Source organism: Mesorhizobium sp. C277A, assembly GCF_040324395.1.
Lineage (GTDB): Bacteria > Pseudomonadota > Alphaproteobacteria > Rhizobiales > Rhizobiaceae > Mesorhizobium.
The window spans coordinates 4,834,173-4,945,793 of sequence record NZ_JAMYVW010000002.1; the positions used below are offsets into that span (position 1 = coordinate 4,834,173).

Genomic DNA, 111,621 nt, shown 5'->3' on the forward strand with positions numbered 1-111,621 from the left:
GACCGGCGTTACGCCGCCTTCCGCCATCGCTCCTTCCTGAGCTATTGGGCGGCGCGTTTCCTGACCACCTTCGCCACCATGATCGTGTCCGTCGCCGTCGGCTGGCAGATCTATGATCTGACGCGCGATCCCTTCGATCTCGGCATTGTCGGCATCGTCCAGTTCCTGCCGTCGCTGCTGCTGGTGCTGGTCACCGGCGTTGTCGCCGACCGTTTCGGCCGCCGCCTGATCATGGCGCTGGCGACGGTAGTCGAGGCAGGTTGTGCGCTTGTCCTGTTGTACTTCACGCTGCGCGGTCTCGTCAGCCCGCTGCCGATCTTCATCGTGCTGGCTATGTTCGGCCTGGCGCGCGCTTTTTATGGGCCGGCCTCGTCGTCGCTGTTCGCCAACCTTGTTCCGCCGGAAGATTTCGGCAATGCGATCGCCTGGAACTCGTCCGCCTGGCAAACGGCGACCATTGTCGGCCCGGTCGCCGGCGGCCTGCTCTATGGCGTCTCGGCCGAAGCCGCTTACGCCGTTGCCTCCGTGCTGATGCTGGTGGCCGGTCTGCTGATCTTCACCATTCCGAAACCGGCCCAGCAGAGCGCCACCGACAAGCCGACGATGGAGACGCTGTTTGCCGGCTTCCGTTATATTTGGAGCGAGAAGATTGTGCTCGGCGCCATCTCGCTCGACCTCTTTGCCGTGCTTTTGTCCGGCGCCTCGGCGCTGCTGCCGGTCTATGCCCGCGATATTCTGGAGCTCGGCCCGTGGGGCCTCGGCCTGCTGCGCTCGGCGCCCGGCATCGGCGCCATCTGTGTCGCGGTCTGGCTTGCCGGGCATCCCCTGCGCGACAGTGCCGGCAAGATCATGCTCGGCTTCGTCGCCGGGTTCGGCGCCTTCACCGTGCTGTTCGGCGTCTCGACCATCACCTGGCTGTCGATCCTGGCCCTTGCCGGCCTCGGCGCCACTGACATGTTCAGCGTCTATATCAGGGAGACGCTGATCCAGCTGTGGACACCCGACGAGGTGCGCGGCCGCGTCAACGCCGTCAACCAGGTCTTCGTCGGCGCCTCCAACGAAGTCGGCGAGTTCCGCGCCGGCACCATGGCGGCGCTGATCGGCACCGTGCCGGCGGTGGTGATCGGCGGCGTCGGTGCGATTGCCGTCGCCGGACTGTGGGCGGTGCTGTTTCCGCAACTGCGAGGGGTGCGGCATCTCGACAGCCGCAACTGATCGAGTAAGCCGCTGGATCCGGTCCAAATCAGCTTGCGCCGATGACGGCTGAGATGGGTCGGAAGCGGATGGGCCGGTTCTGGGCGAACTAGCCAGATGGCGGGGCAGCCACAGGGTGGACATTTCAACCCATATGGAAAATGATCATGTTGCCATGCACAATACTGCAGTGCTCTGGTCTCGACGAGAAACCTTAAATATAGAAGAGAACCACCCGACCTCCGGGTCCAGCGAGCGGGGACGCAAATGGACACTTCAGGGAATCGGCAATCGCATCGCGACGCAAGCGGGCGACCCAGCCGATCGGCCGGCTGGCTGGCCCGCGCAGCCGTCCCAGTGGCATTCCTGCTCGGCATGGCTTTCAGCAGCAACGCGTTTGCGCAGGACCAGCAACTGCCGGTGGTGACGGCGGCCAAGCCGGTGGTACGTGAAATCGTCGAAGACGACGAGTTCGTCGGGCGCTTCGAAGCCGTCGACGAGGTCGCCATCCGTTCGCGCGTCAGCGGCTATCTGGACAAGATCAGCTTCCAGGACGGCGCACTGGTCAACAAGGGCGACCTGCTCTTCACCATCGACCAGCGTCCGTACCAGGCGGCCTACGATGCCGCCAAGTCGCAAGTGGACGTCGCCAAGTCCCTGCTCGAATTCTCCAAGATGCAGCTGGATCGCGCCGATGAGCTCGCCAAGACCGGCAATATCTCGGCCGCGACGGTCGACGACCGCCGGCGGGAATACCTTTCGGCGCAGGCGCAGATGCAAGGCGCGACGGCTGCGCTGACGACGGCCAACCTGAACCTGGAGTTCACCGAGATCAAGGCGCCCTTGTCCGGCCGCATCGACCGCCGGCTGGTGTCGGTCGGCAACCTCGTGCAGCCGGATTCCACCTTGCTGACGACCATCGTAACGCGCGATCCGATCGACTTCTATTTCGACGTCGATGAGCGCCTGTATTTCAGCTACGCCCGCGACGCGAAGGAGCGCGGCGGCAGCATGCAGGAAGGCGCCGGCGGGCTCGAGGTGGTGGTTCGCGTCGCCGACCGCGCGGAGGCGGTATTCAAGGGCAAGCTCGATTTTGCCGAGAACCGGATCGACAAAGCGACCGGCACCATGCGGGTGCGTGCAAGGTTTGCCAATGCCGACGGCGTTCTCCAGCCAGGCATGTTCGGGCGCATCAACGTGCCGGGGTCGCTGCCGCATAGCGGCGTTCTGGTGCCCGACGAGGCGGTCGGCGCCGATCAGGATCGCCGCATCGTGTACCTGGTGGATGAGGCCGGGATGGTGTCGGCGAAGCCCGTGCGCACCGGCCCGCTTCTCGACGGCTACCGGGTGATCCGCGCGGGCCTGACCGGCGACGAGACGATCATCGTCAACGGGCTGATGCACGCCAGGCCCGGCACCAAGGTGAAAGTCGAGATGGTGACGTTGCCGCCCAAGGTCGAGACCGCCGGGTTGCAGCAATGAGGTTCGCCCATTTCTTCGTCGACCGTCCGATCTTCGCATCGGTGGTTTCGATCGTCCTCCTGATCCTCGGCGGGATTGCTTATACCCAGCTGCCGATCGCGCAATATCCCGAGATCGCGCCGCCGACCATCGTCGTTCGCGCCCAGTACCCGGGCGCCGACGCCGAGACGGTCGCAGCGACGGTGGCAACGCCGATCGAGCAGGAGATCAACGGCGTCGAGGGCATGCTTTACATGTCGTCCTATTCGTCCGGCGACGGAGCGATGGCGCTGACCATCACCTTCAAGCTAGGCACCGATCTCGACCAGGCGCAGGTGCTGGTACAGAACCGCGTCTCGGTCGCCGAGCCGCGCCTGCCCGAAGAAGTCCGCCGCCTCGGCATCACCACCATCAAGAGCTCGCCCGACCTGATGATGGTCGTGCACATGCTGTCGCCCGACAATACCTACGACCAGCTCTACGTCTCGAACTACGCCCGCTCGCGGGTGCGCGACATATTGCTCAGGTTGGACGGCGTTGGCGACCTCATCATCTTTGGCGAACGCGAATATTCGCTGCGCATCTGGCTCGATCCGGAAAAACTGTCCGCCCTGGGGATGACCTCGGGCGATGTGGTGCAGGCGCTGCGCGACCAGAACGTCCAGGTGTCGGGCGGCTCCATCGGCGCGCCGCCGACCAATACCGGCACGGCGTTCCAGTACACGGTCACCACGCAAGGCCGCTTCAACGACGCACGGGACTTCCGATACGTGATCGTCAAATCGGCCGAAGACGGCCGCCTGATCCAGCTGCAGGACGTGGCGCGCATCGAGCTCGGCGCCAAGGATTACGTCACCAACTCCTATCTCAACGGCAAACCGGCGGTGGCGCTCGCCATCTTCCAGCGGCCAGGCACCAATGCGCTCGCCGCAGCCGCGGAGATCCAGGACAAGATGAAGGAGCTTTCCCAGGACTTCCCGAAGGGATTGAGCTACGACATCGTCTACAATCCGACCGAGTTCGTCGCCGAGTCGATCCAGGAGGTCTACAAGACGATCCTCGAGGCGATGGTTCTGGTCATCATCGTCATCATCGTCTTCCTGCAATCGTGGCGCATGGCGATCGTGCCGATCGTGGCGATCCCCGTGTCGCTGATCGGCACGCTGGCGGTGCTTTACGCCGCCGGCTTCTCCCTCAACATGCTGACGCTGTTCGGCCTCGTGCTGGCCATCGGCATCGTCGTCGACGATGCGATCGTCGTGGTCGAGAACGTCGAGCGAAATATCGCCAGCGGGCTGGCGCCCAATCCGGCGTCGCATCTGACCATGGACGAAGTCGGAACGGCGGTCATCGCGATCTCGCTGGTGCTGATAGCCGTGTTCGTGCCGACAGCCTTCATTCCCGGCATTTCCGGGCAGTTCTACCTGCAGTTTGCGATCACCATCGCGGTGTCGACGGCGATCTCGGCATTCAATTCGCTGACGCTCTCGCCGGCCTTGGCCGCGCTGCTGTTCAAGCCGCACCACACTGCTGCGGCGCCGCCGCGCTTTTTCCTGGCGCGGTTCGGACGGGCGCTCGCCGACGGCTTCAATCGCGGCTTCGACAAGGTCGCCCATTGGTATTCAAGCATCGTGCGCGTGTTGGTCGGCTCGCGGATAGCGATCGCCGCCACGCTGGCCGTTTTCGCGGCCCTCATCTACGCCACGGTCTATATGGTTCAGACGGTGCCGCGCGGTTTCATTCCGTCGCTCGACCAGGGCTATGCGATCGTCGTCGTCCAGTTGCCGGACGGCGCCTCGCTATCGCGGACCGATGCGGTCATCCAGCAGGCGTCGCAGATCATCCAGAAAACGCCGGGCGTCGACTACGCGGTCGCCTTCGCCGGCTTCTCCGGTGCCACCTTTACCAATGCCAGCAACGCGGGCGTGATCTTCGCCAGGTTCAAGCCGTTTGACGAGCGACTGGAAGCCGGCCAGTCGGCGACCCAGGTCATCGGCAATCTGTTCGGCAGCCTGCAAAGCATCAAGGAAGCCTTCATTATCGCACTGCCGCCGCCGCCGATCCGCGGCGTCGGCAATGCCGGCGGCTTCAAGCTGCAGATCCAGGAGCGCAACAGCGCCGACATGCGGCAGATCCTGGCGCTTGCCTATGAAATTGCCGGCAAGGCCAACAAGACGGCGGGGCTGACCGGCGTGTTCACCACTTTCTCCGCGTCCAGCCCGCAATTCTTCCTGGCGATCGATCGCGACAAGGCGCGCATCCTGAACGTGCCGATCCCCAACATCTTCGAGACGCTGTCGATCAATCTGGGTACCGCCTACGTCAACGACTTCAACGCTTTCGGGCGCGTCTACCAGGTGCGCGCGCAGGCCGACCAGGCGTTCCGCCTCGATCGCGCCGACATCTTGAAACTGAAGGTGCGCTCGGCGACCGGCGCGCTGGTTCCGCTCGGCACGTTGATCGAGATCCGCGACGTCACCGGCCCGGCGCTGGTCCAGCGCTACAACATGTATGTCTCGGTGCCGCTGCAGGGCAACGCCGCGCCCGGCGTTTCCACCGGCGATGCGCTTGCCAAGATGGAAGCGATCACGGCACAGACGTTGCCGGCCGGTACCTCCTACGAATGGACCGAACTCGCCTATCAGGAGCGTAACACCGGCAATGCCGCTGTCTATATCTTCGGACTGTCGGTGCTGTTCGTGTTCCTGGCGCTGGCGGCGCAATATGAAAGCTGGGTGCTGCCGTTCGCCATCGTGCTGGTGGTGCCGCTCGGCGTGCTCGCAGCGTTGCTCGGCGTGTGGTTCCGAGGGCTGGACAACAACATCCTCGTGCAGATCGGCCTCATCGTGCTGATCGGACTTGCCGCCAAGAACGCGATCCTCATCGTCGAATTCGCGCGGCAGGCCCAGGAACGCGGCTTGTCGGCGGCCGAGGCTGCCGTCGAAGCCTGCCGGCTCAGGCTGCGGCCGATCCTGATGACCGCCTTCTCGTTCATCCTCGGCGTCGTGCCACTGATGATCGCGACGGGCCCGGGCGCGGAAATGCGGCAGTCGCTCGGCACCGCGGTGTTCTCCGGCATGCTGGGCGTCACTTTCGTCGGCCTGTTCCTGACGCCGGTGTTCTACGTCACGCTCAGGTCGCTGTTCTCACGGCGCAAGCCGCATGCCGAGGCCGAGTTTTCGGCACCGGCAGAGGTGCCGTCCGAGACGGCCGCCGAGTAGTGTTACACGGGCAGTTCGTGGCGCTGCCGACTATTTCGTTTTGGTGTTGAATTCACGGTTTGCAGCATAGTCGATAGTGAAGGTGCCCGCAGGAGCGCGAACGCCCTGCTTCACGTTGGATATGGTGACTGTCGAGGTAAGGCCCCTCTCGTCAGTCAGGGTCCATCTGCGTAGATCGAGCGATTCCCTGTCAAACACCATAGTGATATTCGAATTGCCGAAGGCCGACTTGTCGGCCAGCCTGATGATCACCTGGGCGCCATCGTCCCTAATACTTTTGAGGCGATTGCCGGAAAAGTTGACCTGATTGTCGAGGAGCAGCTTGAGCGGCGTCTTCGAGAGAGCATAGAGCCGCGATGTCTTGAGCTTCTTGTTATAGACCACCAAGGATTTTCCATCTGCAATTACGCTGACCCCTGATTGGCCTGCATAGTTGAAGCGGATCTTGCCCGGCCGCTGGAGGAAAAATTTCCCTTTGGTCCTTTCCGCTCTTGGGCCCGACTGGACAAAGTCCCCGGACATGGGCTTTACCGATGAGAAGTGATCGGCAATCGTCTTCGCTTCTACAGGTGCGGCCAAGGCCGCGGTCGAAAGTTCGGCGTTTATCGCGACAGCGCTGACAACGGCGAACCAGAAAGCCCGCAGTCTTTTGCTGTTATATGCCATTCAGTTATCCTACCCCGAGCAGGCGCGTGATCGAAAGAGATCACGCGCCTTTGAGATCAGTAGCCGTCCGGGCACTGAGCAACGTAAACTCGACCGTTCCGACCGCGATATCTGCACTGGCCGGCTTCGCTGGCGTGCCCGATGACCGCCCCGGCCAGCGCTCCGACCGCCCCGCCAACAACCGCCCCTTTTACCGGGTCGCCGGCCACTGCTGCGCCTACAGCTGCGCCACCCAAACCACCGACGGCAGCGCCTTGTTCGGTGCGGGAGCATGCCGCGAGCGGAATGAGTAGGCTCAAAATGAGCAGCGTCTTCTTCATTAGTTCTCTCCTGGGGCCGTTATTAGCCGAAGCTTAAATGCGCCACGGAGTTTTTCGATCCATCGGAGTGTTTGGGGCGCAATCCAAATCTGCGGGAACGGGCTATGGTCCCGGATCCATCGTACACGCCTCCCATAGGTAAGTCGTCTTTGGGCAAGCTCGGCCGTTCAGAGTAGTTGGATTTGCTCTATCCCTCAGTAGGCTTGCCGAAGATCAGGCTCAAAAACTCGCTCAGCCAGCGCTTGAGGTGCATATCCCAGATCAGCCGGCCGCCGAGATGGTCGCGGCCGGGCTGCGCGCCGGGCAATTCGAAACGGTGTGCGCCGCGCACCACCCAGCGCTGCATCATCAACCGGGTCAGTTCGCCATGAAACTGGATGCCCCAGGCATTGTCGCCATAGCGAAAAGCCTGGTTGGGGTAGGTTTCCGCCGTCGCCAGCAGCGTCGCATCCCTGGGCAGCGAAAAGCCTTCCCGGTGAAACTGGTAAACCATGTCGGGCCAGGGCAGCAGTTTTTTGCCGGCTTCCGTCGGCTTCAGCGGATACCAGCCGATCTCGACCAGCCCCTCGCCATGCCCCTCGACCTTGCCGCCGAGATGATTGGCAAGCATCTGCGCGCCAAGGCAGATGCCGAGGAAGGGCCGGTTCTCCTTTAGCGGAACATTGAGCCAGTTGGTCTCGCGGCGGACGAACTCATCTTCGTCATTGGCGCTCATCGGCCCGCCAAACACCACGGCGCCGGCGTGTCCCTCCAGCGTCTCCGGCAGGCTGTCGCCGAGAGGCGGCCGGCGGATGTCGAGGTCGAAACCTTCCTCGAGCAGCATGTGGCCAACCCGGCCGGGGCTCGAAGTCTCCTGATGCAGCACGATCAGGATTTTTGGTTTCGAGCTCGGTCTGGGCGGCATGGAAAGGCGGAATCCTATTCGTCGCTCGACGTTCCGCTGGCGCCGGGCGCGGCGGCCGCCGCCTTGCGGCGCGCCTCGACGCGGTCTTGGCGCTCGACGCCGATCAGTTCGGCGACGCGCCAGACGGTGTTGTCCTCCAACTCGTGCAGTTCGCCGTCGGCATAGACGATTTCCCACATCAGGCCGATGAAAGCCTTGCGCGCCTCGGCGTCGAGATGGCGCTTCAAGACGCTAGTGAAGGCATAGAGGTCGATCTCCTCATTGTCGGCGCGCTCGCCGGCGGCAGCCAGCGCATCGAGTTCGTCGCCGCTGATCGAATAGCTCTGCGCCAGCACCTGCTTGAACCGCTCCCACTCGACATCCTGGCGCACGCCGTCGGCATTCATCACATGATAGAGCAAAGCCGACGCCGCAACGCGCGGATCGTCCGCATTCGCGCGAGCCCCAGCCCCGGAGGGCAGGTCTTTCAGAAAGGCCAGGACGCGTTCGAACATGGTGCTCACTTCACTTTATTGGAGCATGATCTTTTCCAAAAACCGCTATCCACTTTTTGGGATCATGCTTCAGGGATCAAAACAGGCGGAAGCGGCGCGGTGACTTCTCCGCTTCGTCGTCGGGGTCGACGCCAGGGTCGTCGGGCAGCCGGGCCAGTTCCTCGGCAGGTTCGACGGGTTCGGCATCGGGCGGTATTGCGGCGAAAGCGGCGGAAGTGACCGGTGTGACCTGGTCGTCGCCCACAGCAGGCTTCGGCTCGATCGGCGCCTCGCTGATCGTCCTAGCGATGGCGGGATGATCGATCACTTCGGCTTCCTTTGCCGGTTTGGCAGGTGCCGCAAGCACCGGCACATCGGCTTCGTCTTCATGGCTGTCGATGAGCTGGCCCAGCCGCTCCATCGGCGCGCGCCAGGCGAAAGCATCGAGCTCGCCGCTGACCGGCGATACCGGCGCCCAGCGTTCGGAGACGACGCCGTCGGCGACCCAGGCCGGATCGCGCGGCGCCCTGACCGCCTTGGACAGCAATTGCCTGATCTTGCCCTGGTCGCCGGTCTCTGCCTCCTCGATATCGGCCAGCAGCAGGTAAGCGCCTTCCCGGCGATCCATGCGGATCGCCGCTTCCGCCTCGCGGCGGGCGGTGGAAAAATCCTGCGCATCGAGCGCGGCGCGCGCCACCGTCATCGACGATTCGGCATTGTTGCGCTTCAGCTCCTGCAGCTTCTTCGCCCGGTTGAGACGATCGACCACGGCATCTCCCGGCCTTGCATGGGTGTAGAGCTCGGCGATCTCGGGATGCGGCTCCGCCTTCCAGGCTGCCTCAAGGATCTTCGAGCCTTTGCGCACATCGTTCTGTTTGAACAGAAGATTGGCGGCTGCAACCGCGGCCGGCGCGAAATCGGGCGCGAGCTTGTTTGCCTCGAGTGCCGCTGCCTTGGCTGCATTGGGGTCGCTGTCGGTCAGCGCCTGCGCCTTGGCGGTCAACAGCACAGCGCGGCGGCGATTGGCGGCGTCGCGTTCGATCTGCCTGGTCGACTTCTGCGCCTCCACCAGCTTCAGCGCGCCGTCCCAGTCGCCGCGCCCGGTCAGATCTTCCAGCGTCGATTCGGCGGCCCAAGCCAGTTGCGGTGCGACGGAAGCGGCGCGCCCGGCATAGTGACGCGCGGCGTTGCGGTCGCCGAGCCGTTCGGCTTCGAGATAGAGCCCGCGCAGGCCGAGCAGCCGCATTTCGGGGTCGTCGAGCATGGCCTCGAATTTTTCGCGCGCGCCCTCATGGTCGCCTTCGAGCAGCGAGGCTTGCGCTTCGAGCAGCTGGATCAGCGGCTCCTGGTCGGAGCGGATCAGTTTGGCGGCTTCCTTGGACTTCTTGCGGGCCAGCGCGCCATCGCCGGCGCCGGCTGCGATCATGCCGGTCGACAGCGCCTGGTAGCCGCGGTCGCGGCGGCGGACGCGGAAATAGCGCGAGATCGTGTACGGGCTGTTCCACAGCGACTTGATCAGCCACCAGACGATCATCACCGCTGCGACGACGGCAACGATCGCCACCGCCGCCACCATCAGGCTGACCTGGTATTGATAACCGTTGAAGGTGACAACCATCTCGCCGGGACGATCGGCCAGCCAGGCAAAGCCGAGACCGAGCGCGAAAACGGCGGCGAGAAAGATGAGAATGCGGATCATCGTGTCGTCCTCATGCCTTCATCGCACCTGCAATCAGCGCGTCGACCTGCGTCTCGACGTCGATGCGCGCCTTCAGTTTGCCGGCAAAGTCGGCGCCGGCAGCCTTGACTGGATCCGGCAGCGTTGCGTATTGGCTGAGCGCCTTGGCGTAGTCGCCCTGATTGACCGCCACTTCGATGCGCGCCACGGTTTCCGGCGCGCCGGCGCCTTCGACGGCGCCGATCGGCCGGACCTTGACCAGCGATTCGGCGCTCGACAAAAGGTTCTGGAAGAAGCCGGCATTTTCATCGACCGGCGTCGCCGCCGCGACCATCGCATTGGCCGCGGCGTCGGCCTCGCCGGCGATCTCGGTGCGGGTCGGGACGCCCTTTTCAGCGTAGGGGCGCAGCGCTGCAATCTGCGGTGCATCGGGCGAGATCGCCGCGAAGGTCTCCAACTCGGCGGCGAACGGCGCGCCGCGGTCAAGCGCCGCCTTCAAGGCCGAAGCGGCGATGGCCATCGCGATCTTTGGCTGCGAGGCCTGCGCATCGACCTTGCCGGCGAGCTGCATCACCGACTGCTCCAGCGCGGCGATCTTGCCTTCCTGCGCCTTGGCTGCCTCGCCGGCCGATTTCACCAGTGCGTCGAGGCCCGCCAGTCTTTCATTGAGCGGCGCGAGATCGACGGGCGCTGCACCACCGGCCTGGCCAAGGGCGGCGACCGCGGTCTCGATCTGCTTGACCTTGTCGCCAACCGCGGCAAGCCCGGCATTGTCGCCGGCGCCGCCCTTTTCGACCGCCGATTTCAGCGATGCGACATCGGCCTTGACCTGATCCAGCGCCGAAGACAGCCCGTCGACCTTGGCCGTTGCGGCGCCATTGCCGCTGGCTTCCCTGAGGTCGGCGATTTCGCGCTTCAGCGAAGCGATCTCGCCATTGACGCCGTCGAGCGAGACCGTGCCCGCCCCTGAGCCCGGAGCGCCAAGCACGCCGACAAACTGCAGCCCGCCGGCGGCAGCCAGCGCGATGACACCGCCGATGATGCCGGCGGCAATGCCGTTCGTGCGCTTCGGTTGCGCGGCCATGGGCTGGTTCCCGGCTGTCCTTGGGGTTTCCTTGGGTGCACCCGGCTTGGGCGAGGCATCCTCGAAACTGTAGTCGGAGGTTCTGGCGCGCGGTGGCGCATCCGAAGCGGTGGGGTAAGGCTGCTCCGCCTGGGTGGACGCCTTGGCATCGGCGCTTTCGGGAGCGGCCTGCGCCGCGGCATCGGAGTGCTCCCACGGCTCGAGATCGGCCTGATCGGCATGAACGGGCTCGTCAGGCGTCTCCGGCTGCGCATTGGCCATGGCAGCGGCATCCTCGGCTGCAACCGACCCTGCCGGGGCCTCGACGTCGTCCGAGTTGGCGACATCCGTCTTGGCGGCATCCGCATCGGCAATGCGCGAGACAGCGCCGGGTTCGAGTTCGATGGTCACCGGCTCGCGGTGGCTTTTCGAATGTCGCATCTTCGGCGTCTTGACCATGCCTGGGCTCCGCAATCCCGCTTCGTCTGGGCGCCCGACGGCGCGTGATGGTTTGAAAAATGGTCTAGCACATCATCATCAGGTGAAAAGGGGCGGCGTGATGACACGGCGCTCAGTCGCCGCGGTGCAACAGCTCAAGCAGCGCCTCCTCCTGCGGTTCCCGCGCAATGCGTATTTTTTTGCCGGCGGCATTGTCAAACGCCGCTGCCACGCGCTCGGAGAGCCCAAAAGCCTGCATGTTTTCAAAGAGATCGCGCAGTTCCGCCCGGCTGGCCAAGGCCTGCAACGCTGCCGCCGCCTTGGCTGAATAGAGCAGCACCGCGTCGACCGCCTGATCGGACAGGCGTGTACGGATTTCAGCATCGGAATAATCGAGCGAAATCGTGTCGTAGGTTTCGACGGTGCGGACCTCGACGCCGGCCTTTCGCAGCCGCGCCTCGAATGCCGGAAACCGCACGCGCCCTGTGAGATAGACGACCGCCTTGCCGGAAAGGCCGGCAGCAATCGCCTCGGCCAGCCGCTCGGCGTCGCCCGCCCCTTCGCTGACCGACAAGAACCCTGTCGAACGTGCCGCTTCAGCCGTCCTGCGTCCGACGGCATGGCAAGGCAAGGCGGCGAGCGCACGAATGAGTTCTTTCGGCGCATGCCGCACCGCATTTGCGCTGGTCACAGCGACGGCCACGGCATTGTCGCTCGCAGCATCGGCGCCAACCCGCAGTGTCACCGTTTCGGTCAGCGGCAGAAGGAGCGGCTCAAATCCCAATTCCTGCAGCCGCCGCATGGTTCGCGACGCCCCAGGTTGCGGCCGCGTCACCAGGACACGCATATCAGACCCAGCCGTCGAAGAAGGTTTCGCCCGCTTTGACCCGCACCATCCTGGCCGCGTCCGTGCCGATGTCAGCGGCATCCAGCGCCAAGCCTTCGGCCTTGACCTCATGCGATTGCGTGCCATCGGGCGAAATGATCAGCCCGGCGAAAACCAGCCTGCCGCCCGATATCGTCGCATAGCCGGCGATCGGCGTGCGGCAGGAGCCATCGAGCGCCGCCAGGAAGGCGCGCTCACAGGCCAGCGCCTGGCCTGTCGGCACATCATGGATGGCCACCAGCATCTTTTCGACCTCGCTGTCGCCGATGCGGGTTTCGATGCCGATTGCGCCTTGTCCCGGCGCCGGCGGAAAAGCATCGAGCGGCATCAGATCGGTGACGACATGGCCGAGCCCGAGCCGCTTCAGCCCGGCATAAGCGAGGATCGTGCCTTCGGCGACGCCTTCCTCCAGCTTGCGCAGCCTGGTCTGCACATTGCCGCGGAACATGACCACGTCTAGGTCCGGCCGCATGCGCCGGATCAGCGCCTGACGCCTGAGCGAAGACGACCCGACCTTGGCGCCTTGCGGCAAATCAACAATGCGCTCCACCGCCTTGCCGATGAAGGCGTCCCGCGCATCCTCGCGCGGCAGGAAGGCGGACAGCTCCAGCCCGACCGGCAGCACTGTCGGCATGTCCTTGGAGGAATGCACGGCGATATCGATCGTGCCGGCCAGCAGCGCCTCTTCGATTTCCTTGGTGAACAGCCCCTTGCCGCCGGCTTCCGACAGCGGCCGGTCCTGGATGCGGTCGCCGCTGGTCGAAATGACGACGACCTCGAAGGCTTCCGCCGGCATGCCATGCGCTTCCATCAGCCGCGCCTGCGTCTCATGCGCCTGGGCGAGCGCCAGCGGGCTGCCGCGTGTTCCTATTTTCAAAGTTTGCATGGCGCGCGGTCCGTGATAACCCCCGGCTGGCTTTGCGTTTCCGGCGCTCTCCCTAGCGAGGCCCGCCTCTACTAACTAGGAAAGTCCGGCGACACAATCTCTGGAGACAGCGACGAATTGATCCGCGTTCTGGGCATTGAGACGAGTTGCGACGAGACCGCCGCCAGCGTGGTGACGCTGGACGGCGATTCCGTGCCGGTGATTGCGTCCAACATCGTGCTCAGCCAGATCGAGGAGCACGCCGCCTTCGGCGGCGTCGTGCCGGAGATCGCCGCGCGTGCCCATGTCGAGGCGCTGGACGGCATTGTCGAGGCCGCTCTTGCGGATTCGGGCGTAGCCCTGGCCGACATCGACGCCATTGCCGCTACTGCCGGCCCCGGCCTGGTCGGCGGGCTGATCGTCGGCCTGATGACGGCCAAGGCGATTGCAGCGGCCGCCGGCAAGCCGCTGATCGCCATCAACCATCTGGAAGGCCACGCACTGACCGCAAGGCTGACCGACGGGCTCGACTTTCCCTATCTGCTGCTGCTGGTTTCCGGCGGCCACACCCAGATCGTCGCCGTGCGCGACGTCGGCGACTACCAACGCTGGGCGACGACCATCGACGACGCGCTCGGCGAAGCTTTCGACAAGACGGCCAAAATGCTCGGCCTGCCCTATCCCGGCGGCCCGAACGTCGAAAAGGCGGCAATGTCCGGCGATGCGACGCGCTTTGCCTTTCCGCGGCCGATGAGGGGCTCGGCGCAGCCCGATTTCTCCTTCTCCGGCCTCAAGACCGCCGTGCGCCAGGCGGCGACCGCCATCCAGCCGCTAAGCGAGCAGGATGTCGCCGACATCTGCGCCTCGTTCCAGGCGGCGGTAGCCGACGCACTTGGCGACCGCGTGGCCCGCGCGCTGGCCCGCTTCCGCGACGAATTCCCGGACAAGGCCGAGCCGGCGCTGGTCGTTGCCGGTGGCGTCGCCGCCAACAGAGCGATCAAGGCGACGCTGCAGAAGCAGTGCGCCGAGGCCGGCTTCGCCTTTGTCGCGCCGCCGCTGAAGCTTTGCACCGACAATGCGGCGATGATCGCCTGGGCCGGCATCGAGCGGTTGCGGGCAGGCCTGTCGCAAGAGAACGGCTTCGATTTCGTGCCGCGTTCGCGCTGGCCGCTGGACAGCATTTCGGCCCCGATGGTCGGCTCCGGCCGGCGCGGAGCAAAAGCATGAGCGCCGGCAACACAAGCGGCAGGGACAGAACCGGCTGGCGCGTCGCCGTGCTCGGCGGCGGCGCCTGGGGCACGGCGCTGGCGCTGGCGATGCTGCGCGCCGGTCACGATGTCCGGCTCTACGCCCGCGACGAAGAGACGGTTTCCGCGATCCGCCGCGGCGAGAACTCGCGTTATCTCCCCGGCATCGCCATTGAAACAGGCATTGCGGCGACGAGCGATATCGGCACGGCCCTGACCGATGCCGATTGCGCGCTGGCCGTGGCGCCGGCGCAGGCGCTGCGCGCCATGCTGACGACGGCAAAGCCCCATATGCCGAAAGGCATCCCGCTGGTTCTCTGCGCCAAAGGCATTGAGCGCGACACCGGCGCGCTGCTGTCGGCGATCGTTGATGAGATTCTGCCCGAAACTCCGGTTTCGGCCCTGTCCGGTCCCAGCTTTGCCGTCGACGTCGCCAGGGGTCTGCCGACCGCTGTCGTGGTTGCTGCACGCGACGACGCCTTGGCGGCCGAGCTTGCCGCGCGCTTTTCGGCGCAGAATCTGCGCTGTTATTCCAGCGACGATTTGATCGGCGTCGAGATCGGCGGCGCTTTGAAGAATGTCTTCGCCATTGCCGCTGGCGCCGTCACCGGCGCCGGGCTCGGCGCCAGCGCGCAGGCCGCCATGGTGACGCGCGGCTTCGTCGAACTGCGCCGCATCGGCGCGTCCTTCGGCGCCAAGCCGGAGACGCTGATGGGGCTTTCCGGCCTCGGCGACCTTTTGCTCACCTGCTCTTCCGCCCAGTCGCGCAATTTCGCCTATGGGCTGGCGCTGGGGCAAGGTAAGCCCTTGTCCGGACTGCCGCTCGCCGAAGGCGTGCCGACGGCGGCGATCGCCGCCCGCATCGCCACCGAGCGCGACATCGACGCGCCGATCATCGCTGCGGTGTCGGCGATACTGGACGGCACGATCACCATTCGGCAGGCTGTCACGGCATTGATGACCCGGCCGCTGAAGACCGAAACCGGTATTTAATTGTAAACTCCCGTGAACAGCTCGGTATTGTCCCCGCCAGGCACGATGCGGTTTTCATAGTGACCTTCCGGCAGCAGCAGTGCCTCGGCTGGACCGTTGCGCAGGACAACGTCGCTGGTACCTGCCTCCAAGGATAGGGGCGAAGAATGCGAGGTGCCGTTTATCTCGACCTCGCCGTCTGCAAGCTCCCCGCTGGTCGTGTACAGGCTGTATCGTCCGGCGACAGGCACCTTGAAAACGACCGGACGACCGGAATAGAGGCGACGACCAGCCATTCTGACGTTGGGAGCGATCTGGACGTAGCTGTCGCGGATGAGAGGCGCGATCACGGTATCGATTAAATCCATGCGATATGACCAGAGGACCATCTTGGGCGGGGAATCCGAGAGAACTTTGTAGGCTTCCGATTGCCTGCCTTCCTGCAATGTTTTCAAGACATAATGCTGGTCGAGCCAGAGTGTGGAGGGCTCCTGTCGATTGGGCAGCATGGCGATGCCGTCGAAATACTTCTCATCCGGTGCGAGCAAAGATTCCGCGCGCGAGACCAGTTCAAGCTGGGTCTGATTGTTGAGGCGTAGGTAAACGACATTGCTCGCGTAGCTCATGGCGATGGCTGTGATCAGCACCGCGAGGACAGGAACCCGGTAGCGCGCGTGGGTTGCGGTGCTGTCGAGAAGCTCCAACGACCAGAGCGCAACGAACGGCAACGCCATGATGAAGACATAAGGCCAGGGCTGGTCGTGCGTGAATACCAGCACCGTGATGACGAGTGAAAAGATCAGCGCAATTCGCCTTCGACCATCGAGTTTCATGATCCGCATCAGTGACAGGGCCATACCGGAGAAACAGATCCCGTAAAGAAGGGCGTTCCGCGCCAGTGTCTGTAACACGAACTGCCTCAGTCCCCCGTAGTCACCGCCTCCACGCGTCGCAATCTCGACCGGGCCAAGTATAAGGTTTTTGGCCGCGAGAACAGGGGCGCCTCCACCGAAGATCAAGCAATAGACCATTATCGGAACGGCCCATCCAAGCACGAGCCACCCTCCGCGAACCGCCCCTGTTGCGTAGCGTCTCATCAAGGCTGCGTCAGCAACAAGGCCGATGCCGAGCGCAACGTTGAAGTAGACCGATTTCTGAGTGATGACGAAGGCAAGGCCACTTAGCATGCCGGCGGCAACAAGCTGCCTTGCCCTCAACCCAGGTGCGCGCAGGACAACCAGCAACGCCGCCACGGCGAAGAACACTGCCGGCGGTTCGGCGATGGTACGAAAGATGCGCTCCATGAAATTCGAAAAGCACAGGAGAACGAGGACGATCGTCAAAGCGCGCACGCGATCCTCGCCCAGAGCGCGAGCGCATGCGTAGATCAAAGAGATCGTCCCGCAGGCCAGCAACGCAGTCTGCATGCGGCCAGCAAGCAGAATCGACGTGGCATTCCAGCCGATCAGATGAGCAATCTCATAAAAGGCCGCATAGCCGACCGCCTTGGGATGCCAGATCGTATCGAACAGGCCGTTGGAGAAATATTTCGCCCATCCGAGTTGGACGAATTCATCCATGACGAAGCGGATGTTCCAAGCCAGAACGAACAGCAAGATGATCTTGAGTGCGATCAGGATATGCAGAAAAGTTGTTGTTGGGCGCTGCCCGAGAGCGAACAGCTTGTTTGGTCCCGGCTCCTGCGTATTCAAGACAACCCCCTCGATCGTGCCCAGGCAGACCAACGCCAGGCGTGCTGCCTCGCTGGGCGCAACGCCCTTCATCCTCAGACAACAACTTCGAGGCCGGCAGCTCCGCTTGGCGAAGCATGGTTCCACCGCGGTTAATTTTCCGAGACTGTGCGGAACTGAAGCCGTCGCGCTTCGGATTCTTGCAGCGCTCCGCTCCAGCCTGTCTATACGCAGGGGACTTTAGCCGCTGTTAGCCTTTTGCTTGTTAAGAAGGGTTATGTTCAAACACGGCAGCCAGCCTTCTGCGACAATGCGGAGGCTTGAAAGGACATCGCGTGCTACAACCCAAGATGGCATCGGGCCTCGTCTGCCCAGTCTGCTATTCCAGGCTTGGCACAAGCCCGGTTGCCCTGACCTGCGAATCTTGCCCTGCCCCCTATCCCGTGCACAAAGGCATTCCGTTCTTTGTCGAGTCGCCGGTGAGGGAGGGCTTCGACGCGAGCTTCCATGAAGAGGCGTATGCCGGTACCAGTACGCGCGCCCGTCTCTACAATTCGCTGAAGCAGGTCATCACCAGCGAATATTCACCGCACGACACGCTGAATTCGTTTCTTGCCTCGATACCTCAGGACTCAATGATCGTTGAGTTCGGCTCCGGCGCACGGCGCGTCCGCCCCGATGTTCTCAACATTGACCTGTTCCCCACCCCGAACGTCGATCTGGTCGCGAATATCGAGCACACGCCGCTTGCGAGCGATTCCGTCGACGTCGTCATTCTGGACAGCGTGATCGAGCATGTTCCCAATCCGGTAGCGGTCGTCGATGAAGTGTTCCGTGTCCTGAAGCCGGGTGGGAAGCTGCTCTGCATCAACCCTTTCCTGTTCCCCTATCACGGCTATCCCGCCCACTACTGCAACTTCACAAAGGACGGGATCGAGCAGCTTCTGCAGCGGTTCGCAAGGGTAGAGGTCCAGACGCATCAAGGGCCGACAAGCGCGATCGTCAACATCCTGTCCGAATACATCGGCGTCGTTGTCGGTCGAGAGAACCGAACCCGCTACATGGTAGCGAAAGCCGCGATCCTGACGCTGACATTCCCGTTGAAGTTTATCGACAAATTTCTGGTCGATCGCCCGGAGAGTCACCGGATCGCCAGCATGCTCGGCACCATCGCGACCAAATAGCGTGTCGTTGACCAGCGCTTATCGCCAAGAGCAATTCCAGGAAAGTGTGATCGGTTTTCCCAGGAAAAGCGCGTAGCGCTTTCCCTTGGGAATTGCGCAAAAACAAAGAGATAGAGCGGTTCGCCGTTTCCGTGAAACGGTGAAACGTTCTAGCGACCCGCCAGGATCTACCCATCTGCTACCAGCTGAGCAGTTCACAATAATTCGGCCGGTCCGGTGACGCCGAAGCTCTCTTTGCCGTCGGGAAATGCCGCCTTGCCATGGCCGCGAAGTCCGAACGCGAAAACAAGACGGCATGCTTGTCGCCGGTAATGTGCCGGTCCGCAAGAAGCGACAAGGTGGCGCGTATTCCACCAGGCTCGATGTCCTTCAAGATGATCTTCCGGCAGGCCCAGCGTTCGCAACCGGCGGCCAGCGATTTGAAGAACGCGTCGCGCCGATCGACCGGTACATGATGAATGACGTCGGAAATCGTGACGACATCGTAAGACCCTTGCACGCTGGAAAGGTCCGTCGCGGGCAGAAGTTCGACCTTTGCCCGATTTGCGTTGCTTAGAAACGCACCGATCGAAGGGGCGAGATCGCACATCGTAACCGTCAGGTCGGGGCGCCGATCGAGCAGCCGGTCGACAAGCGCTCCATCACCGCCGCCGATATCCAAAACCTTCGCGCCGTTCGGCAATTCGCGATCGAGAAAATCCGCGATTACATTGAGATTGACGAAAACACGACGGTAGACGTCTCCGACCGGCTTGAAATGGCGGCCAAGAGCCCTGCGTATGATCTGACCTGGCGGTAACATTCTTATTCCTCGTTTCCCGCAAATTGCTGTGTGGCTGGGCGAGACGATGCCGTCGGCGCGGTGGCGGGCCGCAGATTGAACCGTGACAAGATCGCCAGGTGCGCAACGACAACGTTCCAGATGAGCAATGCGACGGTGGCGATCGGAGACGCAATCGCAACACCAAGGCCAAGCCAGGAACAGAGAAGCACCATCATGGCTACCGAGATCGGGTAGGCCGCAGCCACGCCTGCCGCAAAACGCGCAAATGCCTTGAAGCGCAGCGGTTTGCCGAAGGTGAACCAGCTGTGCAGAGCGTAGCCGGTCGGCGTCACCGCCAGGAATGAAATCATGATGCCCAGCAGGTAGTGCCTGCCCAGCTGATCGACCGTAATCATGATGACATTGTGCGCAATTGCGCATATCGCTCCCACCACAATGTACCGCCATCCCCGTTCCAGAAGCGGTCTTTCGCTCTGGTCCACTGGGATGTCGGCGATCCTGACAGAGCTGGACATTGCCTCAGAAAGCTCCTGTCAGTTTCGCGCGAAGCCGGCACATGACACGCTCACGCAGCCGCGAATCGCGCAAATAGCGCCTCAATCCCGTCGGCCCGAGCGACAGCATAATACAAGCGGCTCGAAGCAAGGCCTTCAAGTCGCCGGCTGACGCAGCCGCCAGCGACACATTAACGCTGATCGATGCCCGAGCAGCAGATTCGATCCGGCGCCGGCTGCGCGCCGAAAGCCGGTCCAAATGGCGCTCCAGGACAGTCTGCATTTGCGAACGGAATTCGTTCGCATCGCGCGATCCGGTTACGGTCAGCGAATCGCCATGAACCCGGAAGGCCGTGGTTATCTCCTCGTGATAAATGACGGGTCCGGCAACGGCGAGCTTCGCCCATATATCCCAATCAGCCGTATACCAGAGCCTCTCATCCATACCCCCGCATGCCAGCCACGCATTCCGACGAAATATCGGAGCAGGCACGGACACGAAATTCTGTACGAGAAGCCGTTCCAGCAAGAAGTCGGATTCGAGCACCTTGTCGCTCGGCAAGGGACAGTTCCAGCATCCCATTCGCCGGCCGTGGCGGTCGACGATCGCAGTCGGGGCCAAGTGAAGCGCTGCTTCGGGCAGGTCCTCGAGCCAGCGTCGCGTGGCCTCGATGCGCCCGGGCAACCAAAGGTCGTCTTGGTGGAGTATGCAGACATAGTCGGCGGCGGCCAGCTCAACGCCCAGATTGGTCTTCGACTGCCAGGGCGCTAGATCCTTTCGCCGCAGCAGCCGGAAGGCCGGCCGGTGGAGAAATCGCTCGACAATGGCGGAAGTAGCGTTTGTCGGGCTGCTGTCGATAATGATTATCTCCAGGCCATCGCTCGGCTCTGCAGCAAGCGAGTCAAGTGTCGCTCCAATCCATGCCGCCCCGTCATGGACCGGCATGACAACCGACAGAAAAGGCTTTGCGGCCGCGCGGCTTGCCGCTTGAATTTCCGCTCGCAAGGCTGCTGGAGGGCTAGAGCTCACGTCTGCTACTCAACGTATCAAGCAGCAATTTGAGCACGAAGCCGGACAGCACCATCGACATGCCGGCCACGCAGATGGTGGTGACTACAAAGGTCAGGTGCACCGATTGCTCCATGGGGCCGCCAACAAGAATCCAATGTAGCGCGAGTGACACATCGGCCGCGAAGCCGGTTGCCGCGAGTACGCCACCGGAAAAAACCAGCCATTCCAAAGGCCGGCCGCGCGTCAGCCACGGCACAATTCGACCGCTGTAGACCGGGTGGTAGATGGCGATTGCCACCTTTGCCAGCATACCGAACAGGATCGCTGAAAGGCCAATCAACGTCGCCATGGCCGAAAGCGCGACGAAGTGAATTCCAAAGTACCATCCGCCGATGCGAACAGGCCCAGCCGCGAGAACGGCAAGGCCGGCAATGCCAGCGATCAACAAGGTCAGCCCAGGCACGAGATACATGGTATCGGGCGCATGGGCTATGATCAGCCGCAGATGTCGCCAACCGTCCCGGAAGGAACGCAGATGCGGCGCGCGGTTGCGCTTGTCGGGGTAGAGCTTGATCGGCACTTCACGAATGGCGAGCCCAGCGCGATGCGCATTGATGATCATTTCCGAAGCGAATTCCATCCCTGGCGAGCGCGCGCCGATTTTTAGAAATGCCTCGCGCGTGAAACCGCGCATGCCGCAATGGAAGTCGCGGACCGGAGAGTTGTGCAAACAGCGAGCGATGGTGGAAAGGACAGGATTGCCGAGGTAGCGATGCAACGATGGCATGGCGCCCGGCTGGATCCCGCCGGCGAACCGGTCGCCCATCACGAGTTCCGCACCCTGTTCCAACGCATCGACGAAATCGCCGAGCTGGCTCCAATCGTAGGAATCATCGGCATCCGCCATGATGAGATATTTGCCTTCGGCCGCTTCGACCGCGGCACTGATTGCCGCGCCATAGCCCTTTACCGGCTGATGAACGACCCGCGCTCCCAGCTTTTGCGCAATCTCCACCGACTTGTCCGCGGATCCATTGTCGCCAACAACGACTTCCCCCTTGATGCCGCGCATCGAGAAGGCATTGAAGGCTTTGCGAATGCAAATGCCGAGCGTCAGTTCCTCGTTCAGGCAAGGAATGATTGCAGAGACGAGAACACGCTCGGTCCCCATGCCGGCCGTGAAAGCAAGCGCGACGTCGTCGATCCGAACCGTCGTGTTGCGCGCGATGCTCTCCATTGCGACCTCTATTCAGGCGTTCTGAGCAGACCAGCCCATTTCACAATTGACTTGCTGGAGTGTTGCGTATCGAAAATTGATTATTTTTGAATTTACGAAATACTCGGTAGTGTATTTATAGGCGGCGGCAAGCAAAGCTGGTGCGCTGTTGTGGTGCGCGACGCAGCCTGTCGCCTTCGTCCACTCTTTCGGCGAAGCGGGTTGCGTTTGTGATTTTCATCAACCCAGGACTGTCAACTATTTCAACGCCTTGGCTTGAGCCATAGCGGAGATTCAATCCGTCGAGAGATCGTCATTTGGCATTGACCCGAAGCCAGCATAAAAGCAAAACCGCGATTTCGGCAGTTCAAGCGAGCTGTTGTCGCAATCCCAAAACGGAGTTTTAAAAATGCTGTTTGCGTTGATTTGCAAGGACAAGCCGCGCAGCCTGCAGGTGCGGGTCGATACGCGGCCGGTCCACGTCGCCTTTCTCGAACGCCTGAACGCCGACAACAAACTGGCCTTTGCCGGCCCGTTCCTCGACGCCGAAGGCAAGCCCAACGGCAGCCTCGTCGTCGTCGAAGCGCCCGACCTCGCCGGTGCGCAGGCGCTGTCGGCTGCCGACCCCTATGCCAAGGCCGGGCTGTTCGAAAGTGTCGAAATCCGCCAGTGGAACTGGACCTTCAACAAGCCGGCGGCTAGTTAGTTCCGGCGGCGCCTAGAGCGATCCCAGGAAAAGTGTGTAACGGTTTTCCGTCCGGAATTGCGCAAAAAATAGTAGTTGGAGCAAAGACATGAACTACTGGCTGTTCAAATCCGAACCTTCGGTCTTCTCCTTCGAGGCGCTGAAGGCCAAGGGCAAGGCCGGCACGCAGTGGGACGGCGTGCGCAACTATGCAGCGCGCAACAACATGAAGGCGATGCAGATCGGCGATCTCGGCTTCTTCTATCACTCCAATGAAGGGCTGAACGTCGTCGGCATTGCCGAGGTCTGCGGGCTTGCCCACCCCGACAGCACCACCGACGATCCGCGCTGGGAATGCGTCGACATCCGCGCCTTCAAGGACGTGCCGAACCCGCCGACGCTGGAGCAGGTCAAGGCCAATCCGAAGCTTGCCGAGATGGCGCTGGTGCGGCTTGGACGGCTTTCCGTACAGCCGGTGACGCCGGCCGAATGGAAGGAAGTCTGCCGCATGGGCGGCCTGACGCCGGCTCCGTGACGGTCCTCACGCCGAACAGCGCGAAAAAGTTCATTCTCGACAACACGGCGCTTATGTCGCCGCCGCATGTGCCGGAGATTGTCCTCAATCTTGCCGACGAAGCGCATGACCTCTGGCAGCGCACGGAGAACGAGCTGATCGAAATCGGCCTGCCGCCGCCGTTCTGGGCCTTTGCCTGGGCCGGCGGTCAGGGCCTTGCCCGCTACGTGCTGGACAATCCGTCGGATGTGCGGGGCAAACGCGTGCTCGACTTCGCCTCCGGCTCCGGCCTTGTCGCCATCGCCGCAGCCAAGGCGGGTGCGGCGCACGTGATCGCCGCCGACATCGACCCGTTCTGCGAAACGGCGGTCCGCCTCAATTCCAAGGCCAACGGCGTTGCCATCGAGTTTTGCGGCACGGACTGCATCGGCACCGACGCCGGCTGGGACGTGGTGCTGGCCGGCGACGTCTTCTACGACAAACCCTTCGCCGACACGCTGATGCCGTGGTTTTCGACACTGAAGGCGCGCGGCGCCGACATCCTCGTCGGCGATCCCGGCCGCTCCTACATGCCGAAGGCGGGACTGGAGCCGCTCGCCGTCTACGAAGTGGCGGTGACGCGGGCGCTGGAGGACGCCCTGGTCAAGCGCACCACGGTGTGGCGCTTCGCTTGACGGCATTGCCGAACAGGCGTTCCATCGCGCATTTTGAAGAATACGCATGTCGTTATCCCAGAACCGTCAGGCTTTGGGCTGCATGCTTGAGGGGAGGACTTTATGGACTTTTCAGTGGTGAACTGGCTGGCGGTGGTTGTCGCGGCCGTCGCGGCGTGGCTGTTTGGCGCCGTCTGGTACACGGCCCTCAGCAAGCCTTGGATGAGGGCGGCCAGGATCGATCCGTCAACGGCAAAGAAATCGATATTGCCCTTCATCATCTCCTTCATCGCCGAGCTGATCATGGCGCTGGTCTTGGCCTTGGTCGTCGGCGCGATGACCGGCGGCGAGCCGGTCCTTGTCGCAGGGCTGGTCTTCGGCTTCGTCCTCTGGCTGGGTTTCGTCGCCACGACGCTGATGGCCAACCATCGCTATGAGAATTTCGGCTGGGACCTGACCCTGATCGACGGCGGCCACTGGCTCGGCGTGCTGTTGATCATCGGCGCGGTGATCGGCTGGTTCGGGGCGCCGGTCGTCGCCAGCTGAGGCCTGCAGAAGTCGTCAGGTCTGCGTCCTGGCGACTTCGTCGAGGATCCATTCGCGGAAAGCGATGATGCGCGGATCGTTGGCAGTGCTCTCGGGATAGACCAGGAAGTAGCCGAACTCCGGCCCCACGCGCAGACCGAGTTCAAAGGGCTGCACCAGCCTTCCCTGGGAAAGGTCGTTTGCCACCATGGCGAACTCGGCGAGCGCCACGGCGTTGCCGTCGAGCGCCGCCTGCACGGCATCGGTAGAGGTTCCAAACACGATAGTCCGGCTGTCGTCGAAATCGTTGATGCCGGCCGCGGCCATCCACATGCGCCAGTTCGGCCATGTCACGCCTTGGCGCGACCATTCGATATGGGCAAGCGTGTGGTTGAAGAGGTCGCGCGGTTCGCGCAGCGGCGGGCCGGAGGTCAGCAGGCTCGGGCTGCACACCGGAATGAGGATGTTGTCGAACAGGCGATGGGCGCGAAGCCCCGGATACTTGCCGACCCCGAACCGGATGCCGACATCGACGTCGTCGAGTTCGAAATCGCGCACTTCGTAGCCGATGTCGAACCTCAGCTCGATACTGGGCTGAAGTTTGCGAAAATCGTCGACGCGCCGCATCAGCCATTTTGACGCGAACTGCGCGTCGAGCGTCACCTTCAGCAATGCCGTGCCGCGCGTCAGCTTGCGCGCCCGCGACACCGCCCGGTTGAGCAGGTCGAGCGCATCGATCGAGGCCTCGAACAGCACCGTACCTGCCTCGGTCAACCGGATGGTACGACTGGTTCGCGTGAACAGCACCAGCCCGAGCTGATCCTCGATTTCCTTGATCTGGTGGCTGACCGCCGCCGGCGTCAGCCCGAGCTCGTCGGCAGCGCGGGTGAAATTGAGGTGGCGGGCGGCGGCTTCCAGAGTCCTCAGCGCGCGCGTTCCGGGCAACAGACGGGACATCACCGTATCCTCAAATAAAACTTGACGATCCGAAAAGAACTACTCGTTTCTCGCATGGATTTCAATGCGGCATGATGCATCCATCGAAACACCATCAAGCCGGATTTGATATCCGGCGGAACACGGAGCGCATCATGTCCATCTTCGTTTTGAACCCGCCAGCAGCTCGCTCGAACTGGTTGCATGCCGTAACGGACTGGCTTCGCCAGGCGAAAGTCGCCATCAACCTGCCGCGCCAGGACGTGGAGGATCTGTCGGATCGCCAGTTGCGCGACGTCGGCGCGCAGCGCAAGGACGTGACGCGGGCCGTGGACCGGGAACTCGGCCGGCTTGGATTGCTGGACACTGGGTGGCAGAAGCCGAGAAGGCGTTAGGCAATGGTGAGTAGTGAGTAGTGAAGGAAACGGCGCCGACACCAGCCTACTCCCTACTCCCTACTCCCTACTCCCTACTCCCTACTCCCTACTCCCTACTCCCTACCTCACCACCCTCACCACCGTCCGGTCCGACACCAGCGGCAACAGCCGCGCCATTGTCCGCGCTGTCACCGCCACGCAGCCTTGCGTCGGTGTGAAGCCTGGGCGCGCCAGATGGAAGAAGATGGCGCTGCCGCGGCCGCGCCGGCGCGGCGCCATGTTCCAGTCGAGCACAAGGCAGGCGTCATAGAGGCGGTCGTCGCGCCGCATTCGCTCATGGCTGGCGCCATAGGGGATTTTCACCGGCCGGTTGTAGTTGCGGTCGTCCGGCACCTCGCACCAGCCGAGATCGGCGCCGATCGGCGCCATCGCCAGCCGGGTTTTGCGGCCGGCCGCGAAATGATCGCCCCGAAAATATCCTGACAAAATCCGCATCTCGCCAAGCGGCGTCGCACCGTCGCCTTCGCGCTTATGGGCCGAGATGCCGCCGCGTCCGAGCGCACAGGCAAACACCTTGCTGCCGGCCTGCAATATCCCCTGGCTGGGGTTGCCCGGCCTCGCCCGAACCACCAGCACACGCAGCCCTTTCGGCAAAATTGCGCCGGCTGCATTGCGATCGCGTTTTTTCTTGTATGATCGTGTCACGGAACAAATCACTGTGATCGGACTGTTGCGCCGGTCAGCTTCCGCATAAATGGGGGGCGGTCAACTGAAAATTCTTTTCAAAACAATGGATTGATCCATGACATCACGTACCATTCTGATCGTTGACGACGATGACGACCTGCGCGGAACCCTCGTCGAGCAACTGGCCCTTTACGAAGAATTCGACGTCTTGCAGGAAGCAACCGCCGCCAAAGGCGTCGCCGCGGCGCGCGGCGGGCTCATCGACCTGCTCATCATGGACGTCGGGCTGCCCGACATGGATGGCCGCGAGGCGGTGAAGATCCTGCGCAAGGGCGGCTACAAGGCGCCGATCATCATGCTGACCGGCCACGATACCGATTCCGACACAATTCTGGGCCTCGAGGCCGGCGCCAACGACTATGTCACCAAGCCGTTCCGCTTCGCCGTGCTGCTCGCCCGCATACGCGCACAACTGCGCCAGCACGAGCAGAGCGAGGACGCCACCTTTTCGGTCGGGCCCTACACGTTCAAGCCCAGCCAGAAGCTTCTGATCGACCAGCGCGGCGGCAAGGTGCGGCTGACCGAGAAGGAAGCCTCGATCATCAAATATCTCTATCGAGCCGACCAGAAGGTGGTGACGCGCGACGTCCTGCTTGAGGAAGTGTGGGGCTACAATTCCGGCGTCACCACGCACACGCTGGAAACTCACGTCTACCGGCTGCGCCAGAAGATCGAGCGCGATCCTTCCAATGCTGAAATTCTTGTGACAGAAAGCGGCGGCTACAAGCTGGTTCCTTAAACTTTTCATTGTTCAATAAGCGGTCGGGGCGGGACTGTTTCGGGGAGGATCCGGCTGGGGGAGCCTGGATCGGCCCGCTGCGCAGATTGAAGTGTTAGAGCGTCCTTTGCGCGTCCAATTGGACACGCGGCGCTCTAAGGGAGGGATTGGACTGACCGTTCGGGGACGCAGCTAGAGATGGCGCTGGATGACGACATCCGCATCCTGTCCGCCGTGAAGCTCTTTGAGGGTTTCACGCAGGAACAGCTGCGCCTGCTCGCCTTCGGCGCCGAAGCCACCCATCTGCAGGCCGACCGCAAGCTGTACCGCGAGGATGACGAAGCCGACTCAGCCTATATCGTGGTCAGTGGCCGCATCGTGCTCTACCGCGAGCATGACGGCGACCGCATCCCGATCGGCACCGCCGGCCCCGGCACGATCCTCAGCGAACTGGCGCTGATCGCCGACTCAAGACGGCTGACCAGCGCCTCGGCCGAGACCGATTCGGAAGTGATAAGGTTGAGCCGCAAGATGTTTCGCCGCATCCTGGAGGAATATCCCGAAGTGGCGGTGAAACTGCACCAGCGAATCCTCGATGATTTTCAGGCCATGATCGCCCGCATCGAGAAGTTGGCCCCAAGGTTTGGCGGGTAGGTCCCCGCGACCGCGCTCACGCTTGGGTGTGTCGAGATTCAGGTCAGGCCGAGTCGAAAATGGCTGATACCGAGAACCGGAGCGGAGCGTACTCAAAGTACGCACCGGAAGCGCAGGTATCGGCCATTTGCAGGCCGGCCTCACCTGAATATCGGCACGCCTAATCCAGGTCGAACCGAGCAATCACCGGCACATGGTCCGAGGGCCGCTCCCAGCCACGCGCCTCTCGCAGGATCTCATAGCCGGCAAAGCTCGGCACCAGGTTCGGTGACGACCAGACATGGTCGAGCCGGCGGCCGCGGTTCGAGGCTTCCCAGTCCCGCGCGCGATAGCTCCACCAGGTGTAGAGCTTCTGCTCTGGCGGCACGTCGAGCCGCATCAGGTCGACCCAGTCGCCGGCGATCCGCATCGCGTCGAAATTTTGCGTCTCGACCGGCGTGTGGCTGACGACGTTGAGCAATTGCTTGTGCGACCAGACATCGTGCTCCTGCGGCGCGATGTTGAGGTCGCCGACCAGGATCGAGGCGGACGCCTCGTCATGCGCGGCGCGGATGGCGTTCATCTCGGCAACGAAATCGAGCTTGTGGCGGAACTTGCGGTTGATCTCCGGATCGGGCTCGTCGCCGCCGGCCGGCACGTAGAAATTGTGGACCAGGATTGCCTTGCCGCCGGCCTGCACCTTGACCGACAGGTGCCGGCTGTCATCGATCTCGCAGAAGCGCCGTTTCTCGACAATCTCGATCGGCCGCCGCGCCACCGTCGCAACGCCGTGATAGCCCTTCTGGCCATGGAATGCGATGTGCTCGTAGCCGGCCTTGCGGAACGCCCTTTCCGGAAACAGCTCGTCGGGAACCTTCGTCTCCTGCAGGCAAAGCACATCGGGCGCCTGCTCCGTCAGCAGCCGCTCGACGATCGGCATGCGCAGGCGCACGGAGTTGATGTTCCAGGTGGCGATGGAGAAGGGCATGCGGCGATCCGAACAAGGTCGCCGATCTACTGCCAGCCGAGCGCCACAAACACAAGCCAGCCTTTGCGGGCGGCGGCCCTGATTCAGGTCAGGCCGAGTCGAAAATGGTGGTCTCCGAGAACCGGAGCGGAGCGTACTTAAACCACGTGAGCGCCGGAAGCGCAGGAGATCGCCATTTGCAGGCCGGCCTGACCGGATCTAGCGGTGGTTGGTGTTCAGCTCGCGGTTCGCCGTATAGTCGATGGCGAACGTATCCGCAGGGAAGCTGACGCCTTCCTTGGTGTTGTAGATCATCACCGTGGTGTCCTTGCCCTGCGCGTCGGTGATGGTCCACTGGCGCAGATCATAGGATTTCGGATCGAACATCATGGTGATCTTCGAATTGCCGAACACCGACTTGTCGGCAAGCTGGATGGTGGTGAGGTCGCTCTCTTCCTTGATCGATTTGACGCGGCCGCCCGAGAGGTCGATCTTGGTGTCGAGCAACAGCTTCAGCGGCGTCTTCGACAACGGATAGAGATCGGACGTTTTCAGCCGCTTGTTGAGGATGACCACCGACTTGCCGTCGGAAATCACCCGGAAATTCGACTTGCCGTCATAGTTGAACCGAATCTTGCCTGGCCGCTCAAGGAAGAACTTGCCGCCGGTCTGCTGGTTGTTGGGGCCGAACTGGACGAACTCGCCGCTCATCGATTTGACCGAGGAGAAATGGTCGGCGATCTTTTGCGCCGTCGGCGGCACCGCCGCCTGCGCCGAGGCCAGGAGCTGGAATCCCGGCACGACGTTGATGGCCGCGGCGCCGGCAAGCATCAGGCCAAGGCCGAGCAACTGGCGACGGTTTGGAGCGAAATCGCTGATCGCGGAAAGATCGTTTTTCATGCCGGTCACTCTCGTGTGGTGTGTGTCTCGTTGCAGTCCGTGGACCCCCAGTTAGACTTAAGTTTGGCGGGCCGGACAGCGCTCAGTCGCTGTAACGCGCCAAAAGGTTCAAGGTTGCCGCCGGGCCGTATCGGCTGATCAGAACTTGTCGTCCTCGGTCGGCACCAGGATTTCGCGTTTGCCGGCATGGTTGGCCGGGCCGACAATGCCTTCCTTCTCCATCTTCTCGATGATCGAGGCGGCGCGGTTGTAGCCGATGCCGAGCCGGCGCTGGATATAGCTGGTCGACGCCTTGCCGTCGCGCAGCACGACCGAGACCGCCTGGTCGTAGGGATCGTCGGAATCCTCGAAATTGCTGTTGCCGCCACCGCCAGCGCCGCCCTTGCCCGACGGCTCGTCATCGTCCTCGCCGTCATCCTCGGTGATGGCGTCGAGATATTCGGGCACGCCCTGCAGCTTCAGATGGGCGACGATCTTCTCGACCTCGTCGTCGGCGACGAACGGGCCGTGCACGCGCTGGATGCGGCCGCCGCCGGCCATGTACAGCATGTCGCCCATGCCGAGCAGCTGCTCGGCGCCCTGCTCGCCCAGAATGGTGCGGCTGTCGATCTTCGACGTCACCTGGAAGGAGATACGGGTCGGGAAATTGGCCTTGATGGTGCCGGTGATGACGTCGACCGACGGACGCTGCGTCGCCATGATGACATGGATGCCGGCCGCGCGCGCCATTTGTGCCAGGCGCTGCACCGCGCCTTCGATGTCCTTGCCGGCGACCATCATCAAATCGGCCATCTCGTCGATGATGACCACTATGTAGGGCATTGGCTCGAGATCGAGGTTCTCGGTCTCGTAGATCGCCTCGCCGGTCTGGCGGTCGAAGCCGGTCTGCACGGTGCGCGAGATTTTTTCGCCCTTCTTTTCAGCCAACTGCACGCGCGCGTTGAAGCCGTCGATGTTGCGCACGCCGACCTTGGACATCTTGCGGTAGCGGTCCTCCATCTCGCGCACGGTCCATTTCAACGCCACCACCGCCTTCTTCGGGTCGGTGACCACCGGCGTCAGAAGGTGCGGGATGCCGTCATAGACGGAGAGTTCGAGCATCTTCGGGTCGATCATGATCAGCCGGCAGTCCTGCGGCGTCAGCTTGTAGAGCAGCGACAGGATCATGGTGTTGATGGCGACGGACTTGCCGGAGCCGGTGGTGCCTGCGACCAGCACATGCGGCATCTTGGCGATGTCGACGATCACCGCCTCGCCATTGATGGTCTTGCCCAGCGCCAGCGCCAGCTTGGACTTGGTCGTCTCGAAATCGCGGCTGGCCAGGATCTCCCGGAGATAGACGGTCTCGCGCTTGGCATTCGGCAATTCGATGCCGATGGCGTTGCGGCCGGGCACCACGGCGACGCGGCAGGCAATCGCGCTCATCGAGCGGGCGATGTCGTCGGACAGGCCGATGACGCGCGACGATTTGATGCCGGGCGCCGGTTCCAGTTCATAGAGCGTGACGACGGGGCCGGGCCGTACCGCGATAATCTCGCCCTTGACGCCGAAATCCTCCAGAACGCCTTCGAGCAGGCGCGCATTCTGCTCCAGCGCGTCCTTGGACAGGCTGGCGTCGCGCACCACGTTCTTCGGCTCCGACAGGAAATGCAGCGACGGCATTTCGAATGTTTCCGAGCCGATCAGCGAGGTCTGCGCCTCGCGCTGGACGCGCGCGCCGGGAGCGGGACGCGGCGCAGGTGCGGCGACGCGGGTCGCCGCATCTGACCGGAAGTTCTGCACCTTGGCGTTCGGCGCGGCACGGCGCTGGACCGGCTCGTCGTCGAGTTCGACCTCCTCGTCGCCATTGTCGAAACCGGCATCGAGGACGTCGTCATCGTCCGGATCGACGGAAACGCTGCGGTCATTGACCATGGCGGCGAAGAATTCCGGCTCGACGCGGGCGCGGCCATCCGGGCTCATCCGCGCTTCGGCGAATTCCGCTGATTCGACCCGTTCGGCGGCGCGGCGCCATGCGGTGGAGCGCTGCTCTATCTCCGGCTCGAACTCGTCGCGCTCCTGCTGGCGGCGCACAGCCCGGCGATGCATCCAGGCGCGGAAAGACAGCCACCAATGGGTAATGGCCCCGAGCGCCAGTATCCCTTCGTCGCCCTCGTCGTCGTCTTCGTCGAAGAGCAGGTCGTCCTCTCGGGGATCGGGCTCCGCGGTGCGCTCCATGACGGCAAAGCCGTTCTTGCGCGCAATCAGCGCCGAGCCATAGGCAAACAGCCACAGCGCCGGCGCAATGAGCACCATGGCAATGACGCTGGCAACGATGCCGGTCGGGTAGCCGCCAATGACCAGGCCCGGAATATTGAGCACCATGTCGCCGAACACGCCGCCGAGGCCGCTCGGCAACGGCCAGGTCTTGGGCGGCACCACGCAGCCGGCCATCGCCGCCGCGAGCAGCGCGAAGCCGAACCAGGCAAGGCCGCGCTTCGGCAGCCTGTCGACGCCGCGCGCCGAAAACAGGAGAAAGCCCCAGATCACCGCCGGCACCAGGGCGGCGACCGCGGCAAGGCCGAAGAACTGCATGGCGAGGTCGGAGAATACCGCGCCCGCATAACCCATGGCGTTGGTGACGATGTTGGCGGTGGCGTGCGAGAAGCTGGGATCGGCGACGTTCCAGGTCGCCAGCGCCGCGACGCCAAAGGCGACCAGCGCAAACAGGCCGGCGCCGACCAGCCGCCCGACCTGGCGCCGCGCGAATGCCTGGATGCCGTGCCCCGTATCGGTCAGCGCGAGCGGTGCTGAAGCCCCTGAACGCATGCTTCGTTCCCCGTCTGTCATGGACTGGCCGGGCGCATGACGCACTCCGGCAGATTCGGATGTCAGACTATCGGGGGGAAGGTTAAGGCCGCATTAACTATACGGCACCCAGAGCCACGATCTTGCTCACTCCACTGTAGGCAGTCTCAACAGTTCGGAACCAATCCGGTCGACGTCTCCCCGCCGGCGGCCATCACTAGAACGTGATTGCGCAGGGACCGAGGCCTGCCAGCACGGTTGCCAAAAAGAGAGGCCCGGAATGACCCGGGCCTCAAAGCGTGAACTCCTTTCGGGAGCGTCACGACGGGATGGGAGAATGCGGGGCGGCCGAGGCCGCCCCGCAAGGCTTACGAGTGGTAGGCCGCTTCGCCATGCGAAGTCAGGTCGAGGCCTTCGCGCTCGGCGTCGGCTGTCGGACGCAGACCGATGATCAAGTCGACGACCTTGTAGAGGATTGCGCTGCCGATGCCCGACCACAGCAGGGTTACCAGGACGCCTTTGCCCTGCGCCAGCAGCTGCGTGGCCGTGCCGGCATAGCCGGCGGCGAAGTCGGCCGTCGAATAGTCGACGATGCCGGCGCCGCCGAGGGCGGGATTGACCAGAATGCCAGTGCCTAGCGCACCGATGATGCCACCGACGCAGTGGACGCCGAAGACATCGAGGCTGTCATCATAGTCGAACGTGTTCTTCACCACCGAGACGAAGAAGTAGCAGACGAAGGTGGCAACGATGCCAAGCACGATAGCGCCCATCGGGCCGGCAAAACCTGCAGCCGGCGTAATCGCGACGAGGCCGGTGACCGCGCCCGAAACAGCGCCGAGCATGGAGGCTTTGCCGCGCAGCAGCGATTCAAGCACGATCCAGGCCACTGCCGCCGCCGCCGTGGCGACGAAGGTGTTGATCATCGCCAGCACCGCATAGGCGTTCGCTTCGAGGTTCGAACCGGCGTTGAAGCCGAACCAGCCGACCCACAGCAATGAAGCGCCGACCATGGTCAGCGTCATCGAGTGCGGCGCCATGATGTCCTTCTTGTAGCCGATGCGCTTGCCGATCATCAGCGCGCCGACGAGACCGGCAATGCCCGCATTGATGTGAACGACCGTGCCGCCGGCGAAGTCGATGGCGCCGAAGCTGAAGATCAGGCCGGACGGGTCGGCATAGGCGCTCGGGCCGCCCCAGAACCAGACCATGTGCGCGATCGGGAAGTAGATTAACGTCACCCATAGGATAACAAAAAGGATCAAGGCGGAGAATTTGACGCGTTCGGCGAATGCGCCGACGATCAGGGCGGGCGTGATGCAGGCGAAGGTCATCTGGAAGACGACGAACACCAGTTCAGGAATGGCGACGCCCTTGCTGAAGGTTTCCGAAAGCGTCGATACGTTGACGCCGGAGAGAAACATCTTCGAAAGGCCGCCGACGAAGGCGTTGCCCGGGGTGAAGGCGAGGCTGTAGCCGTAGAAGACCCAGATGATCATGACCACGCTGGTGATGGTGAAGACCTGCATCAGCACCGACAGCATGTTCTTGGTACGAACCAGGCCGCCGTAGAAAAGCGCAAGGCCGGGAATGGTCATCAACAGCACCAGCACGGTGGAAATCATCATCCACGTGGTGTCGCCCTTGTCGACGGTAAAAGCCGGCGCTGCTGGCGCTGCCGCCGCGACGGCGGGAGCCGCCTCCTGCGCGAAGGCAGCAACCGTGCCCAATGCTCCGAGCGCTAAGGAGCCCAGCAGCGCGGAGCGCGCCACTGACTTCAAGGTGGAAGGTATATTCATTGAACTCTCCATTGGAATACGTGTTCGCCGCTCAAAGTGCGTCGGTGTCTGTTTCGCCGGTACGGATGCGCACCGCCTGATCGATGCCGAAGACGAAGATCTTGCCGTCGCCGATCTGGCCGGTCTTGGCCGCCGCCGTGATGGCTTCGACGGCCTTGTCGACCAGGTCTGTGCTAACCGCGACTTCGATCTTGATCTTCGGCAGGAAACTGACCGCGTATTCCGCCCCGCGATAGATTTCCGTGTGTCCCTTCTGACGCCCGTAGCCTTTGACTTCGGTGACGGTCAGGCCCTGGATGCCGACGGCGGTGAGCGCTTCGCGCACCTCGTCGAGCTTGAACGGCTTGATGATTGCCATCACGATTTTCATAAGGTTTCACCCTTTGCTGTTGCGGTCCCCCGCGTTTGCACACCTTCACCGATCCCAAAAAGCCCGGAGAGTGCCCAACAGGATTCAAGCTCCGTGCCAGTTGCCGAAGCAGGGTGTTAACTCATTGTAAATAAACAGATCGCTCGAGTCCCGGCGCCACGGTGCGCACTGTCAACGGACAGTCACTGATTAAAAAGTAGGCAATTTTTCGAAAATGCCTATTCCGCAGGCGGCCGCTTCAGCCGGATCAGGCCTTCCTGGGCAACCGAGGCGATCAGCGTGCCGTCGCGGGCAAACAGCGAGCCGCGGGTGAAGCCGCGCGACCCCTGCGTCGACGGGCTGTCCTGCGTGTACAGGATCCAGTCATCGAGCGGATGGCTGCGATGGAACCACATCGCATGATCGAGGCTCGCCGCCTGGATGTCGCGGTCGAAAATGGCGCGGCCGTGCGCAAAGGTCGAGGTGTCGAGCAGCGTCATGTCGGAGAGGTAGGCAAGCACCGCCGCCTGGATGCCGCGGTCGGCCGGCACCGGGCCGGTGGTGCGGATCCAGATGTTCTGCTGCGGCTCCAGCTTTTCGCGGCTGGTGTAATGCTTCAGCATCACCGGCTTCATCTCGATCGGCCGGTCACGCTCCCAGTAGCGCTTGATGCCGTCCGGCACCGCCTCGCCGAACTTGCCCAGCAATTCGCGCTGCGACAACAGGCTGTCGGGCGGCGGCACGTCGCGCGGCATCGGCAGCTGATGCTCAAGGCCAACCTCGTCCTGCTGGAACGAGGCTTCCAGCGAAAAGATCGCCTGGCCGTGCTGGATCGCCACCACGCGCCGCGTGGCGAAGGAGCCGCCATCGCGGATGCGGTCGACCTCGTAGACGATCGGCACCTTGGTGTCGCCGGGCCGCATGAAATAGCCGTGCAGCGAATGCACGTGGCGCTCGGGCTCGACGGTGCGCTGCGCGGCGACCAGCGCCTGGGCGATGGTCTGGCCGCCGAAAACGCGCTGCCAGTCGAGCTTGGGGCTGCGACCACGGTACAGATTGTGTTCCAGCTGCTCGAGGTCGAGAATGCTGAGAAGCTCGTCCATGGCCGCCGTCATGCTTCGTGACCTCGCCGTAAGATGCTATGGCGGTTTCCGACAGGAATGGCGGGCAGTCAAGGCCGGAATGCCCCAGTGGGCGGGGATGGTCGAGACTTCGAAAGGAATTGACATGGCGAACCGCAACCCGGACGCAAAAACCCCGCTCGACGTGCTGGTCGCTGGCGCCGGCTATGTCGGCCTCGCCGCCGCCGTGTCGCTGAAACAGGCGCGGCCGGGCCTCGCCGTGGCGGTCGTTGATGCTGCCCCCGCCGGCGTCTGGCAAAAGGACCGCCGCGCCTCGGCGATCGCCGCCGCCGCCTGCCGCATGCTCGACCAGCTCGGCGTCTGGCAGGAAATCGTCGGGCAATCGCAGGCGATCACCGAGATGATCGTCACCGATTCGCGCACCGCCGATCCGGTGCGTCCGGTGTTTCTCACCTTCGATGGCGAGGTCGCGCCGGGCGAACCGTTCGCCCACATGGTCGCCAACAAGGACCTGAACAGCGCCTTGCGCCGCCGCGCGCAAAAGCTCGGCATCGACATCATCGAAGGTGTCGCGGTCGCATCGTTCGACGGCAATGGCGCCGGCATCACCGTGCATCTGGCCGACGGCGCGGCGATTGAGGCGCGGCTGCTGGTCGCCGCCGACGGCGTCAATTCCAAATTGCGCGACATGGCCGGCATCAAGACGGTGAAATGGGAATATGGCCAGTCCGGCATCGTCTGCACGGTGGCGCATGAGCGCCCGCACAATGGCCGCGCCGAAGAGCATTTTCTGCCGGCCGGCCCGTTTGCAACGCTGCCGCTCAAGCCGACCGAGGACGGCACCAACCGTTCGTCGCTGGTCTGGGTCGAACGTTCCGAGAATGCCGAAAAGCTGGTCTCGGGCGACGACCTCGTCTTCGAGCAGGAGCTTGAATTGCGCTTCGGCCTGAAGCTCGGCGAAATCCGCGTCACCGACAAGCCGCGCGCCTGGCCGCTCGGCCTGACCATCGCGCGCGCCTTTGTCGCCCCGCGCGTAGCACTTGCCGGCGACGCCGCGCACGGCATCCACCCGATCGCCGGCCAGGGCCTCAATCTCGGCTTCAAGGATGTGGCGGCCCTTGCTGAAGTGGTGGTCGAGGCCGATCGCTTGGGACAGGATATCGGCGCGCTCGACGTGCTCGAGCGCTACCAGCAATGGCGCCGCTTCGACACGGTGCAGATGGGCGTCACCACAGATGTGCTGAACCGGCTGTTTTCCAACGACATCGGCCCGCTGCGCCAGCTCCGCGACATCGGCCTCGGCCTTGTCGAACGGATGCCCAGGCTGAAGGAGTTCTTCATCCGCCAGGCGTCGGGGTTGTCCAACGGCACACCACGGCTGCTCAAGGGTGAGGCGATTTAGGCCGGGAATGAGTGCCGCTTTGTCATAGACGCGGCTCGGCTCCTGACATCAGCCGCGCAATGTTGGCGCGGTGGCGCACGATCACGTAGATGCCGCCGGCGATGACCAGCAACCGGTAGGGCAATGGTTGTTCCATGCCGCCGACGAGGGCGATCGCGGTGAGCGCCGCCAGCATCGAACTCAGGGACACAATTCGGGAAACTGCCAACACCACGGCAAATGCCGTCGCCGCGCCTAGACCCACAGGCCAGGACATCGCCAACAAAACACCCAACCCCGTCGCAGCCGATTTGCCGCCGGTGAAATTCAGCCAGATCGAACGGCTATGCCCAAGCAAAACAGCGAGTCCGGCCAGGCATACAACCCAAGGAGCCCAAACGGGCATATCAGATATTGCCGACGGCGGCGTTGCGGAAGACCAGAAACAAAACCAACGGGCAAAGATGACCGCTGCCGCCCCTTTCAGCACGTCCACCAGAAGCACCACCAATGCTGGCCATTTCCCGAGTGTGCGCAATACATTTGTCGCACCGGTGGACTTGGAGCCGTGCTCCCGGATATCGATGCCCTTAAGCAGTTTCCCCGCCAGATAGCCGGCAGGCGTAGAGCCGATAAGGTAAGCGGCAGCCGATCCTACCACGCTCCCTATCCAGAATGACATGCGGCCCGGGCTGTTTCTCAGTTGACCTCAAACCCCAGCTTCTGCCGCAGTCGCAGCATGCGTTGGTCGGCGACCTTGAAACTCTGCTCGCCGCTCTTGGCAACACGATCCAGCATCTGCAGCAGGTCTTCGCGCTCGTGGGGATCGAGGCGCTCGCGCAGGAAGGGCGCCAGCTTGTCGATGACGATCGTCGTGTCGTCGATCTGCGCCGCGGCCCATTTGGCGTAGACGACGGCTTCATCGGTCTTCTTCTGGTTGTCCGCAATCTGCGAGATCACCTCGCGGATGACCGTTTCGCGCTTCGGCAGGATCGGGCCGTGCTCCGCTGCCAGTGCGGTGATCAGCGTTGCCGCCGCCACCACCGGATCGTCGATCGCCGTCAGCGGCGACAGCGCCGCCTGCTTGCGCAGCTTCTTGCGCCTTATGTTGCCCTGGACGCGGCCGACGACGTCGGCGACCTCGCGCGCGGCTTCGTTCATGGCCTTCATGCGATACCACCAGAACGCCCCGGCTCCCAGCACGCCGAGAATAGCAATCAGGAAAGGCATGTCGAATTCCCCCGAAAATTGCGGCGACGATAGGAGAACTCCGGCGTTGCTTCAACACGCAAGAATTGTATCTGATGAGAAAACAGAGCTGGCCCCCTAATCATCCAGACGCCGAGATCGGACGTCCTGGGTTCAGGTCGCTCGTCACGGGCACTAATGATGCAACCGCTTAGCGATAACGCTGACTTCGCATCGAGCGCGGTGCCCATCATGACGATCCGTTCGGCCACTGCAACGCGGCTGTCGGCGCGGTGACGCCAACCTGGGACGATCCGATGTTCCACCCGTTTCTCTACGGGTCGGGACAAGGGGCGGAGTTCCGCGCCGGCTTCTACGGCCTCGCCGGCTGGCATAGGGAAGGCCATATGCTGCGCGCGCTGTTCGAGGGCGTGATGTTCGAGCACCGGCGCCACATCAATGTTCTGAAGGACGCCGGTGTCAGCTTCGACAAAGCGGTCCTGTCCGGCGGCGGTTCGCGCAGCGAGCACTGGCCGCAGATCTTCGCCGACGGGCTTGGCGTGCCGATCACCGTCCCTGAAGCACGCGAGACCGGCGCACTTGGTGCGGCGATCGGCGCCGGGGTCGCGGCCGGCCTGTTCGCCGACTATGAGGCCGGCGTCGACGCCATGACCCGGTCAAGCGCCGCCTACCGTCCGAACCCGGCCATGCAGGACCATTACAACAGGCGTTATCGCGCCTATTGCGGCCTTGCCGATACGCTGCGATCGTTCTGGGCCGAACAGGCGGCAGAACCGAGTAGAACACCGCCGAGTAAACCACCGCAATGACCCAACGGCTCGATGGCGACTACGACTACATCATCGTCGGCGCAGGCACGGCGGGCTGCGTGCTGGCCAATCGGCTGAGCGAAAACCCGGCGACGCGCGTGCTGCTGCTTGAGGCCGGCGGCAGCGACAATTATCACTGGGTGCATATCCCGGTCGGCTATCTCTATTGCATCGGCAATCCGCGCACCGACTGGATGATGAAGACTGCCCCCGAATCCGGCCTGAACGGCCGCTCGCTGGTCTATCCCCGCGGCAAGGTGCTGGGCGGCTGCACCTCGGTCAACGGCATGATCTACATGCGCGGCCAGGCGGCGGACTACGATGGCTGGCGGCAGATGGGCAATGTCGGCTGGGGCTGGGACGATGTGCTGCCCTACTTCCTCAAATCCGAGGACCATCATGGCGGCAAGACCAAGCTGCATGGCTCCGGCGGCGAATGGAAAGTGGCGCGGCAACGCCTGTCCTGGCCGATCCTGAACACCGTGCAGGAGGCGGCCAAGGAATTCGGCATCATGCCGCGCGAGGATTTCAATGACGGCGACAATGAGGGGTCCGGCTTCTTCGAAGTCAACCAGAGCAAGGGCGTGCGCTGGAACACAGCCAAGGCATTCTTGCGCCCGGCGCTGCGACGGCCGAACCTGAGGCTGGTCGTCAACGCCCATGTCGAGACGGTGTTGTTCGAGGGCAAGCGTGCTATCGGCGTTTGTTATCGCGCCGGCGGCCGAACCATTGAGGCAAAGGCCAGGAGCGAGGTGCTGCTGACCGCCGGTTCGATCAACACGCCGAAACTGCTGGAGCTTTCCGGGGTCGGCGAGCCGGATCGCCTCGCCGCGCTCGGCATCGATGTGGTTCACGCCAGCCCCGATGTCGGCGAGAACCTTCAGGACCATCTGCAGATCCGCACTGTCTACAAAGTGTCGTCGGCGCTGACGCTCAACACGCTAGCCAACAGCCTGAGCGGCAAGGCGAAGATCGCGCTGCAATATGCCTTTGGCCGCTCGGGACCGATGTCGATGGCGCCGAGCCAGTTCGGCATGTTCTCGAAATCCAGTCCGTCGATGGCGACGCCGGACCTGGAGTACCACGTCCAGCCCTTGTCTACCGACCGGCTGGGCGACCCGCTGCACCCGTTCCCGGCAATCACCATGTCGGTCTGCAATCTGCGGCCCGAGAGCGTCGGCTCGGTGCACGCCACGACCCGCGACCTGGCGGTGCAGCCGGAAATCCGGCTGAACTATCTCTCGACGGTGCGCGACCGCGAGATCGCGCTGCGTTCGGTGCGCCAGGCGCGCGGCATCATGACCGCCAAGGCTCTTGCCGGCTTCCATCCGGAAGAAATCCTGCCTGGTCTCGCCCACCAGTCGGACGAGGACCTGCTGCACCAGATCGGCTCGATCGCCACGACCATCTTCCACCCGGTCGGCACCTGCCGGATGGGTGTCGACGACCGCGCCGTCGTCAGCCCGGACCTGCGCGTGACCGGTATCGAGGGGCTGCGGATCATCGACGCGTCGATCATGCCGCGCATCGTCTCCGGCAACACCGCCTCGCCAGTGGTGATGATCGCCGAGAAGGCGGCGGATATGATCCGCCGGCCTGCATGACCTCGCCGCCGCCTATGACCCCGGCACGTCGTAGATCGCCCTGACCTCGATCGTGCCGATTTCGGCCAGCGGAATCTCGCCTGCGATCGCCAGCGCCTGTTCGAGACCGTCGGCCTCGATCATGACGAAACCGAGCAATTGCTCCTTGGTTTCGGCAAACGGACCGTCCGTGATCAGCCGCTTGCCCTGGCGCCGCCGCACCGTCTTCGACGTCTTCACCGATTGCAGCGCCTGCGCGATGATCAGCTTGCCTTGCTGGTCCAATGACCGGTCGTAGGCCATCGAATCGGCGTCGAGCTTGGCCTGACGCTCCGGCGTCATGGCATGGAGGTCCTTTTCCTCGCCGTAGACCAGACAGACATATTTCATTTCCAGCTCCCTTGCTGTGACGAAGCATATGCGATCACGGCGCCGGCGGCATCCTTGCCGGCAGCAGCGTGGTCGAGCACGCAGACCGCAATGCCGATCACGGCGACCGCAGCAAGCAGCCGGCCGAAGCCGGAAGGTCGCGAGCACTCGATCTCGTGTAGACGCGCGCTTTTGTCGGCGTCGTTCCAATGGGCAGAAAACAGATTGTTCATCTTGGATCTCCATCCGCCACGAGAATCCGTGGACGCTCGCAGGACGGCCGGCGCCGATGCAAGTCGACATTTTTGCACGCACATTTTTTCAGAAGAATTTGCAGGGCACGCCGGCGTCGCATCCGGCCGAAACAGCGCGGTGGTCTTCCCCTGCCGCCGCGCTATAGTTGGAGGGAACGCCGCGTGGCCGGCGCTGTCGCTGTAGTCAAGGAGAATTCTATGGACCGTACCGCAAACGCCGTCTGGAAAGGCAATCTGAAGGAGGGCACGGGCACGCTCGACAGCCAGAGCGGCACTTTGAAAGGCACGCCCTATTCGTTCAAGGCTCGCTTCGAGGACGAGAGCGGCAAATCCGGCACCAATCCCGAAGAGTTGATCGCGGCGGCACACGCCGGATGCTACGCCATGCAGCTGTCGCATTTCCTGGCCGAGAACGGCACGCCCGCCACCGAGCTCGACGCCAAGGCGGTGGTGACGCTGGTCCCCGGCACCGGCATCACCGGCAGCGCCATCACCCTGGTCGGCAAGGTACCGGGCATTGATGCGGCGAAGTTCAAGGAACTGGCCGAGAAGGCCAAGGCGGAGTGCCCGGTTTCGAAGGCGCTGGGGGCCATCGCAGTGTCGCTCGACGCGAAGCTAGGGTGATCCGCCGATTTTGCCCGGGGTAGCGATTCTTCGCGCCCCCCTCTGCCCTGCCGGGCATCTCCCGGGGAGATTGGAAGCTCGGTAGCTGGCACTTTCTTTCGACGTTCGTGATTGGCGAAGGCCGGCGTGACATCTGATCTCCCCACTTGAGGGGGAGATGGCCGGCAGGCCGGAGGGGGGTGCTGTCCCACCAACGTCTCGGATAACTATTAGGCGCCCAGCGCATCAAGCCGGGCGCGAAGGGCTGCGACTTCCTGCTCCAGAGCCTCCAATCTCGCTTCCAGGTCGGAAGCAGGCAAGGCCGGCGCGCTCCGCTGCACCGATAACGCCGCGACGTCCACCGGTCCTGCGAGCAGATGCACGTAGCGGTCCTCGCGCTGGCCTGGCCCGCGCGGTATTTCCTGGATCAGCGGCGGTCGGCGGCCGATCAGCATGTCGAGTTCAGCGCGCAGGTCTTCGATCGACGAAAACCGCGCCATGCGCTCAGCTCGCGCCAGCAACTCATGCGCCGTCTGCGGCCCGCGCAGCAAAAGCAGGCCGATCACCGCAGTCTGCGGCCTCGTCAGCGAGAAGCGCTGCGCCATCTGATGCTCATAGCGCTCGACGCGCGAGCCGAACATCTGACGCACCAGCCCCTTCTGCTCGAGCAGCTTCAGCGTCCGATGCACCTCTGTCGGCTCGAGCGCCATCACAGGCTCGCGCGCCGTCTTCTGGTTGGCGGCTGCAAGTGCTGCATTCAGCGTCAGCGGATAGACATCCGGCGTCAGCTCCTTCTTCTCGATCAGGCAGCCGAGCACACGGACTTCGATCGGATTAAGGATTGGAAGCTCTTCGCTCATTGGGTTGAGTATCCTTTCTAGCGCCGGCGAGACAGCGCCCACCTCTCTGTCCTACCGGATATCTCCCCACCCGTCGGGGAGATGTCCGGCAGGACAGAGGGGCGCGCGAAGGATCGCCGCGTTCGAGATTGCCGCGAGCGAACTCGCCTCAACTAAACCCGCCGCTCCACCATCATCTTCTTGATCTCGGCAATCGCCTTGGCCGGGTTGAGCCCCTTCGGGCAGGTCTGGGCGCAGTTCATGATGGTGTGGCAGCGGTAGAGCCGGAACGGGTCTTCGAGATCGTCGAGCCGTTCGCCCGTGGCTTCGTCGCGGCTGTCGATCAGCCAGCGATAGGCCTGCAGCAACGTCGCCGGGCCGAGATAGCGGTCGCCGTTCCACCAATAGCTCGGGCACGAGGTCGAGCAGCAGGCGCACAGGATGCACTCGTAGAGCCCGTCGAGCTTTTCGCGATCCTCATGGCTCTGCAGCCATTCCTTGGCCGGCTCTGGCGACACTGTCTTCAGCCATGGCTGGATCGAGGCGTGCTGGGCGTAGAAATTGGTGAGGTCGGGCACCAGATCCTTGACCACCTGCATATGCGGCAGCGGGTAGACCTTGACGGCGCCGGAAATGTCGTCGCAGCCCTTGGTACAGGCCAGCGTGTTGGAGCCATCGATGTTCATGGCGCAGGAGCCGCAAATGCCTTCGCGGCATGAGCGGCGCAAGGCAAGCGTCGGATCGATCTTGTTCTTGATCCAGAGCAGCGCGTCGAGCACCATCGGCCCGCAATCGTCCATGTCGACGAAATAGGTGTCGATGCGCGGGTTCTCGTCATCGTCGGGCGACCAGCGGTAGATGCGGTATTCCCGCAGGTTGGTGGCGCCCTCCGGCTTCGGCCAGGTCTTGCCCGGCTGCACCTTGGAGTTCTTGGGAAGCGTGAGTTCGACCATTACCTCAGATCCTTTCGGATGACGGGCTTCGGCACCATGGTTAGTATACCCTGGCCTTCGGCGCGATCTTGGCAAGACTGATGCCGCCGTCCTTTTCCGCCACCAGCGGCTCGGTGTGCACGGGACGATAGCTGAGGCTCACCTGGCCGTTCTCGCTTAGCCGGGCCAGCGTATGCTTGCGCCAGATAGTGTCGTCGCGGGCCGAGAAATCTTCGCGCGCATGCGCGCCGCGGCTCTCCTTGCGCGCCTCGGCGCCGTAGACCGTGGTGATGGCGTTGGCCATCAGATTTTCCAGCTCCAGCGTCTCGACCAGGTCGGAATTCCAGATCATCGAGCGGTCGGAGACTTTCAGGTCCTTGAGCCCGGTCCATATCTGCGAAATGCGCTTGCAGCCGTTTTCGAGCGACTCCTGTGTGCGGAACACGGCGGCGTCTTCCTGCATCGCCTTCTGCATTTTCTCACGCAGAACAGCGGTTGGCGTCGAGCCATTGGCGTGGCGCAGCCGGTCGAAGCGGTCCATGATGTTTTCGACCGAGGCTTCGTTGGGCGAAGGGATCGCCGAATTACGGTCGATGACCTGGCCGGCGCGGATTGCGGCGGCGCGGCCGAACACCACCAGATCGATCAGCGAGTTCGAGCCCAGCCGGTTGGCGCCGTGCACGGAGGCACAGCCGGCCTCGCCGACCGCCATCAGCCCGGGTGACACCCGGTCAGGATTCTCGACAGTCGGGTTCAGCACCTCGCCCCAGTAATTGGTCGGCACGCCGCCCATATTGTAGTGCACCGTCGGCAGCACGGGGATCGGCTCCTTGGTCAGGTCGACGCCGGCGAAAATCCTGGCCGATTCCGAAATGCCCGGCAGCCGCTCATGCAGCACGGCCGGATCGAGATGGTCGAGATGCAGGAAAATATGGTCCTTGTTCTTGCCGACCCCGCGGCCTTCGCGGATCTCCAGCGTCATGCAACGCGAGACGACGTCGCGCGAGGCCAGGTCCTTGGCCGACGGCGCGTAGCGTTCCATGAAGCGCTCGCCCTCGGAATTGACGAGATAGCCGCCCTCGCCGCGCGCGCCTTCGGTGATCAGGCAGCCGGCGCCGTATATGCCTGTCGGATGGAACTGCACGAACTCCATGTCCTGCAGCGGGAAGCCCGCCCGTGCCGCCATGCCGCCGCCGTCGCCTGTACAGGTGTGCGCCGACGTCGCCGAGAAATAGGCGCGGCCATATCCGCCGGTCGCCAGCACCACCATCTTGGCGGAGAAGCGATGGATGGTGCCGTCGTCGAGGTTCCAGGCGACGACGCCGGTGCAGGTGCCGTCCGGTTCCATGATCAGGTCGAGCGCAAAATACTCGATGAAGAACTGTGCATTGTTCTTCAGCGACTGGCCGTAGAGCGTGTGCAGGATGGCGTGACCGGTGCGGTCGGCGGCAGCACAGGTGCGCTGCACCGGCGGGCCGTCGCCATAATTCATCATGTGCCCGCCGAACGGCCGCTGGTAGATCTTGCCCTCTTCGGTGCGCGAGAACGGCACGCCGTAATGCTCGAGCTCGTAGACCGCCGCCGGTGCCTCGCGCACCAGATATTCCATGGCGTCGACGTCGCCCAGCCAGTCCGAACCCTTGACGGTGTCGTACATGTGCCACTGCCAGGAGTCCGGACCCATGTTGGACAGCGACGCGGCAATGCCGCCTTGTGCCGCCACCGTGTGCGAGCGGGTCGGGAACACTTTGGTGATGCAGGCCGTGCGCAGGCCCTGCTCGGCCATGCCGAGCGTGGCGCGCAGGCCGGCGCCGCCGGCGCCGACGACCACCACGTCGAACTTGTGGTCGACAAAGGTATAGCCGGTGGCCGATTTCGCGTCCTTGGCCAAATCAGCCTCCGAATGCCAGTTTGAGCAGGGCGAAGATCGAGGCGACGCCGACCGCTATGGTGAAAAACGTGCTGAGTGCGATCAGCGCCAGCTTCATGCCTTCGGCATGCACGTAATCCTCGATAATGACCTGCATGCCGACACGCATATGGGTGAGACCGGAAACGAGCACCAGCGCCAACACCAGCGCCACGAACGGACTGGCGAGCGCCGCCCGCACCTCGGCGAAGCCGGCGCCATTGAGCGCGATCAGGAACCCGACGAAGAACAGTATCAGCGGGATGTTGGCAATGGCCGTCAGCCGCTGTCGCCAGAAATGCCCGGTGCCTTCGCGGGCCGAGCCCAGACCGCGGACCTTGGCCAGCGGCGTGCGCATATCGTTGTTGTTCGTGCCGCTCATCACAAGGTTCCCCGCGCCATGTAGCCGGCGACCCAGATCAGCAGCGTGAGCAGGATGGAACCGGCGAGCGTCGCCCAGGCGATCTTCGATGCCGTGTGTTTCTCCAGCCCGGCGCCGGTGTCCCAGACGAGATGGCGCACGCCGCCCAGCATGTGGTGCATCAGCGCCCAGGTGTAGCCGAACAGGATGAGCCGGCCGAGCCAGGTGCCGAAGGCCCAGTTGATCCAATCGAAAGCGCCTTGCGAACTCGCCGCCGCCATCAGCCACGCGGCGACCAGCAGCGTGCCGAAATACAGCGCCCCGCCAGTGATGCGGTGAATGATCGACATCGTCATGGTGATCGGTGGGCGGTAAATCGTCAGGTGCGGCGAGAGCGGCCGTTCACGTCTGGCGGTTCGGGTGGCTGGTGATTTGCTCATGGCTGCCCCAGTTCGATGTCCGGAGCCGCGGTGGAAAGCGGCACTTACCGCCTCGATATATGACTTCAGACAGCCGGTTTCTAATGCTCTTTTTGCACCGCGTCAAAGCCGGAAAATCGTTTTGAAAACGTCATTTAGTCTGACAAAAGGCTGCTGTTTCGCTTCAATCGATTTGGCCACCGTCGAAAGCCGGCGCACCGTTCGCTGCAGTGCGGCATTTCCTTTGCAATCGACGCCAGGCTATCGTTTGCAGGTCTGTGGTGTCGAGCCCCTCTTCATCACCAGCGCCTCGCGCGCGTCGATCACGATTGCGTCATGCGACGCGGCTTCCTGGTAGCGGCTGGACTGGTTGGCGGGTGATGCGGCAAACTCCTCGGTCGTGCCATCGGGCCTGACAACGCGCAACGCCGTGCCGAGGTTCTGGATGGTGATCATGCCGCCATTGCCGCATCTGTAAGTTGCCGTGCCGACAGCAGACCGCGGCGCGGTAAGGTCGGTGACGATCTTGGCTGAAGGTGCGGCAGGCGCTGTCGGAGCCGTTGCGGAAGCCGGGGGCGCCACAGGTGCGGCGGACTGCTGAGCCGGCACGGGCGCGACAGTGGGTGGTACGGTATTCACCGCCGTCGGCGCGCCGTTCTGCGGCACGCAGGCTGCGGCAGTCAGCAGGGGGATCGACAACAGCGTCACCCGAAACGTCCGGCGTAACGCCATATGCTGTCCTCCTGCGCGGCTAACTAGCCGCGATGTTCCACCAAGATCAAGCTCACCCGACGTCAGCGTAGTTGTGTGCGTCGCGGCCGATGGTGCGGGCAAGCATGGCCGAATGATGACGCCCGGGTTTTCCATCCCGTCGGATATTAACCATGTTTGGCGAGAGATCGCCGCCGGATGCGCCTGCCCTCTTAACAAAGGTTAAGAAAAGGTTAATTTCCGATTCGATCGGGTCCACAGCAGAGAGGACACCATGGTTTCGAATTCAGGAAGAGCGCGCCTTGCGGCGCTTGTGCTGGCGACAGCCAGTCTCGGCTTCGCCGCCCCGGCAATGGCCTGGTCGCGCCATCATGACCGCGTCTATGCCGATTCCCTGGGCAATCTCGTCATCGACAGCGCCGCCGGCTACAAGCGCATCATTGTCGGCCAAGGCAGGCTGGCCAAGAAATTGTCCGATTACACCAGCGCCGGGCAGCCGGAAGCGGAACCGGAAGTCCTTTATGAAGACGAGGCGGATCACATCTCCAGGCGTGGCTGCTACCAGCCGCCGGTGTTCGTGAAGGGCCGCTCCTATATGTACGGCCTCTCCGACGGCGAAATGCCCAACCTCAGCCCTTGCCGCTGATGATCCGGCACGGCCGAGAGGCCGTTTATGCGAGACGCTAACCGACGCTGCCTGTATCCGGGATGAACACCGTTTCCGCCCGCTCATAGGACAATCGCACGCTGTCGCGGCCGTTCTTCTTGGCCTTGTAGAGCGCTTCGTCGGCGCGCCGCCTCAGCGGCTCCAGCCCTTCGTCGCCGGTGCGCGCCGCGACGCCGAAGCTCGCGGTCACCCTGGTGCCCGGCGGCAACCCGTCGACACTGCCGGCCGAATAGTGCGTGCGCACGGCTTCGGCAAACAGCCGCGCCGTGGCAAGATCGCTCAGCGACAGAAGCACGGCGAACTCCTCGCCGCCGATGCGGCCGGCAACCGCACGCGTGCCGGCGGCCGCGCGAAGCTTGGCGGCGAAGTCGGCGATCACCTGGTCGCCCGCGGCATGTCCGTATTTGTCGTTGAGCGCCTTGAAGTGATCGAGATCGGCCAGCACCAGCGCGACCGGCACCTTGGCGGCGGCGCAGTGTTGCAGCACCAGCAAGGCGCGCTCCTCGAAACCCCTGCGGTTGAGCAGGCCAGACAGCGGATCGGTGTGCGTCTCGGTCTTCAGCGCCTTCATCACGTCGAGCGCAGCTGCCGAGAACAGGCAGAGCGCGATCAGCAACGACAGCAGCGCGTGCGACAAAAGCGCCGTCGTCCAGTAGGACGAGCCATAAAACCCGTCATAGCTGGTGAACGGCCCGTGCGAGATGACGACGAGCAGCGTGCGGCCGATGAAGTTCAGCCCGGACAGCAGCGACAGTACGAACAGGATTTTTTCCGTCGGGCCGTTCTTGCGCACGGCGCGCAGCTCGGCGGCGACCAGCAGGCTGAGGCCGCCAAAGCCGAAATTGATCGACAGGATGCGCCAAGTCAAGTCCGGCTGGACGAACAGGAACCAGCAGAATGCCAGCATCCCGCCACCCGCCAGAATGCCGATCGCGATATAGGGCACGCGCCTGCCGTAGCGCGAGATGATCGCACCGACGAGGCAGCAGGCGGCGAGCGTGAAGCAGAGGTTGGAGACCAGCTTGGTCAGCACCATGCCGCCGGGCAGCGTGAAATACTGCAGCAGGAAGCCGGGCGCGGACACGCAATAGCTCGTGCCGAGCACAGCCAGATAGGGCCGGTGGCGCTGATAGAACCATAGCACGAGGAACGCCGCGCCGAGCGCCAGCGCGATCGTCGGATTGAGCAGCGCTATGAACAGGCCGGTGTCCAAAGGACGGTGACTTCCCCGCTTGACGTCAGGGAAGACCTTAGAGCGCAAGCCCCAACAAGCGGTTAAGCCGGGACGAATATGCAAGTCGCCACTGATGAAGCTGCTGCACGGAACCGGGACCTGAGGCCGGCGTTTCGTGACAGCAATCAAGGAGAAGTTATTCATGGCCGACACGATCACGCTGACCGACCACGAAGCAATTCGCTCATGGGCCGCAGGGCGCGCCGGATTTCCGGCGATCGTCGATGTATCGCCCGAAACCGGAACGCAGCCGTTGCTGAGGCTCGTCTTCGGCCAGCACGCCTATCAGGACCAGGATCAACCTGAACGCCCGGTCAACGCAGGCGGCTACGAGCTGGTCGAATGGGACGAGTGGTTCAAGATCTTCGACGAGCGCGAACTGGCGCTGGTGGTCGCGGCCGACGAACCCGGCAGCCGGGAGGAATTTCATGAAATCATCCGGCGTGCCGGCTAGGGCATAATACCCCAAGGGTCTTAGAGCGGTGCGCTTTAAACAAAACCCCGAACGGTTTTGCCGTTCGGGGTAGATCAGGCTTGAACCAGTCTGCGCTATTTCCAGTCGCGGATGTCGACGAAATGGCCGGCGATCGCCGCCGCCGCCGCCATGGCTGGCGACACCAGATGGGTGCGGCCCTTGAAGCCCTGCCGGCCTTCGAAATTGCGGTTCGAGGTCGAGGCGCAGCGCTCATGCGGCTTCAGCCGGTCGTCGTTCATGGCCAGGCACATCGAGCAGCCCGGCTCGCGCCAGTCGAAACCGGCGGCAATGAAGATCTTGTCGAGACCCTCGGCCTCCGCCTGTTCCTTGACCAGACCGGAGCCCGGCACGATCATCGCATCGACATGCGCACTCACCGTCTTGCCTTCGACCACCTTGGCCACCGCACGCAGATCCTCGATGCGGCCATTGGTGCAGGAGCCGATGAAGACGCGGTCGAGCGTGATGTCGGTGATCTTCGTGCCCGGCGTCAGCCCCATATAGTCGAGCGCGCGGATCTTTGACGTCCGCTTGTTCTCGTCCGTGATCTCTTCCGGATCGGGAACGACGCCCTGCACCGAAACGACGTCCTCGGGCGAGGAACCCCAGGAGACGATCGGCGGCAGCTTGGCCGCGTCGAGCACGATCACCTTGTCGAAATGCGCGCCCTCGTCGGACTGCAGCGTCTTCCAGTATTCGAGCGCGGCGTCCCACGACGCGCCCTTCGGCGCGCGCGGCTTGTCTTTGACATAGGCGAAGGTGGTTTCGTCGGCCGCGATCAGGCCGGCGCGCGCGCCGCCCTCGATCGACATGTTGCAGATCGTCATGCGGCCTTCCATCGACAGCGCGCGGATCGCCTCGCCGGCATATTCGATGACATAGCCGGTGCCGCCGGCAGTGCCGATCTCGCCGATGATGGCGAGGATAATGTCCTTGGCGGTGACGCCTTCCGGCAGCACGCCGTCGACGCGCACCAGCATGTTCTTGGCCTTGCGCTGGATCAGCGTCTGGGTCGCCAGCACATGCTCGACCTCGGAGGTGCCGATGCCATGTGCCAATGCGCCGAAGGCGCCATGCGTCGAGGTGTGGCTGTCGCCGCAGACGATCGTCATGCCAGGCAGCGTGAAGCCCTGCTCCGGCCCGATGATGTGGACGATGCCCTGGCGGATATCGTTTTCGGAGTAATATTCGACGCCGAAATCCCTAGCGTTCTTGGCCAAGGCCTCGACCTGGATGCGGCTTTCCTCGTTCTTGATGCCGAATTTGCGCTCCGGCGAGGTCGAGACATTATGATCGACCACGGCCAGCGTCTTTTCCGGATGCCGGACTTTTCTGCCGGTCATGCGCAGACCTTCGAAGGCCTGCGGGCTGGTCACTTCATGGACGAGATGGCGGTCGATGTAGAGCAGGCAGGTGCCATCGTCCTGGCGGTCGACGACGTGGTCGTCGAATATCTTGTCGTAGAGGGTGCGCGGTGCGCTCATGTGCGTAAATCCGTCGATTTGCAAAAAAGGGGAGGGGCAGACGCGCCTAAGCCTTCGGCCCAGCGAAAGCGGCTTAGCTAAGTCGGCTGGTGAGCGCGCCGGAAATGCGCGAAGAGAAACGCGACGGCAGGCGTTTTCTGTCCTGCAGCACGAAACCCTTATAGGCCGGATCGCCAAAAAGCTCTTCCATGGCGTGGCTCATACCAATGTTTTGGCTTTTCGGCAATTGCGGCGTGTTTTCCCTTCTCCCCTTGTAAGAGAAGGGGAAGGGGCGGCGCTCAAAGCACCTCGAACACAAAAGTCTTTACCAACGCATCCGGCTCGGCGATCGCATAGCAGCGGAACCATGGGCTTTGCTCGACCGGCCGCCATTTCCCGGCCCGTTCCAACTCATCGAACACGTCCTGGAAGCCGCCGCTGTCAAACACCTGGTCGCGCACGGTGAAGATGGCGTGGCCGCCTTTTCTGGTGATGCGGACAAGCTCGTGCAGGCCGGACGCCGGCGCATGGCTGATGGTGAACACGCCAGTCGAGAAGAAGGCGCGGAAATGCCCGTCCGGCCAGGGCAGCGGCCCGCCGAGCATTGCCTGCTTCAGATCGCCATAGGCATTGCGACTGCCGGCGATCTTCAGCATGTCGTCGGAGAGGTCGAGCCCGGCAATGTCGTGATAACCCAGCGCCTTCAATGACGGGCCCGACAGGCCGGTGCCGCAGCCGGCGTCGAGCAGCGGGCCTTCACCCACCTTCACATGGCGCGCCACCCAGGCGGTGATCAGGAACGGCAGCAGATAGCCGAGCGAAGCGGTCTCGCCGTCATAGGTCGCGGCCCAGTCTGCATAGGCCTTGGCCAGCCCTTCCGGCGTGTCGGCCGAATAGACGGTACCCAGCGCCGCATTGGCCTTGTCGATCGTCATCGCCTGCATCCTCCGGAATCCTGTCCTCCGCGATCGTAGCCGTGCCCGCGTCGGACTTCTATTCCTGCTGCGCCCGCCGCAGTCGTTGCTCCAGCCCCCGCAGCGCCAGCGACAGGCTGACGGTGAGGATGAGATAGATATAGGCGACGATCGAATAGGTCTCGAAGAAGCGGAACGAGCCGGCGGCGTAGATCTTGCCCATCTGCGTGATGTCGGCGACGCCGAGCACCGAGACCAGCGAGGAATCCTTGACCATGGCGACGAAGTCATTGCCGAGCGGCGGCAGGATGGTGCGGATCGCCTGTGGGAAGACGATCAGCCGGAAGCGCTGCGTGCGCGTCAGCCCGAGCGCCTTGGCAGCCTCGATCTGGCCTTTCTCGACTGACTGGATGCCGGCGCGGAAGACCTCGGAGATGAAGGCGGAATAACCGATGGTCAGCGCCATGATCGCACGCCACAACAGCGACACGTCGCGCACCAAAAGCTCGCCGAGATAGCCGGCGTTTTGCAGCGGCGCGGTCAGCGCATTCCACGCAGCCACGAAGGCCGGCGCGCCGGCGAAGGCGATCCAGAACAACAGCACCAGGATCGGCACGCCGCGGATGATCTCGACATAGAAACGAGCGATCTGCTTGAGCCAACGCGACCCCGACAACCCCATCAGCGCAATGCCGAGCCCGACGGCGGAAGCCAGCGCGAAGGCGACCACGGTGACAAGAATGGTGATGCCGATGCCCTTGGCGACGGTGGCAAAAACCTGGGCGTAGAGATCGCTGGCGGCAATGGAGAGCGCAGCGACGACGGCGAGCGCGATCGCGGCGGCAAGCCACCAGGGAAAATCGGGTTTTGAGGTTGAGGCGAGCATCAATGCCCAACGCTGGTGAACAGCTGCGCTCGCAAGATCTGCCGATCTCCCCCCTTGCGGGGGAGATGTCCGGCAGGACAGAGGGGGGTGCTGTCCCTCCAACCTGTCAAACGGTTACAGTCACAACCTTTGGCCTCTTTGGAAAAGCTCAAAACAAAAGGGAGGCGATCCTTCACACCCCCCTCTGCCCTGCCGGGCATCTCCCCCGCAAGGGGGGTCAGCGGCCGTCGCGCCAAGACGGCCTACTGCCCCATCTTGTAGTCGAGAAACCACTTCTTGTTCAGCGCCTCGATCGTGCCGTCGGCCTTCAGCGCCGCGATCGCCGCGTTGACCGGCTTCACCAGGTCCGAGCCCTTCGGGAAGATGAAGCCAAAATCCTCGGTGCCGAGCGGGCCGCCGATCAGCTTGAGCTTGCCGCCGGAGGCATCGACATAGCCTTTGCCGGCGGTGCCGTCGGTCAGGACGACATCGACGTCGCCGGATTTCAGTGCCTGCACCGAAGCGCCGAAGGTCTCGAACTGCTTGATGCGCGGGTTCTGCTCATTGCCGTCGAGCACGCTGTAGACGGCGGTGTAGAACGGCGTCGTTCCGGCCTGCGCGCCGATCAACCCGTCCTTGAAGGCGGCGAAGGTCTTGGCGTCGGTGAAGCGGCTTTCATCGGCGCGCACCAGCATGAACTGCTCCGAACGCATATAGGGGTCGGAGAAATCGACCTTCTCCTTTCGGTCGTCCTTGATGGTGATGCCGGTCATGCCAATGTTGTACTGGTTGTCGGAAACCGCCTGGATCATCGCGTCCCAGGAGGTGTTCTGGTACTCCACCTTGAAGTTCAGCCGCTTGGCGATTTCGTCCATCGCGTCATACTCCCAGCCGATCTGCTTGCCGGTCTTGGCGTCGATGAACTGCAGCGGCGGATAGGCGTTTTCCGTCACCACCACGACCTTCTTGCCGCCGAGATCGGGCAGCGCATCGGCCGCCCATGCAGCGACGGGCGCGAGGAAACAGGCCGCGAGGGCGGCCAGCAGCAGCTTCGATTTGGTCATGACACGCTCCAGGATGAGAAGCCCGCTTGCAGCCGGGCTCGCATGAAAATCCAGGCGCGACTTTAGCCGTCCGCAGACGGCTTGCAAGCCGGTCCGGTGCTCAGCGTCCGGTGAAAGCGGATTCCAATGCCTTCAACCAACGCGGTTTTAGAACGCCCCGTGGTCGGAATTTATTCCGTGATTGCGCCGCCGGCAAACCAGGCCCCTCCTGGACACGGGAACCCGTCAGATGACGGATCAGGATGGTGACGTCGCCTCACGCAGCTTGGCGACAAATCCGGTCAAGGTCCGGTGCAGCGACTTCAGCTCCTCGACTTCCAGCGGCATGGCGCAGGCAAGGCCTGCGGATACGTCCTTGATGCGGGCGCGCAGCGCCTGGCCCTTGGCAGTCGGTTCGACCAGCACGCGGCGCTCGTCGGCCGGATCGCGACGGCGGGTGACGAGACCAGCCGCTTCCATCCGCTTGAGCAGCGGCGTCAATGTCGCCGAATCCAGCCCCAGCGCCTCGCCGAGTTCGCCGACCGTGCTCGGCGCATGCTGCCACAGCGCCAGCATCGCCAAATATTGCGGATAGGTCAGGCCGAGCGGGTCAAGCAGCGGCCGATAGAGCTTGGTCATCAGCCCGCTCGCCGAATAGAGCGCGAAGCAGAGCTGTTGGTCGAGGCGCGGAACGGCGATCCTCCCGGCGGTGTCCGCCGGGACTTCGCTGGCCCTGGTTTCGGTCTTCGTCGTCATGCTGCCTTTGCCGGAAGCGCCACTGTCGAAAGCGCCACCTCGATATTGCCTTTGATCGCATTGGAATAGGGGCAAATCTGATGCGCTGCCGATACAAGCGCTTCCGCCGCCGCCTGATCAAGGCCTTTGGTCTCCGCGGCGAGTGCGACACCAAGTTTGAAGCCTTCACCATTGGGAAGCAGGCTGACGGTGGCGCTCACCGCCGCATCCTCCAGCGGCAGCTTCTGCTTGCGCGCGACGAAGCGGATGGCGCTTTCGAAGCAGGCGGCATAGCCGACCGCGAACAGCTGCTCGGGATTGGTGGCGCCACCCTGTCCGCCGAGCTCCTTCGGCAAAGCGAGGTCGACCTTCAGCAGGCCGTCGCTGGTCTCGCCGTGGCCGGCGCGGCCGCCGGTGACGCGAGCCTGTGTGGTGTAGAGTGCCATGTCAGTTCTCCATTTGATTTGTAAACGATTATTTAGTGTACAATGTAATTCGGGTCAACAGCCGTGGCCAAACTCTCGGCCGGCAATCGTTCACAGTCTGGTGAAACGAAAAAAGGCGGCCGAAGCCGCCTTTTCAAAATCCTTGGACGAGATCTTATTCGGCCGGGGTCGCTTCAGCCGCCTTTGCAGCCTCGTCGGCGGCCTTCTTCTCGGCGGCTTCCTTGGCGGCCGTCTCGGCGGCCAGCGCCTGGGCAGCGGCAACCTTCTCGGCTTCGATGCGGGCCTTCTCGGCGTTCAGCGCGTCGCGTTCTTCATCGTTGAGCTTGCGGGCGCGCACGCCGGTGTTTTCCGAAATACGGGCCGACTTGCCGCGACGGTCGCGCAAATAATAGAGCTTGGCGCGGCGCACCTTGCCGCGGCGCACGATCTCGACGCCTTCGACCATCGGCGAGTAGACCGGGAAAACGCGCTCGACGCCTTCGCCGTAGGAGATCTTGCGGACGGTGAAATTTTCCTGGAAGCCGGCGCCGGCGCGGGCGATGACGACGCCCTCATAGGCCTGGACGCGGGTGCGGGTGCCTTCGGTCACGCGGACCTGCACGCGCACGGTGTCGCCGGGCTGAAACTCGGGAAGCTTGCGCTTGGCTTCGATCTTGGCGGCCTGTTCGGCCTCGAGCTGACGGATGATATCCATCTCAATAGTCCACTTCTTGTTCTTCCGACAGTCAGAGCGTCCGACACTCGCCTTGCAGTTCCATTGACCGCTCGGCTATGCCCTTTGTCCCCGAGACATCTTGTCTTCGAAACATTGGGCAGGGGCGACTACACCGTCATTGTTGACGGGTCCGGGAGATTTTTCTCGCCAGTACGGGCGGGCACATACAGCTATTTCACTGACTTGTCACGCCTTGGCCCTGTCTTTTTTGGTCGCATGCCACCACGCAATCGTCCAGTGCAGGGTTGCGCCGGCCCTTCAAGCTTCCTAATCCGGGAGCAGCACACTTGTCCGGCGGCCTCACAATGTCTGTTTTCGACGCAGTCCTGCTCTTCCTCGCGGGTTTTCTGTCAGGCGCCGTCAACGCCGTTGCCGGCGGCGGCACCTTCATAACCTTCGGCGCCATGACGCTGGCCGGCCTGCCGCCGATCGTCGCCAACGCCACGTCCTCGGTAACGCAGTTTCCCGGTTACATCACCTCGACGCTGGCTTACTGGACCGACATCAAGCATTTCTGGCGCGGCGCGCTGCTGCTTTGCCTGATCTCGGCTTTGGGCGCGCTGGCTGGTGCGCTCATCCTGCTGGCGCTCTCAAATCCGTCGTTCCGCGCCCTCGTGCCGTGGCTGCTGCTGGCCGCAACCGCCTTGTTCGCCGCCGGGCCGTGGCTGAAACCAACGCCGAAGCCTGGGCATGAAGCCACGGTCGGCTCTCTGGCCGGTTCGCTGGCGCAGTTCGCTACCGCCATCTATGGCGGCTTCTTCGGCGCCGGCATGGGCGTCATGATGCTGGCGACGCTCGGCCTGACGCAATCCGGCGACTATCACCGGCTGAACGCGCTGAAGAACATGCTGGCCGTGGTCATCGCCGCCGTTGCCATACTGGTCTTCGTTTCCGGCGGCGTTGTTGCCTGGCCTCAGGCAATCGTCATGATCCCCGGCGGCGCGCTCGGCGGCTATGCCGGCGTCTGGATCGCCAAGCGCGTGCCGCAAAACGCAGTACGCGGCTTCGTCATCGCCGTCGGCCTGTTTCTCGCCGTCTACTATTTTGCCAAGGGCTGAGCGGCGAGCAAATCCGGCCGCCGCTCCTTCGTCAGCCTCTCGGACTCTGCGCGGCGCCAGGCGGCGATCTTCTTGTGATTGCCGGAAACCAGCACGTCGGGGATTGGCCTGCCTTCGAACTCCTGCGGTCGCGTGTAATGCGGATGTTCGAGCAGACCGTTCTCAAAACTTTCTTCCTCGCCTGATACCGCATTGCCCATCACACCGGGCAACAGCCGGACCACGGCATCGAGCAGCACCAGGGCTGCCGGCTCGCCACCGGAGAGGATGAAATCGCCGATCGAGACTTCCTCCAGCCCACGCGCCTCGATCAATCGCTGGTCTACACCCTCGAAGCGGCCGCAGACGATGACGGCGCCCGGCCCGGCGGCCAGCTCGCGCACCCGCGCCTGCGTCAACGGCTTGCCGCGCGGGCTCATCAGCAATTTTGGCCGCGGATCGCCGGACGGCGAGGTGTGGTCGATCGCCTTGGCCAGCACATCGGCGCGCATCACCATGCCGGCGCCACCGCCGGCCGGCGTGTCGTCGACGGTGTGATGGCGATCGCTGGCGAAGTCGCGGATCTGGATAGCTTCCAGCGACCATGTCCCGACTTCGAGCGCCCGTCCGGCCAGCGACAGGCCTAGCCCGCCCGGAAACATCTCGGGATAGAGCGTCAGCACCGAAGCCTTGAACGTCACCGGTTGCCCCCGGCGTCGCGTGGCCCGCGCGGCCGGCCCTTCGCGTCGAAGTCTTCTTCGCGCGGCGCCTCGCCATCCTCGTCCTCGACCAGCCCGGCCGCCGCCGGATCGACACGGACAAAACCTTCGGCAACCACCACCTGCGGCACGGCGGCCTGCGTGAACGGGATCAGCACGCCTTTGCGCCCGCCAAGCGTGACATCGAGAATGTCGCCGCCGCCGAAATTGTGTACCGCGACCACCTTGCCGACAACCGCATCCGTGTCGTCGCGGACTTCCAGCCCGACGAGATCGGCGTGGTAGAACTCGTCCTCTTCGCCATCGTCCGGCAGCATCGAGCGGTCGACGAACAGCTCCGTGCCGGCCAGCGCCTCGGCGGCGTTGCGGTCGGCAATGCCCTTGAAACGCACCACGACGACAGTGTTTGCCGGCCTTATGTCGATGATCTGGAAGGCGCGGCCGTCCTTGGCATAGAGCGGGCCATAATCCGCCAGCGCCAGCGGCTCGCCGGTGAAGGTTTTCACCCGCAATTCGCCCTTGATGCCGTGGGCGGCGCCGATCACGGCCATTTGCACGGGGTTCTGGGGCTTCGACATGGCTGATATCCTTTGCCCTGCTCTAACGCCCTACCGGCGTCATTTCAATGATCGCCCGTGGCCATTTCAATGACAGGTTCTTCACCGCTTCCTAACCCGGCTGCCTGACAATGGCGGCATGCAGGAATTTCTCATCCCGGCAAAACCCGACCTCCAGGCAGCGCGCGAAAGCTGGCTGAAGATGCTGGCGCGCGAGCGTCGGCTGTCACCGGCGACTGTCGAGGCCTACGAGCGCGACACGCGCCAGTTCCTGCATTTCCTGACCGGACATTGCGGCGGCTCGCCCGGCATTTCCGACATCGCAACCTTACGCCCGGCCGATCTGCGCGGCTTTCTTGCCGCGCGGCGCAACGCTGGCGCTGGCGCCCGCACGCTCGGCCGGGGTCTTGCCGGCATCCGTTCGCTGCTGCGTTTCCTCGAACGGCGCGGCCTCGCCAACGCCGCGGGTGCAGCAGCTTTGCGCGCGCCGCGCCAGCCGAAATCGCTGCCCAAGCCGCTGACCGCCAGCGATGCCAAACATGTCGTGTCGGTGGAAGGCCAGCTGGCTGAAGAGCCCTGGATCGCCGCCCGCAACGCCGCCGTGCTGACGCTGCTTTATGGATCGGGCCTGCGCATTTCCGAAGCGCTGGGCCTCAGCGCCGCCGACCTGGCATCGGAAGCCGACACCGTGCTGCGCGTCACCGGCAAGGGTGGCAAGACACGGCTGGTGCCGGTGCTGCCGGTGGCGCTCAGGGCAATCGCCGAATACCGAAAACTGTGTCCCTACCATCTCGATCCCAAGGGCCTGCTGTTTCGCGGCGCCCGCGGCGGGCCGCTCAACCCGGCCATCGTCCAGCGCGACATGGCCAGGCTGCGCTCGGCGCTGAACCTGCCTGACACCGCGACGCCGCACGCGTTGCGCCATTCCTTCGCCACCCATCTGCTCGGGCGCGGCGGCGACCTGCGCACCATCCAGGAACTGCTCGGCCACGCCAGCCTGTCAACGACGCAGGTCTATACCGGCGTCGACACCGCAAGACTGCTCGAGATTTACGAATCCGCGCATCCCCGCGCGTGACCACTGTATAAGTCCAGGACAATTTCCCCACGCCGGTTAACCGTTTCGCCGCTTTTCAGTCCTAGAACCGCACCATGAAACGCGCCCTTGCCATTGCCGATCGCGCGGCCCTTGTGTCGCTGAAGCTGCTCGTCGCGCTCAACGCCGTGTTTTGCCTGTCTTTTCTCGTCGTGCTGCTGCTTGCCATGGGCAGGGCGCATGCCGAAGCCCCGGCCTGCGCCGGCGCCGATCTGCTGTCGGCCCTGCAGAAGGAAGACCCCGCCACCTATTCCAGGATCGAGACGGAAGCAGCAGCGACGCTGAACGGCAAGGGCCTGTTGTGGAAGCTGGAGAAATCAGGCGAAAAGGCATCCTTCCTGTTCGGCACCATGCACATGACCGACCCGCGCGTGACCACTCTGCCGCCGGCAGCCAGGAAAGCCTATGACGCCGCCGGCACCATCATCATCGAGACCACCGACGTGCTCGACAAGCAGAAGATGATGGAGGCCATGCTCAAGGAACCCGAGCTGATGATGTTCACCGACAACACGACGTTGTCGTCGCTGTTGTCGCCGGAGGATGCGGCGGTGGTGAACAAAGGGCTCGATGCGCGCGGCATTCCGCCGGCGAGCGTCTCCAAGATGAAGCCGTGGCTGCTGTCGGCCATGGTCGCGCTGCCGGTCTGTGAGGTCGCCCGTCAGGCAGGCGGCGCACCGGTTCTGGACGTCAAGCTGGCGCAGGACGCCAAGGCCTTGGGGAAGCCGGTGGAAGGGTTGGAGACCGCTGCCAGCCAGCTGCGCGCCATGGCCTCGCTACCGATTGCGTTCCACATCAAAGGGCTGGTCGAGACCCTGAAGCTCGGCGACAAGATAAACGACATCAACGAAACCATGATCGTGCTTTACCAGCGCGGCGACACCGGCACCTTCTGGCCGCTGTTGCGTTCGATCTCGCCCGACGAAGACGACGACGCAGGTTACGCCGAATTCGACCGGACGATGATCACCGGCCGCAACAAGGTCATGGCCGACCATGCCGCACCGATCCTGGCCAAGGGCAATGCCTTCATGGCCGTCGGCGCCATGCATCTTCCCGGCCCCGAAGGCCTGGTCGAGGATTTTCGCAAGGCCGGCTATACCGTCACCGCCGTCGACTGAGCAGCGCCCGTCTTGAATACCGAATCACGTAAGCCCGGCTCTGTGCGGTGCGCAACTGATTCGCAAAGCGGAGGCGGTTGGCCCTATTTTTGGCGGAAAAGGCCAGCTAAGCTCGTTCTACCTCGTTCGTGATTGATTTTGCGGGGGAAATACAGGCCAACGAGCGGTTGCGAATCAGAATTTTCCTGCGTTCGTCAATTTGAAGGCCTAGTATGAACCCGTTCAACGGTTGCGCGTTGAGGGGTGTTGATTGATGCTTTTCATCCACGGAGGACACTTTTATGGCGAACCCTAACGATCCAGCGCCCAGGTCGGGTGGTGGCAGCGGCTGGCTGATTGCGCTGGTCGTCGTCATCCTTGCGATTGTCGCGTACTATGTTTTCGGCAGAAGCGGCGAACATCCTGCACCCGCAGAGCCGCCGGCAGCCAGCACACCGGCGCCCGCACCTGCACCGGCTGAGCCGATGAAGCCCGCCGAACCGGCTCCCGCACCAGCCCCTGCGCCCGCACCGGCTCCTGCGCCAGCCCCGGCGCCCGCGCCTGCTCCGGCGCCGAGCCCGTAATCTGGCCAACTGATCTGGCATCTTGCTTCCAACCCAAGAACGGCCCGCTGAAAAGCGGGCCGTTTTGTTTGGGGCACCTATCGGCGAGCGTCGCGATTCTTCACCGCCCCTCTGTGCTGCCGGACATCTCTCCTCAAGGGGGAGATCGGCTGTCTCACGAACAGCCCAGGTTAGAAACGTGAGAAACTTGAAGGCTCGCGACGCGGCGGTGAAGTCCAATCTCCCCCGTTGAGGGGGAGATGGCCGGCAGGCCAGAGGGGGGGTGCTGTCCCTCCAGCGTTTCCTTAAATATGGATCGGCTTGAAGAACGTCGCCAGCGCCGCTTCCTTGACCGCTTCCGACATCGTCGGATGCGCGTGGCAGGTGCGGGCGAGGTCTTCCGAGGAGCCGCCGAACTCCATCAGCACCGCCGCCTCATGGATCATCTCGCCGGCGCCGAAGCCGACAATGTGGACGCCGAGCACGCGGTCGCTGGCTTTGTCGGCGAGGATTTTCACGAAGCCGTCTGTGTGCAGCATGGCGCGCGCGCGGCCGTTGGCGGTGAACGGGAATTTGCCGGTTTTGTAGTCGATGCCGGCCTTCCTCAGCTCTTCCTCTGTCTTGCCGACCGAAGCGATTTCCGGGCTGGTGTAGACGACGCTCGGAATGACGTCGTAATTCACATGGCCGGCCTGGCCGGCAATGGTCTCGGCCACCGCCACGCCTTCATCCTCGGCCTTGTGCGCCAGCATCGGCCCGGCGATGACGTCGCCAATGGCGTAGATGCCGGCCACGTTGGTCCTGAGATGCCCGTCGGTCTTGACCCGGCCGCGCTCGTCGACCTCGACGCCGGCTTCTTTCAACCCGAGGCTGTCGGAATAGGCCCGGCGTCCGGTCGAGATCAGCACCGCGTCGGCCTCGATGGTCTCGGCCGCACCACCCTTGACCGGTTCGAACGCAACGGCGGCGCCCTTTTTGGCCTTGGTCACCCCTGTCACCTTGGCGCCGAGCTTGAACTCGAAACCCTGCTTGGAAAGCAGGCGCTGGAACTGCTTGGAGACCTCGCCGTCCATGCCGCCCAGGATGGTGTCGAGGAATTCGACCACGGTGACCTTGGCGCCGAGCCGTGCCCAGACCGAGCCGAGCTCCAGACCGATGACCCCACCGCCGACCACCACCAGATGTCCCGGCACTTTCTCCAGCGACAGCGCGCCGGTCGACGATACGATCACCTTCTCGTCGATGTCGACCTTGACGCCGGGAATGCCGGCGACATCGGAGCCCGTGGCAATAACGATGTTTTTCGTCTCGATCTCCTCGACCTTGCCGTCCTCAGCCGTCACCAACACCTTGCCGGCCGCAACCACCTTCCCGGTGCCACGGAAACTATCGATCTTGTTTTTCTTGAACAGGAAGGCGACGCCATTGACGTTGGCCGAAACGGTCGCGTCCTTGTGCGCCATCATCTTCTTCAGATTGAGTTTCGGCGCCGGTATCTCGACGCCCAGCGCATCGAAGGAATGGCCGGCCTCGGCGAACATCTCCGAGGCATAAAGCAGCGCCTTGGATGGGATGCAGCCGATGTTCAGGCAGGTGCCGCCGAAAGTGGCGTTCTTCTCGACCACCGCGACCTTGAGCCCGAGCTGTGCCGCCTTGATGGCACAGACATAGCCGCCCGGTCCCGACCCTATGATAACGACATCATAAGCCATGTTCGTTTCCCTTAGCTTGGGGCTCAGCGGCCGCCGCTTACATTCAGGATTGCGCCCGTCGTGTAGGACGCTTCATCCGACAAAAGATAGAGAACGGCATGCGCGACTTCATCCGCCGTGCCGGCTCGTTTCATCGGCAGCATGTCGCGGAACCGCTCGACCCGGTCCGGCTGGCCGCCCGAAGCGTGGATCTCGGTGTCGATGATGCCCGGCCGTATCGCGTTGACGCGCACGCCTTCGGTCGCGACTTCGCGCGCCAGGCCGAGCGTAAAAGTGTCGATCGCCGCCTTGGACGCTGCATAGTCGACATATTCGCCGGGCGAGCTGTGTAGCGACGCCGCGGACGAGATGTTGACGATGGCGCCGCCCTGGCCGCCATGCTTGCTCGACATGCGTTTGACCGCTTCGCGCGCGCACAGGAACGAGCCGATGACGTTGATGCGCATCATGCGCTCCAGCCGCGCCAGGCTCATCTCATCGACGCGCGCCTTGACGTCGACGACGCCGGCATTGTTGACCAGCGCGTCGAGCCGGCCATAGGCGCGATCGACGGCTTCGAACATGGCGACGATGTCGGCTTCGACGCCGACGTCGCCCTTGACGGCAAATGCCTCGCCACCCGCCGCCTCGATTTCGTCGACCAGCGCCTTGGCGGCAGCCTCGTTCGAGGCATAGTTGACCGCGACCCGGTAGCGCGCCTTTGCCGCAAGCCGGCAGGTGGCCGCGCCAATGCCACGACTGCCGCCGGTGACCAGAAGCACCTTCTTGGACGCGCTCATTCCTGGCAACCTTTCAGCAGAAACACGTCCCATGGCAGTTTTGAGAAACCGTTCGGGCCGAAGGCCGTCGACATCTGCAGCGACGGCCCGAGATCGGGGAAGATCAGGCTCTGCGGCGCGTCCGTGCCTTCCGCCGCCAGGAGCGCGATGTTGCCCTTGTCGTCGGCGCTGTAGATGACGCCATGCCAGACCGTGCAGGCGGCAAGCTCGTCACCGGTGACGTCGCCGGTCGGGCATTTGTACATCAGCGACCCTTGCGGTCGCGAAACACCGGATGTCCACATGACAATGCCGTCGAGAACGATGCCCTTGTCGAGCACCATCTTGAACGAGTTGGTGACGGTGACCGCATCCGTCGTCGGCCGGAAATCAATGCCGGCCTCGCTTTCGGCATCGCCATAGACAGCAAGCGCCAGCGGGCAGGCGGCATGCGCCTCGTAACCCGCTGCGAGAACAGCCAGCCCGGCCATAAATCCGATCATTGGCGAAGCGATGTTTGTCATGAATTGCTCGGGCTGCTCTCGCGGCCGTCGGCGTTTTCGAGCACCTCGAAATCGGTCATCAAGACCAGCGGCTCGCCGGCCGCATCCAGTCCCCAGAAGGAATAATAGTTCCCATCACCGAAGCCAGTGTCGAACATGGCTATATTAAGCGGATTTCCATCAACCGGATTATCCATGCGGAACTTGTCGAACGAGCATGCAACGTCAGCAAGATAGCTGTCGAGTTCCTCCTGCTCGGACATCAGCGTCAGAACCGACTTGTCCATGAACGAAGCAACATTATCATCGACAATAAATCCAGACTTCCAGGACGATGTGCCGACGTCGCGGACGAAGGCAGCCAACTCCCACCGCACCGGCAAGCCAGTGCCAAACCGCAATACCGCTGCAGCAACACGGCCTTGCGCCTCAAGCAACGTGACTGGATAGCATCCCGGCCTGACCTTACGGCTAAACACAGGCCGTTCCAGCCCGGTAATCAGTGGATCGCAAGCGATGATTTCGCCGGTCGGTAGCTCAAGCTCACCGATCGCGGTGACGATGATCTTCCGCTCCGCCATTTCGGCTTCGCTGAGAGCGAAGACACCGAGATTGCTGCTCGCCGGCGCCGAATCCCATTCAGTCGAGGTCGCCGGCGGAGAGATGGCGGCGGAAGCCGCCGGCCGGGAACGCCTCAATACGCTACCCGCTACTCGACCCAGCTTGAACCCAAACCGCGCCAGCCAGCCGCTCATGACGGATCAGCTCCGATCACAAATCAAGCACCAGCCGTTCGGGATCCTCCAGGCTATCCTTGACGCGGACCAGGAAGGTCACGGCTTCCTTGCCGTCGACGATACGGTGATCGTAGCTCAGCGCCAAGTACATCATCGGCCGGATCACGATCTGGCCGCCGACCACGACCGGCCGGTCCTGGATCTTGTGCATGCCCAAAATGCCGGACTGCGGCGCATTGAGGATCGGCGTCGACATCAGTGAGCCGTAAACGCCGCCATTGGAGATGGTGAACGTACCACCCTGCATGTCGGCGACCGACAGCTTGCCGTCCCGCGCGGCAATGCCCAGCCGGCCGATATCCTTTTCGATCTCGGCAATCGACATTTGGTCGGCATTGCGCACCACTGGCACGACGAGACCCTTTTCGGTGCCGACGGCAACGCCGATATGGGCATAGTTCTTGAAGATGATGTCGGTGCCGTCGATCTCGGCATTGACCGAGGGGATTTCCTTCAATGCGTGCGTAACCGCTTTGGTGAAGAAGCCCATGAAGCCGAGCTTCACGCCGTGCTTCTTCTCGAAGATGTCCTTGTACTTGGTCCTGAGCGCCATCACCGCCGACATGTCGACCTCGTTGAAGGTGGTCAGCATGGCGGCGGTCGACTGCGCTTCCTTGAGCCGGCGCGCAATGGTCTGGCGCAGCTTGGTCATGCGCACGCGCTCCTCGCGCGACGCATCGTCGCCCGAGGACGGCGCACGCACGGCGACCGGAGCCGGTGCGGCCTTCGGAATTTCGGCCGGCTGCGACGGCGCGCCCTTGGAAATCGCGTCGAGCACGTCGCCCTTCAGCACCTGGCCGCGCTTGCCCGAGCCAGAAACCTGGTCGACCGACAGATTGTTCTCGGCGATCAGCTTTGCGGCAGCTGGCGCCGGCGGCATTGTGCGCGGCTCGACCGGCCCGGCATCGCCGGCTATCTTGGCGGTCTCGGCCGCGGCCTGCTTGGTCGTATGTGCCGCGTCGGGGCTCGACGCCTGCGACACAGCTTGCGGCTTGGTCTCCTGCTTGGACGCCGGGGCGGCCGTGGCGACGCCTGCCGAGATCGAACCCAGCAACGCGCCGACGCCGACGGTCTCGCCTTCCTTGGCGGTGATCTCGCCCAGCGTGCCGGCGGCGGCGGCAGGCACCTCCACCGTCACCTTGTCGGTTTCGAGCTCGACCAGCGGCTCGTCGACGGCAATGGCATCGCCGACCTTCTTGAACCACTTGCCGATGGTCGCCTCGGTGACGGATTCGCCGAGAGTGGGAACGCGGATTTCGGTAGCCATTGTGCCTGTTCCGTTTCTTCTCTGTCTGTTCTATTCGCCGGGTTTGTTCTATTCGCCGAGCGCGTCTTCGAGCAGGGCGGCGAGCTGCGCCAAATGCTTCGACATCAAGCCGGTCGCCGGCGATGCCGCCGCAGGACGTCCGGTATAGCGCACCCGCTGGTGCTTGGCGTCGATATGCGCCAGCACCCATTCCAGATACGGATCGATGAACGACCAGGCGCCCATATTCTTGGGTTCCTCCTGGCACCACACCATCTCGGCATTGCGGAAGCGCGACAGTTCGGTGATCAGCGCCTTGGCCGGGAACGGATAGAGCTGTTCGACGCGCAAGAGATAGATGTCGTTGATGCCGCGCTTCTCGCGTTCCTCGTAGAGGTCATAATAGACCTTGCCCGAGCACAGCACGACGCGGCGGATCTTGGAATCCTTGGTGAGCTTGATCGTCTGGTTCTGCAGCAGCTGGGCATCGTCCCACAAAAGCCGGTGGAACGAGCTTTCGCCCGAAATCTCCGGCAGCGTCGACACTGCCCGCTTGTGGCGCAGCAGCGATTTCGGCGTCATCAGGATCAGCGGCTTGCGGAAGTCGCGCTTCAGCTGCCGGCGCAATATGTGGAAGTAGTTGGCCGGCGTGGTGCAGTTGGCGACTTGCATATTGTCTTCGGCGCAAAGCTGCAGAAAGCGCTCGAGCCGGGCCGAAGAATGCTCCGGACCCTGGCCTTCATAGCCATGCGGCAGCAGGCATACCAGGCCTGACATTCTGAGCCACTTGCGCTCGCCCGACGAGATGAACTGGTCGAACACCACCTGGGCGCCGTTGGCGAAATCGCCGAACTGCGCTTCCCAGAGCGTCAGCGCCTTCGGCTCGGCCAGGCTGTAGCCATATTCGAAGCCAAGCACCGCCTCTTCCGACAGCATCGAGTTGATGACTTCGTAGCCGGCCTGTGCCGCCGACAGATTGTTGAGCGGGATGTAGCGGGTCTCGTCCTTCTGGTCGTAGAGCACGGAATGGCGCTGCGAGAAGGTGCCGCGTTCTGAATCCTGGCCGGAGAGCCGGATCGGATTGCCGTCGAGCAGGATGGCGCCGAAGGCCAGCGCCTCGGCCGTCGACCAGTCGATGCCTTCGCCGGAGTCGATCGCCTGGCGGCGATTTTCGAGGAAGCGGATGATGGTCTTGTGCGCCTCGAAGCCCTTCGGCACCTCGGTCAGTTTCTTGCCGATGTCCTTCAGCACCTTGACCGGCACGGCGGTCTTGCCGCGGCGTTGTTCGTCCTGGTTGTCGGCCGTGCGTAGGCCGGACCAGGCGCCGTCCAGCCAGTCGGCCTTGTTGGGCTTGTAGTGCTGGCCGACTTCCCATTCGGATTCCAGATGGGCGCGCCAGTCGGCCTTCATCTTGTCGAGTTCGGCCTGGCTGATATGGCCCTCGGCGATCAGCCGCTCGCCATAGATCTGCACCGTCGTCTTGTGGTTGCGGATGTTGGCGTACATGATCGGCTGGGTGAAGGCTGGCTCGTCGCCCTCATTGTGGCCGAAGCGGCGGTAGCAGAACATGTCCACCACCACCGGCTTGTGGAACTTCATGCGAAATTCGATCGCCACCTTCGTGGCATGCACCACCGCTTCAGGGTCGTCGCCATTGACGTGGAAGATCGGCGCCTCGATCATCTTGGCGACGTCGGACGGATAGGGCGACGAGCGCGAGAAGCGCGGATTGGTGGTGAAGCCGATCTGGTTGTTGATGATGAAATGCAGCGTGCCGGCGACGCGGTGGCCGCGCAGGCCCGACAGGCCGAGGATTTCGGCGATCACGCCCTGGCCGGCAAAGGCGGCGTCGCCATGCAGAAGCAGCGGCAGCACCTTGGCGCGCTCTTCCAGCGGCACGATCTCCTCGCGGCTGCGGCCGAACAGATAGTCCTGCTTGGCGCGCGCCTTGCCCATCACAACCGGATCGACGATTTCCAGATGCGAGGGATTGGCGGTCAGCGACAGATGCACCTTGTTGCCGTCGAATTCGCGGTCCGACGAGGCGCCGAGATGGTACTTGACGTCGCCCGAGCCCTCGACCTCGTCAGGAGCGGCCGAGCCGCCCTTGAATTCGTGGAAGATGGCGCGGTGCGGCTTGGCCATCACCTGGGACAGCACGTTCAGCCGGCCGCGATGCGCCATGCCGAGCACGATCTCCTTCATGCCGAGCTGGCCGCCGCGCTTGATGATCTGCTCCAGCGCCGGGATCAGGCCTTCGCTGCCATCGAGGCCGAAGCGCTTGGTACCCTTGTACTTGACATCGATGAACTGCTCGAAGCCCTCGGCCTCGACCAGCTTCTGCAGGATCGCCTTTTTCCCCGTAGCGGTGAAGGAAATCTCCTTGTCGGCGCCCTCGATGCGCGCCTGGATCCAGGCCTTCTCCTCGGGATCGGAAATGTGCATGAACTCGACACCGAGCGTCGAGCAATAGGTGCGGGTCAGAATTTCCAGCATCTGCCGGATGGTGCCGAATTCGAGGCCGAGCACATTGTCGAGGAAGATCGGCCGGTCGTAGTCGGCTGCGGTGAAACCGTAATTCTCCGGCGACAGCTCGTTATAGTCCTCAAGCGGCTTGGCGATGCCGAGCGGGTCGAGATTGGCATGCAGATGGCCGCGCATGCGGAAGGCGCGGATCATCATGATGGCGCGCACCGAATCGCGCGTCGCCTGATGCACGTCGGCATCCGACAGCACGACGCCATTGGTGACCGCCTTGTCCTTGACCTTCTTTTCCAGATGCTTCTCGACGATGCCCCAATTGCCGTCCAGCGCCGACACCAGTTCGCCATTGGCCTGCAGCGGCCAGGAGGGCTTTGCCCAGGAAGCGCCCTTAGCGTTCTTGCGCACATCGCCGGCGTCGTCCTTCAGCCCGGCGAAGAAGTCCTGCCATTCGGGGTTTACCGACTCTGGATCATCCTCATAGGACGCGTACAGCGCGCCGATATAGTCGGCATTGCCGCCATACAGGAAAGAGGTGAGCGAAAATTGGTCGTTGGCCTGATCTTGTCTTGCCATTTTTGTCCGCGGAGCCTGGCTCCGTCTCCTTTTCAAAAGCGAATAGGGAGTAGCGAATAGCGAGTAGGGATTTTCCCGGGTCGCGCCGTTACTCTCTTTTCCCTATTCGCTATTCACTACTCGCTACTCACTTAGCCTTGATCGCCTCGACCAGTGTCGTGCCCAGACGCGCCGGCGATGGCGATACTTTAATGCCGGCCGATTCCATCGCCGCGATCTTGTCTTCCGCGCCGCCCTTACCTCCGGAAATGACCGCGCCCGCATGGCCCATGGTGCGACCGGCCGGCGCGGTGCGCCCGGCGATGAAGCCGGCCATCGGTTTCCTGCGGCCGCGCCTGGCCTCGTCCTTGAGGAACTGCGCGGCGTCTTCCTCGGCCGAACCGCCGATCTCGCCGATCATGATGATCGACTTGGTCTCGTCGTCGGCGAGGAACATTTCGAGCATATCGATGAACTCGGTGCCTTTGACGGGGTCGCCGCCGATACCGACGGCGGTGGTCTGGCCGAGGCCGACATTGGTGGTCTGGAACACTGCCTCATAGGTAAGCGTTCCCGAGCGCGAAACAACGCCGACCGAGCCCTTGCGGAAGATGTTGCCGGGCATGATGCCGATCTTGCATTCGTCGGGGGTGAGCACGCCGGGGCAGTTCGGGCCGATCAGCCGCGAGGTCGAGCGGTCGAGCCGCGCCTTGACCCTGACCATGTCCATCACCGGAATGCCTTCGGTGATGCAGACGATCAGCGGGATCTCGGCTTCGATGGCTTCGAGGATGGCTTCGGCGGCGCCCGCCGGCGGCACATAGACCACCGAGGCATTGGCGCCGGTCTTTTCCTTGCCCTCGGCAACGGAAGCGAAGATCGGCAGGTTTTCGCCCTTGGCGCCGGTCCAGGTCTCGCCACCCTTCTTGGGATGGATGCCGCCGACCATGTTGGTGCCGTGATAGGCCAGCGCCTGCTCGGTGTGGAACGTGCCGGTCTTGCCGGTCAGGCCCTGAACCAGCACCTTGGTGTTCTTGTCGATGAGAATGGACATCGGAGCCCTTTTCTAAAAACCGTTGATCGAGGAAGGCGAAACGCGCCGGTAGACGCCGCTCACCATGTCTTGCCAGCTGTCGCTGCCGGCAGGTTTGAGATGCAGTCGCATCCGGTAGGCATCGACATTGTCGAAAATATACGTCACGCGTGCTGAGCCACGCGGCGACGACCGCTCCAGAACCAGCTCATCGCCGTTCCACGTTCCTGTGGCCGGCGTGGGCGGCACAAAACCCATGGAGTCGAACTGGTGCATGGTGAAGAGCCTGTTTGGCTGGTCGAAGCCGAACACGCTGTGCGAGCCGAACGAGACCGTGCCGTCGCGGCGCTGGCGATAGCGCTGGACAACGAACAGTCCGCCGAACTGTGGCTCTGCCAGCACGTCCGACGTCGCCGGTCCGCCATCGGCCCACTGCGTTTCCGCCACCTCTTCCTCGCCGCGCCACGCGCCGACCAGCGCCTGCAGGCGCTGGTGATCGGCCGAGAGCGAGGAGAACGCGTTCATGATCAGAGCCGCTTCACGTCGGAGACGGTGAGGTCGCTCTTGGCGTTGCCGGTGTTGAGCGTCGTTGCCGGTTCGAACATCAGCACCACCGGCTCGGCGGTCAGCGACCGCGGCCGGTGCTCGACGCCGCGCGGCACGACGATGAAATCGCCCTCGCCGAGCTCGACCGGACCGTCGCGGAAATCGATGGCGATGCGCCCGCGCAGGACGAGGAAGGCTTCGTCCTCATGCTCATGCGCATGCCAGTCGAAGGTCTCGCCGAACTTGGCAACCTTCGCCTGGCTGTCATTGACATCGCCGGCGATGTGCGGATCGAAGACCTTGGTGATCTTCGCGTCCGCCGCCTCGACGAGGTTTATCTTGCGTGGAGGCATTCGCCTTCAGCCCTTCACCGCCGCCACGATCTTCTTGGCTGCGTCGTCGAGATCGTCGGCCGACACGACGTTGAGGCCGCTGTCGTTGATGATCTTCTTGCCGAGTTCGGCGTTTGTGCCTTCGAGGCGCACCACCAGCGGCACTTTCAGGCCGACTTCCTTGACCGCGGCAATGACGCCCTCGGCAATGATGTCGCACTTCATGATGCCGCCGAAGATGTTGATCAAAATGCCTTCGACCGCCGGGTCCCTGGTGATGATCTTGAACGCTGCCGTCACTTTTTCCTTGGACGCACCGCCGCCGACATCGAGGAAGTTGGCGGGTTCCGCGCCATAGAGCTTGATGATGTCCATCGTTGCCATGGCAAGGCCGGCGCCATTGACCATGCAGCCGATATTGCCGTCGAGCGCGACATAGGCGAGGTCGTATTTCGACGCCTCGATCTCCTTCTCGTCCTCTTCGGTGGTGTCGCGCAGTTCCATCAGTTCGGGATGGCGAAACAGCGCATTGTTGTCGAACGACACCTTGGCGTCCAGCACGCGCAGCCTGCCGTTCTTCATCACGATCAGCGGGTTGACCTCGAGCAGGCTCATGTCCTTCTCGACAAAGGCCTTGTAGAGGATCGGGAACAGCGTGCCGGCATCCTTGGCGGCATCGCCGTTTAGTCCCAGCGCTTCCACCAATATGTCGACGTCGATGGTCGTCACGCCTGCCAGCGGATCGATGGCGCGGGTGATGATCTTGTCCGGTGTGTCGTGGGCGACGCCTTCAATGTCCATGCCGCCCTCGGTCGAGACGACGAAAGCGATGCGGCCGAGCGAGCGGTCGACCAGGATCGACAGATAAAGCTCGCGCTCGATGTCTGCGCCGTCCTCGATATAAAGACGGTTGACCTGCTTGCCGGCGGGGCCGGTCTGCTTGGTCACCAGCGTGTGGCCAAGCATCTCATTGGCGTTGGCAACGACTTCGGCAACCGACTTAGCCATCCGCACGCCGCCCTTTGCGTCGGGCGACAGTTCCTTGAACTTCCCCTTGCCGCGGCCACCGGCGTGGATTTGGCTCTTCACCACATAGAGCGGGCCGGGAAGCGCTTGTGCCGCGGCTTCCGCTTCGCTTGCCTTGAACACCGGCACGCCTTCGGCCACCGGCGCGCCAAACGACTTCAGCAGCGCCTTGCCTTGATATTCATGGATGTTCATCTGGATGGTCTCCGGATCGGCTGCTTTGGGGGATTACTTCGAGGCGAGGTGCGGGGCGATCTTGACGCAAGCCTCGGTCAGGCCCTGCACTGTCGCCACCGAAGCGTCGAACATCTTCTGCTCGGCCTTGTTGAGGTCGATCTCGATGATGCGCTCGACGCCGCCGGCGCCGATGACAACGGGAACGCCGACATAGGTGCCCTTGACGCCATACTGGCCCGAGAGATGCGCAGCACAAGGCAGCACGCGCTTCTTGTCCTTGAGATAGGATTCGGCCATCGAAATTGCGGAAGCCGCCGGCGCGTAGAAGGCCGAGCCGGTCTTCAAGAGGCCAACGATCTCGGCGCCGCCGTCACGGGTGCGCTGGACGATCTGGTCGAGCTTTTCCTTCGAGGTCCAGCCCATCTTGATGAGGTCCGGCAGCGGAATGCCCGACACCGTGGAATAGCGGATCATCGGCACCATGGAATCGCCATGGCCGCCGAGCACGAAGGCGGTGACGTCCTCGACCGAGACCTTGAACTCCTCGGCCAGGAAATAGCGGAAGCGCGCGCTGTCGAGCACGCCGGCCATGCCGACGACATGGGTCTTGGGCAGGCCGGAAAACTTCTGCAGCGCCCAGACCATGGCGTCGAGTGGGTTGGTGATGCAGATGACGAAAGCCTTGGGTGCGTATTTCTTCAGCCCGGCGCCGACCTGTTCCATGACCTTGAGGTTGATGCCCAGCAGATCGTCGCGGCTCATACCCGGCTTGCGCGGCACGCCGGCAGTGACGATGCAGACATCGGCGCCCTCGATCCCGGCATAATCATTGACGCCGGTCAGCCGGGAGTCAAAACCGTCGACCGGCGAAGACTGCGCGATATCGAGCCCCTTGCCTTGCGGGATGCCCTCGGCAATATCGAATAGCACCACGTCGCCGAGGTCCTTGAGGCCGATCATGTGAGCGAGCGTGCCGCCGATCATGCCGGAGCCGATGAGCGCTATCTTGTTGCGTGCCATGTGAGGAAATTTTCCCTTTATCTGTGACGACGCCCAAATCTCTGGTGATCTGGTTGACGGCGTCGAGGAAGAGGCCGGAATGCTGTGATCTCAGCGAGATTTCGCGGCATCCAGTAGACCTGGTGGAAAATATATTCAATCGATTATTTTCGAGTGAATGATTTCAATCGGTTAGAAACATCGGGGTTTACGTAAACGTCAAAGCCTGTAAGCCGACTTGAGAGGTTTACACAATGAGCGTGGAAATCAGAAGACTATATCCAGGCGATGACGCCCTTGTGAAGCGCATCGCCGAAGACGTGTTCGATGAACTGGTACGGGCCGACAGACTGTCCGCCTACCTCGCCTCCTCAGGTCATATGATGATTGTGGCACTGGCCGATGGCGTCGTCGTCGGCCAGTGTGCTGCCGTCATCCACCGCCACCTGGACAAGGTCAGCGAACTCTACGTCGACGAGGTCGGCGTCTCACCCGCCTACCAGCGCCATGGCATCGCGCGAAAGATGCTCGACGCCATGTTCGCGCTCGGCCGCGCGCAGGGATGCGGCGAAGCCTGGTTCGGCACCGAATCGGACAATGTTCCAGCGCGCGCGCTTTATGAATCGCGCAAGGAGGTGCATGGGCCGGCGGGGTCGTTTGTGATGTATGTGTACGAGCTTTAGGCGTCGGCGGGACAGCGCCCCCTCTGCCTTGCCAGGCATTTCCCCCACGAGGGGGGAGATCGGACGTCACGCGACCTTTCGCCAATCTCCAATGGCCGCAGGAATGAGCGGAGCGCCGAAACCGCCAATCTCCCCCCGTGTGGGGGAGATGTCCGGCAGGACAGAGGGGGGGCGAAGGATCACTACATAATGACCTCTTGGAACCCTCAGACCTGCGCTTCCGCGTTGTCCTTCTGCCGTTCCGCCCAGTCCTCCAGCCAGTCGCGGCTCTGCATTTCGATCAGGCGCGAGGCCGTGCGCTCGAATTCGAAGACCTCGTTGCCGCGCCTGGCCGTATAGAGCTCAGGCGGCGAGGCGTCGGCGCTTACCACCAGCCGCGTGTGATGATCGTAGAGCGTGTCTATCAGGAGGATGAAGCGCTTGGCCTCGTTGCGCTTGCCTTCGCCCAGCACCGGCACGTGATCGATGAAGACGGTCGAGAAGCGGCCGGCAATGGCCAGAAAATCGCGCGCGCCGAGCGGCTTTTCGCAGAGGTCGGCGAAGGAAAACCGCGCCGCATTGCCGGCAGCAGCCGGTATTCTCACCTGCCGCCCCTTGAGCGTCAGCGCGGTCTCGGCCGTCGGCGCTCCACGCGTCATCGCCTGCCAGGCCTCGTCGAGCACACGGTCGGCTTCGGCATCCGCCGGGGTGACATAAACCGGCGTGCGGGCGAGCTTTTCCAGCCGGTAGTCCTTGTCGGCATCGAGCGTCAGCACATGGGCGTGGCGCTCGAGAATGCTGATGAAGGGCAGGAAGAGTTGGCGGTTCAGCCCGTCGCGATAAAGATCCTGCGGCGCGACATTCGAGGTGGCGACCAGAACCACGCCATTGGCGAACAGCGCCGAAAACAGCCGCGACAGGACCATCGCATCGGCAATGTCGGTGACCGAAAACTCATCGAAGCACAGCACCCAGGCCTGTTCGGCAAGCTGAAGCGCGACCGGCGGGATCGGGTCGTCCTCCTTGACATCGCCGTTCTTGCGCGCCTGCCGGTGCTTCTGGATGCGGTCCTGCACATCGGCCATGAAGTCGTTGAAATGAACGCGGCGCTTGCGCCTGACCGGCAACAGCTCGAAGAACATATCCATCAGCATGGTCTTGCCGCGACCGACGCCGCCATGGATGTAGAGGCCCTTGACGGCCTCGCGCGTCTCGCGCTTGCGGGCAAACAGCCAACCGAGCGCGCTCGACTTGTGCGCCAGCCGCTTGACCGAGATCTCGTCGGTCAGCCGGTCGAGCGCGGCGGCGATGCGCTCCTGCGCAGGATCGCGCTCGATGGCGCCGGTTGCGACCAGATGGTCGTAGCGCTGCCTGACGGTCGCATGGGTCTGGAGGCCGTCACGCAGATGCATCGGTCACGTCGCTGTCTAGGGATAGGCAGCCTATCTTGTAAGCGATATCGGCAAGCCGTTGGTAGTCTGGCCGTCGAATTTCGAACCGCCCGAGGAATAGAGCCGCGCCAGCGTGCCGCCATTCTCGTCATAGAGCGTCAGCTGCTTGCCGGCGACGTTCCACGATTTGATGCCGTCGATGGGCGGCGGGCAATGCAGCGGCCCGGCGCGGAAGCCGGCGCCGAATTTGGTCTGCGGCGTCGCCACCTTGCAGCTCTGTCCGGACACGCTGGCGTTCCAAACGCCGGCAACGCTCGCAGCGGTAAGGTCGGAGGCTCCGGCCGGCGCCGATCCGTCCGGCGGCAGCGAGGCGACCTGCGCGCCTGCCGGCGCGGTCGGGAATTGCGACGGGTCGGTGGTGCCCGGCGCTGCCGGGGGAGGCAGCTGGCTTCCGCTCACCGTGCCGGCGGGCGCCGGCTGCAGCGGGGCGGGCTGCTGGTCATCCATCGATGAAAAACGCGAGGTCGAACAGCCGCTCGCAACGAGCGCTGCCAGCGATACGGCCATCAGCCCGCTTCTCGAAAAAATCATTCCAACCTCCGTCGGATCCGGCTGGGGGGAAGCCGTCCGCACAATCTCACCCCTCACCAAGATGGAGAAGGTGGCGAAATTTCAACCCGATATGGTTAAAATAGGGTTTGCACCACGAATTGTTGTAAATTTGTCGCAAAATGGCTGGCGCACAAAAGGCATGTCTTCGCTCTAGCGCGGTTCCAACCGGTACATTGGTTGCGAAAGCGGCACCGGAGCCCGCAGCAGTCGGCGCATCGGCGGTCGAGCGCAAATGCCGGCGCAAAACTGACTGAAGCGCTTGAGGCGCAAGGCCTGGGTGAGCGGTTTCGCGCCTTCCGTCCGGGCGAGATTTGGGACGTTCCCGAGATCGAGCGCGGCTGAAGTCTGCATTTGGCCGTTTACGGCACTGCCGTTTTAGCCGATGGTCTATCGCAACAGGGGGAACAGATGAAATCAATCTTGGCAGTTTTGATCGCGCTGGTAATTTCGACGCCGGCCGCTTTCGCGGGTGAAATCACCGATCGCGCCGCTGAAGCCGAAAAGGCACTGCAGGCGGGTGATGGTGCCGGCGCGCTGGACAAATTCCGCAGCGCCGAGGACGCTCTGTGGCAAGCGATGCCGCTTGGCGTGCAAAATGTGAAGCACATCATGTCGGCCAGCGGGTTCGGGGCCTACGCCGAGCGCCCGAACCATGTCTACAAGCCGGGCGAAGAGATTGTGCTTTATATGGAGCCGGTCGGTTACGGCTACGGCTCGGATGGGCTCGGCAACAACCAGATCGCGCTTTACGTTGACCTTACCGTGCTTTCCCAGTCGGGCGAGAAGCTGGGAACCGTCGAAAAGCTTGGCCGGGTCCAGCTCGCCTCGCGCTCGCATAACCGAGAGATGTTCTTCAAATTAAACGTCTCCCTGGATGGCGTTCCCCCCGGCAAATACCGCGCGGATTTCCTCATGCACGACGAGAACTCGCAAAAGACGGCGCCTTTCACGACCGACTTCGAGATTGCCGAATAGCGCGCCCAGTCGGAAAGAGCATCGCGGCAACGGAACCAGAGCGCCGCAGATGCGTTCTTAAGCCGGCTGCAGGCCAGTCAATTTGCGAGGCATTGTCCATGATCAAATGGATCATCATTCTTCTCATCGTTGCTGCCGCCGCCAGCCTGCTCGGCATGCCGGCGCTGGCCGGTGCCGCCGCCACCGGCGCGCGCGTGCTGATCGGCATCGTTCTCGTCATCTTCCTGCTGATCGTGCTCGGCGTTTTCGCGGTAACCTAAACGCAGCCCACACTGGTAATTCCCGCCCGTTTCCGCCATATAGCGGCGAAACGTACAGGAAATTACCTCAGATCATGGCAGGCACTGCCCCCTTCGCCAAGATGAACGGCATCGGCAACGAAATCATCGTCGCCGACATGCGTGGCCGTGCCGATAGGGTCACGGCGGCGTCGGCTGTCGCGCTGAACGCCGATGCGGCGACCAGGTTCGACCAGATCATGGCGGTCCACGATTCGCGCACGCCGGGCACCGCCTTTTACATCGACATCTTGAATTCCGACGGCTCGGGCGCGCAGGCCTGCGGCAACGGCATGCGCTGTGTCGTCCAGGCGCTGGCCGCCGAAACCGGCCAGAAGACTTTCACCTTCGAGACCCGCGCCGGCATCCTCAACGCCGTCGAACATGCCGACGGCACCATCTCGGTCGACATGGGCACTCCGCGCTTTGGCTGGCAGGACATTCCGCTGGCCGAGGAATTCCGCGACACCCGCATGATCGAGTTGCAGATCGGCCCCATCGACGCGCCGGTGCTGCATTCGCCTTCGGCTCTCTCGATGGGCAACCCTCACGCTATCTTCTGGGTCGACAACGATGTCTGGTCCTACGAACTCGAGCGTTTCGGCCCGCTGCTCGAAAACCATCCGATCTTCCCCGAGCGCGCCAACATCACCATCGCCCAGGTAACGTCGCCGGAGACGATGATCATCCGCACCTGGGAGCGCGGCGCCGGCCTGACCAAGGCTTGCGGCTCGGCCGCTTGCGCTTCCGTCGTCGCCGCTGCCCGCACCCGGCGCACCGGCCGCAGCGTTACGCTGATGACGCCCGGCGGCGGCTCGCTGCATGTGGAATGGCGCGACGACGACCACGTCATCCTGACCGGCGCTGCCGAATGGGAGTTTTCCGGCAATTTCGATCCGTCGACCGGCACCTGGGCCCGCGACACCGAAAGCGCGGCCTGATGTCTGCACTTGCCGATACCAAGGGCCCCAACTCCCAAGGCATAGACGTCGTCACCTTTGGCTGCCGTCTCAACACCTATGAATCCGAAGTGATGCGCCGCGAGGCCGAAAGCGCAGGTCTCGGCGCGCTCAAAGGCGGCGCCATTATCTTCAACACCTGCGCCGTCACCGCCGAAGCGGTGCGCCAGGCCAGGCAGTCGATCAGAAGGGCCCGCCGCGAAAATCCGGCGGCGCGCATCATCGTCACCGGCTGCGCCGCGCAAACCGAACCGCAGAATTTTGCCGCCATGGACGAGGTCGACCTCGTGCTTGGCAACGAAGAGAAGCTGAAGGCCAACTCCTACCGCGCGCTGCCGGATTTCGGCGTCAACGACACCGAGAAGGCGCGCGTCAACGACATTTTCTCGGTGCGCGAGACCGCCGGTCATATGGTGGACGCCATCGAGGGCCGGGCGCGCGCTTTCGTGCAGGTGCAGAATGGCTGCGACCACCGCTGCACCTTCTGCATCATCCCCTACGGCCGCGGCAATTCGCGCTCGGTGCCGATGGGCGCCGTGGTCGAGCAGGTCAAGCGTCTGGCCGGCAACGGCTATGCCGAGATCGTGCTGACCGGCGTCGACATGACCTCTTTCGGCGCCGACCTGCCGGGCGCGCCGAAGCTGGGAAAGCTGGTGAAGACCATCCTGAAGCAGGTGCCTGACGTGAAGCGGCTGCGGCTGTCCTCCATCGATTCGATCGAAGCCGACGACGATCTGCTGGACGCCATCGCCACCGAGCCCAGGCTGATGCCGCATCTGCATCTGTCGCTGCAATCAGGTGACGACATGATCCTGAAGCGCATGAAGCGCAGGCATTTGCGCGACCAGTCGATCCGCTTCTGCGAGGATGTGCGCAAGCTGCGCCCCGAAATCGTCTTCGGCGCCGACATCATCGCCGGCTTCCCGACCGAGACCGAGGAAATGTTTCAGAATTCGATAAAGATCGTCGAGGAATGTGGGCTGACGCACCTGCATGTCTTCCCGTTTTCGCCGCGCGAAGGCACGCCCGCCGCGCGCATGCCGCAGGTCCGCCGCGAATTGGTCAAGCAGCGCGCGGCCCAGCTGCGCGCCGTCGGCGAGGCCGCCTATCGCCGCCATTTGTCGTCGCTCCCGGGAACGCGCCAGTCGATCCTGGTCGAGCGCGACGGCCTCGGCCGCACCGAAGGGTTCACGCTTGCCGCGCTAGGCACAGGCGCGCCGGGCGAGATCGTCGAGGCAGACATCACCGGCCATGATGGGGCGCGCCTGATAGCCTCGCCCCTCACTGCCCGCGCCGCCTGAGACGATTGAAGCATGGCCGGTTTTTTCAAGAACATATTTTCGTTCGGCAAGAAGGAAGGCGTCGAGGAGCGCATCGACGAAACCGCTCCCCTGCCGCCGATCAAATGGGATGCGCTTGAGGCGCTGAAGCCGGCGGCCGAGCAGGTCGTTCCGGAGTTCTTGAAGCGCGAGGAGCCCGAGCCGCCGACGCCCCACCCTCCCCTCGATGGGGAGGGTCGCCACGAAGTGGCGGAGAGGGGTGAGAGCGCCGACGCCGGCGCCACTCACCCCCAAGCTTCGCTTGGGGCCTCCCCCATCGAGGGGGAGGTAAAGCCTGCGCCGCAGTCGGCGCCAGAAGAACCGAAGCCCGAACCCGCGCCGACCATCCCGCCCGCGCCGGAACCGGTCGTCCCATCCGAGCCGGAACCGTTGCCGGAGCCCGCGCCGGAAGAAGCCCCCGAACCTGAGACGCCTGCCGAGCCGCCGGAGCCCGAGGAAGTTCCCGCGCCGCCGGCTGTTCCGAAGCCCGCGCCCGAACCGCAGCCGCAAGAAGTTCCGGCCGCACCGGCCAAGCCGGAGGTTGAACCAGCGCGCCCGGAGAGGCAGCCGGAACCGGCCCCCGTTGAAGTACCAACGCCTGCCGAGGAGCCGGCCGAAGCACCAGCGCCGATCGAAGTGCCGCAACCGTCCGCGCCTCCCGCACAGCCTACCTCAGAGGTCAGCGCCGCCCCTCATCCGCCTGCCGGCACCTTCTCCCCGTATAGCCACGGGGAGAAGGACGAGGCGCCCCACCCTCCCCTCGATGGGGAGGGTCGACGCGAAGCGGCGGGGTGGGGTGATGGCGCCGACGCCAGCGCAAATCACCCCCACCCCCAAGCTTCGCTTGGGACCTCCCCCATCAAGGGGGAGGTAAAGCGCACGTCGGTTGAAGCTGTACCCGCGCCGGTCGAAGCCAAGACCATCGTTGCCGAGCTAGCGCCCGCGCCGGCCCCGCAACCTTCGCCACAGTCAAAACCAGCTCCCGGCAAAGTCACCGTCACCAAAAAGGTCGAGCAGAAAGCCGAGCCGCAAAAGAAGCCCGAACCGGCGCCGCGACGCTCCTGGTTCCAGCGCATGCGCGACGGGCTTGCCCGCTCCTCGAAAGAACTCACCGGCAACATTGCCGGCGTCTTCACCAAGCGAAAGCTCGACGAAGAGACGCTACAGGACCTCGAAGACGTGCTGATCCGCGCCGATCTCGGCATGGAAACAGCCTTGCGCGTCACCGATGCGCTCGCCGCCAGCCGCTATGGCAAGGATGTCTCCGACGCGGATGTCCGCACCATCATGGCGGCCGAGGTGGAGAAGGTGCTGGCCCATGTCGCCATGCCGCTGGAGCTCGACCTCTCGCACAAGCCGCATGTCATTCTGGTGGTCGGCGTCAACGGCACCGGCAAGACCACGACCATCGGCAAGCTCGCCGCCAAACTGACCGATGGTGGCCTGTCGGTGATGCTGGCCGCCGGCGATACCTTTCGCGCTGCAGCCATCGAGCAGCTGAAGATCTGGGGCGAGAGGACGAAGTCTCCGGTCATCGCCTCGAAGATCGGCGCGGATGCCGCCGGCCTCGCCTACGACGCTTTCGAACGCGCCAAGGAGGCCGGCTCCGACGTACTGATCATCGACACCGCCGGCCGGCTGCAAAACAAGACCGAACTGATGGCGGAGCTGGAAAAGATCGTGCGCGTGCTGGGCAAGCTCGATCCGGAAGCGCCGCATACCGTGCTGCAGACGGTCGACGCCACCACCGGCCAGAATGCGCTCAATCAGGTCGAGATCTTCCGCAATGTCGCCGGCGTCAACGGCCTGGTGATGACCAAGCTGGACGGCACGGCGCGCGGCGGTATTCTGGTCGCGATCGCGGCAAAGCACAAACTGCCGGTCTATTTCATCGGCGTCGGCGAACAGGTCGACGACCTCGAACCATTCTCGGCCGGCGAATTCGCCAGGGCGATCGCCGGCGTAGCGTAACAGGCAATGATCCCGAAGAGCTGACGGCTTTTTGGACAAGATCATGCGTCAGAAGGAAGTCATGAACCCACCCATCCTCGAACGCGACCCGTCCGACCCGCGAAAGAAGAAAGAAAGCGTCAATCCGCTGCTCAAGCTGGTGCTGGAACTCGGGCCGCTGATGGTGTTCTTCTTCGCCAATGCACGCGGCGCCTGGCTGGTGCAGAAATTTCCTGTCCTGGCCGAATTCGGCGGGCCGATCTTCGTCGCCACCGGCCTGTTCATGGCGGCGACCGCGATCGCGCTGATCGCCTCCTGGCTGCTGCTGCGCACCTTGCCGATCATGCCGATGGTCTCGGGCGTCGTCGTCTTCATCTTCGGCGCGCTGACGCTCTATCTGCAGGACGACGTGTTCATCAAGATGAAGCCGACCATCGTCAACACCCTGTTCGGCGGCGTGCTGCTCGGCGGTCTGTATTTCGGCCGATCGCTGCTCGGCTATGTCTTCGATTCGGCCTTTCGCCTCGATGCCGAAGGCTGGCGCAAGCTGACTTTCCGCTGGGGCCTGTTCTTCCTGTTCCTGGCTCTTGCCAATGAAGTGGTGTGGCGGAATTTTTCCACCGACTTCTGGGTTACCTTCAAGGTCTGGGGCATCATGCCGATCACCCTGTTGTTCACCTTCAGCCAGATGCCGCTGATCCTGCACCATTCGATCGAGGATAAGGCCGAGAAGGTGGAAGAAGCCGGCAAGTAGAGCAATTCCAGGAAAAGTGTGAAGCCGTCCGGAATTGCGTCAGAATAAACGGAGACGGCCATGGAATTCGTCACCACGCGCGATGAACTGAGGACGATCTACAAGACGCCGCGGCCGACCGACACCTCGATGCGCAAGGAACTCAGGGCGCTCGACGGCCACTGCCGCTCTTTCATCGGCAAGAGCCCTTTCGTGCTGATCGGTTCTTCCGACGGCGCCGGCAATGCCGACGTGACGCCGAAAGGCGACAGGCCCGGCTTTGCCCTTGTCCTCGACGACAGGACCATCGCCATTCCCGACCGGCCCGGCAACAACCGGCTGGACACGCTGGAAAACATCCTGCTCAACCCTTCGGTCGGGCTGCTTTTTCTCATCCCCGGCATGAACGAGACGCTGCGCATCAATGGCGACGCCCGCATAACCGTCGATGCCGGTTTGCGCGAGCGCCTCACCGTCGACGGCAAGCAACCGCAAAGCGTCGTCGTGGTGAGCGTCAAGGCCGCTTACATGCACTGCGCCAAGGCCTTCATGCGCTCCGAATTGTGGAAGCCGGACAGCTGGCACGACCGCGCGACGTTGCCGACGCTCGGTCAGATCCTGTCCGATCAGATGGCGCATGCCGAAACTGCCGACGATTTCGACCGCTCGCTGGACGAGGCCTACAGCAAGACCCTGTGGTAAATTTCGCGTACGATTCGCCATTGCAGTCCTTTGCCGGTTTCCCTAGCCCTGTTTCCCCGTGATCGAACTCCTCGCCATCTCCGGCAGCCTGCGCGCCGCCTCGACCAATTCGGCGCTGCTGGCGGCGCTGTCCGCGAACGCGCCTTCGGATTGCCGCGTAACTGTCTATGACGGGCTCGGCCTGCTGCCGATCTTCAACCCGGATGACGAAGGCGAGCGCACACCGGCCGAGGCCATGCGGCTGATCGAGGCCGTCACCAGCGCCGATGGCATCATCGTCTCCTGCCCCGAATATGCCCATGGCGTGCCCGGCGGCATGAAAAACGCTCTCGACTGGCTGGTCTCGCGCGACGCCGCAGTCGGCAAGCCCGCCATGCTGGCCCACGCCTCCGCGCGCTCGCTCTATGCCCGCGCCGCGCTGGCCGAGATCATGCGCACCATGTCGTTCGCGCTTTGTGAGAATGCGGTTCTGGAGATTGCCTTGCTCGGCAAGAAACCGCCGGAGATAGAAGCGATCCTGGGAGAGGACGAGAACCTGCGGGCCATGCGCGAAGCGGTGCAGGTTTTCGCGAGTTTTATACGCGCAAACGTTGCCTCGTCATCCTAGGGCGGAGCAAGGAGCGAAGCGACGCGGCGCAGACCCTAGGATGACGAACGAAAGGGTGCGGCGCACCCCAACGTGCCGCAGTGCTACCCCTTCCGCAACGTCTCGACATCGGTCACACCGACATACCAGTCGCGCGCGTTGACCTCTTCGAACACCACCCAGACGTCGTCATTGCTAAGCCCGGTGGCGTCCATGATGGCCGCCGTGACCTTTTTGGCAATGTCGGCCTTCTTGCCAGCGGGATCAGCGGCGATCACTTCCTTGACGATGCGGATGTTGACGAATGGCATGATGTCCTCCCCTTGAATTGTGTCTGATACCGCCGCCGCTGGGCGGCTTCGAAATCCGCTCCGGCGAACCGCTTGGCGGTGGTTCCGGCGGCCGCAGCGCAACAGGCGCCGCCGGCAGGCGCAGAAACGCCATCAAGGGCCGCCAGAGAAGCGTTTGCAGCAGCCTCAATACGTCTTCGCCCCGTTCACCATCAGCCGCACCATGTAGAGCGACGTGGTGCCGGCGATGTAGAGGCAGTTCAGCTTGTTGCCGCCGAACACGCAATTGGCGGTCACTTCCGGCACCTTGACCTTGCCGATCAGCGTGCCGTCGGGATCGTAGCAATGGATGCCGTCGGCGGCACTGGTCCAGATGCGGCCGGCCTCGTCGAGCCGGAAGCCGTCGAACAGGCCGGCCGTGCAGTCGGCGAACACCTTGCCGCCCGAGACCTTCTTGCCGTGCTTGCCGACGTTGAAGACCCGCATATGCGCGGGGTTCTGCGCGCCATGCGTGCGGCCGGTGTCGACGACATAGAGCTGGCTTTCATCCAGTGAAAAGGCAAGCCCGTTCGGCCGGACCATGTCGGTGATGACGGCCTCGACCTCGCCCGTATCCGGATCGACCCGGTAGACATTGCAAGCGCCGATCTCGCTTTCGGCCTTGTCGCCCTCATAGTCGGTGTCGATGCCGTAGCTCGGATCGGTGAACCAGATCGAGCCGTCGGATTTCACGACCGCGTCATTGGGCGAATTCAGCCGCTTGCCTTTCCATTCGGCCGCGATGGTGGTGACGGAACCGTCATGCTCGGTGCGGCTGACGCGGCGGCCGGAATGCTCGCACGTCACCAGTCGGCCCTGGCGGTCGACGGTGTTGCCGTTGGAATTGCCGGAGGGCTGACGGAAGACGCTCACATTGCCGTCGGTCTCGTCATAGCGCAGCATGCGGTTGTTGGGGATGTCGGACCAGACGACATAGCGGCCGGCGGCGAACCAGGCCGGCCCTTCCGCCCACTGACATCCGGTAAACAGCTTTTCCACCTGGGCGTTGCCGTTGAACAGCCGCGCGAAACGCGGATCCAGAATTTCGTAATAGTCTGCGGTCGCCATGCATTTCCTCCGGGCATCACGTGACGCGCGGATCAAGCCAGCCTGCGGGCGCGATGGCAAGGTGGCGCAGGCGCAATTTGTAAGACAAAAGGTGCCCGGCCGGCATGGCCCGCCAGCCTGTCCGGCCGTTTATGGTGCTGTAGCGCTGTATTAACCCGCTATGCGCCCTGTGCAATGGTGCATTGCAACATCTTCTTTTTGCATCGCACCATTCCTATGTCATGGTGCGAACGACCAAGGGAGGAACAAATTCACCGCTGATATGCGGCACGAAAGGACCCTTGCTATGGCTTTTGACAACCTCTTCTCCCGCGCGCGCTCCTCGATGGCCAAGCGCCGCCACTACAACCGCCTCGTCGCGGAAATCGAAAACCTAACGAGCCGCGATCTGGCCGACCTGCGCGCCGACCGCTCGGAAATGCTCTACCAGATCCACAGGCAGATCTACGGCTGAGCATTTCAGACGTCAGCGGGGCACCGCCCCCTCACCCGGATTGCCAAACCGAATTGCATGAGCAATTCGGGCAATTCGACCTCTCCCCCCGGGAGAGGAGCTAGCCTGTGCCGATGCTTCCCTCTTCTCCCCACGGGGAGAAGGTGGCCGCGTAGCGGCTCGATGAGGGGGCATGGCGCCAACGTCAGCCCGGTGCCGCGAGCGCCTTTTCAATCTGCGGCAACAGAACATCCCTCGCCGACTCCCCTGTCAGCGGCCCGACATGCTTGTAGGCAATCTTGCCGTCCTTGCCGATGACGAAGGTTTCCGGCACGCCGTAGACGCCCCAGTCGATGGCCGTGCGGCCGGCCTCGTCGACACCTATCGCCTGGAACGGATTGCCGAGATCACCAAGGAACCGGCGCGCGTTTTGCGCTTGGTCCTTGTAGTTTAGCGCGGCCATGACGAAGCGCTTGTCCTGCGACAGCTGCAAGAGCACCGGATGCTCTTCCCGGCACGGCGCGCACCACGATGCAAAGACGTTGACCAGCGTTACCTTGCCGGCGAAGGCTTTCGAATCCAGCCCGGGCAGGTTTGACCCTTCCAGCGCCGGCAGGTTGGTCTGCGGCGCCGGCAGGCCGATCAGCGCCGACGGCACTGCCGCCTCATCGCGTCCCGACAAAAGCTGCGACAGGAACAATCCGGCGAGGCCGAGAAAAACCAGCAGCGGCAACAGCACGACCAGGCGGCGGCGCGGCGACGCCGGCGTTTCGCTTTCCGTGCTCATGGCTTGCTGGCCCCAGTGCTGGCCCCAGTGCTGGCCCCAGTACCGGCTTTGTCCGAGCGACGCCGCACGCCGGCCGCTTCGAGGTCTGCCAGTTCGCGCTTGCGGGTCCGCTGGTCGAGCAGGATCCAGCCGATCAGCCCGGCCAGCACGATCACCGTGATGCCATAGGCGGCCGCGACATAGAGTGCGTGTGCACTCATGCGCTTCGCTCCCCTTCCACCGTCACTTCGTCGTGCTCGATCATGGCCTTCCCATAGCTTTGCGGCTTTCTTAGCTTTGCGGCTGGGGCTTCGCAATTGATCGTCGCGCCGCAGCGGTCATATCAATCCGTTCCATGCCGCAGCGCCAGTGCTGCCGCCACCGGACCCAGCACGGCAAGAAACAGCGTCAGCGCGGCAAGAATGAGGAAGGGCTGCAGGAACGGATCAGGATCGGCCACCGCGCCGTAGCTCGCCGACACCCCGAAGATCAGCACCGGGATCGTCAGCGGCAGCACCAGCACCGAGATCAGCAGCCCGCCACGCGGCAGCGCCACCGCCACCGCCGCCCCGACCGCGCCGATGAAAGTGATCGCCGGCGTGCCGGCCAGCAGCGTGAGCGCGGTGGCGCCGATGCTGAGCGGCTCCATGTTCATGAACAGGCTCAGCAGAGGTGCCGCAACAACCAGCGGCAGAACGCTGCCCGCCCAATGCGCCAGGCACTTCACCAGCACCGTCAACGCCAGCATGTGGCGGTCATTGCCCAGCACCAGAAGATCGAGCGACCCGTCTTCGCGATCGGCCTGAAACAGCCGGTCGAGGCCGAGCAGGCAGGCGAGCAGAGCGCCGATCCAAAGGATCGCCGGACCGATGCGGGCGAGCAGCTTCAGGTCCGGTCCGACACCGAAGGGGATGGTGGCGATGACGGCGAGGAAGAAGATGACGCCGGTGAGCGCTCCGCCGCCGGCGCGGATTGAGAGACGGACGTCGCGCAGGAAGAGGGCTAGCATTGCCAAGCCGCGCCTGCGGTTTGATCGCCATCTTGCCGAAGGTGGCGTTCCTTCACACCCCCCTCTGTCCTCCCGGACATCTCCCCCGCAAGGGGGGAGATTGGCAGCTCCACTGCTGACGCCTCTTTTTCAATGCCGGTGATTGGCGAAAGCCGGCATGACATCTGATCTCCCCCCTGCGGGGGAGATGCCCGGCAGGGCAGAGGGGGGTGGGCGGGAATGCCGGCATCACCCTGTTGCTCCCATCCTCAATGCCTGTGCTCCATCCAATCCCAGCGGCAGGTGCGTCGCCGCGACAATAATCCCGCCCTCCGCGCAATGCCTCGTCATCAGCCCCGCAAACCGCGCATCCGAAGCCTTGTCCAGCCCGGCCGTCGGCTCATCCAGCAGCCACAGCGGCTTATGACTGACCAGCAATTTCGCAATTGCCGCGCGCCGCCTTTGCCCGGTCGACAGATAGCCGAAAGGCAGGTGGCCGATGCCGCCGAGACCAACCGTCTCCAGCGCCTCTTCGACACCCGACTGCCCATCGCCGTTGAAATCGCGCCAGAAGCGCAGATTCTCCGCCACGCTGAGCGCCGTCTTCATTGCATTGAGGTGGCCGAGATAGTGGACCGCCGAAGCGATCGTCGGAAACGTCTCGCCGCCGCCCTCGATGCGCACGTCGCCTTGCGCCTTCGGCAGCAGCCCGGCGATGACCCTGAGCAGCGTCGATTTGCCCGAACCGTTCGGCCCGGTGACGACCAGCACCTGGCCCTTGTCGAGCGCAAAACCGATGCCGGAAAAGACCGTCTCGCCGCCGCGTTCGCCGCCCAGATTTTCGGCAATCAGCCGCATGCCTGCCCGTCCCGAAAACTTTACCGCGCGATAGCTGCCGCATCGCACAAATTTGCTCCGCAACTGTCTAGAACTATTCCAGAAAATTCTCTATATGCGGGACATCCGTGCCAGCGGTCGGCACGGGAACAGAATTTGCGCCGAACCAGCGCACGCGCCGCCTTGAACGGCTCGGGTTGGCTGGGAACGGACAGCGGAAATGGCCGTACCCGCACCTTTGCGCGTGATTGCATGCCCATCGGCGTCCGTTCCCTTTCAGGCTGAACAGACAAGGACGGACCGCACGTGTCAAAATCCCTCGACAGTTTCAATTGCCGCCGCACCCTCACCGTGGGTGGCGCGGACTATGTCTATTACAATCTGGTCGAGGCCGAGAGGAACGGCCTCACCGGCATTGCCCATCTGCCTTATTCGATGAAGGTGCTGCTGGAAAACCTTTTGCGCAATGAAGACGGCCGCTCCGTCACCAAGGACTCTATCCAGGCTGTGGCCGGCTGGCTGACGGACAAGGGCACCGCCGGCGTCGAGATCGCCTATCGCCCGGCGCGTGTCCTGATGCAGGATTTCACCGGCGTCCCGGCGGTGGTCGACCTTGCCGCCATGCGCGACGGCCTCAAGGCGCTCGGCGGGGATCCGCAGAAGATCAATCCGCTGGTGCCGGTCGACCTCGTCATCGACCACTCCGTCATCGTCGACGAATTCGGCACGCCACTGGCCTTTGCCAGGAATGTCGAGCTCGAATATGAGCGCAACGAAGAGCGCTATAAATTCCTGAAATGGGGCCAGCAGGCGTTCCGCAATTTTCGCGTCGTGCCGCCCGGCACCGGCATCTGCCATCAGGTCAACCTCGAATATCTCGGTCAGGTCGTCTGGACCAACACGGAAGACGGCGAAACGACCGCCTATCCCGACACCTGCGTCGGCACCGATTCGCACACCACCATGATCAATGGCCTTGGCGTGCTCGGCTGGGGCGTCGGCGGTATCGAGGCCGAGGCGGCGATGCTCGGCCAGCCGGTTTCCATGCTGTTGCCCGAAGTCATCGGCTTCCGCCTTACCGGCAAACTCAGGGAAGGCATCACCGCCACTGACCTGGTGCTGACCGTCACCCAGATGCTGCGCAAGAAGGGCGTCGTCGGCAAGTTCGTCGAGTTCTTCGGCCCGGGCCTGTCCAACATGACGCTGGCCGACCGCGCCACCATCGGCAACATGGCGCCCGAATATGGCGCCACCTGCGGCTTCTTCCCGGTCGACGGCGAGACCATCCGCTACCTCACAATGTCGGGCCGCGAGGAAAGCCGCATCGCCCTGGTCGAGGCCTATTCCAAGGCGCAAGGCATGTGGCGTGACGCCGGCTCGGCCGACCCTGTCTTCACTGACCTGCTCGAACTCGAGCTCGACAGCGTCGTGCCGTCGATGGCAGGTCCCAAGCGCCCCGAAGGCCGCGTTCCGCTCGAAGGCATTCCGGCCGGCTTCGCCAAGGCGATGGAGACCGAGTACAAGAAGGCTGCCGAAATCCACAAGCGCTATGCCGTCGAAGGCACCGACCATGATCTCGGCCATGGCGATGTCGTCATTGCCGCCATCACGTCCTGCACCAACACCTCCAACCCGAGCGTGCTGATCGGCGCCGGCCTCTTGGCGCGCAACGCCAACCGGCTCGGCCTCAAGCAGAAGCCGTGGGTGAAGACCTCGCTGGCGCCGGGCAGCCAGGTGGTCGCCGAATATCTGGAAAAGTCCGGCCTGCAGAAGGAGCTCGACCAGATCGGCTTCAACCTGGTTGGTTTCGGCTGCACCACCTGCATCGGCAATTCCGGCCCGCTGCCGGCGCCGATCTCCAAGACCATCAACGATAAGGGCCTGATCGCCGCCGCAGTGCTCTCCGGCAACCGCAACTTCGAAGGCCGTGTTTCACCTGACGTGCAGGCGAACTATCTGGCGTCGCCGCCGCTGGTGGTAGCCCATGCTTTGGCCGGCACCGTCACCAAGGACCTGACCACCGAGCCACTCGGCGAAGGCCGCGACGGCAAGCCGGTCTATCTCAGGGATATCTGGCCGAGTTCGGCCGAGATCCAGGAGTTCATCGAGAAGAACGTCACACGTGAGCTATTCGCCCGCAAATATGCCGACGTCTTCAAGGGCGACGAATACTGGCAGAACGTCAAGGCGCCGGAAGGCCAGACCTATGCCTGGGACGACAACTCGACCTATGTGCAGAACCCGCCCTATTTCGCCGGCATGACCTCCGGTTTCGGCAAGATCGGCGACATCAAGGGCGCGCGCGTGCTCGGCCTGTTCGGCGACAAGATCACCACCGATCACATCTCACCGGCGGGTTCGATCAAGGCCGCTTCCCCGGCCGGCAAATACCTCACCGACCATGGCGTCGGCGTTGCCGACTTCAACCAGTACGGCACAAGGCGCGGCAACCATGAGGTGATGATGCGCGGCACCTTCGCCAACATCCGCATCCGCAACCATATGCTGGGCGAGAACGGCCGCGAGGGCGGCTACACCATCCACTACCCGTCGAAGGAAGAGGAATCGATCTACGACGCGGCGATGAGGTACAAAAAGGAAGGCGTGCCGCTGGTCATCTTCGCCGGCGTCGAATACGGCAACGGCTCCTCCCGCGACTGGGCAGCTAAAGGAACGAATCTCCTCGGTGTCCGTGCCGTCATCGCCCAGTCCTTCGAGCGCATCCATCGCTCCAACCTGGTCGGCATGGGCGTCATCCCCTTCGTCTTCGAGGAAGGCACCTCATGGGCCTCGCTCAACCTCAAGGGTGACGAGCTGGTCGAGATCGACGGCATAAGCACCATCAAGCCACGCCAGACGATGATCGCCAAGGTGACCTATGGCGACGGCACCGTGAAGAACGTGCCGATCATCTGCCGCATCGATACGCTGGACGAACTCGACTACTTCAAGAATGGCGGCATTTTGCAATACGTGCTGCGCGATCTGGCCGCGTAGCGGCCAGGGCTTAGGCAGTAGGGATTGGGCGGTAGCGGGGAAGGACATCCCCCACTCCCTACTCCCTACTCCCTACTCCCTACTCCCAGTCTTTCCAAAGCATTGCCCGACCCGATCGAAGCCCCCGCCCTGTACGACAGGAGTAAAAACCGGCTGGGCTCAGCAAGATCTGCCCCACGCTCCTGATGCCATGCTCCCGATCGAACCGGGCGGTGAAGTGCTCCCCCTGTGATGGCCATACCCATGGTTGCGGCAGCAAAAATTTCACCGCAACGTGACTTCCCGTTGACTGTCGCTTCTGCCACAAATCTGGGCAACCAGAACAAGGCCGGCGTCACCGGCGGGAATCGGAACGATCATGGCACCTCGACACCCTCTGCGGCTTGCGGCTTTTGCGCTGGCCTTCTCGGCGCTTGCCGGGACCGGGTTCGCCGAGGAATCGGGAACGACCCAGACCGACAAACCGCAGATTGACAGGCCCTTGGGCGTGGTCGAGCTGTTCACCAGCCAGGGCTGCAATTCCTGCCCGCCGGCGGACGCGTTCTTTGCCGAGCTGGCGGCCAAGGACAACGTCGTCGCGCTCGCCTACCACGTCAATTACTGGGACTATCTCGGCTGGCAGGACACGCTGAGCAGCAAGGACAATACTGACCGGCAATATGACTATATGCGCGCCTTCGGCACCCGCTCCGTCTACACGCCGCAAGCCGTCATCAATGGTCGCAGCCATGTCAACGGCGCCAGCCGCAAGGAGGTCGACGGCGCGCTTGCCCGCATGGAGAAATCCGGTGAAGGCATGCGGGTCAGCGTCAAGGTCAGCCGCACCAGCGATCGCGTCATGATCGATGCCGGCGACGCCGGTAGCGGCCCCAGCGACGCCCATGTCGTCATCGTCTATTTCGAACCACCGCAGACGGTGACCATCGCCAAGGGCGAGAACACCGGCCGCAGCATGACCTACTGGAACGCCGTCACCGGCATCCAGACCGCCGGCATGTGGCACGGCAAGGCGCAGCGCTACGAATTGCCGATGACGGAGATCGCCAAGAAAGGCGGCTGCGCCGTGCTGCTGCAGTCGGTCGGCAAGGACGGCCTGCCGGGCCCTATTCTGGGCGCTGCGTTTATTCACAAGCCTTAAGAGGCCCCCTCATCCGGCCGTTCTCGGCCACCTTCTCCCCGAGGGGAGAAGGGGCTGAATCAGCGCTGGCGCGAACTCCTCTCCGCTCGGGGGAGGTCGGATTGGCCCGAATTGCTGTTGCAATTCGGCTGGCAATCCGGGTGAGGGGATGCGCCCGCAAACTGGGCACCGCAGCCTCCGGCAAATTCTTCAAGCAGCCAAAAACAAAAAAACCGACGTCAGCTTGCTTCTGACGTCGGTCATTTAGGTTTTGGGATCGTCGCACCCGGTCTCTCCCTGAGGAAAGTCCGAGGTTGGTTCGATCCGACGCAGACCCGTGGGCGGGGGGCTTGGGGTTTACGAGCCGGTGCCGGACCGAACCGTCTCAGGCAACGCCGGTAAATTCGTCGGACATTGGGGCATGAGCGCGGATAAAAAAAGGCGGAAATGTGGCGAGGCATCACCAATTCAAACACCGCGTTTTATAAAAGTGACTGGACGTTGCGAAAACAGCGCAGACCCGGGATGGTTAGCCGGGCCTTGCAATTCCACGGCGAACACGCCAACTTCTGCAAGCGAGATTCATTTTCAAAGGGATCGCGGGATGACCGATCGCAGCGGTGGGACGGAGGATGGGGACGCATCCGCAATATTGATCCCGCTGCACGAGGCGCGACGCGAACGCCTCGACCAGCCGGTCCGTTTCGACCGGCGTGAACTCGACGAGATCCTGAGGCTGTACGGACGCATGGTCGCCGCCAACGAATGGCGCGACTATGCCATCGATCATCTGTCTGATCGGGCTGTGTTTTCAGTCTTCCGCCGGGCCAGCGAAGTGCCGCTGTTCCAGATCGTCAAGGATCCGAAACTGGCGCGCCGGCAAGGCGCCTTCGCCGTCATCGCCGCCGGCGGCCGAATCCTCAAGCGCGGCCAGGAACTCGGTCGCGTGCTCAACGTCTTCGATGCTAAGCTGAAGATTGTCCAGGCCTAATTGAGAATTGGGGAATTGAAGAACTGAAGAATTGAAAAAAGAGGATGTAACGGTCGAAATACCGCCGGGTTTGTTCTCAGCTATTCAAATCCTCAATTCTTCAGTTCTTCAACTCCTCAATTCCCCCTCCTCAGGCTCTCACGAAACTTCCGCTCCGGCAGCGAATGCGGATCGGGCGGAACCGTTACGCCGCCATTCAGCGACAGCTGCATGAACACCGTGTCAAGCCAGCGCCCATGCTTGTAGCCGGAGCCTTCCAGGCGACCGGAATGGCGAAAGCCGAGCTTTTCATGCAGCCGCACCGAGGCGCTGTCTGCATGGCCGTCGCCGATCACCGCGACGATCTGGCGAAAGCCCGCCATACGGCAGGCTTCAATCAGCGCCTGCATCAGCAGCAGCCCGACGCCCTGGCCCTTCGCATCAGGCGCGACATAGACGGAATCCTCTACGATGAAGCGGTAGGCCGGGCGCGGCCGGAACGCGCCGGCATAGGCGTAGCCGAGCAGCGCGCCATCTCGTTCCGCCACCAGATAGGGAAAGCCCCCGCCGTCAGGCTGTCGAAGCGCCCACCCATCTCAGTGCGGCTGGGCGGCTCGAGCTCATAGCTCGCGGTGCCATGCGTCACGGCATCGCCGTAGATCTCGGTGATTCGGCCGAGGTCGCCTTCCAAGGCCGCGCGGATGGAAATAGTGCTCATGATTTATGCAGACGATTCATCTGCCTCCATGACAGCAAAGGCCGGCACAAAAGAAAAGGGCGGCCGTTGGCCGCCCTCTTGATATCAGCTGGTCCAGTTGCCTGATGGGAAGACCGCCTAGCGGCGATCGCCCATGAACTGCAGCAGGAACATGAACAGGTTGATGAAGTCGAGATATAGCCTCAACGCGCCCATGATCGCCTTGCGGCCGGCAACGTCGGCCTGATCGCCTTCGTAGTACATTTCCTTGATGGTCTGCGTGTCATAGGCGGTGAGCCCGGCGAAGATCAGCACGCCGATCGCCGAGATGGCGAAGCCGAGCGCCGACGACTGCAGGAAGATGTTGATCAGCATGGCGATCACCAGGCCGACCACGCCCATGACCAGGAACGAGCCGAACGCCGAAAGGTCGCGCTTGGTCGTGTAGCCGTAGAGCGACAGCGCGCCGAAGGCGGCCGCCGTGGCAAAGAAGGTCTGAGTGATCGAGGCGCCGGTGTAGACCAGGAAGATGGTCGACAGCGACAGGCCGACCAGGCCCGAATAGACCCAGAAGGTGGTTTGCGCCGCGGCCACGCTCATCGACTGGATCCTGAACGACAGGAAGAAGACGGCGGCGAGCGGAGCCAGGATGACCACCCAGCGGAAGGCGCTGGCATAGATCAGCGTGCCGAAAGCGGTCAGCTGTCCGTCGCCGGTGACGGCGAGCTGGAAAGCGCCCCAGGCGGCGACGCCGGTGATGAGGAGGCCAAGCCCCATCAAATTGTAGACCTTGAGCATGTAAGTGCGCAGGCCTTGGTCGATGTCGGCGCGCGCGCCCGGCACGGCCGAAGTCTGGTAGTTGCGAATGGGCTCAGCCATTGGAATCCTCTGTTGCTTCTGCCCCGTACGGTGTCAGGCCCTTTCGGACCTGGGCGCCGCTGGCGGGGCTCCAGCATGCCTGTGGCGAAATATGATGGTTCTTGACGTCAAGAACAAGACCGTAACGGGCTGCAACGCTTGGTGAATCTCCGGAAGCCGGTTTTCTTGGGCTTCCATGACTGCACATTACCAAGATTTAATCGGAAACGGCAGATTCGGCCAACCTTGCCGTTTTGGGCCTAGAGGTCGCGCAGCACCGGCGCCGCCTTGTGCCCGAGCACCCGCCAGGTGCCGGCAAGGCCGATGCCGACCGTGATCACCAGCGCAAACACCAAGGTCGCCACTGCCACCTCCGGCATGAAATGCGACGGCAACGTCATGATGCGGGCAACGATGTACCAGGCGGCGATGCCGCCGGCAGCCAACGCAAACACCGCGGTGGCCAGGCCGATCAGCATGTATTCCAGCGAAAACGCCGCGATCAGCGTGCGCCTCGTAGCGCCCAACGTCTTCAGCACCACGGCATCGTGGATGCGGGCGCGATTTCCCGCGGCGAGCGCGCCGGCCAGCACCAGCACCGAAGCGATCATCGCCACGCCGGCCGCGGCCCGGATCGCCGTGCCGAGCTGGCCGACCAGCCGGTTGACGACGTCGAGCGCGTCCTTGACCCGAACTGTCGTCACCGCCGGGAAGGCGCGGGTGACGGCGTTGAGCAGGCGGGCATCCTCTGCTGCCGTGGCATCCTTTTCGGTCAGCGTCGCCAGCCAGCCATGGGGCGCGCCTGCAAAAGTGTTGGGCGAGAACACCATGACGAAGTTGATGCCCATCGTCTCCCATTGCACCTCTCGGAAATTGGCGATCCTGGCCGTCACATTGCGTCCGAGCACATTGACGGTGACGGTATCGCCAAGCTTCAGGCCGAGCGCCTTGCCTTCATCGTTGGAGAACGAAACCAGCGGTTCGCCGCTGTAATTCTCCGACCACCAGATGCCTTCGGTCAGTGTCGCATTGGCCGGCTGTTTGGCGTCGTAGGTCAGGCCGCGATCGCCGCGCAGCACCCAGGCGCCTTCCGATGGCACATTGGCCTTGTCGACACTAACGCCGTTCAGCGCCATCACCCGGCCGCGCAGCATCGGCACCTTGACCAGCGTTCCCTTCGGCGCCTCTTTGCCGATCAATGTCGAGAAGGCATCGACCTCGCTATTCTGGATGTCGACGAAGAAGAAATTCGGCGCCCGTTCCGGCAGACTGCCGGAGATCTGCTGCCTGAGATTGCCGTCGATCAGCGCCAGCGTCACCAAAAGCGTCAGCCCGAGCCCGAGCGACAGCACGACGGACGGCGTCAGCGCGCCGGGCCGGTGGATGTTGCCGATGGCGAGCCTGAGCGCGACCGAGCGCACACGCGGGCTTTTGCGCGCCACCCACTGCACCAGCGCACCGACCAGGCGCAACACCAGAAAGGCAAAGACCGTCGCGCCGACGAAGATCAAGGCGATGCGCCGGTCGCCGGAAAACAGGATGGCGAGCGCCGCCAAAGCGAGCGCGATGCCGACCGCCGTGGCAAGATAGGGCAGGCGTGGAAAGCCGCGGCCCTCAAAACCCATTTCGCGAAACAGCGCGGTCGCCGGCACATCGCGGGCGCGGCCGAGCGGCAACAGCGCGAAGGCAAGCGTCACCAGCAGCCCGAACAGCGCGGCAAGAGCCAGCGCACCGGGATAGAAGCCGCCTTTAGCCGGCACCGGAATGACCGACTGGAGCGCAGCGCTGGCAGCAAACGGCATGGCGGCGCCGAGGATGAGGCCAAGCGCGATGCCGAGGCCGGCGATCATCAGGATCTGCACGAGATAGACGGTGAAGACGAAGCCGCCCGAGGCGCCAAGGCTCTTGAAGGTGGCGATGACGCCGCGCTTGCCGTCGAGATAGGCGCGCACCGCATTGGCAACGCCGACGCCACCGACGACCAGCGCCGTCAGCCCGACCAGCGTCAGGAATTGCGAGAAGCGCTCGATGTTGGAGGACAGCGCCGGCGCGGCGTTCGAGCGGGTGCGGATCGACCAGCCGGCTTCGGGGAAATCGCTCGCCGCCCGATCCTGGATGGCCTTGAGATCGGCCTCGCTGGCGCCGGCCGGCAGCCGAACCTTGTAGGCATTCTCGACCAGGCTGCCTGGCTGGATCAGACCAGAGGCGGCGAGCCCTTGCATCGAAACCATCAGCCGCGGCGCGAAGCCGAAACCGTCCGACACCGCATCCGGTTCGCTCACCAGCCTGGCCCGCAATTCGAATGTCGCGCTGCCGACCTTCAGCCGGTCACCGATCTCCACATTCAGCCGGTCGAACAACAGGTCGGGCGCGGCGGCGCCAAAGACGCCTGATTTCTCGCCGAACAAATCCTCTCTGCCAAGCTGCGGCGCGGTCTCGAGCGCGCCATAGAGCGGATAGGCGTCGTCGACGGCCTTGGCCTCAACCAACGCCTGGTCGGAGCCGTCATCCAGCCGCGCCATCGAGCGCATATTGGCGCTGTGCGACACAGTGCCGAGGCGGTCGAGGAAGGTGCTTTCGGCTGGCGTCGCATCGCGCTGGTTGAGCTGGAAGCGCAAGTCGCCGCCAAGCAGCGTCTGGCCCTGGTCTGCAACGCCTGCGGTGATCGCCTGCGCCACCGAATTGACCCCGCCGATTGCAGCGACGCCGAGCGCAATGCAGGCAAGGAAGATCAGGAAACCCGACAACCCGCCGCGCATCTCGCGCAGCGAGAAGCGGAACGCGAGCTTCAGCGTCTGCGACAGTGGCATCAGGCCGGCACCTTGACCTGCGCTACCGGCGCATCCTCGATGCGGCCCGAGCGCATCGACACCTGGCGCGAGCAGCGCGCCGCAAGGGCCGGATCGTGCGTGACCAGCACCAAGGTCATGCCGCGCTCGGCCGCCTTGGCGAACAAAAGGTCGGCAACCTGCCGCCCCGTCGCCTGGTCGAGATTGCCGGTCGGCTCGTCGGCGATGAGAATGCGCGGCGACGGCGCCAGCGCGCGGGCGATCGCCACGCGCTGCTGTTCGCCGCCGGACAGCTCGCCCGGATAGTGGGTGACGCGGTCGCTCAAGCCCACCGCTGCCAGCTCGCGCGCCGCGACACCGAACGGATCGGCATGGCCGGCCAGTTCCAGCGGCACCGCGACATTTTCGAGCGCCGTCATGTTGGGAATGAGATGGAACGACTGGAAGACGATGCCGATGTTTCGGCCCCGAAACGATGCGACCTCGTCCTCGCTTTTGCCGTTCAGCAATTCGCCGGCGATCCGCACCGTCCCCGAATCGACCTGCTCCAGCCCGGCCAGCACCATCAGCAAGGTCGACTTGCCGGACCCCGAAGGGCCGACAATGCCGGTCGCCTCGCCGCGCGTCACGTCCAGGCTGACGCGTTTCAGCACATGCACTGAGGAAGCGCCTTGGCCAAGGGTCAGGGATACGTCTTTCAGCTCGATGACGGCTTCTGTCACAATTAAAGCGTCCTATATCAGGATGAAGGCTCTGCTTGCCGGAAGCCGTCGCCGGAAGAATTCCTCGGGTATATGGGGCCTGCCACATGTCTTTCAAACGCAAGATATCTTTCAAACGCTTGAATGCCGCAGGGCTCGTCCTTTTCGTCACCCTTTGCGGCGCCATTTCGTCTGTGCGCGCCGAGACGTTCACCATCGTCGGCTTCGGCGACAGCCTGATGGCCGGTTTCGGCCTCGGGCCTGGCGATGGCTTTACCGACAAATTGCAAGCTGCGCTGCGCGCCAAAGGCCATGACGTCACCGTCGCCAACGCCGGCGTTTCAGGCGACACCTCGAGCGGCGGCTTGGCGCGGCTTGACTGGTCGGTGCCGGATGGGACAAGGCTGGTTATCCTCGAACTCGGCGCCAACGACATGCTGCGCGGCGTCTCGCCCAGCACTACGGAAAAGAACCTGGACGACATGCTGGCGAAGCTGAAAGCGCGCAAGATCGCGGTGCTTTTGGCCGGCATGCGCGCCGCTCCCAATCTCGGCGCCGACTACCAGAACGCCTTCGATGCGATCTACCCAAAGCTGGCCGCGAAATACGATGTGCCGCTCTATCCGTTTTTTCTCGATGGCGTCGCCGGGCAGTCCGGCCTGCAGTTGGAGGATGGCCTGCATCCCAATCCGAAGGGCGTCGCAGCGATGGTCGAGCGCATCATGCCCGCCGTGGAGAAGGCGATTGCGGCAGTTGAGGGTGGCGGTTGAACGCCGGCCTGACGAGAATAACGCGGCGTTCGCCTCGCGCGAACTTTGAAACAAAAGACCGGGCTGCCGATGACCCGAGTCATCCATGCTGCGCTCGAAGAGCATATGCAGCATCTGGGTAATGCAAGCGCCGAGGCGGCACGGCAATAGTGCTTATTCATCGCTTGGAGGCGCCTGTTCGTAAAAATGCCTGCAACCAACAAACCACTTGCCCCGTTTGACTATCGATGATTCGCTAGGGGCACAGTTCGATTCGAGGAAGGGAGGCTCACCATGCCGCGTCTTTTCACCGCCCTCGAAATACCCCGTGATGCCGCTCTTTCGCTGTCCCTGCTCAGGGGCGGCCTGCCCGGAGCCCGCTGGATCGATGTCGAAAACTACCATCTGACGCTGCGCTTCATCGGCGACGTCGAAGGCCATGTCGCCGACGAAATCGCCAACGCACTCGACCGGGTGCACCGCCCATCCTTCTCGCTCACCCTGTCCGGAGTTGGCGCTTTCGGCCAGAAGAAGCCGCACGCCGTCTGGGCCGGCGTCTTCGCCTCGCCCGACCTTTCGGCGCTGCAAGGCGAAATCGACCGCATCTGCCAGCGGCTCGGCTTGCCTGCCGACCCGCGCAAGTTCACCCCGCATGTTACGCTGGCACGCTTGCGCAATTCGAGCCCGCTCGACGTCGCCCAGTACCTGTCGGCGCGCGGCAATTTTTCGACGCTGCCGTTTCGCGTCGGCCGCTTCGTGCTGATGTCGTCGCGCGATTCGGTCGGCGGCGGTCCCTACATTGTCGAGGAGGCGTGGCCGCTCTCCGGCGTCGACGCCCGCGCCACCAATCTCGTCGCCAGCGCCTCCGACGCTTCGCGGATCATGCGGTAGACCGAAGCGAACGCTTCGGCCCCGTCATAATAGGGATCCGGCACGTCGCGGGTTTTGCCCTGCGCAAACTCTGCCAAGAGATGAATACGTTCGCGGGCACCGGCCGGCGCCAACGCCTTGAGGTCGCGGACATTCTGCCGATCCATGCCGAGGATCAGGTCGAAGCGCGAAAAATCCCCCGGCCTGACCTTGCGTGCCCGCTGCCCTGATATGTCGATGCCGTGGCGGGCCGCAATCGCGATCGAGCGCGGGTCGGGCGCTTCGCCGAGGTTCCAGCCGCCGGTCGCCGCAGAGTCCAGCACGATATCGTCCAGCACCATGTCGCGGCCGCGTTCCGCCAGCACGGCGCGAAACACGCCTTCGGCCAGGGGTGAGCGGCAGATGTTGCCGAGGCAGACGAAGAGTATGGAATTTATCGGCTTTACGCTCATTCGATATGCGCCGTTCGTGCATTTGGAAGCCCAAAACGCAAAGGACTTTTGGGCGACTTGCATTATGGTGAGGGTCGATATCTGGGATAGCACGGGAAATCATCATGACGAGAGAGAAACTCAGCAAGGACGCCATCGCCGCCGCACTGGCCGAACTGGCCGGCTGGTCGCAGGCAGCCGATGGCGCCTCCATCAAGCGCAGCTTCGACTTCAAGAATTTTTCCGAAGCCTTCGCCTTCATGACCCGCGTCGCGCTGGCCGCCGAGAAGATGGACCATCATCCCGACTGGTCGAACGTCTACAAGACTGTCGACGTGACGCTCAACACCCATGATGCCGGTGGTGTCACTGCGCTCGACATCGCGCTGGCCAAGAAGATGAATGGGTATGCTGGCGGCTGAACGCTGGGGCGGCAACGCCAAATCGGCGCCATCCTCTTGCAGTGGACCGGGACTTTCACCACATTTTCCGTGGCGGCCGCGCGCAACGCGTAGCGCGACGGCCGGCAAGGAGAGGATTGATGGCGCAGCAGCCCGGTTTTGATTTCTTCGGCTTCGGCAGCAAGCTCGGCGACGAGAGTGAAGTGCGCGCCAAATTCTGGCGCACGGCCAAGAAGGCCGCCCGGCAGATTCCGTTCATGGAAGAGGTCGTCGCCGGCTATTATTGCGCGCTCGACAGGAAGACGCCTTTGCGTGCCAAGGGCATATTGCTGGCAGCGCTTGGCTATTTCGTGCTGCCGGTCGACGTCATCCCCGATTTCGTCTTCGGCCTCGGCTTCACCGACGACATCGCCGTGCTGACCGCCGCGATCTCCACGGTAAGCGCCCATATCACCCCTGCGCACCGCAAGGCCGCCAAGGAGGCGATCGCCGACAAGAGCTGAATCGGCGTCGCGTTGGCAACTGGGTTCAGAAGAAATCCTCCGCTCAAACAGGACGATAGCGGCTTGGCTTCGGGTTCCGCTGCGGCCGTTGGAAAAGTCAAACTCTTGCCGCTTTCGTGGCCTCCAAGTCGCCGCAGGGACATTGCGAAAGCCGTTTTTTCAAGAAGCGGCGCGGAAATGGCGGTGGTTTCCATGGGTGAATGTCCTTTTCCGAGGGAAATTCACCGTTTGGTAACCCAGATTAAATCAAAATGAAGCGACGGGCAGGACGCCAAGCCGGCCTGCCCCGCACCATTTGGAATACGGGAAAAGCGATGCGCGGATTGATTGCACTAGTCTCGAGCCTGGTCCTGGTGGCTTTTGCCGCGCCGGCGCTGGCGCAGCAGGCGACCAAGATCGGCCAGCACAATGCCTGGGGCACCTACAGCTACCAGGCGCAGGGCGGCAAGGTCTGCTATGTGCTCACCGTGCCGACCGACAAGCAGCCGCCGACGCTCGATCACGGCGACATGTTCTTCTTCGTCAGCCAGCGGCCGGGCCAGCAAGTGTCCTACGAGCCGCAATTCATCGCCGGCTACACATTCCAGGAAGGCTCCAAGGCCACCGTCACCATCGACAAGAAGACGTTCTCGATGTTCACCCGCGGCAAGTCGGCCTGGGTCGAGAACGCCGCCGAAGAGCCGGTGCTGATCGCCGCCATGAAGACCGGCACCGACATGAAGGTCTCGGCGAAGTCTGGCCGCGGCAATCCGACGACCTATGTGTTTTCGCTGAAAGGCATCTCGGCCGCGCTGACGTCGATCGCCAAGTGCAAGTAGGCTAGCGCGGTTCCCGCCGCATGACTCTCGCCGCAACCTGTGCTATGCGCCGCGCTTCTTTTCGGCACGATGGATGAAATCGGCCGCAATTTGCTTATATTGGCGCTGATATGACCCTTTCCTTCGATCTCACCACTGAGGGCGCACGCGACGCGTTGCGCGCTCGCGCCACGCCCGAGAAGCCGTCGCTGATCGGCCTGACCCGGGCCGAGCTCGGTGAAGCCCTTGTCAGTGCCGGCATCGTGCCCGAGCGCCAGGCGAAAATGCGCGCCCAGCAGCTCTGGCACTGGATGTATGTGCGCGGCGTCTCCGATTTTGCCGGCATGTTCAACATCTCCAAGGATCTGCGCGCCGAACTCGACAAGCATTTTACCGTCGCCCGGCCCGAAATCGTCGAGGAGCAGATTTCCTCCGACGGCACGCGCAAGTGGCTGTTCCGCTTTCCGCCGCGCGGTGCCGGCCGTCCCGTCGAGATCGAGACCGTCTACATCCCCGAAGAAGGCCGCGGCACGCTCTGCATCTCCTCGCAGGTCGGCTGCACGCTGACCTGTTCGTTCTGCCACACCGGCACGCAGAAGCTGGTGCGCAATTTGACGGCGGAAGAGATCCTGGCGCAATTGCTCACCGCCCGCGACCGGCTCGGCGATTTCCCCGACCGCGACACACCCGACGGCGCCATCGTCCCTGCCGAGGGCAGAAAAGTCTCCAACGTCGTCATGATGGGCATGGGCGAGCCGCTCTACAATTTCGAGGCGGTGAAGAAGGCGCTGCTGATTGCCTCCGACGGCGACGGACTGTCGCTGTCGAAGCGCCGCATTACGCTCTCGACCTCCGGCGTGGTGCCCGAGATCTTCCGCACCGGCGAGGAGATAGGGGTCATGCTGGCGATCTCGCTGCACGCCACCAATGACGATCTGCGCGACCTGCTTGTGCCGATAAACAAGAAGTATCCGCTGAAGGAACTGATCGAGGCCTGCCGCGCCTATCCCGGCCTGTCCAACGCCAAGCGCATCACCTTCGAATATGTGATGCTGAAGGACGTCAACGATTCCATCGAGGACGCCAAGGGGCTGATCAAGCTGCTCAAAGGCATTCCAGCCAAGATCAATCTGATCCCGTTCAACCCGTGGCCGGGCACCAACTATCAGTGCTCGGACTGGGAGACGATCGAGAAATTTGCCGACTACATCAACAATGCCGGCTATGCCTCGCCGATCCGCACGCCGCGCGGCCGCGACATCCTGGCCGCCTGCGGGCAGCTCAAATCCGAATCCGAACGCATGCGCAAGGTCGACCGCCTGGCGCTGGAAGCCATGATGATTGCGGGGCATGGCGAGGCGTGAGCCGCCTCTTCGCCTATATCCTCCGTTTCGCTGTCATCCTGTTCGGCTATGTCGTCGCCTCATTGGCGGCGAGCGCCTTTCTCAACGTGTTGTTCCTGGCTTCCGTCGGTTATATGCCGGACGATGCGCACCCAGCGGCGGCCGCGGCGCTGTATTTTTCGATCCCGTTCGTGGCGCTGTTTGTCGCCTATTTCGCTTTCATACCGGCGGTGGTCGCAATCCTGATCTCCGAGGTCCTCAGCCGCCGCGACTGGCTGTTCTATGCACTCGCGGGCGGCTTGGTGGCCGCGGCCTTCCTCGGCTTCGTCCACCAGAACGTGGATTTCGACGTCACCAAACCGCGCGCCATCGCCGCGGTGATCGGCTGCGGCATGGTCGGCGGCATCTTCTACTGGCTAAGCGCCGGCCGCTGGGCCGGAAGCTGGTGGCAGGCCGCTACTTCGCCTGAGCGGTCAGGATCTTGAGCGCGAAGGCCGAAAACACACCGGCAAAGAGATAGTCGACGACCCGCGTTACGCGCGGGCTGGCCTTCATCGCCGCCGAAAACCTTTCCGCGGCAAACACCATCGGCGCCGTCACAGGGATCGACAGCACGATGAACATGAGGCCGAGGGAGAACAGTTTTCCCGGCGCGTTCGGATCGTGAGCCGAGACGAACTGCGGCAGAAACGTCATGAAGAACAGGATGATCTTCGGGTTGAGTAAATTGACGCCGAGTCCGGCGGCCCAGCTGCGGAACAGCGAAATCTGCGGGCCATTCTTCTTCTGCGGTGAAAACGCCGAGCCCTTGGTCATCGCCTGCCAGGCCAGGAACACCAGATAGACGGCGCCGAAGATTTTCAGCACCAGGAAGGCCATCGGCGAGGCGACGATCAGCGCCGAGATGCCGACCGCCACCAAAGTTGTATGGATCAGCGTGCCGAACAGAGCACCCGCCAGCGAGGCAAAGCCGGCGGCGCGGCCCTGGCTCAGTGTTCGCGAGACGAACAGCGTCATATCCGGCCCCGGCGTGATCGCCAGGATCATGGTGGCGATGGCGAACTGGATCAGTGTTGTGGTGTCGGGAATGAAGGACATCGGTGGCCCCTGGCGAATGATCGTCGGTCTATAACGCAGCCTCCCCGCTCACGCCAGCAACTGACTGGCGTGGCATCTGGTCCAGCGGCTGCGGCGGCCGGCGCCCGTTCATCCCTTGCGCTGGCCGGAAATGCCGTGATACCTCGCCCGCGAAACTCACGCGCGGAACCGCCAAAATGTCCCCAGCAATGCCCAAGACAAAAGACGTCAAGAAGGTCGTGCTCGCCTATTCCGGCGGTCTCGACACCTCCATTATCCTGAAATGGCTGCAGACCGAGCTCGGCGCCGAAGTCGTCACCTTCACCGCCGATCTCGGCCAGGGTGGCGAGTTGGAGCCGGCGCGCAAGAAGGCCGAGATGATGGGCATCAAGGATATCCGCGTCGTCGATGTCCGCGAGGAATTCGTCGCCGACTTCGTCTTCCCGATGTTTCGCGCCAATGCCGTCTATGAAGGCACCTACCTGCTCGGCACCTCGATCGCCCGGCCGCTGATCTCCAAACACCTGGTCGAGATCGCCCAGGAGGTCGGCGCCGATGCTATTGCGCATGGCGCCACCGGCAAGGGCAACGACCAGGTGCGTTTCGAGCTGTCGGCCTATGCGCTGAATCCCGACATCAAGGTCATCGCGCCGTGGCGCGACTGGTCGTTCAAGTCGCGCACCGACCTGATCAACTTCGCCGAGCAGCACCAGATCCCGGTGGCCAAGGACAAGCGGGGGGAGGCGCCGTTCTCGGTCGACGCCAACCTTCTGCACTCCTCTTCCGAGGGCAAGGTGCTGGAAGACCCGTGGAGCGAGCCGCCGGAATTCGTCCATCAGCGCACCGTCTCGCCGATGGAGGCGCCGGACAAGGTCACCGAGATCGAGATCGAATTTTTGAAGGGCGATCCGATTGCACTGAACGGCAAGAAGCTGTCGCCGGCCACCATGCTGACGGCCCTCAACGATCTTGGCCGCGACAATGGCATCGGCCGGCTCGACCTGGTCGAGAATCGCTTCGTCGGCATGAAATCGCGCGGCGTCTACGAGACCCCCGGCGGCACCATCCTGATCGTCGCCCACCGCGCCATCGAATCGATCACGCTCGACCGCGGGGCCGGCCATCTCAAGGACGAGTTCATGCCGCGCTACGCCGAACTGATCTACAACGGCTTCTGGTTCTCGCCCGAGCGGCTGATGCTGCAGGCGATGATCGACAAGAGCCAGGAGGACGTCGAAGGCACGGTGCGCCTGAAACTCTACAAGGGCAATGTAATGGTCACCGGCCGCAAATCCAAGAAGACGCTCTATTCCGACGCCCTGGTCACCTTCGAGGATGACCGCGGCGCCTACGACCAGAAGGACGCCGCCGGCTTCATCCGCCTCAACGCGCTGCGGCTGAGGACGCTGGCGGCAAGGAGCCGCAAGGGTGAACCAAACTAGTGTTCCAGGAAAACCCGGCGGTCACGCAGGGTTTTTATTTGGTACCTCTAATATAAGAGGCCAAGCTGGCTGACATGGTTTCCGTTTGACCTTTTAAAAGCCTCATCTAAATTCCTTCGCGGGACGAGGGATTCCGATCGTGAAAAACGCCATTTTTCTCATGCTTGCGGCGGCCATCGTCTTTACCGGATGCCAGTCCTCGCAGGCGGCCGCGAAACGCGAGCAGGACGGGTGCATCTCCGCAGTCCATTTGTGGAGCATCACGTTCAAGCACGAAATCGCCTCTTTCATGGGCGTCTCGCAGGAGCGCATGCCAGCCCTGTTCTGCCAGCGCCTTGGCGAAGGGGTCCGCAGCGGGCGGATCAGCTACTCCGATTTGAACAGAGTGCAGCTAGACCTGCCCACCGAGATATGGCTGGTCATCAAGGGCAAGTCAAAGGCGGCTGCCAGGGCCGCGCCAGCGCCGCGGAACTCCAACTTCCGTACCTGCAACGGTATTACCGGTACCTACCAGATTCCCGCTTCCCGCAAATGCCCAGTGAGCGGCTACGCTCAGCACGACCAACCGACCAAAATCGATATAGAGGGCAGGCCAAAGGCGGTTCCGCCAATGCGGAGGAACTCCAAGTTCCGTACCTGCTCAAATGTTTACAGCGGCTCCTTCGAGGTTCCCGCTTCCGAGAAATGCCCGTCGGGCGGTGGCTACGTGGGCAATTGAGGAACCCAGGCGCTCGCCGCTCTTGCCTCACGCACCAACAAAAAGCCCGGCGCATGGCCGGGCTTTCCGTTCTTCGATCTGGATATTTCTATCAGCCGCCGTCGATCGCGTCGGCGATCTGGGCGATGGCCTGCTGGTAGACGCTGGCGGAATTCCAGCCGGCGATGGCCCCCATATTCGCACTCGCGCTCGCACCCGCCCGCCAGCCATGAGCCTTGAGAAAGTTGGCCGTCGAAGCCAAGGCCGTCGCCTTGTCGCGCAGATTTCCGTTGCCGACGCCATACTTCAGGACATTACCGGGCAGGAACTGCGTATGGCCGATCTCGCCATGCGCAGCGCCGACCGACGAGGCGCTCAGCGCGCCGCGATCGACCAGCTTCAGCGCCGCAATGGCATGCGGGTAAAAGAAGCCCGGGCGACGGCAATCATAGGCAAGCGTCAGAATGGCGGAGACCGTGTTCTGGTTGCCCAGGGAGGCTCCGAAGCCGGTTTCCATGCCCCAGATGGCCAGCAACACGCCCGGCGACACGCCGTAATTGCTCTCGATCCTGTCGAACATCGCCGCATTCGACTTCTTCAGCGCACGGCCCCTGGAAATGATCGCAGCTCCGCCACGGCGCTTCATGAAGGCGTCCACCGAACCGCTGAAAGCCTTGTGGATGGCGCGGTCGACGGAGATTGTCTTTGTCGCGTAGCTGGCACCGGCCAGAGCAGCCAGACCCTTCCCGCCGACACCTTCGGACCTGGCCTGCGCGGCAAAGTCCTGCTTCCACGCTTCGAAGCCCGCGCCGGTCTTGCCGCAGCTGGCCGCCGCCTGCGCGCCCGTCGCCAGCGCAAGTACCGCGACCACCGCGGCAGCAATAATCTTTCCCTTGGCAAGCAATGCCATGCTTTCTCTCCTGATTGCCTGAATCACGTCCCGGTTGCGAACTTGCCAGCGAAACGCGCCATTGTCACCGTACCCCCGGCGCTACCCTGGCCAATGCAGCGGAATTTGCTTACGATCAAGTGCTTATTGTGGCCGAAACGCCCGGCGCCGGGCAGGCGAATTCGCTGCTCGGGTAAAAAGAGGTGACGGGGGCATGGAACGGCGGCCCGTGGCGGGCGTTTGGGCGAGGCGCCGCTCCGCACCATATTCCTCCTCTGACGCCATACGCCAACGCCTGACGCATCGAGATCGACATGAAACTGTTCGACTGCCCGCATTGCGGCCACCGCCTCTACTTCGAGAATGCGCAGTGCCTGAATTGCGGGAGTCTCGTGCTTTACGATCCCGAGCATGCGCGCTTTGCCTTGTCTGACGTCGACGGCATCTTCCACTGCACCAATGCGGATGAATGCGCCTGCAACTGGATGGCCGAACCGGGCCATACCTACTGCCGCGCCTGCGTGCTGAACCAGCTGATCCCCGACCTCTCCGTCGACGGCAACCGCCGCCGCTGGATTCGCGTCGAGGCGGCCAAGAAGCGCGCCGTCTATTCGCTGCTCGCCTTCGGCCTGCCGGTAGCGCCCAAGCACAAGCACGGCGACGAAATCGGCCTCGCCTTCGACTTCATTGCCGATCCGATCGGCGGCGGTCCCGGCGGCGAACGCATCCTTACCGGCCACGACAACGGCCTGATCACGCTCAACGTCGCCGAGGCGGACTCGGCCGAGCGCGAGCGGCGGCGCGTCGAGATGGGCGAAAATTACCGCACGCTGCTTGGTCATTTCCGTCATGAGCTTGGCCATTACTACTGGGACCGGCTGATCCGCGACGTGCCGCAACGGCTCGAAGCCTTCCGGGCGCTGTTCGGCGACGAACGCCCGGACTACGAGCAGGCGCTGAAGGCCTATTACGCCAATGGCGCTGCGCCCGACTGGCAGCAGAACCACATCTCCGCCTATGCGACGTCGCATCCATGGGAAGACTGGGCCGAGACCTGGGCGCACCATCTCCACATCACCGACACGCTGGAGATGGTGCACGCGCTGAATTTTCCACTCGGCCAGCTTGAGACGATGGAGACCAATGTGCTGCCGCAAGGCGACACCGGCGGCCGGTTGCAGGCGGCGCCCGCGGAACCCAACGCCGTGCCCGAGCCGTTCGGAAAGATTCTCGCCCGCTGGCTGGTACTCTCGGAAGCCTCAAACTCGATTAACCGCTGCATGGGCCTGCCCGACCTTTATCCCTTCGTCATTTCGGACGTGACGGCGCAGAAACTCAGCTTCGTGCATGAGCTTTTGACCGGTTTGCCGAAAGAAACCGGAACAAATCGTGAGCTGGCGTCGGTATTTTAGCCGGAACGCATGCGCTCTGGTTTCGTTGGGTGTCGCGAGGGACCATGAAAGGGAGAGAAACCATGAGACGCATATTGTTTCCGGCCGTCGCCGGGGCGCTTGTCGCGATGTCGGGTGCGGCACTCGCCGATACCGCCGTCTCGGCCGTCACCGATCTTAATGTGCGCGCCGGCCCCGGCCCGCAATATCCTGTGATCGGCGTGCTCGCCGCCGGCCAGTCGGCGACGCTCAATGGCTGCATCGAAAACAGCAAATGGTGCACCATTGCCGAAGCCGGAGGCCAGGGCTGGGTCTATTCCGACTATGTCACGGCCGATTTCGGCGGCAACCGGGTCGTTCTGACACGCCGCCCCGCCGACGCCGCCATCACCGTGGTTACACCGCCGCAGGATGATTATCCCGATACCTATACCGGTGCGATTCTGTCCGACGACGGCCCCGTCGACGCCATCGACAGGCCACCGGCGGAAGTCGGCACCTATGTCAGCACGCACCGGCTCGATCCTGTCTATCTCGAGGGCGAGGTGGTGACCGGTGCTACCTTGCCCGACACGGTCGAACTACGCGAAATCCCCGACTACCGCTACCGCTACGTCTATGTGAATGGCCAGCAGGCGCTGGTCGACCCGCAGACACGGCGCATCATGTACGTCGTGCGCTGATTTTGCCTGGAAAGAATGACAAGTGAACTCGTGCCGCCCTCCTGCCGAGGCTGAGGGCGGCACAAGGGCTCGCTGAAACAGCAGCAATTGCGCGAGAGCCGACGATCCCCTAGATCATGCGACCCGATGCGTTCGGCAGAGGAACTCGCGTGATATCAGATTCAGCCGCCTTCGAGCGCTATAGCAACACGGCCACCGAAAAGACGAACCTGCCGCGGCTGATAATCGGAACGGCGGTCGTCGTCCTGTTCTGGGTGGCGATCACCCTGGTTGTGGTGCTTGGCGGCACCTATGTCGCGATCGTCTGGCATGTATTGCCGGACGATCCGCGCGGGCCGCTTCAGGGCTTTCTGGCCTCGCCCATCGGCATACTCACCGCACTCACCTCGTTTACCGGCATCTGGCTCGGCCTCTGGCTTGCCATGCGTTACGTCCATGGCGAGCCGCTCTCGGCGCTTTTCGGTGCCAGCCGCCGCGTGTCATTGTCGGGCTTCCTCAAGGGCCTGGTCGCGGTGCTGATCACATCGGCGCTTTCCGAAATCCTGCTCTACTGGCTACAGCCCGAAATCGCCCGCGGCACGATCAACCTGTCGACCTGGCTGCTGTTCCTGCTCCCGATCGTGGCGCTGACCCTGCTGCAGACCTCGTCCGAGGAGATGCTGTTTCGCGGCTATCTGCTGCGCGGCCTGGCCAAGCGCTTCGAGAGCCCTTACGTGTGGGCGCTATTGCCCGCTTTGCTGTTCACCTCCTTGCATTGGAGCCCGGGCTCGACCCCCGCCATCAACGCCTGCGTGCTGGCCTCGATCGCCGCCTTCGCCTTGCTGTTGACGCTGGTGGTTTATGTCACCGGCAATCTCGGCGCCGCCTTCGGCGCCCATCTCGGCAACAATCTCACCGGCTTCCTGCTGATCTCGCATCAGGAGAACTACAATTCCTTCGCCCTGTTCAACGTCAAGCCGCTGGAAGGTCCGGACTGGACGACGACGGATGCCGTCATCATCGCCGCCATCGGTATCGTCTGCACCTTGCTGACGATCCTGCTGCTTCTGCACCCGCGCTCGCCGCTGAAGGTTACGGCCGACCCTCGGGATGCAGGGTAACTAAACAGGGACCGATCCAGAGACCGGGAAGCCGCCCTGTCTTGACTCTTCGGCCGATTTCCTGTCTACAGCCCCGAAATCCGCGACGAGTATCCCTCCGAGCAAGCCGACCAGGACGCCAAAACCTTTTGAGGTGGGTGCTGTAAACAGATCCTGGAGGCCAACACCCGGCAGCGCTGAGCGCCCCCGGGTGCTTTTTGGTTTTGAGCTTTGCTTGGATGAGCGGCGCGAACGCACTACCTCTCGGGCACCATCGGGGTGCCTGAGAAAAAGGGAACGGAATGTTTGAATCGCTGCAGGAGCGCACAAGAGGCGTGGAGGGCCATCGGCCCGACAGGGATCACCATGAATCCAAGGCGCTTTCGCGCGGCGGGTTGACCAATGTTTGAATCACTTCAGGAGCGCCTTGGCTCCATCCTGAACGGCCTGACAGGCCGCGGCGCGCTGTCGGAGGCTGATGTCTCGGCGGCGTTGCGCGAGGTGCGCCGTGCGCTGCTCGAAGCCGACGTTGCGCTGGAAGTGGTGCGTTCCTTCACCGACAAGGTGCGCGAGAAGGCCGTCGGCGCCGCCGTCGTCAAGTCGATCAAGCCCGGACAGATGGTCGTCAAGATCGTCCATGACGAGTTGGTCGACATGCTCGGCGCCGAGGGCGTCGCCATCGACCTCAATGCGCCGGCGCCGGTCGTCATCATGATGGTCGGCCTGCAGGGCTCCGGCAAGACGACGACCTCCGCCAAGATCGCCAAGCGCCTGACCGAGCGCCATAACAAGAAGGTTCTGATGGCCTCGCTCGACACGCGGCGGCCCGCGGCGCAAGAGCAGCTGCGCCAGCTCGGCGAGCAGGTCAAAGTCGCGACCCTGCCTGTCATTGCGGGCCAGAACCCGGTCGACATCGCCAGGCGCGCCGTCCAGGCAGCCAAGCTCGGCGGTCATGACGTCGTCATCCTCGACACCGCCGGCCGCACCCATATCGATGAGCCGCTGATGGTGGAGATGGCCGACATCAAGAAGATGTCGAGCCCGCACGAAATCCTGCTGGTCGCGGATTCGCTGACCGGCCAGGACGCCGTCAACCTTGCCAAAAGCTTCGACGAGCGCGTCGGCATCACCGGCCTGGTGCTGACCCGCATGGACGGCGATGGCCGTGGCGGTGCCGCGCTTTCGATGCGCGCCGTCACCGGCAAGCCGATCAAGCTGATCGGCACCGGCGAAAAGATGGACGGGCTGGAGGAATTCCACCCCAAGCGTATTGCAGATCGCATCCTCGGCATGGGCGACATCGTCTCGCTGGTCGAAAAGGCCGCCGAAAACATCGACGCCGAGCAGGCGGCGGCGATGGCCAAAAAGATGCAGTCGGGCAAGTTCGACCTGAACGACCTTGCCGGCCAGCTTCAGCAGATGTCGAAAATGGGCGGCATGGGCGGCATCATGGGCATGATGCCCGGCATGGGCAAAATGAAGGACCAGATGGCCGCCGCCGGCCTCGACGACAAGATGTTCGGCCGCCAGCTCGCCATCATCTCGTCGATGACCAAGGCCGAGCGCGCCAATCCGGACATGCTGAAACATTCGCGCAAGAAGCGCATCGCCGCCGGCTCCGGCACGGATGCGGCCGAGATCAACAAGCTCTTGAAAATGCATCGCGGCATGGCCGACATGATGAAGGCGATGGGCGGCAAGGGCAAAGGCGGCGGCCTGATGCGCGGCATGATGGGCGGCCTTGCCTCCAAGATGGGCCTCGGCGGCATGATGCCGGGTGGCCCCGGCGGCATGATGGGTGGCGGCATGCCCGACCTCTCCAAGATGGATCCCAAGCAGCTCGAAGCCTTGCAGAAGCAGATGCCCGGCCTTGGCGGCATGAAGGGCCCGCCCACCCCGAGCGGCGGTGGCCTGCCCGGTCTGCCCGGCGGCATGAAG

113 protein-coding genes and 2 pseudogenes (2 of these 115 running past the window's edge) are annotated in these 111,621 nt (G+C 63.3%); 48 read left to right on the forward strand and 67 right to left on the reverse strand.

Annotated elements, in window-relative coordinates:
* The 3 genes from NKK52_RS23795 to NKK52_RS23805 all read left to right on the forward strand — a co-directional run.
* Window positions 1-1,215: the 3' portion of an MFS transporter gene (locus NKK52_RS23795; protein ID WP_023683924.1), read on the forward strand. It extends 27 nt beyond the left edge of the window; the window shows 1,215 of its 1,242 coding nt (coding positions 28-1,242); the start codon falls outside the window, past its left edge; its stop codon occupies window positions 1,213-1,215.
* A 354-nt stretch (window positions 1,216-1,569) separates the two neighbouring features.
* Window positions 1,570-2,676: an efflux RND transporter periplasmic adaptor subunit gene (locus NKK52_RS23800; RefSeq protein ID WP_023683923.1), complete on the forward strand. Its 1,107-nt coding sequence runs from the start codon at window positions 1,570-1,572 to the stop codon at window positions 2,674-2,676.
* On the forward strand, window positions 2,673-5,876 hold the full coding sequence (locus tag NKK52_RS23805) for an efflux RND transporter permease subunit (protein ID WP_023683922.1): 3,204 nt from the start codon (window positions 2,673-2,675) through the stop codon (window positions 5,874-5,876). Before NKK52_RS23800 ends, NKK52_RS23805 begins: the two co-directional genes overlap by 4 nt.
* A 30-nt stretch (window positions 5,877-5,906) precedes the next feature.
* On the opposite strand, the gene NKK52_RS23810 is transcribed toward NKK52_RS23805, so the two are convergent.
* The 8 genes from NKK52_RS23810 to hemC all read right to left on the reverse strand — a co-directional run bounded on the left by NKK52_RS23810 (window position 5,907) and on the right by hemC (window position 13,190).
* Entirely contained in the window at window positions 5,907-6,542 is a 636-nt protein-coding gene (locus tag NKK52_RS23810) for a LolA family protein (protein ID WP_023683921.1), read from the reverse strand.
* 56 nt (window positions 6,543-6,598) lie between these two features.
* Window positions 6,599-6,862 carry a YMGG-like glycine zipper-containing protein gene (locus tag NKK52_RS23815; RefSeq protein ID WP_023670477.1) on the reverse strand — a complete coding sequence of 88 codons (264 nt, stop codon included), beginning with the start codon at window positions 6,860-6,862 and terminating at the stop codon, window positions 6,599-6,601.
* A gap of 187 nt (window positions 6,863-7,049) precedes the next feature.
* Window positions 7,050-7,766 carry a glutamine amidotransferase gene (locus tag NKK52_RS23820; RefSeq protein WP_023834670.1) on the reverse strand — a complete coding sequence of 239 codons (717 nt, stop codon included), beginning with the start codon at window positions 7,764-7,766 and terminating at the stop codon, window positions 7,050-7,052.
* Window positions 7,767-7,780: 14 nt separating this feature from the next.
* Window positions 7,781-8,260 carry a tellurite resistance TerB family protein gene (locus NKK52_RS23825; protein WP_023715872.1) on the reverse strand — a complete coding sequence of 160 codons (480 nt, stop codon included), beginning with the start codon at window positions 8,258-8,260 and terminating at the stop codon, window positions 7,781-7,783.
* A 76-nt stretch (window positions 8,261-8,336) separates the two neighbouring features.
* Window positions 8,337-9,938: a heme biosynthesis protein HemY gene (locus NKK52_RS23830; RefSeq protein WP_023683917.1), complete on the reverse strand. Its 1,602-nt coding sequence runs from the start codon at window positions 9,936-9,938 to the stop codon at window positions 8,337-8,339.
* Between the two features lie 10 nt (window positions 9,939-9,948).
* Window positions 9,949-11,439: a COG4223 family protein gene (locus NKK52_RS23835; protein WP_023683916.1), complete on the reverse strand. Its 1,491-nt coding sequence runs from the start codon at window positions 11,437-11,439 to the stop codon at window positions 9,949-9,951.
* Between the two features lie 112 nt (window positions 11,440-11,551).
* Complete coding sequence (locus tag NKK52_RS23840) at window positions 11,552-12,265, reverse strand: uroporphyrinogen-III synthase (protein WP_023715871.1); 714 nt, start codon at window positions 12,263-12,265, stop codon at window positions 11,552-11,554.
* A gap of 1 nt (window position 12,266) precedes the next feature.
* Window positions 12,267-13,190 carry a hydroxymethylbilane synthase gene (gene hemC / locus NKK52_RS23845; protein ID WP_023683914.1) on the reverse strand — a complete coding sequence of 308 codons (924 nt, stop codon included), beginning with the start codon at window positions 13,188-13,190 and terminating at the stop codon, window positions 12,267-12,269.
* 120 nt (window positions 13,191-13,310) lie between these two features.
* Between hemC and tsaD the strand changes: the two genes are divergently transcribed.
* Both tsaD and NKK52_RS23855 read left to right on the forward strand, forming a co-directional pair.
* Window positions 13,311-14,396, forward strand: a complete 1,086-nt coding sequence (gene tsaD / locus NKK52_RS23850) for a tRNA (adenosine(37)-N6)-threonylcarbamoyltransferase complex transferase subunit TsaD (protein ID WP_198020732.1) — start codon at window positions 13,311-13,313, stop codon at window positions 14,394-14,396.
* Complete coding sequence (locus NKK52_RS23855) at window positions 14,393-15,409, forward strand: NAD(P)H-dependent glycerol-3-phosphate dehydrogenase (protein ID WP_023683912.1); 1,017 nt, start codon at window positions 14,393-14,395, stop codon at window positions 15,407-15,409. Before tsaD ends, NKK52_RS23855 begins: the two co-directional genes overlap by 4 nt.
* On the opposite strand, the gene NKK52_RS23860 is transcribed toward NKK52_RS23855, so the two are convergent.
* Window positions 15,406-17,172, reverse strand: a complete 1,767-nt coding sequence (locus NKK52_RS23860) for a DUF7056 domain-containing protein (protein ID WP_023683911.1) — start codon at window positions 17,170-17,172, stop codon at window positions 15,406-15,408. The genes NKK52_RS23855 and NKK52_RS23860 overlap by 4 nt on opposite strands.
* A 257-nt stretch (window positions 17,173-17,429) precedes the next feature.
* Between NKK52_RS23860 and NKK52_RS23865 the strand changes: the two genes are divergently transcribed.
* Window positions 17,430-18,263, forward strand: a complete 834-nt coding sequence (locus NKK52_RS23865; protein WP_084013598.1) for a class I SAM-dependent methyltransferase — start codon at window positions 17,430-17,432, stop codon at window positions 18,261-18,263.
* A 178-nt stretch (window positions 18,264-18,441) separates the two neighbouring features.
* On the opposite strand, the gene NKK52_RS23870 is transcribed toward NKK52_RS23865, so the two are convergent.
* The 4 genes from NKK52_RS23870 to NKK52_RS23885 form a co-directional block, all read right to left on the reverse strand.
* Entirely contained in the window at window positions 18,442-19,065 is a 624-nt protein-coding gene (locus tag NKK52_RS23870; RefSeq protein WP_023683909.1) for a class I SAM-dependent methyltransferase, read from the reverse strand.
* A 2-nt stretch (window positions 19,066-19,067) separates the two neighbouring features.
* On the reverse strand, window positions 19,068-19,562 hold the full coding sequence (locus NKK52_RS23875; RefSeq protein ID WP_081726168.1) for a GtrA family protein: 495 nt from the start codon (window positions 19,560-19,562) through the stop codon (window positions 19,068-19,070).
* A gap of 4 nt (window positions 19,563-19,566) precedes the next feature.
* Window positions 19,567-20,487, reverse strand: a complete 921-nt coding sequence (locus NKK52_RS23880) for a glycosyltransferase (RefSeq protein ID WP_023683907.1) — start codon at window positions 20,485-20,487, stop codon at window positions 19,567-19,569.
* Window positions 20,488-20,560: 73 nt separating this feature from the next.
* Window positions 20,561-21,790: a glycosyltransferase family 2 protein gene (locus NKK52_RS23885; protein WP_023683906.1), complete on the reverse strand. Its 1,230-nt coding sequence runs from the start codon at window positions 21,788-21,790 to the stop codon at window positions 20,561-20,563.
* A gap of 388 nt (window positions 21,791-22,178) precedes the next feature.
* Here NKK52_RS23885 and NKK52_RS23890 point away from each other — a divergent pair, with 388 nt between their 5' ends.
* The 4 genes from NKK52_RS23890 (at window position 22,179) to NKK52_RS23905 (ending at window position 24,167) form a co-directional block, all read left to right on the forward strand.
* The gene (locus NKK52_RS23890; RefSeq protein ID WP_023683905.1) at window positions 22,179-22,475 is read left to right on the forward strand and encodes a YciI-like protein; all 297 of its coding nucleotides are present in this window, start codon (window positions 22,179-22,181) and stop codon (window positions 22,473-22,475) included.
* A gap of 88 nt (window positions 22,476-22,563) precedes the next feature.
* Complete coding sequence (locus NKK52_RS23895; RefSeq protein WP_023683904.1) at window positions 22,564-22,989, forward strand: EVE domain-containing protein; 426 nt, start codon at window positions 22,564-22,566, stop codon at window positions 22,987-22,989.
* The gene (locus NKK52_RS23900; protein ID WP_023683903.1) at window positions 22,944-23,642 is read left to right on the forward strand and encodes a class I SAM-dependent methyltransferase; all 699 of its coding nucleotides are present in this window, start codon (window positions 22,944-22,946) and stop codon (window positions 23,640-23,642) included. Before NKK52_RS23895 ends, NKK52_RS23900 begins: the two co-directional genes overlap by 46 nt.
* A 102-nt stretch (window positions 23,643-23,744) precedes the next feature.
* A complete protein-coding gene (locus tag NKK52_RS23905) occupies window positions 23,745-24,167 on the forward strand; it encodes a DUF1761 domain-containing protein (protein ID WP_023683902.1) in 423 nt (140 codons plus the stop codon).
* A gap of 15 nt (window positions 24,168-24,182) precedes the next feature.
* Here NKK52_RS23905 and gcvA read toward each other — a convergent pair whose 3' ends face one another.
* The gene (gene gcvA / locus NKK52_RS23910; protein ID WP_023683901.1) at window positions 24,183-25,103 is read right to left on the reverse strand and encodes a transcriptional regulator GcvA; all 921 of its coding nucleotides are present in this window, start codon (window positions 25,101-25,103) and stop codon (window positions 24,183-24,185) included.
* A 134-nt stretch (window positions 25,104-25,237) separates the two neighbouring features.
* Between gcvA and NKK52_RS23915 the strand changes: the two genes are divergently transcribed.
* Window positions 25,238-25,477 (forward strand): hypothetical protein, encoded by a 240-nt coding sequence (locus NKK52_RS23915; RefSeq protein WP_023715868.1) that lies wholly within the window; start codon window positions 25,238-25,240, stop codon window positions 25,475-25,477.
* Between the two features lie 102 nt (window positions 25,478-25,579).
* On the opposite strand, the gene NKK52_RS23920 is transcribed toward NKK52_RS23915, so the two are convergent.
* The gene (locus tag NKK52_RS23920) at window positions 25,580-26,116 is read right to left on the reverse strand and encodes a L,D-transpeptidase family protein (RefSeq protein WP_198026975.1); all 537 of its coding nucleotides are present in this window, start codon (window positions 26,114-26,116) and stop codon (window positions 25,580-25,582) included.
* A 145-nt stretch (window positions 26,117-26,261) separates the two neighbouring features.
* Between NKK52_RS23920 and NKK52_RS23925 the strand changes: the two genes are divergently transcribed.
* Complete coding sequence (locus NKK52_RS23925; protein ID WP_023670493.1) at window positions 26,262-26,945, forward strand: response regulator transcription factor; 684 nt, start codon at window positions 26,262-26,264, stop codon at window positions 26,943-26,945.
* Between the two features lie 177 nt (window positions 26,946-27,122).
* Window positions 27,123-27,578, forward strand: a complete 456-nt coding sequence (locus NKK52_RS23930; RefSeq protein ID WP_023670494.1) for a cyclic nucleotide-binding domain-containing protein — start codon at window positions 27,123-27,125, stop codon at window positions 27,576-27,578.
* Window positions 27,579-27,738: 160 nt separating this feature from the next.
* On the opposite strand, the gene xth is transcribed toward NKK52_RS23930, so the two are convergent.
* The 6 genes from xth to tesB form a co-directional block, all read right to left on the reverse strand.
* On the reverse strand, window positions 27,739-28,545 hold the full coding sequence (gene xth, locus NKK52_RS23935) for an exodeoxyribonuclease III (protein WP_023683898.1): 807 nt from the start codon (window positions 28,543-28,545) through the stop codon (window positions 27,739-27,741).
* Window positions 28,546-28,743: 198 nt separating this feature from the next.
* The gene (locus tag NKK52_RS23940) at window positions 28,744-29,424 is read right to left on the reverse strand and encodes an outer-membrane lipoprotein carrier protein LolA (protein ID WP_023683897.1); all 681 of its coding nucleotides are present in this window, start codon (window positions 29,422-29,424) and stop codon (window positions 28,744-28,746) included.
* 138 nt (window positions 29,425-29,562) lie between these two features.
* Window positions 29,563-32,232 (reverse strand): DNA translocase FtsK, encoded by a 2,670-nt coding sequence (locus NKK52_RS23945; RefSeq protein ID WP_023683896.1) that lies wholly within the window; start codon window positions 32,230-32,232, stop codon window positions 29,563-29,565.
* A 347-nt stretch (window positions 32,233-32,579) separates the two neighbouring features.
* Window positions 32,580-34,010: an ammonium transporter gene (locus NKK52_RS23950; RefSeq protein WP_023670498.1), complete on the reverse strand. Its 1,431-nt coding sequence runs from the start codon at window positions 34,008-34,010 to the stop codon at window positions 32,580-32,582.
* A gap of 31 nt (window positions 34,011-34,041) precedes the next feature.
* Window positions 34,042-34,380 (reverse strand): P-II family nitrogen regulator, encoded by a 339-nt coding sequence (locus NKK52_RS23955; RefSeq protein WP_023670499.1) that lies wholly within the window; start codon window positions 34,378-34,380, stop codon window positions 34,042-34,044.
* Between the two features lie 218 nt (window positions 34,381-34,598).
* The gene (gene tesB / locus NKK52_RS23960; RefSeq protein ID WP_023683895.1) at window positions 34,599-35,474 is read right to left on the reverse strand and encodes an acyl-CoA thioesterase II; all 876 of its coding nucleotides are present in this window, start codon (window positions 35,472-35,474) and stop codon (window positions 34,599-34,601) included.
* 112 nt (window positions 35,475-35,586) lie between these two features.
* Here tesB and NKK52_RS23965 point away from each other — a divergent pair, with 112 nt between their 5' ends.
* A complete protein-coding gene (locus NKK52_RS23965) occupies window positions 35,587-36,843 on the forward strand; it encodes a ubiquinone biosynthesis hydroxylase (RefSeq protein WP_023715866.1) in 1,257 nt (418 codons plus the stop codon).
* A 22-nt stretch (window positions 36,844-36,865) separates the two neighbouring features.
* Here the strand turns inward: NKK52_RS23965 and plsY are convergent, their stop codons facing one another.
* Window positions 36,866-37,504: a glycerol-3-phosphate 1-O-acyltransferase PlsY gene (gene plsY, locus NKK52_RS23970; protein ID WP_031198474.1), complete on the reverse strand. Its 639-nt coding sequence runs from the start codon at window positions 37,502-37,504 to the stop codon at window positions 36,866-36,868.
* 17 nt (window positions 37,505-37,521) lie between these two features.
* Window positions 37,522-38,052, reverse strand: coding sequence for a hypothetical protein (locus NKK52_RS23975; protein WP_023670503.1), 531 nt, complete (start codon window positions 38,050-38,052; stop codon window positions 37,522-37,524).
* A gap of 197 nt (window positions 38,053-38,249) precedes the next feature.
* Between NKK52_RS23975 and NKK52_RS23980 the strand changes: the two are divergent.
* Window positions 38,250-38,840 (forward strand): annotated as a pseudogene (locus tag NKK52_RS23980) (FGGY-family carbohydrate kinase); the annotation flags it as partial.
* A complete protein-coding gene (locus NKK52_RS23985; RefSeq protein ID WP_023683891.1) occupies window positions 38,837-40,444 on the forward strand; it encodes a GMC family oxidoreductase in 1,608 nt (535 codons plus the stop codon). The pseudogene NKK52_RS23980 and the gene NKK52_RS23985, both read left to right, overlap by 4 nt.
* A 12-nt stretch (window positions 40,445-40,456) precedes the next feature.
* On the opposite strand, the gene NKK52_RS23990 is transcribed toward NKK52_RS23985, so the two are convergent.
* Together NKK52_RS23990 and NKK52_RS23995 are read right to left on the reverse strand one after the other, a co-directional pair.
* Entirely contained in the window at window positions 40,457-40,813 is a 357-nt protein-coding gene (locus NKK52_RS23990) for a YciI family protein (protein ID WP_023683890.1), read from the reverse strand.
* Window positions 40,810-41,025 carry a hypothetical protein gene (locus tag NKK52_RS23995; RefSeq protein WP_023683889.1) on the reverse strand — a complete coding sequence of 72 codons (216 nt, stop codon included), beginning with the start codon at window positions 41,023-41,025 and terminating at the stop codon, window positions 40,810-40,812. Before NKK52_RS23995 ends, NKK52_RS23990 begins: the two co-directional genes overlap by 4 nt.
* A gap of 219 nt (window positions 41,026-41,244) precedes the next feature.
* Here NKK52_RS23995 and NKK52_RS24000 point away from each other — a divergent pair, with 219 nt between their 5' ends.
* A complete protein-coding gene (locus tag NKK52_RS24000) occupies window positions 41,245-41,670 on the forward strand; it encodes an OsmC family protein (protein WP_023683888.1) in 426 nt (141 codons plus the stop codon).
* Between the two features lie 209 nt (window positions 41,671-41,879).
* Here NKK52_RS24000 and NKK52_RS24005 read toward each other — a convergent pair whose 3' ends face one another.
* From NKK52_RS24005 to NKK52_RS24030, 6 genes are all read right to left on the reverse strand, one after another.
* Complete coding sequence (locus NKK52_RS24005) at window positions 41,880-42,509, reverse strand: YceH family protein (RefSeq protein WP_023683887.1); 630 nt, start codon at window positions 42,507-42,509, stop codon at window positions 41,880-41,882.
* A 152-nt stretch (window positions 42,510-42,661) separates the two neighbouring features.
* Entirely contained in the window at window positions 42,662-43,441 is a 780-nt protein-coding gene (locus NKK52_RS24010; protein ID WP_023670510.1) for a succinate dehydrogenase iron-sulfur subunit, read from the reverse strand.
* Between the two features lie 40 nt (window positions 43,442-43,481).
* The gene (gene sdhA / locus NKK52_RS24015; RefSeq protein WP_023683886.1) at window positions 43,482-45,311 is read right to left on the reverse strand and encodes a succinate dehydrogenase flavoprotein subunit; all 1,830 of its coding nucleotides are present in this window, start codon (window positions 45,309-45,311) and stop codon (window positions 43,482-43,484) included.
* A gap of 1 nt (window position 45,312) precedes the next feature.
* Window positions 45,313-45,711 (reverse strand): succinate dehydrogenase, hydrophobic membrane anchor protein, encoded by a 399-nt coding sequence (gene sdhD, locus NKK52_RS24020; RefSeq protein WP_023683885.1) that lies wholly within the window; start codon window positions 45,709-45,711, stop codon window positions 45,313-45,315.
* Window positions 45,711-46,130 (reverse strand): succinate dehydrogenase, cytochrome b556 subunit, encoded by a 420-nt coding sequence (sdhC, locus tag NKK52_RS24025; RefSeq protein ID WP_023683884.1) that lies wholly within the window; start codon window positions 46,128-46,130, stop codon window positions 45,711-45,713. The genes sdhD and sdhC overlap by 1 nt, the downstream gene beginning before the upstream one ends.
* A gap of 240 nt (window positions 46,131-46,370) precedes the next feature.
* Window positions 46,371-46,841 (reverse strand): hypothetical protein, encoded by a 471-nt coding sequence (locus NKK52_RS24030; RefSeq protein ID WP_023709350.1) that lies wholly within the window; start codon window positions 46,839-46,841, stop codon window positions 46,371-46,373.
* Window positions 46,842-47,094: 253 nt separating this feature from the next.
* Here NKK52_RS24030 and NKK52_RS24035 point away from each other — a divergent pair, with 253 nt between their 5' ends.
* On the forward strand, window positions 47,095-47,466 hold the full coding sequence (locus NKK52_RS24035) for a hypothetical protein (RefSeq protein WP_023683882.1): 372 nt from the start codon (window positions 47,095-47,097) through the stop codon (window positions 47,464-47,466).
* Window positions 47,467-47,503: 37 nt separating this feature from the next.
* On the opposite strand, the gene NKK52_RS24040 is transcribed toward NKK52_RS24035, so the two are convergent.
* Entirely contained in the window at window positions 47,504-48,700 is a 1,197-nt protein-coding gene (locus NKK52_RS24040; RefSeq protein ID WP_023683881.1) for a GGDEF domain-containing protein, read from the reverse strand.
* Between the two features lie 163 nt (window positions 48,701-48,863).
* Between NKK52_RS24040 and NKK52_RS24045 the strand changes: the two genes are divergently transcribed.
* Window positions 48,864-49,175: a hypothetical protein gene (locus NKK52_RS24045; RefSeq protein ID WP_023670517.1), complete on the forward strand. Its 312-nt coding sequence runs from the start codon at window positions 48,864-48,866 to the stop codon at window positions 49,173-49,175.
* A gap of 95 nt (window positions 49,176-49,270) precedes the next feature.
* On the opposite strand, the gene leuC is transcribed toward NKK52_RS24045, so the two are convergent.
* From leuC to rplS, 7 genes are all read right to left on the reverse strand, one after another.
* Window positions 49,271-50,680: a 3-isopropylmalate dehydratase large subunit gene (gene leuC, locus NKK52_RS24050; protein ID WP_023683880.1), complete on the reverse strand. Its 1,410-nt coding sequence runs from the start codon at window positions 50,678-50,680 to the stop codon at window positions 49,271-49,273.
* Window positions 50,681-50,958: 278 nt separating this feature from the next.
* Complete coding sequence (locus NKK52_RS24055; protein ID WP_023687706.1) at window positions 50,959-51,594, reverse strand: class I SAM-dependent DNA methyltransferase; 636 nt, start codon at window positions 51,592-51,594, stop codon at window positions 50,959-50,961.
* 58 nt (window positions 51,595-51,652) lie between these two features.
* Window positions 51,653-52,459 carry an amino acid ABC transporter permease gene (locus NKK52_RS24060; RefSeq protein WP_023683878.1) on the reverse strand — a complete coding sequence of 269 codons (807 nt, stop codon included), beginning with the start codon at window positions 52,457-52,459 and terminating at the stop codon, window positions 51,653-51,655.
* A gap of 242 nt (window positions 52,460-52,701) precedes the next feature.
* Window positions 52,702-53,502, reverse strand: coding sequence for a transporter substrate-binding domain-containing protein (locus NKK52_RS24065; RefSeq protein ID WP_023687705.1), 801 nt, complete (start codon window positions 53,500-53,502; stop codon window positions 52,702-52,704).
* Between the two features lie 237 nt (window positions 53,503-53,739).
* Window positions 53,740-54,237 carry a MarR family winged helix-turn-helix transcriptional regulator gene (locus NKK52_RS24070; RefSeq protein WP_023683877.1) on the reverse strand — a complete coding sequence of 166 codons (498 nt, stop codon included), beginning with the start codon at window positions 54,235-54,237 and terminating at the stop codon, window positions 53,740-53,742.
* The gene (locus tag NKK52_RS24075; protein WP_023683876.1) at window positions 54,234-54,662 is read right to left on the reverse strand and encodes an organic hydroperoxide resistance protein; all 429 of its coding nucleotides are present in this window, start codon (window positions 54,660-54,662) and stop codon (window positions 54,234-54,236) included. Before NKK52_RS24075 ends, NKK52_RS24070 begins: the two co-directional genes overlap by 4 nt.
* A 154-nt stretch (window positions 54,663-54,816) precedes the next feature.
* On the reverse strand, window positions 54,817-55,356 hold the full coding sequence (rplS, locus tag NKK52_RS24080; protein ID WP_023683875.1) for a 50S ribosomal protein L19: 540 nt from the start codon (window positions 55,354-55,356) through the stop codon (window positions 54,817-54,819).
* A gap of 326 nt (window positions 55,357-55,682) precedes the next feature.
* Between rplS and NKK52_RS24085 the strand changes: the two genes are divergently transcribed.
* Window positions 55,683-56,435: a sulfite exporter TauE/SafE family protein gene (locus NKK52_RS24085; RefSeq protein WP_023683874.1), complete on the forward strand. Its 753-nt coding sequence runs from the start codon at window positions 55,683-55,685 to the stop codon at window positions 56,433-56,435.
* Here NKK52_RS24085 and trmD read toward each other — a convergent pair.
* Together trmD and rimM are read right to left on the reverse strand one after the other, a co-directional pair.
* Complete coding sequence (gene trmD / locus NKK52_RS24090) at window positions 56,417-57,115, reverse strand: tRNA (guanosine(37)-N1)-methyltransferase TrmD (RefSeq protein WP_023670527.1); 699 nt, start codon at window positions 57,113-57,115, stop codon at window positions 56,417-56,419. The two genes, NKK52_RS24085 and trmD, sit on opposite strands and share 19 nt — an antisense overlap.
* The gene (gene rimM, locus NKK52_RS24095; RefSeq protein ID WP_023814767.1) at window positions 57,112-57,711 is read right to left on the reverse strand and encodes a ribosome maturation factor RimM; all 600 of its coding nucleotides are present in this window, start codon (window positions 57,709-57,711) and stop codon (window positions 57,112-57,114) included. Before rimM ends, trmD begins: the two co-directional genes overlap by 4 nt.
* A gap of 118 nt (window positions 57,712-57,829) precedes the next feature.
* On the opposite strand from rimM, the gene NKK52_RS24100 reads away from it, so the two are divergent.
* Window positions 57,830-58,768 (forward strand): tyrosine recombinase XerC, encoded by a 939-nt coding sequence (locus NKK52_RS24100; RefSeq protein WP_023670529.1) that lies wholly within the window; start codon window positions 57,830-57,832, stop codon window positions 58,766-58,768.
* A 74-nt stretch (window positions 58,769-58,842) separates the two neighbouring features.
* Window positions 58,843-59,907, forward strand: a complete 1,065-nt coding sequence (locus NKK52_RS24105; RefSeq protein ID WP_023683873.1) for a TraB/GumN family protein — start codon at window positions 58,843-58,845, stop codon at window positions 59,905-59,907.
* Between the two features lie 847 nt (window positions 59,908-60,754).
* On the opposite strand, the gene lpdA is transcribed toward NKK52_RS24105, so the two are convergent.
* The 11 genes from lpdA to mdh form a co-directional block, all read right to left on the reverse strand.
* The gene (gene lpdA, locus NKK52_RS24110) at window positions 60,755-62,161 is read right to left on the reverse strand and encodes a dihydrolipoyl dehydrogenase (protein WP_023683872.1); all 1,407 of its coding nucleotides are present in this window, start codon (window positions 62,159-62,161) and stop codon (window positions 60,755-60,757) included.
* 23 nt (window positions 62,162-62,184) lie between these two features.
* Entirely contained in the window at window positions 62,185-62,940 is a 756-nt protein-coding gene (locus tag NKK52_RS24115; protein WP_023683871.1) for an SDR family oxidoreductase, read from the reverse strand.
* The gene (locus NKK52_RS24120; protein WP_023736766.1) at window positions 62,937-63,443 is read right to left on the reverse strand and encodes a hypothetical protein; all 507 of its coding nucleotides are present in this window, start codon (window positions 63,441-63,443) and stop codon (window positions 62,937-62,939) included. The genes NKK52_RS24115 and NKK52_RS24120 overlap by 4 nt, the downstream gene beginning before the upstream one ends.
* On the reverse strand, window positions 63,440-64,177 hold the full coding sequence (locus NKK52_RS24125) for a DUF4241 domain-containing protein (protein ID WP_050485860.1): 738 nt from the start codon (window positions 64,175-64,177) through the stop codon (window positions 63,440-63,442). The genes NKK52_RS24120 and NKK52_RS24125 overlap by 4 nt, the downstream gene beginning before the upstream one ends.
* Before the next feature lie 16 nt (window positions 64,178-64,193).
* The gene (gene odhB / locus NKK52_RS24130; protein ID WP_023683869.1) at window positions 64,194-65,486 is read right to left on the reverse strand and encodes a 2-oxoglutarate dehydrogenase complex dihydrolipoyllysine-residue succinyltransferase; all 1,293 of its coding nucleotides are present in this window, start codon (window positions 65,484-65,486) and stop codon (window positions 64,194-64,196) included.
* Window positions 65,487-65,534: 48 nt separating this feature from the next.
* A complete protein-coding gene (locus tag NKK52_RS24135; RefSeq protein ID WP_352630001.1) occupies window positions 65,535-68,522 on the reverse strand; it encodes a 2-oxoglutarate dehydrogenase E1 component in 2,988 nt (995 codons plus the stop codon).
* A gap of 127 nt (window positions 68,523-68,649) precedes the next feature.
* Window positions 68,650-69,555: a succinate--CoA ligase subunit alpha gene (gene sucD / locus NKK52_RS24140; protein WP_023683867.1), complete on the reverse strand. Its 906-nt coding sequence runs from the start codon at window positions 69,553-69,555 to the stop codon at window positions 68,650-68,652.
* Window positions 69,556-69,567: 12 nt separating this feature from the next.
* Window positions 69,568-70,059, reverse strand: coding sequence for a DUF1579 family protein (locus NKK52_RS24145; RefSeq protein WP_023683866.1), 492 nt, complete (start codon window positions 70,057-70,059; stop codon window positions 69,568-69,570).
* A gap of 2 nt (window positions 70,060-70,061) precedes the next feature.
* Complete coding sequence (locus NKK52_RS24150) at window positions 70,062-70,433, reverse strand: cupin domain-containing protein (protein WP_023683865.1); 372 nt, start codon at window positions 70,431-70,433, stop codon at window positions 70,062-70,064.
* Between the two features lie 6 nt (window positions 70,434-70,439).
* Entirely contained in the window at window positions 70,440-71,633 is a 1,194-nt protein-coding gene (sucC, locus tag NKK52_RS24155; protein WP_023683864.1) for an ADP-forming succinate--CoA ligase subunit beta, read from the reverse strand.
* A gap of 33 nt (window positions 71,634-71,666) precedes the next feature.
* Entirely contained in the window at window positions 71,667-72,635 is a 969-nt protein-coding gene (gene mdh / locus NKK52_RS24160) for a malate dehydrogenase (protein WP_023670541.1), read from the reverse strand.
* Between the two features lie 233 nt (window positions 72,636-72,868).
* Here mdh and NKK52_RS24165 point away from each other — a divergent pair, with 233 nt between their 5' ends.
* Window positions 72,869-73,297 carry a GNAT family N-acetyltransferase gene (locus tag NKK52_RS24165; RefSeq protein WP_023683863.1) on the forward strand — a complete coding sequence of 143 codons (429 nt, stop codon included), beginning with the start codon at window positions 72,869-72,871 and terminating at the stop codon, window positions 73,295-73,297.
* Between the two features lie 206 nt (window positions 73,298-73,503).
* Here the strand turns inward: NKK52_RS24165 and zapE are convergent, their stop codons facing one another.
* Together zapE and NKK52_RS24175 are read right to left on the reverse strand one after the other, a co-directional pair.
* Window positions 73,504-74,688 (reverse strand): cell division protein ZapE, encoded by a 1,185-nt coding sequence (zapE, locus tag NKK52_RS24170; protein WP_023683862.1) that lies wholly within the window; start codon window positions 74,686-74,688, stop codon window positions 73,504-73,506.
* Window positions 74,689-74,718: 30 nt separating this feature from the next.
* Complete coding sequence (locus NKK52_RS24175) at window positions 74,719-75,258, reverse strand: protease inhibitor Inh/omp19 family protein (RefSeq protein ID WP_023687689.1); 540 nt, start codon at window positions 75,256-75,258, stop codon at window positions 74,719-74,721.
* A gap of 372 nt (window positions 75,259-75,630) precedes the next feature.
* On the opposite strand from NKK52_RS24175, the gene NKK52_RS24180 reads away from it, so the two are divergent.
* The 8 genes from NKK52_RS24180 (at window position 75,631) to NKK52_RS24215 (ending at window position 82,802) form a co-directional block, all read left to right on the forward strand.
* Window positions 75,631-76,254 carry a hypothetical protein gene (locus tag NKK52_RS24180; RefSeq protein ID WP_245263098.1) on the forward strand — a complete coding sequence of 208 codons (624 nt, stop codon included), beginning with the start codon at window positions 75,631-75,633 and terminating at the stop codon, window positions 76,252-76,254.
* 98 nt (window positions 76,255-76,352) lie between these two features.
* Window positions 76,353-76,514, forward strand: coding sequence for a DUF1328 family protein (locus NKK52_RS24185; RefSeq protein WP_023683859.1), 162 nt, complete (start codon window positions 76,353-76,355; stop codon window positions 76,512-76,514).
* 74 nt (window positions 76,515-76,588) lie between these two features.
* A complete protein-coding gene (dapF, locus tag NKK52_RS24190) occupies window positions 76,589-77,473 on the forward strand; it encodes a diaminopimelate epimerase (protein WP_023683858.1) in 885 nt (294 codons plus the stop codon).
* Complete coding sequence (gene mtaB, locus NKK52_RS24195) at window positions 77,473-78,792, forward strand: tRNA (N(6)-L-threonylcarbamoyladenosine(37)-C(2))-methylthiotransferase MtaB (protein ID WP_023683857.1); 1,320 nt, start codon at window positions 77,473-77,475, stop codon at window positions 78,790-78,792. The genes dapF and mtaB overlap by 1 nt, the downstream gene beginning before the upstream one ends.
* 12 nt (window positions 78,793-78,804) lie before the next feature.
* Window positions 78,805-80,781 carry a signal recognition particle-docking protein FtsY gene (gene ftsY, locus NKK52_RS24200; protein ID WP_352630013.1) on the forward strand — a complete coding sequence of 659 codons (1,977 nt, stop codon included), beginning with the start codon at window positions 78,805-78,807 and terminating at the stop codon, window positions 80,779-80,781.
* Between the two features lie 61 nt (window positions 80,782-80,842).
* Window positions 80,843-81,514, forward strand: a complete 672-nt coding sequence (locus NKK52_RS24205; RefSeq protein WP_023687683.1) for a septation protein A — start codon at window positions 80,843-80,845, stop codon at window positions 81,512-81,514.
* Between the two features lie 60 nt (window positions 81,515-81,574).
* Window positions 81,575-82,195 (forward strand): pyridoxamine 5'-phosphate oxidase family protein, encoded by a 621-nt coding sequence (locus NKK52_RS24210; RefSeq protein ID WP_023683854.1) that lies wholly within the window; start codon window positions 81,575-81,577, stop codon window positions 82,193-82,195.
* A 58-nt stretch (window positions 82,196-82,253) separates the two neighbouring features.
* On the forward strand, window positions 82,254-82,802 hold the full coding sequence (locus NKK52_RS24215) for an NADPH-dependent FMN reductase (RefSeq protein WP_023683853.1): 549 nt from the start codon (window positions 82,254-82,256) through the stop codon (window positions 82,800-82,802).
* Between the two features lie 83 nt (window positions 82,803-82,885).
* On the opposite strand, the gene NKK52_RS24220 is transcribed toward NKK52_RS24215, so the two are convergent.
* Window positions 82,886-83,092, reverse strand: coding sequence for a tautomerase family protein (locus NKK52_RS24220; RefSeq protein WP_023683852.1), 207 nt, complete (start codon window positions 83,090-83,092; stop codon window positions 82,886-82,888).
* 165 nt (window positions 83,093-83,257) lie between these two features.
* Window positions 83,258-84,178, reverse strand: a complete 921-nt coding sequence (locus NKK52_RS24225) for an SMP-30/gluconolactonase/LRE family protein (RefSeq protein ID WP_023671738.1) — start codon at window positions 84,176-84,178, stop codon at window positions 83,258-83,260.
* Between the two features lie 286 nt (window positions 84,179-84,464).
* On the opposite strand from NKK52_RS24225, the gene NKK52_RS24230 reads away from it, so the two are divergent.
* Complete coding sequence (locus tag NKK52_RS24230; RefSeq protein WP_023683851.1) at window positions 84,465-84,632, forward strand: hypothetical protein; 168 nt, start codon at window positions 84,465-84,467, stop codon at window positions 84,630-84,632.
* A 184-nt stretch (window positions 84,633-84,816) separates the two neighbouring features.
* Here NKK52_RS24230 and NKK52_RS24235 read toward each other — a convergent pair whose 3' ends face one another.
* From NKK52_RS24235 to ccmA, 4 genes are all read right to left on the reverse strand, one after another.
* Window positions 84,817-85,398: a DsbE family thiol:disulfide interchange protein gene (locus NKK52_RS24235; RefSeq protein ID WP_023683850.1), complete on the reverse strand. Its 582-nt coding sequence runs from the start codon at window positions 85,396-85,398 to the stop codon at window positions 84,817-84,819.
* Window positions 85,395-85,598, reverse strand: coding sequence for a heme exporter protein CcmD (gene ccmD, locus NKK52_RS24240; protein ID WP_023683849.1), 204 nt, complete (start codon window positions 85,596-85,598; stop codon window positions 85,395-85,397). Before ccmD ends, NKK52_RS24235 begins: the two co-directional genes overlap by 4 nt.
* 122 nt (window positions 85,599-85,720) lie before the next feature.
* Window positions 85,721-86,386, reverse strand: coding sequence for a heme exporter protein CcmB (gene ccmB, locus NKK52_RS24245; protein ID WP_023683848.1), 666 nt, complete (start codon window positions 86,384-86,386; stop codon window positions 85,721-85,723).
* Between the two features lie 228 nt (window positions 86,387-86,614).
* A complete protein-coding gene (gene ccmA / locus NKK52_RS24250) occupies window positions 86,615-87,223 on the reverse strand; it encodes a heme ABC exporter ATP-binding protein CcmA (RefSeq protein ID WP_023683847.1) in 609 nt (202 codons plus the stop codon).
* A gap of 285 nt (window positions 87,224-87,508) precedes the next feature.
* On the opposite strand from ccmA, the gene acnA reads away from it, so the two are divergent.
* The 3 genes from acnA to NKK52_RS24265 all read left to right on the forward strand — a co-directional run bounded on the left by acnA (window position 87,509) and on the right by NKK52_RS24265 (window position 92,307).
* The gene (gene acnA / locus NKK52_RS24255; protein ID WP_023687676.1) at window positions 87,509-90,199 is read left to right on the forward strand and encodes an aconitate hydratase AcnA; all 2,691 of its coding nucleotides are present in this window, start codon (window positions 87,509-87,511) and stop codon (window positions 90,197-90,199) included.
* 358 nt (window positions 90,200-90,557) lie between these two features.
* On the forward strand, window positions 90,558-91,337 hold the full coding sequence (locus tag NKK52_RS24260; protein WP_023683845.1) for a DUF1223 domain-containing protein: 780 nt from the start codon (window positions 90,558-90,560) through the stop codon (window positions 91,335-91,337).
* Between the two features lie 583 nt (window positions 91,338-91,920).
* Window positions 91,921-92,307 carry a DUF2794 domain-containing protein gene (locus NKK52_RS24265; RefSeq protein ID WP_023683844.1) on the forward strand — a complete coding sequence of 129 codons (387 nt, stop codon included), beginning with the start codon at window positions 91,921-91,923 and terminating at the stop codon, window positions 92,305-92,307.
* A 116-nt stretch (window positions 92,308-92,423) separates the two neighbouring features.
* Here the strand turns inward: NKK52_RS24265 and NKK52_RS24270 are convergent.
* The 4 genes and pseudogenes from NKK52_RS24270 to NKK52_RS24285 all read right to left on the reverse strand — a co-directional run bounded on the left by NKK52_RS24270 (window position 92,424) and on the right by NKK52_RS24285 (window position 97,352).
* Window positions 92,424-93,004 (reverse strand): annotated as a pseudogene (locus NKK52_RS24270) (GNAT family N-acetyltransferase).
* 117 nt (window positions 93,005-93,121) lie between these two features.
* The gene (locus NKK52_RS24275) at window positions 93,122-93,862 is read right to left on the reverse strand and encodes a Bax inhibitor-1/YccA family protein (protein ID WP_023671726.1); all 741 of its coding nucleotides are present in this window, start codon (window positions 93,860-93,862) and stop codon (window positions 93,122-93,124) included.
* A gap of 239 nt (window positions 93,863-94,101) precedes the next feature.
* Complete coding sequence (locus NKK52_RS24280) at window positions 94,102-96,651, reverse strand: ABC transporter permease (protein ID WP_352630022.1); 2,550 nt, start codon at window positions 96,649-96,651, stop codon at window positions 94,102-94,104.
* Window positions 96,651-97,352 carry an ABC transporter ATP-binding protein gene (locus NKK52_RS24285; RefSeq protein ID WP_023683841.1) on the reverse strand — a complete coding sequence of 234 codons (702 nt, stop codon included), beginning with the start codon at window positions 97,350-97,352 and terminating at the stop codon, window positions 96,651-96,653. Before NKK52_RS24285 ends, NKK52_RS24280 begins: the two co-directional genes overlap by 1 nt.
* Before the next feature lie 86 nt (window positions 97,353-97,438).
* Between NKK52_RS24285 and NKK52_RS24290 the strand changes: the two genes are divergently transcribed.
* Together NKK52_RS24290 and thpR are read left to right on the forward strand one after the other, a co-directional pair.
* Window positions 97,439-98,101 carry an arylesterase gene (locus tag NKK52_RS24290; RefSeq protein ID WP_023683840.1) on the forward strand — a complete coding sequence of 221 codons (663 nt, stop codon included), beginning with the start codon at window positions 97,439-97,441 and terminating at the stop codon, window positions 98,099-98,101.
* A gap of 273 nt (window positions 98,102-98,374) precedes the next feature.
* A complete protein-coding gene (thpR, locus tag NKK52_RS24295) occupies window positions 98,375-98,971 on the forward strand; it encodes an RNA 2',3'-cyclic phosphodiesterase (protein ID WP_023683839.1) in 597 nt (198 codons plus the stop codon).
* On the opposite strand, the gene NKK52_RS24300 is transcribed toward thpR, so the two are convergent.
* Complete coding sequence (locus NKK52_RS24300) at window positions 98,875-99,402, reverse strand: low molecular weight protein-tyrosine-phosphatase (RefSeq protein WP_023671721.1); 528 nt, start codon at window positions 99,400-99,402, stop codon at window positions 98,875-98,877. The two genes, thpR and NKK52_RS24300, sit on opposite strands and share 97 nt — an antisense overlap.
* 104 nt (window positions 99,403-99,506) lie before the next feature.
* On the opposite strand from NKK52_RS24300, the gene NKK52_RS24305 reads away from it, so the two are divergent.
* From NKK52_RS24305 to NKK52_RS24325, 5 genes are all read left to right on the forward strand, one after another.
* Window positions 99,507-99,803, forward strand: coding sequence for a 4a-hydroxytetrahydrobiopterin dehydratase (locus NKK52_RS24305; RefSeq protein ID WP_023671720.1), 297 nt, complete (start codon window positions 99,507-99,509; stop codon window positions 99,801-99,803).
* Between the two features lie 119 nt (window positions 99,804-99,922).
* On the forward strand, window positions 99,923-100,285 hold the full coding sequence (locus tag NKK52_RS24310) for a YkvA family protein (RefSeq protein ID WP_023671719.1): 363 nt from the start codon (window positions 99,923-99,925) through the stop codon (window positions 100,283-100,285).
* Between the two features lie 314 nt (window positions 100,286-100,599).
* The gene (locus NKK52_RS24315; RefSeq protein ID WP_023671718.1) at window positions 100,600-101,103 is read left to right on the forward strand and encodes an invasion associated locus B family protein; all 504 of its coding nucleotides are present in this window, start codon (window positions 100,600-100,602) and stop codon (window positions 101,101-101,103) included.
* A 110-nt stretch (window positions 101,104-101,213) separates the two neighbouring features.
* A complete protein-coding gene (rlmN, locus tag NKK52_RS24320) occupies window positions 101,214-102,446 on the forward strand; it encodes a dual-specificity RNA methyltransferase RlmN (RefSeq protein ID WP_023671717.1) in 1,233 nt (410 codons plus the stop codon).
* Window positions 102,443-102,910 (forward strand): hypothetical protein, encoded by a 468-nt coding sequence (locus tag NKK52_RS24325; protein ID WP_023683838.1) that lies wholly within the window; start codon window positions 102,443-102,445, stop codon window positions 102,908-102,910. The genes rlmN and NKK52_RS24325 overlap by 4 nt, the downstream gene beginning before the upstream one ends.
* On the opposite strand, the gene NKK52_RS24330 is transcribed toward NKK52_RS24325, so the two are convergent.
* Window positions 102,882-103,523, reverse strand: a complete 642-nt coding sequence (locus NKK52_RS24330) for a LysE family translocator (RefSeq protein ID WP_023671715.1) — start codon at window positions 103,521-103,523, stop codon at window positions 102,882-102,884. The two genes, NKK52_RS24325 and NKK52_RS24330, sit on opposite strands and share 29 nt — an antisense overlap.
* 188 nt (window positions 103,524-103,711) lie before the next feature.
* On the opposite strand from NKK52_RS24330, the gene NKK52_RS24335 reads away from it, so the two are divergent.
* The gene (locus tag NKK52_RS24335; RefSeq protein WP_023683837.1) at window positions 103,712-104,944 is read left to right on the forward strand and encodes an argininosuccinate synthase; all 1,233 of its coding nucleotides are present in this window, start codon (window positions 103,712-103,714) and stop codon (window positions 104,942-104,944) included.
* 139 nt (window positions 104,945-105,083) lie between these two features.
* Window positions 105,084-105,662, forward strand: coding sequence for a hypothetical protein (locus tag NKK52_RS24340; protein ID WP_023683836.1), 579 nt, complete (start codon window positions 105,084-105,086; stop codon window positions 105,660-105,662).
* A gap of 91 nt (window positions 105,663-105,753) precedes the next feature.
* On the opposite strand, the gene NKK52_RS24345 is transcribed toward NKK52_RS24340, so the two are convergent.
* A complete protein-coding gene (locus tag NKK52_RS24345; protein ID WP_023671711.1) occupies window positions 105,754-106,551 on the reverse strand; it encodes a lytic murein transglycosylase in 798 nt (265 codons plus the stop codon).
* Between the two features lie 293 nt (window positions 106,552-106,844).
* Between NKK52_RS24345 and NKK52_RS24350 the strand changes: the two genes are divergently transcribed.
* From NKK52_RS24350 to ffh, 4 genes are all read left to right on the forward strand, one after another.
* A complete protein-coding gene (locus NKK52_RS24350; protein ID WP_023683835.1) occupies window positions 106,845-107,942 on the forward strand; it encodes a zinc-binding metallopeptidase family protein in 1,098 nt (365 codons plus the stop codon).
* A gap of 62 nt (window positions 107,943-108,004) precedes the next feature.
* Window positions 108,005-108,604, forward strand: coding sequence for a DUF1236 domain-containing protein (locus tag NKK52_RS24355; protein WP_023683834.1), 600 nt, complete (start codon window positions 108,005-108,007; stop codon window positions 108,602-108,604).
* Window positions 108,605-108,753: 149 nt separating this feature from the next.
* Window positions 108,754-109,704 carry a CPBP family intramembrane glutamic endopeptidase gene (locus NKK52_RS24360; protein WP_023821944.1) on the forward strand — a complete coding sequence of 317 codons (951 nt, stop codon included), beginning with the start codon at window positions 108,754-108,756 and terminating at the stop codon, window positions 109,702-109,704.
* A gap of 381 nt (window positions 109,705-110,085) precedes the next feature.
* Window positions 110,086-111,621, forward strand: partial view of a signal recognition particle protein gene (ffh, locus tag NKK52_RS24365; protein WP_023683832.1) — the 5' portion only. The gene runs 51 nt beyond the window's last position; only the first 1,536 of its 1,587 coding nucleotides appear in the window; its start codon is at window positions 110,086-110,088; its stop codon lies beyond the right edge, outside the window.

Coding starts and splice junctions, on each gene's coding strand:
- NKK52_RS24205 (WP_023687683.1), top strand. CDS start 80,843: ATGAACCCACCCATCCTCGAACGCGACCCGTCCGACCCGCGAAAGAAG.
- sdhD (WP_023683885.1), bottom strand. CDS start 45,711: ATGAGCGGCACGAACAACAACGATATGCGCACGCCGCTGGCCAAGGTC.
- zapE (WP_023683862.1), bottom strand. CDS start 74,688: ATGCATCTGCGTGACGGCCTCCAGACCCATGCGACCGTCAGGCAGCGC.
- NKK52_RS24010 (WP_023670510.1), bottom strand. CDS start 43,441: ATGGTCGAACTCACGCTTCCCAAGAACTCCAAGGTGCAGCCGGGCAAG.
- ftsY (WP_352630013.1), top strand. CDS start 78,805: ATGGCCGGTTTTTTCAAGAACATATTTTCGTTCGGCAAGAAGGAAGGC.
- mdh (WP_023670541.1), bottom strand. CDS start 72,635: ATGGCACGCAACAAGATAGCGCTCATCGGCTCCGGCATGATCGGCGGC.
- NKK52_RS24065 (WP_023687705.1), bottom strand. CDS start 53,502: ATGACCAAATCGAAGCTGCTGCTGGCCGCCCTCGCGGCCTGTTTCCTC.
- NKK52_RS24265 (WP_023683844.1), top strand. CDS start 91,921: ATGACCGATCGCAGCGGTGGGACGGAGGATGGGGACGCATCCGCAATA.
- NKK52_RS23925 (WP_023670493.1), top strand. CDS start 26,262: ATGACATCACGTACCATTCTGATCGTTGACGACGATGACGACCTGCGC.
- NKK52_RS23945 (WP_023683896.1), bottom strand. CDS start 32,232: ATGCGTTCAGGGGCTTCAGCACCGCTCGCGCTGACCGATACGGGGCAC.
- NKK52_RS23940 (WP_023683897.1), bottom strand. CDS start 29,424: ATGAAAAACGATCTTTCCGCGATCAGCGATTTCGCTCCAAACCGTCGC.
- dapF (WP_023683858.1), top strand. CDS start 76,589: ATGGCAGGCACTGCCCCCTTCGCCAAGATGAACGGCATCGGCAACGAA.
- NKK52_RS24290 (WP_023683840.1), top strand. CDS start 97,439: ATGTCTTTCAAACGCAAGATATCTTTCAAACGCTTGAATGCCGCAGGG.
- NKK52_RS24070 (WP_023683877.1), bottom strand. CDS start 54,237: ATGACGACGAAGACCGAAACCAGGGCCAGCGAAGTCCCGGCGGACACC.
- NKK52_RS24085 (WP_023683874.1), top strand. CDS start 55,683: ATGTCTGTTTTCGACGCAGTCCTGCTCTTCCTCGCGGGTTTTCTGTCA.
- NKK52_RS23885 (WP_023683906.1), bottom strand. CDS start 21,790: ATGGAGAGCATCGCGCGCAACACGACGGTTCGGATCGACGACGTCGCG.
- NKK52_RS23880 (WP_023683907.1), bottom strand. CDS start 20,487: ATGCCGGTCCATGACGGGGCGGCATGGATTGGAGCGACACTTGACTCG.
- NKK52_RS24235 (WP_023683850.1), bottom strand. CDS start 85,398: ATGAGCACGGAAAGCGAAACGCCGGCGTCGCCGCGCCGCCGCCTGGTC.
- NKK52_RS23900 (WP_023683903.1), top strand. CDS start 22,944: ATGGAAGGAAGTCTGCCGCATGGGCGGCCTGACGCCGGCTCCGTGACG.
- NKK52_RS24350 (WP_023683835.1), top strand. CDS start 106,845: ATGAAACTGTTCGACTGCCCGCATTGCGGCCACCGCCTCTACTTCGAG.
- NKK52_RS23800 (WP_023683923.1), top strand. CDS start 1,570: ATGGCTTTCAGCAGCAACGCGTTTGCGCAGGACCAGCAACTGCCGGTG.
- NKK52_RS24305 (WP_023671720.1), top strand. CDS start 99,507: ATGACGAGAGAGAAACTCAGCAAGGACGCCATCGCCGCCGCACTGGCC.
- NKK52_RS24150 (WP_023683865.1), bottom strand. CDS start 70,433: ATGCCTCCACGCAAGATAAACCTCGTCGAGGCGGCGGACGCGAAGATC.
- NKK52_RS24355 (WP_023683834.1), top strand. CDS start 108,005: ATGAGACGCATATTGTTTCCGGCCGTCGCCGGGGCGCTTGTCGCGATG.
- NKK52_RS24060 (WP_023683878.1), bottom strand. CDS start 52,459: ATGCTCGCCTCAACCTCAAAACCCGATTTTCCCTGGTGGCTTGCCGCC.
- NKK52_RS24225 (WP_023671738.1), bottom strand. CDS start 84,178: ATGGCGACCGCAGACTATTACGAAATTCTGGATCCGCGTTTCGCGCGG.
- NKK52_RS23890 (WP_023683905.1), top strand. CDS start 22,179: ATGCTGTTTGCGTTGATTTGCAAGGACAAGCCGCGCAGCCTGCAGGTG.
- rimM (WP_023814767.1), bottom strand. CDS start 57,711: ATGTCGAAGCCCCAGAACCCCGTGCAAATGGCCGTGATCGGCGCCGCC.
- NKK52_RS24210 (WP_023683854.1), top strand. CDS start 81,575: ATGGAATTCGTCACCACGCGCGATGAACTGAGGACGATCTACAAGACG.
- ccmB (WP_023683848.1), bottom strand. CDS start 86,386: ATGCTAGCCCTCTTCCTGCGCGACGTCCGTCTCTCAATCCGCGCCGGC.
- NKK52_RS23995 (WP_023683889.1), bottom strand. CDS start 41,025: ATGAACAATCTGTTTTCTGCCCATTGGAACGACGCCGACAAAAGCGCG.
- NKK52_RS24275 (WP_023671726.1), bottom strand. CDS start 93,862: ATGGCTGAGCCCATTCGCAACTACCAGACTTCGGCCGTGCCGGGCGCG.
- NKK52_RS23895 (WP_023683904.1), top strand. CDS start 22,564: ATGAACTACTGGCTGTTCAAATCCGAACCTTCGGTCTTCTCCTTCGAG.
- NKK52_RS23810 (WP_023683921.1), bottom strand. CDS start 6,542: ATGGCATATAACAGCAAAAGACTGCGGGCTTTCTGGTTCGCCGTTGTC.
- NKK52_RS24055 (WP_023687706.1), bottom strand. CDS start 51,594: ATGACGATCGACAAGGCCAATGCGGCGCTGGGTACCGTCTATTCGGCC.
- NKK52_RS23915 (WP_023715868.1), top strand. CDS start 25,238: ATGTCCATCTTCGTTTTGAACCCGCCAGCAGCTCGCTCGAACTGGTTG.
- NKK52_RS23825 (WP_023715872.1), bottom strand. CDS start 8,260: ATGTTCGAACGCGTCCTGGCCTTTCTGAAAGACCTGCCCTCCGGGGCT.
- NKK52_RS24175 (WP_023687689.1), bottom strand. CDS start 75,258: ATGATTTTTTCGAGAAGCGGGCTGATGGCCGTATCGCTGGCAGCGCTC.
- NKK52_RS24035 (WP_023683882.1), top strand. CDS start 47,095: ATGGTTTCGAATTCAGGAAGAGCGCGCCTTGCGGCGCTTGTGCTGGCG.
- NKK52_RS24125 (WP_050485860.1), bottom strand. CDS start 64,177: ATGAGCGGCTGGCTGGCGCGGTTTGGGTTCAAGCTGGGTCGAGTAGCG.
- NKK52_RS24330 (WP_023671715.1), bottom strand. CDS start 103,523: ATGTCCTTCATTCCCGACACCACAACACTGATCCAGTTCGCCATCGCC.
- NKK52_RS24120 (WP_023736766.1), bottom strand. CDS start 63,443: ATGACAAACATCGCTTCGCCAATGATCGGATTTATGGCCGGGCTGGCT.
- rlmN (WP_023671717.1), top strand. CDS start 101,214: ATGACCCTTTCCTTCGATCTCACCACTGAGGGCGCACGCGACGCGTTG.
- sdhC (WP_023683884.1), bottom strand. CDS start 46,130: ATGAGCAAATCACCAGCCACCCGAACCGCCAGACGTGAACGGCCGCTC.
- mtaB (WP_023683857.1), top strand. CDS start 77,473: ATGTCTGCACTTGCCGATACCAAGGGCCCCAACTCCCAAGGCATAGAC.
- NKK52_RS23965 (WP_023715866.1), top strand. CDS start 35,587: ATGGCGAACCGCAACCCGGACGCAAAAACCCCGCTCGACGTGCTGGTC.
- hemC (WP_023683914.1), bottom strand. CDS start 13,190: ATGCAAACTTTGAAAATAGGAACACGCGGCAGCCCGCTGGCGCTCGCC.
- NKK52_RS24100 (WP_023670529.1), top strand. CDS start 57,830: ATGCAGGAATTTCTCATCCCGGCAAAACCCGACCTCCAGGCAGCGCGC.
- NKK52_RS24030 (WP_023709350.1), bottom strand. CDS start 46,841: ATGGCGTTACGCCGGACGTTTCGGGTGACGCTGTTGTCGATCCCCCTG.
- rplS (WP_023683875.1), bottom strand. CDS start 55,356: ATGGATATCATCCGTCAGCTCGAGGCCGAACAGGCCGCCAAGATCGAA.
- NKK52_RS23830 (WP_023683917.1), bottom strand. CDS start 9,938: ATGATCCGCATTCTCATCTTTCTCGCCGCCGTTTTCGCGCTCGGTCTC.
- NKK52_RS23835 (WP_023683916.1), bottom strand. CDS start 11,439: ATGGTCAAGACGCCGAAGATGCGACATTCGAAAAGCCACCGCGAGCCG.
- thpR (WP_023683839.1), top strand. CDS start 98,375: ATGCCGCGTCTTTTCACCGCCCTCGAAATACCCCGTGATGCCGCTCTT.
- NKK52_RS24000 (WP_023683888.1), top strand. CDS start 41,245: ATGGACCGTACCGCAAACGCCGTCTGGAAAGGCAATCTGAAGGAGGGC.
- NKK52_RS24185 (WP_023683859.1), top strand. CDS start 76,353: ATGATCAAATGGATCATCATTCTTCTCATCGTTGCTGCCGCCGCCAGC.
- NKK52_RS24220 (WP_023683852.1), bottom strand. CDS start 83,092: ATGCCATTCGTCAACATCCGCATCGTCAAGGAAGTGATCGCCGCTGAT.
- NKK52_RS24115 (WP_023683871.1), bottom strand. CDS start 62,940: ATGAGCGCGTCCAAGAAGGTGCTTCTGGTCACCGGCGGCAGTCGTGGC.
- NKK52_RS23865 (WP_084013598.1), top strand. CDS start 17,430: ATGGCATCGGGCCTCGTCTGCCCAGTCTGCTATTCCAGGCTTGGCACA.
- NKK52_RS24315 (WP_023671718.1), top strand. CDS start 100,600: ATGCGCGGATTGATTGCACTAGTCTCGAGCCTGGTCCTGGTGGCTTTT.
- NKK52_RS23875 (WP_081726168.1), bottom strand. CDS start 19,562: ATGTCCAGCTCTGTCAGGATCGCCGACATCCCAGTGGACCAGAGCGAA.
- NKK52_RS23930 (WP_023670494.1), top strand. CDS start 27,123: ATGGCGCTGGATGACGACATCCGCATCCTGTCCGCCGTGAAGCTCTTT.
- NKK52_RS24335 (WP_023683837.1), top strand. CDS start 103,712: ATGCCCAAGACAAAAGACGTCAAGAAGGTCGTGCTCGCCTATTCCGGC.
- NKK52_RS24310 (WP_023671719.1), top strand. CDS start 99,923: ATGGCGCAGCAGCCCGGTTTTGATTTCTTCGGCTTCGGCAGCAAGCTC.
- ccmD (WP_023683849.1), bottom strand. CDS start 85,598: ATGAGTGCACACGCACTCTATGTCGCGGCCGCCTATGGCATCACGGTG.
- NKK52_RS23905 (WP_023683902.1), top strand. CDS start 23,745: ATGGACTTTTCAGTGGTGAACTGGCTGGCGGTGGTTGTCGCGGCCGTC.
- NKK52_RS23975 (WP_023670503.1), bottom strand. CDS start 38,052: ATGCCTTTCCTGATTGCTATTCTCGGCGTGCTGGGAGCCGGGGCGTTC.
- NKK52_RS24045 (WP_023670517.1), top strand. CDS start 48,864: ATGGCCGACACGATCACGCTGACCGACCACGAAGCAATTCGCTCATGG.
- NKK52_RS24005 (WP_023683887.1), bottom strand. CDS start 42,509: ATGAGCGAAGAGCTTCCAATCCTTAATCCGATCGAAGTCCGTGTGCTC.
- NKK52_RS23870 (WP_023683909.1), bottom strand. CDS start 19,065: ATGTTACCGCCAGGTCAGATCATACGCAGGGCTCTTGGCCGCCATTTC.
- NKK52_RS23815 (WP_023670477.1), bottom strand. CDS start 6,862: ATGAAGAAGACGCTGCTCATTTTGAGCCTACTCATTCCGCTCGCGGCA.
- tesB (WP_023683895.1), bottom strand. CDS start 35,474: ATGACGGCGGCCATGGACGAGCTTCTCAGCATTCTCGACCTCGAGCAG.
- NKK52_RS24105 (WP_023683873.1), top strand. CDS start 58,843: ATGAAACGCGCCCTTGCCATTGCCGATCGCGCGGCCCTTGTGTCGCTG.
- sucC (WP_023683864.1), bottom strand. CDS start 71,633: ATGAACATCCATGAATATCAAGGCAAGGCGCTGCTGAAGTCGTTTGGC.
- NKK52_RS23840 (WP_023715871.1), bottom strand. CDS start 12,265: ATGCGTGTCCTGGTGACGCGGCCGCAACCTGGGGCGTCGCGAACCATG.
- NKK52_RS24280 (WP_352630022.1), bottom strand. CDS start 96,651: ATGCCACTGTCGCAGACGCTGAAGCTCGCGTTCCGCTTCTCGCTGCGC.
- plsY (WP_031198474.1), bottom strand. CDS start 37,504: ATGTCATTCTGGATAGGGAGCGTGGTAGGATCGGCTGCCGCTTACCTT.
- NKK52_RS24230 (WP_023683851.1), top strand. CDS start 84,465: ATGGCTTTTGACAACCTCTTCTCCCGCGCGCGCTCCTCGATGGCCAAG.
- NKK52_RS24165 (WP_023683863.1), top strand. CDS start 72,869: ATGAGCGTGGAAATCAGAAGACTATATCCAGGCGATGACGCCCTTGTG.
- NKK52_RS23805 (WP_023683922.1), top strand. CDS start 2,673: ATGAGGTTCGCCCATTTCTTCGTCGACCGTCCGATCTTCGCATCGGTG.
- NKK52_RS23955 (WP_023670499.1), bottom strand. CDS start 34,380: ATGAAAATCGTGATGGCAATCATCAAGCCGTTCAAGCTCGACGAGGTG.
- xth (WP_023683898.1), bottom strand. CDS start 28,545: ATGCCCTTCTCCATCGCCACCTGGAACATCAACTCCGTGCGCCTGCGC.
- gcvA (WP_023683901.1), bottom strand. CDS start 25,103: ATGTCCCGTCTGTTGCCCGGAACGCGCGCGCTGAGGACTCTGGAAGCC.
- leuC (WP_023683880.1), bottom strand. CDS start 50,680: ATGAGCGCACCGCGCACCCTCTACGACAAGATATTCGACGACCACGTC.
- odhB (WP_023683869.1), bottom strand. CDS start 65,486: ATGGCTACCGAAATCCGCGTTCCCACTCTCGGCGAATCCGTCACCGAG.
- NKK52_RS24075 (WP_023683876.1), bottom strand. CDS start 54,662: ATGGCACTCTACACCACACAGGCTCGCGTCACCGGCGGCCGCGCCGGC.
- NKK52_RS23985 (WP_023683891.1), top strand. CDS start 38,837: ATGACCCAACGGCTCGATGGCGACTACGACTACATCATCGTCGGCGCA.
- NKK52_RS23855 (WP_023683912.1), top strand. CDS start 14,393: ATGAGCGCCGGCAACACAAGCGGCAGGGACAGAACCGGCTGGCGCGTC.
- NKK52_RS24145 (WP_023683866.1), bottom strand. CDS start 70,059: ATGAACGCGTTCTCCTCGCTCTCGGCCGATCACCAGCGCCTGCAGGCG.
- NKK52_RS24135 (WP_352630001.1), bottom strand. CDS start 68,522: ATGGCAAGACAAGATCAGGCCAACGACCAATTTTCGCTCACCTCTTTC.
- ccmA (WP_023683847.1), bottom strand. CDS start 87,223: ATGCGGCTGATTGCCGAAAATCTGGGCGGCGAACGCGGCGGCGAGACG.
- NKK52_RS23950 (WP_023670498.1), bottom strand. CDS start 34,010: ATGAATATACCTTCCACCTTGAAGTCAGTGGCGCGCTCCGCGCTGCTG.
- sucD (WP_023683867.1), bottom strand. CDS start 69,555: ATGTCCATTCTCATCGACAAGAACACCAAGGTGCTGGTTCAGGGCCTG.
- NKK52_RS24300 (WP_023671721.1), bottom strand. CDS start 99,402: ATGAGCGTAAAGCCGATAAATTCCATACTCTTCGTCTGCCTCGGCAAC.
- NKK52_RS23820 (WP_023834670.1), bottom strand. CDS start 7,766: ATGCCGCCCAGACCGAGCTCGAAACCAAAAATCCTGATCGTGCTGCAT.
- NKK52_RS23860 (WP_023683911.1), bottom strand. CDS start 17,172: ATGAAGGGCGTTGCGCCCAGCGAGGCAGCACGCCTGGCGTTGGTCTGC.
- NKK52_RS23990 (WP_023683890.1), bottom strand. CDS start 40,813: ATGAAATATGTCTGTCTGGTCTACGGCGAGGAAAAGGACCTCCATGCC.
- lpdA (WP_023683872.1), bottom strand. CDS start 62,161: ATGGCTTATGATGTCGTTATCATAGGGTCGGGACCGGGCGGCTATGTC.
- NKK52_RS24260 (WP_023683845.1), top strand. CDS start 90,558: ATGGCACCTCGACACCCTCTGCGGCTTGCGGCTTTTGCGCTGGCCTTC.
- NKK52_RS24345 (WP_023671711.1), bottom strand. CDS start 106,551: ATGGCATTGCTTGCCAAGGGAAAGATTATTGCTGCCGCGGTGGTCGCG.